General features: G+C 65.0%; 104 protein-coding genes, 1 pseudogene and 1 riboswitch (1 of these 106 running past the window's edge). Of the genes and pseudogenes, 47 read left to right on the top strand and 58 right to left on the bottom strand.

What is annotated here, in order from left to right:
- Window positions 1-718 carry the 3' portion of an NAD(P)-dependent oxidoreductase gene (locus tag V2L18_RS15205; protein WP_336179108.1) on the top strand. The gene continues 161 nt to the left of window position 1, outside the view, so the window shows 718 of its 879 coding nt (coding positions 162-879); its start codon lies beyond the left edge, outside the window; its stop codon occupies window positions 716-718.
- Window positions 719-1138: 420 nt separating this feature from the next.
- Here the strand turns inward: V2L18_RS15205 and V2L18_RS15200 are convergent, their stop codons facing one another.
- A complete protein-coding gene (locus V2L18_RS15200; protein ID WP_336179107.1) occupies window positions 1139-1633 on the bottom strand; it encodes an Lrp/AsnC family transcriptional regulator in 495 nt (164 codons plus the stop codon).
- Window positions 1634-1810: 177 nt separating this feature from the next.
- Here V2L18_RS15200 and V2L18_RS15195 point away from each other — a divergent pair, with 177 nt between their 5' ends.
- Window positions 1811-2749, top strand: coding sequence for a sulfurtransferase (locus V2L18_RS15195; RefSeq protein WP_336179106.1), 939 nt, complete (start codon window positions 1811-1813; stop codon window positions 2747-2749).
- A gap of 84 nt (window positions 2750-2833) precedes the next feature.
- On the opposite strand, the gene aroC is transcribed toward V2L18_RS15195, so the two are convergent.
- Window positions 2834-3919: a chorismate synthase gene (aroC, locus tag V2L18_RS15190; protein WP_336179105.1), complete on the bottom strand. Its 1086-nt coding sequence runs from the start codon at window positions 3917-3919 to the stop codon at window positions 2834-2836.
- Window positions 3920-4118: 199 nt separating this feature from the next.
- Between aroC and V2L18_RS15185 the strand changes: the two genes are divergently transcribed.
- Window positions 4119-5603, top strand: a complete 1485-nt coding sequence (locus V2L18_RS15185) for a TrkH family potassium uptake protein (protein ID WP_336179103.1) — start codon at window positions 4119-4121, stop codon at window positions 5601-5603.
- Between the two features lie 22 nt (window positions 5604-5625).
- Here V2L18_RS15185 and V2L18_RS15180 read toward each other — a convergent pair whose 3' ends face one another.
- A complete protein-coding gene (locus V2L18_RS15180; protein WP_336179102.1) occupies window positions 5626-7095 on the bottom strand; it encodes a TrkH family potassium uptake protein in 1470 nt (489 codons plus the stop codon).
- A 369-nt stretch (window positions 7096-7464) separates the two neighbouring features.
- Between V2L18_RS15180 and V2L18_RS15175 the strand changes: the two genes are divergently transcribed.
- Window positions 7465-7722 carry a DUF1344 domain-containing protein gene (locus V2L18_RS15175; protein WP_336179101.1) on the top strand — a complete coding sequence of 86 codons (258 nt, stop codon included), beginning with the start codon at window positions 7465-7467 and terminating at the stop codon, window positions 7720-7722.
- Between the two features lie 37 nt (window positions 7723-7759).
- Here V2L18_RS15175 and V2L18_RS15170 read toward each other — a convergent pair whose 3' ends face one another.
- The 3 genes from V2L18_RS15170 to fabI form a co-directional block, all read right to left on the bottom strand.
- Window positions 7760-8353 (bottom strand): histidine phosphatase family protein, encoded by a 594-nt coding sequence (locus V2L18_RS15170; protein ID WP_336179100.1) that lies wholly within the window; start codon window positions 8351-8353, stop codon window positions 7760-7762.
- Between the two features lie 207 nt (window positions 8354-8560).
- Window positions 8561-10753: a methyl-accepting chemotaxis protein gene (locus tag V2L18_RS15165; protein WP_336179099.1), complete on the bottom strand. Its 2193-nt coding sequence runs from the start codon at window positions 10751-10753 to the stop codon at window positions 8561-8563.
- A 411-nt stretch (window positions 10754-11164) separates the two neighbouring features.
- Window positions 11165-11977: an enoyl-ACP reductase FabI gene (gene fabI, locus V2L18_RS15160; protein ID WP_336179098.1), complete on the bottom strand. Its 813-nt coding sequence runs from the start codon at window positions 11975-11977 to the stop codon at window positions 11165-11167.
- 196 nt (window positions 11978-12173) lie between these two features.
- Between fabI and V2L18_RS15155 the strand changes: the two genes are divergently transcribed.
- Window positions 12174-13604 carry an FAD-binding oxidoreductase gene (locus tag V2L18_RS15155; RefSeq protein ID WP_336179097.1) on the top strand — a complete coding sequence of 477 codons (1431 nt, stop codon included), beginning with the start codon at window positions 12174-12176 and terminating at the stop codon, window positions 13602-13604.
- Window positions 13605-13677: 73 nt separating this feature from the next.
- Here the strand turns inward: V2L18_RS15155 and V2L18_RS15150 are convergent, their stop codons facing one another.
- Both V2L18_RS15150 and V2L18_RS15145 read right to left on the bottom strand, forming a co-directional pair.
- Window positions 13678-14505, bottom strand: a complete 828-nt coding sequence (locus V2L18_RS15150) for a methyltransferase (protein WP_336179096.1) — start codon at window positions 14503-14505, stop codon at window positions 13678-13680.
- Between the two features lie 115 nt (window positions 14506-14620).
- Complete coding sequence (locus V2L18_RS15145; RefSeq protein WP_336179095.1) at window positions 14621-15421, bottom strand: SOS response-associated peptidase; 801 nt, start codon at window positions 15419-15421, stop codon at window positions 14621-14623.
- A gap of 88 nt (window positions 15422-15509) precedes the next feature.
- Between V2L18_RS15145 and V2L18_RS15140 the strand changes: the two genes are divergently transcribed.
- The 3 genes from V2L18_RS15140 to V2L18_RS15130 all read left to right on the top strand — a co-directional run bounded on the left by V2L18_RS15140 (window position 15510) and on the right by V2L18_RS15130 (window position 17110).
- On the top strand, window positions 15510-16022 hold the full coding sequence (locus tag V2L18_RS15140; RefSeq protein WP_336179094.1) for a hypothetical protein: 513 nt from the start codon (window positions 15510-15512) through the stop codon (window positions 16020-16022).
- A 106-nt stretch (window positions 16023-16128) separates the two neighbouring features.
- A complete protein-coding gene (locus V2L18_RS15135; protein WP_336179093.1) occupies window positions 16129-16527 on the top strand; it encodes a TIGR02301 family protein in 399 nt (132 codons plus the stop codon).
- A 304-nt stretch (window positions 16528-16831) separates the two neighbouring features.
- Window positions 16832-17110, top strand: coding sequence for a hypothetical protein (locus V2L18_RS15130; RefSeq protein WP_336179092.1), 279 nt, complete (start codon window positions 16832-16834; stop codon window positions 17108-17110).
- Between the two features lie 122 nt (window positions 17111-17232).
- Here V2L18_RS15130 and V2L18_RS15125 read toward each other — a convergent pair whose 3' ends face one another.
- Window positions 17233-17871, bottom strand: coding sequence for a LysE family transporter (locus V2L18_RS15125; protein WP_336179091.1), 639 nt, complete (start codon window positions 17869-17871; stop codon window positions 17233-17235).
- Window positions 17872-18234: 363 nt separating this feature from the next.
- On the opposite strand from V2L18_RS15125, the gene V2L18_RS15120 reads away from it, so the two are divergent.
- The 3 genes from V2L18_RS15120 to V2L18_RS15110 all read left to right on the top strand — a co-directional run bounded on the left by V2L18_RS15120 (window position 18235) and on the right by V2L18_RS15110 (window position 20584).
- Window positions 18235-18948 (top strand): hypothetical protein, encoded by a 714-nt coding sequence (locus V2L18_RS15120; RefSeq protein ID WP_336179089.1) that lies wholly within the window; start codon window positions 18235-18237, stop codon window positions 18946-18948.
- Window positions 18949-19082: 134 nt separating this feature from the next.
- Entirely contained in the window at window positions 19083-19958 is an 876-nt protein-coding gene (locus tag V2L18_RS15115) for a folate-binding protein YgfZ (protein ID WP_336179088.1), read from the top strand.
- A gap of 14 nt (window positions 19959-19972) precedes the next feature.
- Window positions 19973-20584, top strand: a complete 612-nt coding sequence (locus tag V2L18_RS15110; RefSeq protein ID WP_336179087.1) for an HD family hydrolase — start codon at window positions 19973-19975, stop codon at window positions 20582-20584.
- A gap of 201 nt (window positions 20585-20785) precedes the next feature.
- Here the strand turns inward: V2L18_RS15110 and V2L18_RS15105 are convergent, their stop codons facing one another.
- Together V2L18_RS15105 and V2L18_RS15100 are read right to left on the bottom strand one after the other, a co-directional pair.
- Entirely contained in the window at window positions 20786-21781 is a 996-nt protein-coding gene (locus tag V2L18_RS15105) for an MDR family oxidoreductase (RefSeq protein ID WP_336179086.1), read from the bottom strand.
- A gap of 184 nt (window positions 21782-21965) precedes the next feature.
- On the bottom strand, window positions 21966-23183 hold the full coding sequence (locus V2L18_RS15100) for an MFS transporter (protein ID WP_336179142.1): 1218 nt from the start codon (window positions 23181-23183) through the stop codon (window positions 21966-21968).
- A gap of 520 nt (window positions 23184-23703) precedes the next feature.
- Between V2L18_RS15100 and nadA the strand changes: the two genes are divergently transcribed.
- The 3 genes from nadA to nadC all read left to right on the top strand — a co-directional run bounded on the left by nadA (window position 23704) and on the right by nadC (window position 27371).
- Window positions 23704-24783: a quinolinate synthase NadA gene (gene nadA, locus V2L18_RS15095; RefSeq protein WP_336179085.1), complete on the top strand. Its 1080-nt coding sequence runs from the start codon at window positions 23704-23706 to the stop codon at window positions 24781-24783.
- A gap of 66 nt (window positions 24784-24849) precedes the next feature.
- Window positions 24850-26514, top strand: a complete 1665-nt coding sequence (locus V2L18_RS15090) for an L-aspartate oxidase (protein WP_336179084.1) — start codon at window positions 24850-24852, stop codon at window positions 26512-26514.
- Window positions 26511-27371, top strand: coding sequence for a carboxylating nicotinate-nucleotide diphosphorylase (gene nadC, locus V2L18_RS15085; RefSeq protein ID WP_336179083.1), 861 nt, complete (start codon window positions 26511-26513; stop codon window positions 27369-27371). The genes V2L18_RS15090 and nadC overlap by 4 nt, the downstream gene beginning before the upstream one ends.
- 24 nt (window positions 27372-27395) lie before the next feature.
- Here the strand turns inward: nadC and V2L18_RS15080 are convergent, their stop codons facing one another.
- Both V2L18_RS15080 and V2L18_RS15075 read right to left on the bottom strand, forming a co-directional pair.
- The gene (locus V2L18_RS15080) at window positions 27396-28553 is read right to left on the bottom strand and encodes a GGDEF domain-containing protein (RefSeq protein WP_336179082.1); all 1158 of its coding nucleotides are present in this window, start codon (window positions 28551-28553) and stop codon (window positions 27396-27398) included.
- A gap of 265 nt (window positions 28554-28818) precedes the next feature.
- Window positions 28819-30006, bottom strand: coding sequence for a cell wall hydrolase (locus V2L18_RS15075; protein ID WP_336179081.1), 1188 nt, complete (start codon window positions 30004-30006; stop codon window positions 28819-28821).
- 426 nt (window positions 30007-30432) lie between these two features.
- Between V2L18_RS15075 and V2L18_RS15070 the strand changes: the two genes are divergently transcribed.
- The 3 genes from V2L18_RS15070 to V2L18_RS15060 all read left to right on the top strand — a co-directional run bounded on the left by V2L18_RS15070 (window position 30433) and on the right by V2L18_RS15060 (window position 32892).
- Window positions 30433-31284: a S49 family peptidase gene (locus tag V2L18_RS15070; RefSeq protein WP_336179141.1), complete on the top strand. Its 852-nt coding sequence runs from the start codon at window positions 30433-30435 to the stop codon at window positions 31282-31284.
- Between the two features lie 18 nt (window positions 31285-31302).
- Window positions 31303-31503: a hypothetical protein gene (locus tag V2L18_RS15065; protein ID WP_336179080.1), complete on the top strand. Its 201-nt coding sequence runs from the start codon at window positions 31303-31305 to the stop codon at window positions 31501-31503.
- Between the two features lie 429 nt (window positions 31504-31932).
- Window positions 31933-32892 carry a glycine--tRNA ligase subunit alpha gene (locus tag V2L18_RS15060; RefSeq protein ID WP_336179079.1) on the top strand — a complete coding sequence of 320 codons (960 nt, stop codon included), beginning with the start codon at window positions 31933-31935 and terminating at the stop codon, window positions 32890-32892.
- Window positions 32893-32991: 99 nt separating this feature from the next.
- On the opposite strand, the gene V2L18_RS15055 is transcribed toward V2L18_RS15060, so the two are convergent.
- On the bottom strand, window positions 32992-33627 hold the full coding sequence (locus tag V2L18_RS15055; RefSeq protein WP_336179078.1) for a YrbL family protein: 636 nt from the start codon (window positions 33625-33627) through the stop codon (window positions 32992-32994).
- 387 nt (window positions 33628-34014) lie between these two features.
- Here V2L18_RS15055 and V2L18_RS15050 point away from each other — a divergent pair, with 387 nt between their 5' ends.
- Both V2L18_RS15050 and V2L18_RS15045 read left to right on the top strand, forming a co-directional pair.
- The gene (locus V2L18_RS15050; protein WP_336179077.1) at window positions 34015-34581 is read left to right on the top strand and encodes a LemA family protein; all 567 of its coding nucleotides are present in this window, start codon (window positions 34015-34017) and stop codon (window positions 34579-34581) included.
- 54 nt (window positions 34582-34635) lie between these two features.
- Window positions 34636-36585, top strand: coding sequence for a DUF2207 domain-containing protein (locus V2L18_RS15045; RefSeq protein ID WP_336179140.1), 1950 nt, complete (start codon window positions 34636-34638; stop codon window positions 36583-36585).
- 88 nt (window positions 36586-36673) lie between these two features.
- Here the strand turns inward: V2L18_RS15045 and V2L18_RS15040 are convergent, their stop codons facing one another.
- On the bottom strand, window positions 36674-38251 hold the full coding sequence (locus V2L18_RS15040) for an EAL domain-containing protein (RefSeq protein WP_336179076.1): 1578 nt from the start codon (window positions 38249-38251) through the stop codon (window positions 36674-36676).
- 318 nt (window positions 38252-38569) lie between these two features.
- On the opposite strand from V2L18_RS15040, the gene glyS reads away from it, so the two are divergent.
- From glyS to V2L18_RS15025, 3 genes are all read left to right on the top strand, one after another.
- A complete protein-coding gene (glyS, locus tag V2L18_RS15035) occupies window positions 38570-40648 on the top strand; it encodes a glycine--tRNA ligase subunit beta (RefSeq protein WP_336179075.1) in 2079 nt (692 codons plus the stop codon).
- Between the two features lie 239 nt (window positions 40649-40887).
- Complete coding sequence (locus V2L18_RS15030; RefSeq protein WP_336179074.1) at window positions 40888-41547, top strand: ceramidase domain-containing protein; 660 nt, start codon at window positions 40888-40890, stop codon at window positions 41545-41547.
- Window positions 41548-41675: 128 nt separating this feature from the next.
- Window positions 41676-43988: an NADP-dependent malic enzyme gene (locus tag V2L18_RS15025; RefSeq protein ID WP_336179073.1), complete on the top strand. Its 2313-nt coding sequence runs from the start codon at window positions 41676-41678 to the stop codon at window positions 43986-43988.
- A 530-nt stretch (window positions 43989-44518) separates the two neighbouring features.
- On the opposite strand, the gene V2L18_RS15020 is transcribed toward V2L18_RS15025, so the two are convergent.
- On the bottom strand, window positions 44519-46198 hold the full coding sequence (locus tag V2L18_RS15020) for an electron transfer flavoprotein-ubiquinone oxidoreductase (RefSeq protein WP_336179072.1): 1680 nt from the start codon (window positions 46196-46198) through the stop codon (window positions 44519-44521).
- A 218-nt stretch (window positions 46199-46416) separates the two neighbouring features.
- On the opposite strand from V2L18_RS15020, the gene V2L18_RS15015 reads away from it, so the two are divergent.
- From V2L18_RS15015 to V2L18_RS15000, 4 genes and pseudogenes are all read left to right on the top strand, one after another.
- Complete coding sequence (locus tag V2L18_RS15015; RefSeq protein ID WP_336179071.1) at window positions 46417-47364, top strand: uracil-DNA glycosylase family protein; 948 nt, start codon at window positions 46417-46419, stop codon at window positions 47362-47364.
- Between the two features lie 265 nt (window positions 47365-47629).
- Window positions 47630-48652, top strand: a complete 1023-nt coding sequence (adhP, locus tag V2L18_RS15010) for an alcohol dehydrogenase AdhP (protein WP_336179070.1) — start codon at window positions 47630-47632, stop codon at window positions 48650-48652.
- A 134-nt stretch (window positions 48653-48786) separates the two neighbouring features.
- Window positions 48787-49788 carry an MBL fold metallo-hydrolase gene (locus tag V2L18_RS15005; protein WP_336179069.1) on the top strand — a complete coding sequence of 334 codons (1002 nt, stop codon included), beginning with the start codon at window positions 48787-48789 and terminating at the stop codon, window positions 49786-49788.
- An 809-nt stretch (window positions 49789-50597) separates the two neighbouring features.
- A pseudogene (locus tag V2L18_RS15000) lies at window positions 50598-50705 on the top strand (BA14K family protein); the annotation flags it as partial.
- A 155-nt stretch (window positions 50706-50860) separates the two neighbouring features.
- On the opposite strand, the gene V2L18_RS14995 reads toward V2L18_RS15000, so the two are convergent.
- Window positions 50861-51562, bottom strand: coding sequence for a glycosyltransferase (locus V2L18_RS14995; RefSeq protein WP_336179068.1), 702 nt, complete (start codon window positions 51560-51562; stop codon window positions 50861-50863).
- Window positions 51563-51679: 117 nt separating this feature from the next.
- Here V2L18_RS14995 and V2L18_RS14990 point away from each other — a divergent pair, with 117 nt between their 5' ends.
- Together V2L18_RS14990 and V2L18_RS14985 are read left to right on the top strand one after the other, a co-directional pair.
- Window positions 51680-52813 (top strand): PA0069 family radical SAM protein, encoded by a 1134-nt coding sequence (locus tag V2L18_RS14990; protein WP_336179067.1) that lies wholly within the window; start codon window positions 51680-51682, stop codon window positions 52811-52813.
- Window positions 52814-52941: 128 nt separating this feature from the next.
- Window positions 52942-53610, top strand: coding sequence for a ribonuclease HII (locus tag V2L18_RS14985; protein ID WP_336179066.1), 669 nt, complete (start codon window positions 52942-52944; stop codon window positions 53608-53610).
- Between the two features lie 173 nt (window positions 53611-53783).
- Here the strand turns inward: V2L18_RS14985 and V2L18_RS14980 are convergent, their stop codons facing one another.
- The 8 genes from V2L18_RS14980 to V2L18_RS14945 form a co-directional block, all read right to left on the bottom strand.
- On the bottom strand, window positions 53784-54263 hold the full coding sequence (locus V2L18_RS14980; protein ID WP_336179065.1) for a F0F1 ATP synthase subunit B: 480 nt from the start codon (window positions 54261-54263) through the stop codon (window positions 53784-53786).
- Window positions 54264-54276: 13 nt separating this feature from the next.
- On the bottom strand, window positions 54277-54864 hold the full coding sequence (locus V2L18_RS14975) for a F0F1 ATP synthase subunit B (protein WP_336179064.1): 588 nt from the start codon (window positions 54862-54864) through the stop codon (window positions 54277-54279).
- 164 nt (window positions 54865-55028) lie between these two features.
- Window positions 55029-55256: a F0F1 ATP synthase subunit C gene (locus tag V2L18_RS14970; protein ID WP_107987827.1), complete on the bottom strand. Its 228-nt coding sequence runs from the start codon at window positions 55254-55256 to the stop codon at window positions 55029-55031.
- A gap of 75 nt (window positions 55257-55331) precedes the next feature.
- A complete protein-coding gene (locus tag V2L18_RS14965; RefSeq protein ID WP_336179063.1) occupies window positions 55332-56081 on the bottom strand; it encodes a F0F1 ATP synthase subunit A in 750 nt (249 codons plus the stop codon).
- Between the two features lie 120 nt (window positions 56082-56201).
- Window positions 56202-56597 carry an AtpZ/AtpI family protein gene (locus V2L18_RS14960; protein WP_336179062.1) on the bottom strand — a complete coding sequence of 132 codons (396 nt, stop codon included), beginning with the start codon at window positions 56595-56597 and terminating at the stop codon, window positions 56202-56204.
- Between the two features lie 206 nt (window positions 56598-56803).
- Window positions 56804-60262, bottom strand: coding sequence for a chromosome segregation SMC family protein (locus V2L18_RS14955; RefSeq protein ID WP_336179061.1), 3459 nt, complete (start codon window positions 60260-60262; stop codon window positions 56804-56806).
- Between the two features lie 48 nt (window positions 60263-60310).
- Window positions 60311-60952, bottom strand: coding sequence for a DsbA family protein (locus V2L18_RS14950; protein ID WP_336179060.1), 642 nt, complete (start codon window positions 60950-60952; stop codon window positions 60311-60313).
- Between the two features lie 131 nt (window positions 60953-61083).
- Entirely contained in the window at window positions 61084-61614 is a 531-nt protein-coding gene (locus V2L18_RS14945; RefSeq protein WP_336179059.1) for a DciA family protein, read from the bottom strand.
- A gap of 241 nt (window positions 61615-61855) precedes the next feature.
- On the opposite strand from V2L18_RS14945, the gene mutY reads away from it, so the two are divergent.
- Both mutY and V2L18_RS14935 read left to right on the top strand, forming a co-directional pair.
- Complete coding sequence (gene mutY, locus V2L18_RS14940; RefSeq protein ID WP_336179058.1) at window positions 61856-62926, top strand: A/G-specific adenine glycosylase; 1071 nt, start codon at window positions 61856-61858, stop codon at window positions 62924-62926.
- A 122-nt stretch (window positions 62927-63048) separates the two neighbouring features.
- Window positions 63049-63597 (top strand): 2OG-Fe(II) oxygenase, encoded by a 549-nt coding sequence (locus V2L18_RS14935; protein ID WP_336179057.1) that lies wholly within the window; start codon window positions 63049-63051, stop codon window positions 63595-63597.
- Window positions 63598-63614: 17 nt separating this feature from the next.
- Here the strand turns inward: V2L18_RS14935 and V2L18_RS14930 are convergent, their stop codons facing one another.
- Entirely contained in the window at window positions 63615-65825 is a 2211-nt protein-coding gene (locus V2L18_RS14930; protein WP_336179056.1) for a PAS domain S-box protein, read from the bottom strand.
- 221 nt (window positions 65826-66046) lie between these two features.
- Window positions 66047-67558, bottom strand: a complete 1512-nt coding sequence (locus V2L18_RS14925) for an AMP nucleosidase (protein WP_336179055.1) — start codon at window positions 67556-67558, stop codon at window positions 66047-66049.
- Window positions 67559-67754: 196 nt separating this feature from the next.
- On the opposite strand from V2L18_RS14925, the gene V2L18_RS14920 reads away from it, so the two are divergent.
- Entirely contained in the window at window positions 67755-68432 is a 678-nt protein-coding gene (locus tag V2L18_RS14920; RefSeq protein ID WP_336179054.1) for a DNA-3-methyladenine glycosylase I, read from the top strand.
- Window positions 68433-68610: 178 nt separating this feature from the next.
- On the top strand, window positions 68611-69765 hold the full coding sequence (locus V2L18_RS14915) for a site-specific DNA-methyltransferase (protein WP_336179053.1): 1155 nt from the start codon (window positions 68611-68613) through the stop codon (window positions 69763-69765).
- A 103-nt stretch (window positions 69766-69868) separates the two neighbouring features.
- Here V2L18_RS14915 and V2L18_RS14910 read toward each other — a convergent pair whose 3' ends face one another.
- The 7 genes from V2L18_RS14910 to V2L18_RS14880 form a co-directional block, all read right to left on the bottom strand.
- Complete coding sequence (locus V2L18_RS14910; RefSeq protein WP_336179052.1) at window positions 69869-70564, bottom strand: VIT family protein; 696 nt, start codon at window positions 70562-70564, stop codon at window positions 69869-69871.
- Window positions 70565-70722: 158 nt separating this feature from the next.
- Window positions 70723-72303, bottom strand: coding sequence for an aminomethyl-transferring glycine dehydrogenase subunit GcvPB (gene gcvPB, locus V2L18_RS14905; RefSeq protein ID WP_336179051.1), 1581 nt, complete (start codon window positions 72301-72303; stop codon window positions 70723-70725).
- 14 nt (window positions 72304-72317) lie between these two features.
- The gene (locus V2L18_RS14900) at window positions 72318-72638 is read right to left on the bottom strand and encodes a hypothetical protein (RefSeq protein ID WP_336179050.1); all 321 of its coding nucleotides are present in this window, start codon (window positions 72636-72638) and stop codon (window positions 72318-72320) included.
- Window positions 72635-73984, bottom strand: coding sequence for an aminomethyl-transferring glycine dehydrogenase subunit GcvPA (gcvPA, locus tag V2L18_RS14895; RefSeq protein ID WP_336179049.1), 1350 nt, complete (start codon window positions 73982-73984; stop codon window positions 72635-72637). Before gcvPA ends, V2L18_RS14900 begins: the two co-directional genes overlap by 4 nt.
- A gap of 205 nt (window positions 73985-74189) precedes the next feature.
- The gene (gcvH, locus tag V2L18_RS14890; RefSeq protein ID WP_336179048.1) at window positions 74190-74561 is read right to left on the bottom strand and encodes a glycine cleavage system protein GcvH; all 372 of its coding nucleotides are present in this window, start codon (window positions 74559-74561) and stop codon (window positions 74190-74192) included.
- A gap of 26 nt (window positions 74562-74587) precedes the next feature.
- Window positions 74588-75733: a glycine cleavage system aminomethyltransferase GcvT gene (gene gcvT, locus V2L18_RS14885; RefSeq protein ID WP_336179047.1), complete on the bottom strand. Its 1146-nt coding sequence runs from the start codon at window positions 75731-75733 to the stop codon at window positions 74588-74590.
- Between the two features lie 168 nt (window positions 75734-75901).
- A riboswitch (glycine riboswitch) is annotated at window positions 75902-75992 on the bottom strand.
- 129 nt (window positions 75993-76121) lie between these two features.
- The gene (locus V2L18_RS14880; RefSeq protein ID WP_336179046.1) at window positions 76122-76763 is read right to left on the bottom strand and encodes a hypothetical protein; all 642 of its coding nucleotides are present in this window, start codon (window positions 76761-76763) and stop codon (window positions 76122-76124) included.
- 214 nt (window positions 76764-76977) lie between these two features.
- Here V2L18_RS14880 and ispH point away from each other — a divergent pair, with 214 nt between their 5' ends.
- Genes ispH through V2L18_RS14860 form a run of 4 tightly spaced genes read left to right on the top strand, consistent with a single transcriptional unit; the run spans window position 76978 to window position 80329 of the window.
- Complete coding sequence (gene ispH / locus V2L18_RS14875) at window positions 76978-77952, top strand: 4-hydroxy-3-methylbut-2-enyl diphosphate reductase (protein ID WP_336179045.1); 975 nt, start codon at window positions 76978-76980, stop codon at window positions 77950-77952.
- A gap of 9 nt (window positions 77953-77961) precedes the next feature.
- Window positions 77962-78942 carry a homoserine kinase gene (locus V2L18_RS14870; protein WP_336179044.1) on the top strand — a complete coding sequence of 327 codons (981 nt, stop codon included), beginning with the start codon at window positions 77962-77964 and terminating at the stop codon, window positions 78940-78942.
- A complete protein-coding gene (gene rnhA / locus V2L18_RS14865; RefSeq protein ID WP_336179043.1) occupies window positions 78939-79418 on the top strand; it encodes a ribonuclease HI in 480 nt (159 codons plus the stop codon). The genes V2L18_RS14870 and rnhA overlap by 4 nt, the downstream gene beginning before the upstream one ends.
- Window positions 79415-80329, top strand: a complete 915-nt coding sequence (locus V2L18_RS14860) for a diacylglycerol kinase family protein (RefSeq protein ID WP_336179042.1) — start codon at window positions 79415-79417, stop codon at window positions 80327-80329. Before rnhA ends, V2L18_RS14860 begins: the two co-directional genes overlap by 4 nt.
- 72 nt (window positions 80330-80401) lie before the next feature.
- Here the strand turns inward: V2L18_RS14860 and V2L18_RS14855 are convergent, their stop codons facing one another.
- The 5 genes from V2L18_RS14855 to V2L18_RS14835 form a co-directional block, all read right to left on the bottom strand.
- On the bottom strand, window positions 80402-83293 hold the full coding sequence (locus V2L18_RS14855) for an EAL domain-containing protein (protein WP_336179041.1): 2892 nt from the start codon (window positions 83291-83293) through the stop codon (window positions 80402-80404).
- A 58-nt stretch (window positions 83294-83351) separates the two neighbouring features.
- Window positions 83352-83996: a GNAT family protein gene (locus V2L18_RS14850; RefSeq protein ID WP_336179039.1), complete on the bottom strand. Its 645-nt coding sequence runs from the start codon at window positions 83994-83996 to the stop codon at window positions 83352-83354.
- 24 nt (window positions 83997-84020) lie between these two features.
- Window positions 84021-85352: a pitrilysin family protein gene (locus V2L18_RS14845; RefSeq protein ID WP_336179038.1), complete on the bottom strand. Its 1332-nt coding sequence runs from the start codon at window positions 85350-85352 to the stop codon at window positions 84021-84023.
- A 3-nt stretch (window positions 85353-85355) separates the two neighbouring features.
- The gene (gene thrC / locus V2L18_RS14840; RefSeq protein WP_336179037.1) at window positions 85356-86762 is read right to left on the bottom strand and encodes a threonine synthase; all 1407 of its coding nucleotides are present in this window, start codon (window positions 86760-86762) and stop codon (window positions 85356-85358) included.
- A 296-nt stretch (window positions 86763-87058) separates the two neighbouring features.
- A complete protein-coding gene (locus V2L18_RS14835; RefSeq protein ID WP_336179036.1) occupies window positions 87059-87670 on the bottom strand; it encodes a YqgE/AlgH family protein in 612 nt (203 codons plus the stop codon).
- 200 nt (window positions 87671-87870) lie between these two features.
- Here V2L18_RS14835 and V2L18_RS14830 point away from each other — a divergent pair, with 200 nt between their 5' ends.
- Window positions 87871-88773, top strand: a complete 903-nt coding sequence (locus V2L18_RS14830) for a protein-disulfide reductase DsbD domain-containing protein (protein WP_336179035.1) — start codon at window positions 87871-87873, stop codon at window positions 88771-88773.
- Window positions 88774-88860: 87 nt separating this feature from the next.
- Complete coding sequence (locus tag V2L18_RS14825) at window positions 88861-89346, top strand: peroxiredoxin (protein WP_336179034.1); 486 nt, start codon at window positions 88861-88863, stop codon at window positions 89344-89346.
- Window positions 89347-89436: 90 nt separating this feature from the next.
- On the opposite strand, the gene V2L18_RS14820 is transcribed toward V2L18_RS14825, so the two are convergent.
- The 9 genes from V2L18_RS14820 to coxB all read right to left on the bottom strand — a co-directional run bounded on the left by V2L18_RS14820 (window position 89437) and on the right by coxB (window position 96702).
- Window positions 89437-90201: an SURF1 family cytochrome oxidase biogenesis protein gene (locus V2L18_RS14820; RefSeq protein ID WP_336179033.1), complete on the bottom strand. Its 765-nt coding sequence runs from the start codon at window positions 90199-90201 to the stop codon at window positions 89437-89439.
- Entirely contained in the window at window positions 90191-90574 is a 384-nt protein-coding gene (locus V2L18_RS14815; RefSeq protein ID WP_336179032.1) for a DUF983 domain-containing protein, read from the bottom strand. Before V2L18_RS14815 ends, V2L18_RS14820 begins: the two co-directional genes overlap by 11 nt.
- 32 nt (window positions 90575-90606) lie before the next feature.
- Window positions 90607-91068, bottom strand: coding sequence for a L,D-transpeptidase family protein (locus tag V2L18_RS14810; RefSeq protein WP_336179031.1), 462 nt, complete (start codon window positions 91066-91068; stop codon window positions 90607-90609).
- Between the two features lie 40 nt (window positions 91069-91108).
- Window positions 91109-91978, bottom strand: a complete 870-nt coding sequence (locus V2L18_RS14805) for a cytochrome c oxidase subunit 3 (RefSeq protein WP_336179030.1) — start codon at window positions 91976-91978, stop codon at window positions 91109-91111.
- Between the two features lie 55 nt (window positions 91979-92033).
- Complete coding sequence (locus tag V2L18_RS14800; RefSeq protein ID WP_336179029.1) at window positions 92034-92678, bottom strand: cytochrome c oxidase assembly protein; 645 nt, start codon at window positions 92676-92678, stop codon at window positions 92034-92036.
- A gap of 7 nt (window positions 92679-92685) precedes the next feature.
- A complete protein-coding gene (locus V2L18_RS14795) occupies window positions 92686-92838 on the bottom strand; it encodes a hypothetical protein (RefSeq protein WP_336179028.1) in 153 nt (50 codons plus the stop codon).
- Between the two features lie 4 nt (window positions 92839-92842).
- Window positions 92843-93820 carry a heme o synthase gene (locus V2L18_RS14790; RefSeq protein ID WP_336179027.1) on the bottom strand — a complete coding sequence of 326 codons (978 nt, stop codon included), beginning with the start codon at window positions 93818-93820 and terminating at the stop codon, window positions 92843-92845.
- A gap of 104 nt (window positions 93821-93924) precedes the next feature.
- Window positions 93925-95571 (bottom strand): cytochrome c oxidase subunit I, encoded by a 1647-nt coding sequence (ctaD, locus tag V2L18_RS14785; RefSeq protein ID WP_336179026.1) that lies wholly within the window; start codon window positions 95569-95571, stop codon window positions 93925-93927.
- Window positions 95572-95775: 204 nt separating this feature from the next.
- Window positions 95776-96702 (bottom strand): cytochrome c oxidase subunit II, encoded by a 927-nt coding sequence (gene coxB, locus V2L18_RS14780; protein ID WP_336179025.1) that lies wholly within the window; start codon window positions 96700-96702, stop codon window positions 95776-95778.
- Between the two features lie 561 nt (window positions 96703-97263).
- Between coxB and V2L18_RS14775 the strand changes: the two genes are divergently transcribed.
- The 6 genes from V2L18_RS14775 (at window position 97264) to V2L18_RS14750 (ending at window position 103162) form a co-directional block, all read left to right on the top strand.
- Window positions 97264-97773 (top strand): invasion associated locus B family protein, encoded by a 510-nt coding sequence (locus V2L18_RS14775; protein WP_336179139.1) that lies wholly within the window; start codon window positions 97264-97266, stop codon window positions 97771-97773.
- A gap of 124 nt (window positions 97774-97897) precedes the next feature.
- Window positions 97898-98506, top strand: coding sequence for a LysE family translocator (locus tag V2L18_RS14770; RefSeq protein ID WP_336179024.1), 609 nt, complete (start codon window positions 97898-97900; stop codon window positions 98504-98506).
- A 67-nt stretch (window positions 98507-98573) separates the two neighbouring features.
- Window positions 98574-99995, top strand: coding sequence for a metalloprotease TldD (tldD, locus tag V2L18_RS14765; protein ID WP_336179023.1), 1422 nt, complete (start codon window positions 98574-98576; stop codon window positions 99993-99995).
- 18 nt (window positions 99996-100013) lie between these two features.
- Window positions 100014-100685: an HAD-IA family hydrolase gene (locus V2L18_RS14760; RefSeq protein WP_336179022.1), complete on the top strand. Its 672-nt coding sequence runs from the start codon at window positions 100014-100016 to the stop codon at window positions 100683-100685.
- 185 nt (window positions 100686-100870) lie between these two features.
- Window positions 100871-102643 (top strand): monovalent cation:proton antiporter-2 (CPA2) family protein, encoded by a 1773-nt coding sequence (locus V2L18_RS14755; RefSeq protein WP_336179021.1) that lies wholly within the window; start codon window positions 100871-100873, stop codon window positions 102641-102643.
- A gap of 309 nt (window positions 102644-102952) precedes the next feature.
- Window positions 102953-103162: a DUF2093 domain-containing protein gene (locus V2L18_RS14750; RefSeq protein WP_336179020.1), complete on the top strand. Its 210-nt coding sequence runs from the start codon at window positions 102953-102955 to the stop codon at window positions 103160-103162.
- 40 nt (window positions 103163-103202) lie between these two features.
- Here V2L18_RS14750 and lpxK read toward each other — a convergent pair whose 3' ends face one another.
- The 6 genes from lpxK to V2L18_RS14720 all read right to left on the bottom strand — a co-directional run bounded on the left by lpxK (window position 103203) and on the right by V2L18_RS14720 (window position 109092).
- Window positions 103203-104225, bottom strand: coding sequence for a tetraacyldisaccharide 4'-kinase (gene lpxK, locus V2L18_RS14745; RefSeq protein ID WP_336179019.1), 1023 nt, complete (start codon window positions 104223-104225; stop codon window positions 103203-103205).
- Between the two features lie 49 nt (window positions 104226-104274).
- A complete protein-coding gene (locus tag V2L18_RS14740; protein ID WP_336179018.1) occupies window positions 104275-105558 on the bottom strand; it encodes a 3-deoxy-D-manno-octulosonic acid transferase in 1284 nt (427 codons plus the stop codon).
- Complete coding sequence (locus V2L18_RS14735; RefSeq protein WP_336179017.1) at window positions 105551-106249, bottom strand: lysophospholipid acyltransferase family protein; 699 nt, start codon at window positions 106247-106249, stop codon at window positions 105551-105553. Before V2L18_RS14735 ends, V2L18_RS14740 begins: the two co-directional genes overlap by 8 nt.
- 361 nt (window positions 106250-106610) lie before the next feature.
- Window positions 106611-106853, bottom strand: a complete 243-nt coding sequence (locus V2L18_RS14730) for a DUF4170 domain-containing protein (RefSeq protein WP_336179016.1) — start codon at window positions 106851-106853, stop codon at window positions 106611-106613.
- Window positions 106854-106952: 99 nt separating this feature from the next.
- Window positions 106953-107762, bottom strand: coding sequence for a 3'(2'),5'-bisphosphate nucleotidase CysQ (locus V2L18_RS14725; RefSeq protein WP_336179015.1), 810 nt, complete (start codon window positions 107760-107762; stop codon window positions 106953-106955).
- A complete protein-coding gene (locus V2L18_RS14720) occupies window positions 107749-109092 on the bottom strand; it encodes a TldD/PmbA family protein (RefSeq protein WP_336179014.1) in 1344 nt (447 codons plus the stop codon). Before V2L18_RS14720 ends, V2L18_RS14725 begins: the two co-directional genes overlap by 14 nt.
- Window positions 109093-109445: 353 nt before the next feature.
- Here V2L18_RS14720 and V2L18_RS14715 point away from each other — a divergent pair, with 353 nt between their 5' ends.
- Window positions 109446-110033 (top strand): DUF6101 family protein, encoded by a 588-nt coding sequence (locus V2L18_RS14715; RefSeq protein WP_336179013.1) that lies wholly within the window; start codon window positions 109446-109448, stop codon window positions 110031-110033.
- Window positions 110034-110087: 54 nt separating this feature from the next.
- Here the strand turns inward: V2L18_RS14715 and V2L18_RS14710 are convergent, their stop codons facing one another.
- The 3 genes from V2L18_RS14710 to purD form a co-directional block, all read right to left on the bottom strand.
- A complete protein-coding gene (locus tag V2L18_RS14710; protein ID WP_336179012.1) occupies window positions 110088-110927 on the bottom strand; it encodes a patatin-like phospholipase family protein in 840 nt (279 codons plus the stop codon).
- 154 nt (window positions 110928-111081) lie between these two features.
- Entirely contained in the window at window positions 111082-111981 is a 900-nt protein-coding gene (locus V2L18_RS14705) for an alpha/beta hydrolase (protein WP_336179011.1), read from the bottom strand.
- Window positions 111982-112064: 83 nt separating this feature from the next.
- The gene (gene purD / locus V2L18_RS14700) at window positions 112065-113342 is read right to left on the bottom strand and encodes a phosphoribosylamine--glycine ligase (protein ID WP_336179010.1); all 1278 of its coding nucleotides are present in this window, start codon (window positions 113340-113342) and stop codon (window positions 112065-112067) included.
- Between the two features lie 138 nt (window positions 113343-113480).
- On the opposite strand from purD, the gene ubiA reads away from it, so the two are divergent.
- Window positions 113481-114431 carry a 4-hydroxybenzoate octaprenyltransferase gene (gene ubiA, locus V2L18_RS14695; RefSeq protein WP_336179009.1) on the top strand — a complete coding sequence of 317 codons (951 nt, stop codon included), beginning with the start codon at window positions 113481-113483 and terminating at the stop codon, window positions 114429-114431.
- Between the two features lie 67 nt (window positions 114432-114498).
- A complete protein-coding gene (locus V2L18_RS14690; RefSeq protein ID WP_336179008.1) occupies window positions 114499-114858 on the top strand; it encodes an antibiotic biosynthesis monooxygenase in 360 nt (119 codons plus the stop codon).
- A gap of 28 nt (window positions 114859-114886) precedes the next feature.
- On the opposite strand, the gene V2L18_RS14685 is transcribed toward V2L18_RS14690, so the two are convergent.
- Window positions 114887-115336: a nucleoside deaminase gene (locus V2L18_RS14685; protein ID WP_336179007.1), complete on the bottom strand. Its 450-nt coding sequence runs from the start codon at window positions 115334-115336 to the stop codon at window positions 114887-114889.
- Between the last annotated feature and the right edge of the window lie 7 nt (window positions 115337-115343).

Below are 115343 nucleotides of genomic sequence, written 5' to 3'. Positions count from 1 at the left end.
GGCAGCCGCCGACGGATGCGACTTCGTGTTCTCGTGCGTCGGCAACGACGACGACCTGCGCTCCGTGACGCTCGGCCCCGACGGCGCCTTCAAGGGCATGAAGGAAGGGGCGATCTTCATCGACAACACCACGGCGTCCGCCCATGTCGCGCGCGAGCTCTACGATGCGGCGAAGGCCGACGGGTTCTCGTTTCTCGACGCGCCCGTCTCCGGCGGTCAGGCCGGGGCGGAGAACGGTCAGCTCACGGTGATGGTCGGCGGCGATGCGGATGCCTTCGACAAGGCGCGGCCCGTCATCGACTGTTACGCCAAGATGGTCGGCCTGATGGGCGAGACGGGAGCCGGCCAGCTCACCAAGATGGTCAACCAGATCTGCATCGCCGGCCTCGTGCAGGGGCTGTCGGAAGCGATCCATTTCGCAGGCCAGGCCGATCTCGACATCGAGAAGGTGATCAGCGTGATCTCCAAGGGCGCGGCGCAGTCCTGGCAGATGGAGAACCGCTGGAAATCGATGGCCGAAGGCACGTTCGATTTCGGTTTCGCGGTGGACTGGATGCGCAAGGATCTCGCGATCTGCCTGGAAGAGGCCCGCGCGAACGGAGCGCGCCTGCCGGTAACCGCGGTGGTCGACCAGTTCTACGCCGAGGTGCAGGCCATGGGCGGCCGGCGCTGGGATACCTCCAGCCTCATCGCCCGGCTGGAAAAGGCGGACAGGTAGAGCGCGGCGAGGCTTCAAACGGGACTCATCCAGCGCGTATCGCCCATCCTTCGAGACGGCCCTTTCGGGCCTCCTCAGGATGACGTTGTGTGTGTTGCTCGTGCAGTGAAGCCGGCAACACACACAACGTCATCCTGAGGAGGCCCAGAAATGGTAGTTTGTTCCCCCCCCCCGAATTCCAAACGCCTTCATACCTCTCCATCGTCATCACCCGGCGAAGTCCGGGTGATCCAGCGCGTGCTCCGAATGCCGCAGCTGGCGATGGATTGCCCGGACTTCGCCGGGCAATGACGGCGGAGGGGTATGGGGGAGAATAGTCGAAAGCGCATACGCTGATACCATTTCCGAGCCAGACTCTGAGGAGCGCTCGCAAGAGCGCGTCTCGAAGGATTGGCCACGCGCTGCGGCCAAGACCACTCCCTAATCCGAGCTTCCCGCCTTTTCCTTGCCGATGACAATGTAGTTCAGCGGCAATTCGCTGGTGTTCTTGATCTGCTCCATCGCGAAGGTGGTGGAGACGTCGGCGATGTCGATCTTCGCGATCAACTTCTTGTAGAAGACGTCATAGGCCTCGATGTCCGGCACCACCACGCGCAGGAGATAGTCGACCGATCCCGCCATGCGGTAGAACTCGACGACCTCGGGGAATTCGCGGATCACGTCGGCGAATTTCTTAAGCCAGTCGTCGGTGTGCTGGTTGGTGGTGATGGAGACGAAGGCCGTCACCTTGGCGTTGATCTTCGCGGCGTCCAGAAGGGCGACGCGCTTGCGGATGACGCCGTCTTCCTCCAGCTTCTGGATGCGGCGCCAGCACGGCGTGGTGGATAACCCCACCCGGCGGCCGATCTCGGCGACGGGAACGGTCGCATCCGTCTGCAGGATGGAGAGAATACGGCGGTCGACCTTGTCGATCATCGGCGGACACCCTTGGAATTATTTTCTACACTTTTCGCTACTGCCGGCATCTACATTCTCACACGCGCCCACTCTCGTGGAATTATAGATTTTTCTTCTAATTTCTCGTTGAGCACGCTTGTCCTTTTTGGGTGCGAATGTCAATTCAATCCTCATCGCTTCACCGAGGAGATCCTCATGCTGTTCCCGTTCAAGAGCATCCTTGCGGCACTCGCCGCGGTTGCCGTTTCCGCAACGGCGACGCTGGCCACCCCTGTTCTCAAGCCGCTCGTCACGGTCGACTGGCTGAAGGACCACATCGGCGACGAGGACCTCGTCGTCCTCGACATCCGCCCGGCCAGCGCGGACGACAAGACCGCCGCCTACGAGGGCGGACATGTTCCCGGCGCGATCTCGGCGCCCTACCCCGGCGCGTGGCGGGCGAAACGCGATGGAGTGCCCGCACAGATGCCGAGCGTCGAGGCGCTCGAGGCCTATCTTGGCGGCATCGGCGTGACGAACGGCAAGGCCGTCGTCGTGGTCCCCAGCGGCAAGTCCAGCTCGGACTTTTCCGCCGGCACCCGCGTCTACTGGACGTTGAAGGAGCTGGGCCTCGACAACCTCGCCGTTCTGGACGGCGGCACACGGGCCTGGACGGAGGCCGATCTCGACCTCTCAACGAACAAGGTCGCCCCGACACCGGAGAAATTCACCGCCGCACCCAATCCGGAGATCATCATCTCCACCGACGAGGTGGCCGAGGATCTGGGGACGAAGACGGTTCTGCTGGATGCGCGGCCGGAGGCCTTTTTCACGGGGGAGACCCAGCACAAGCTGGCGCCGCGTCCGGGGCGACTGCCCGGGGCCGTCAGCCTCGACCAGGACACGTTCTTCGATGCTTCGACCGGAAAGCTGAAGCCGAAGGCGGAGCTTTCGTTGATCGCCAGCGCGAAAGTCGGCGATCCCCAGGCCGATATCGTCTCCTACTGCAACACCGGCCACTGGGCGTCGGCCAACTGGTTCGTGCTGCACGAACTGCTCGGCTACAGGCACGTCAAGCTCTACGACGCCTCGATGGTGGGCTGGACGATGGACCCGAAGCGCCCTGTCGATCTCGGCGCGCCGAACAAGAGCTGAACGAGAAAAGCGGGCGTCTCGAAGGAAGGGCGCGAGCGGATCCCCTCCCTCGCCTCGCCCCCTTCCGCCAGGCCGTGAACCGATCTAGCCGATCTGGCCGCGATGGCGCAGGAAATGGTCGGCGAGCACGCAGGCCATCATCGCCTCGCCGACGGGAACGGCGCGAATTCCGACGCAGGGGTCGTGGCGGCCCTTCGTCATCACGTCGACCTCCTCGCCCGTGCGCGTGATCGAGTGGCGGGGCGTGAGGATGGACGATGTCGGCTTGACGGCAAAGCGCACCACCACCGGCTCGCCCGACGAAATGCCGCCCAGAACGCCGCCGGCGTTGTTCGACAGGAAGATCGGCGTTTCGCCCTGCCCGATGCGCATCTCGTCGGCGTTCTCCTCGCCGGTGAGCGACGCGGCCGCAAAGCCGTTGCCGATCTCCACGCCCTTGACCGCATTGATCGACATCATCGCCGCCGCAAGGTCCGCATCGAGCTTGCCGTAGATCGGCGCGCCAAGGCCGACCGGCACGTTTTCGGCCACGACCTCAACCACGGCGCCGATGGAGGACCCGGCCTTGCGGATGCCGTCCAGATAATCCGCCCACTCGGCCGCTGCCACAGGATCGGGACAGAAGAACGGGTTGTTGTCGATCTCCGCCCAGTCCCAACGGCTGCGGTCGATCTTGTGCGGGCCCATCTGCACCAGCGCCCCGCGAATGCGGATGCCGGGGATCACCTTGCGCGCCACGCCGCCGGCCGCCACCCGCATGGCCGTCTCGCGCGCCGAGGAACGCCCGCCGCCGCGATAGTCGCGGATGCCGTACTTGGCGTCATAGGTGTAGTCGGCGTGACCGGGGCGGAAGCGTTCCTTGATCTCGGAATAATCCTTGGAGCGCTGGTCGACATTGGTGATCTCGAGCGAGATCGGAGTGCCGGTGGTCTTCTGGACGCCGTCCTCGTCGACCATGACGCCGGAAAGGATACGGACCCCGTCCGGCTCGCGGCGCTGGGTCGTGTATTTCGACTGGCCGGGCTTGCGCTTTTCCAGCCAGCCCTGCAGGTCCGCCTCGGTAAGCGGGATCAGCGGAGGACAGCCATCGACCACGCAGCCGATCGCGGGTCCGTGGCTCTCGCCCCAAGTGGTGACGCGGAAGAGGTGACCGAAGGTGTTGTGCGACATGGGGCCCCGGATGATTGCTTGCGTGGGGCGGTTCTAGTCGCTCGCCGGGAAGATGAAAAGGGGCGACCGGCGCGCTGCGGCCGCAATGGCGGCGCTTGACGACGGCGGCCATTGCGGCATATGAGCGGGCGCCCCGCCGGGATGCCTTGCCGACTGCCCGGAAGCGCCACGCCCCGAAGCTGCCACGGAGAGGTCCGCCTTGCAGCCTGTCAGCGATCTCGCCCCCAAGGTCTCGCTTGGCCAATCGGTCCGCTTCGTCCTCTTCGTCAACGGACTTCTCCTGTTGCTGCTGGCCGCGGCCATGCTGGTGCCGATGCTCGTCGACCTGGCGACCGACAGCACCGACTGGCATGTGTTCGCCCTGTCGGCGATGGTGACGTGCTTCGTCGGCGCGGCGCTGGTCACCGCTTTGCGCCAGAACAATCCCGTCATCGAGATGCGCGCGGGTTTCCTGCTTACGGTGACGAGCTGGACGATCCTGTGCGCGTTCGCGACGCTGCCGCTGACCTTTTCCTCGCTGCACCTGAGCTTCACGGACGCGTTCTTCGAGACCATGTCCGCACTGACGACGACGGGCTCGACCGTGCTGTCCGGCCTCGACACCATGCCCTGGGGGCTGCTGCTGTGGCGCTCGCTGCTGCAATGGCTCGGCGGCATCGGCATCGTCGTCATGGCGATCGTCATCCTGCCGTTCCTGCGCATCGGCGGCATGCAGCTCTTCCGCACCGAGTCCTCCGACATCTCGGGAAAGCCGGTGGCGCGGGTGGTGCAGATGACGGAGCTGACGATCGCCGTCTATGTCGGGCTGACGGCGGCGTGTGCGATCGGCTTCATCGTCGCCGGCATGCCGAGCTTCGACGCCATCAACCACGCGATGACGACGATCGCCACGGGCGGGCTATCGGTCAAGGACGCATCGCTCGGCTATTACAACTCCTTGCCGATCGAGCTCATCGCGATCGTCTTCATGACGGCCGGCGCGCTGCCGCTGATCTGGTATGCGGAACTTCTGCGCGACCGCAGCCGCGCGATGCAGGAACGGCAGGTCCGCGTGTTCCTGTTGGTGCTCGCCGTCGCCATCGTCGTCATGACGGCGTGGAACATGTCCGCCAACGCCATGGACATCCGCATGGCGCTGCGCCTGTCGGCCTTCAACGTCACGTCGGTCCTCACCGATACCGGCTTTGCCACCACCGACTTCTCCGCCTGGGGCGGGTTCGCCGTCGGGCTGTTCTTCCTGCTGATGCTGGTCGGCGGATGCGCCGGGTCCACCGCGGGCTCCATCAAGATCTTCCGCTGGCAGATCCTGTTCTCCAGCCTTACGGCGCAGTTGCGGCAGATGCCCTCGCCGCACCGGGTGGTGGTCACGCGCTACGGCGGCAGGACGGTCGATAGCGACATGGTCGACGGCGTGCGCAACTTCTTCTTCATGTACGTGATCACGCTGCTGGTGCTGTCGCTGGGCGTGATGGCGACGGGGACCGACTTTCTCTCCGCCTCAAGCGCGGTCGCCCAGGCGATGGCCAACGCCGGACCCGGGCTCTCTCCGGCAATCGGTCCGGCCGGCAACTTCGCCGGGCTCACCGACACGGCGAAATGGCTGCTGGCGCTCGCCATGCTGCTGGGACGGCTGGAGCTCTCCACCGTCTACGTGCTGCTTCTCGTGGATTACTGGCGGCGCTGAGGCGGGCGCGCCTCCGGCCGGCTCAGCGATAGAAGGCCGGCACCAGAAGCACGAACACGGTCATGATTTCCAGCCGGCCGATGAGCATGGCCGCCGACAGGATCCATTTCGCGGCATCGGGCAGCGAGGCGAAATTGCCGGCGGGTCCCACCACCGGACCGATCCCGGGCCCGACGTTCGAGAGCGCGGTGATCGAGCCGGAAAGCGCCGTCATGGGATCGACGCCGGCCAGCTGCAGCAGCAGCGCGACGCCCAGCCAGGTCGCGATATAGAGAAAGAAGAAGACGCAGACCGAGGCCGTTTCCTCGTCTGACAGGACGCGTGCGCCGTAGCGTGGCACGACGATGGCGTGCGGGAAGCTCTGGCGCGTCATCAGTTGGCTGATCATGCGGCCGAGCACCTGGAAGCGGAAGATCTTGATGCCGCCGGCTGTCGATCCGGTGCAACCGCCCACGAAGGTGAGCAGGAAGAACATGCCGGCCACCGGCGTGCCCCAGGTCAGATAGTCCTGGCTCGCGTACCCCGTGGTGGTGACGACGGAGACGACGTTGAAAGCCGATTGCGTCAGGGCCGTGGCAAAGGGGATGCCGTCGACGGCGACGAGCCAGATGGCGATGGCGAAGGATGTGACGGCGAGGAACGACAGGAACCCGACAACCTGCGTTTCCACCCGGCTGGAGGGCTGGGCGCGCCGGGCCAGGCGCACGTAGGTCAGGAACGGAATGCCCGAGGCCGCCATGAAGAACACCGAGGCCCAGTCGATGAAGGCGCTGTCGAAATAGCCCATCGAGGCATCGTGGGTGGAAAAGCCGCCGGTGCACACGGTGGTGAAGGCGTGGTTCAGCGCGTCGAACCAGCTCATGCCGCCGACCCGGTAGGCGAGGATGCAGGCACCCGTGATCAGCATGTAGATGGCGAAGATCGCGAAGGCGAGCTGGCCGGAGCGGTAGAAGAGCTTTTCCGACCGGTCGGAGGATTCAAGCTTGAAGAGCTGCATGCCGCCGAGCCGGAGAAAGGGAAAGATCACCAGCGCCATGCCGATGATGCCGATGCCGCCGACCCATTGCATGATCGAACGCCACAGGAGGACGGTCTCGGGTTGCTCGTCCAGCCCGCTCATGACCGTGGAGCCGGTGGTGGTGATGGCCGACACCGTCTCGAAATAAGCGTCGGCGACCGACAGCCCGTCGGGCGACAGCATCAGCGGCACGGCGGCGACGAAGGGCACCACCACCCAGGCCATCGTGACGAACAGCACGGCCTGGCGGAAATCCATTCCATAGCGGGTCGGCGCGAAGGTGACGATGATCGCCACGCCGAGCATGAACGTGCCCACGGAGGAGACGAGAAAGGCCTGGGTCTCGCCATCGAGCAGCGAGACCGACACCATCACCAGCAGCATCTCGGCGAGCGCGATCACGATCAGCAGCCAGCCGATCGGAAAGATCACCAGGTTTCGGCGATCGGCGGCCGATTGGGCTTTCGCAGTCACGCCATGTTCCGTCACAAAGGGGGCTCTTCGCGGGATCTTAAGAGGTGCCGGGCGCCGATCGGGGCAACCGTTTCGAACCGGGTCGAGGATCTTTTCGCAACGGCTGCAACCGAACGTTCGCCGCCGTTCCCGGCCCCCGTCGAATAGACCATTTTGCGCCTGTGCGAAAGCACTTGACGAAATCGCGAACATGGATGAAATGGCGAACGTCCCGTTCGGCCAAGCACGTGCCCGGCCGACCTGCCCGCAATACGGTCAAGGTCCGCCGCAGCGCCCAGAAGACGCCCGGAGGCGGCGCAACCGACGGGGCGTTCGTCAGCAACATTTTCGCAGGCCGGAACCAACGGCCTTCTATCAAGGAATACCCCGATGGCTTCCTTTGTCCGGGCAGCGCTCGCGCTCGCCTTCATGACGTTCGCCTCCGTGTCCGCCTTCGCAGACGAGGCGCGTGGCAAGATCGCGTCGATCGATCCCGAAAACTATGTGCTGGTGCTCGACGGCAACCGCACCTTCGCCATCCCCGAGGAGTTCTACGTCGAGGATCTGGAGCCCGGCATGACGGTCGTGATCCAGTACGAGGTCGTGGAAGGCGAGAACGTCATCACCGATCTGGAGATCGGCGAATAGGCGCATCGCAAATCCGCGCGCCGCAAGAGACGGGCATTCAGAGCCAGGTTCCGAGCCGGCCCTGCACGATGAGGACGCGGTCCTGATCGATCGGCCGCATCGGCACGCAGCTTGACGGCGCCTGGAAGACGAGCCCGCGCAACACCCTGAGGACGCCGCCATGGGTCACCACGACGGCGTCTTTCTTTACCGTCGGGAGCCAGTCGGCGATGCGCCGCGACAGGCATTGGTAGCTCTCGCCGCCCGGCGGCACGAAGCCCCACTTGTCGGCCCGGCGCGCCCGGACAGAAGCCCTGTCGCGCGCCTTCAGTTCCGGCATGGTGAAGCCTTCCCATTCGCCGAAGGTCAGTTCCTTCAACACATCGTGGCGCTCGAAGGCATCGGGATCGAGGCCGAGTTCCGCACGCACCAGCCGCATCGTCTCGCAGGTCCGCCGCATCGGCGAGGCGAGATAGGCGAAGCTTTCCGGATCGCGCCCGGCGGCCTCGAAATAGGCCCGCACCGTGCGACCGTTGCGGCGCGCCTGGGCACGGCCCCGGTCGCTTATGTCGATCTCGCGCTGGCCCTGAAGGCGGCCTTCGACGTTCCATGGCGTTTCGCCGTGGCGAATGAAGATCATCGTGAACGACATGAGCGGTCCGTTGAAGGCAGGCAGGGGGAGACGTCCGCGCAGACTATGGCCGCCCCGATGGCTGCGGGCAAGCCGCGAGAGATCAAAACCGTCCACGGGCGCGACTGGTCGGCTGCGGACACACCGGGCGCCCGACGAAAAGCGGGGGAGACGAGCGTGCGGCCCGCCTCCCCCGTTTTGCGCATTTGTCTTCCCGGCCCGCCCTTGTCAGGCGGCGCGGACGGTCTTGAGGAACTCGTCCATCACCCGACGCAGGGTGGTCGACTGCGACCCCAGTTCATCAACCGCGGCCTGGACTTCGCTGGCCGCGCTGGTGGCATCGGAGGCAGCGGCGTTGATGCCGCGGATGTTCTCCGACACCTGCGAGGAACCTTCGGAAGCCTGCACCACGGAGTGGGAAATCTCCTGGGTGGCCGTACCCTGTTCGGACACCGCATCGGCGATGGCCGCGGAGACCTGGTTGATCCGCTCGATCACTTCCGTAATGCCGACGATGGCGGTTGCGGAGGACTGGGTGGAGTTCTGGATCTCGCCGATCTGCGTGGCGATCTCCGAAGTTGCCTTGGAGGTCTGCTCGGCCAGTTGCTTGACCTCGGCCGCGACGACCGCAAAGCCCTTGCCGGCCTCTCCCGCACGCGCCGCCTCGATGGTCGCGTTCAGTGCCAGCAGGTTGGTCTGGTTCGCGATCGTGTCGATCAGGTCGATCACGTCACCGATGCGCGTGGCGGCGCTGGACAGTTCGCGCACCTTCTCCGCCGTGCTTTCCGCATCCGTCGCCGCCAGCCCGACGATCCGCGCGGATTCGTCCACCTGACGCTTGATCTCGCCGATGGAAGCCGACAGCTCCTCCGCCGCGGAGGCCACAGTCTGCACATTGCTGGAGGCCTCGCTGGAGGCGGCGGATGCCGATTCGGATTCCGCCACGACCTTCTTCGTGACAGAATTCATGACGCCGGAGGCCCCCTTCAGCTTGTCGGCCGCCCCGACAACGCCCGTGACGACAGCCGCCATCGAGCGTTCGAATTCGTCAGCCAGCCGCATCATGGTGCTGCGGCGTTCTTCTTCCTGTCGGGCCCGGTTGGCCGCGTCCGCCTCGGCCTTGTTTCTCGCCTCCTCTTCGGCCGCGACGCGGATCTGGTCCACGGCACGGGCGATGTCGCCAATCTCGTCGCGTCGGTCGGCGCCGGCGATCTCGTCCAGCGTCTCTCCGGTCGCCAGCTTGCGCAAAGCGGCGGTGAGGCGCGTGATGGGCTGAGAAATGCCGCGGGCGAGGAAGGCCATGCACACGGTGGCAACCAACGCGATCACAAGACCGGTGATCACCTGCCAGCTCACTTCGTTGGAACTGCGTTCGCTGAGCGAATTGGAGAGCGCGGTGGCATCCGCCATCACGACCGAGCGGGGAACCGTGATCAGCACCGACCAGGCCTGCCCGGTGCGGCCAAGTGCAACGGGGGAAAAGACCTGGAGCATGTCGGTATTCGGATCGAGCTGAACCGTCGCCGTGCCGTTGCGCAGAATGTCCTGTTGCTTCGCAGCCTCCGGATCCACCTGATCGAGCGGCCCGCCAACGGCTGCAGGCATCTGCGAGGAGGCGACGACGAGGCCGGTGCTGGTGACGATCGTCACATCGCCCTGCCCGTTGTAGACGCGCTGCTTCACCTCCTCGGCGAGCGTCTGCACGAAATCGAGATTGAAATCGGCGCCGGCAACACCGGCGAACTTGCCGTCGATCATGATCGGCACGGACAGGGTCGCCAGATAGACTGACTTGCCCTGAACGATATAGGGCAGAGGCGCCAGAACGCTTTCCTTGCCTGTGGTCTGCGGTCCGATGAACCAGCCACCCTTCATCACCCCGTTGGGATGGAGGGCGGTGCTGTCGTATTCGACCAGCGGCTGCAACGCGATCTTGCCATCCGCATCGCGCGTCCAGTACGGCAGGGCGCGACCGGTATCATCAGAGCCGACGCTGTTGTTGCCGACGAAGGCCGCATCGTTGCCGTCGAGCGCGTTCGGCATCCAGGCGCTGTAAGTCCCGTTGAAACGCGGATTGTCCTTCAGCACGCCGAGCAGAATCGCATTCAGCTGCGCGCGCCGCTTGTCGGGTGCGGTGGCATCCGAACCGTCGCCAGCCACAACCTCCAGCGCCCGCGCCATATTGCGCGCGGCGTTGAATGCGGCGCTCACCTCCGTCTCGATCACACTCGCCTGGGAAGCTGCCAGACGCTGCAAGGATTCCCGACTGCTGGCGTCGAGAAGTTTCTCCACATTCGTCTCGACGTAACGGGCGGTCCGGTCCACCGAGAAGATGCTGAAGCCCACCAAGGCTCCGATTGCGGCCAGGACGCAAACGGTCGAAACAGCGACGATCTTCACTTTCACGGAATGCAGGTTCATGCGGAGGTCCCTATAGAGCCAACGGTGAGCAGTCGGCGTTCAGACACGTTTCACTCACAAGCCGCTTGCGAGCAGAGAATTCCCCTCAGTACCCTTGTAATTTTCCGGCATTAAATATTCATTACTTCAGGATATACGTATAACCACTATTATTCGTGAGATTTATTTGAACAATTAAAATTAAGACACCCACTCTTACGCCGACATTTTGCACCACAGCTAAAACGCACGAGGGACGCGATCGGAATGCGCCCCCGAGACAACCGCGTGGCGCAAAAAAACAAAAGGCCCCGTTGCCGGACGGACGTGTCCGGCAACGGGGCCTCAAACTGCACTAATGGATGATACCGACATGCGATGCGACTGCGCGGGCAATGGCCGCGCAGCACTAAAAGCAGGCCGGTGCCCGGATTACACTGTGGTGATATCGGGCGCGTCGACGTTCTTCATGCCGACGACGTGGTAGCCGGAATCGACGTGCGTCACCTCGCCCGTGATGCCACGCGCAAGGTCGGACACCAGGAACATCGCGGCATCGCCGACCTCGTCGATCGTCGTGTTGCGACGCAGCGGCGAGTTGTACTCGTTCCACTTCAGAATGTAGCGGAAATCGCCGATGCCCGAAGCCGCGAGCGTCTTGATCGGGCCTGCCGAAATGGCGTTGACGCGGACGTTGCTGGGACCGAGGTCGACCGCCAGATAGCGCACGCTCGCCTCCAGCGCCGCCTTGGCGACGCCCATGACGTTGTAGTTCGGCATGACGCGCTCGGCGCCGAAATAGGTCAGCGTCAGGATCGCGCCGCCATCTGTCATCAGCTTTTCCGCCCGCCGCGCGATCGTTGTCAGCGAATAGCAGGAGATCAGCATCGTCTTGGAGAAGTTCTCCGGCGTCGTGTCGACGTAGCGGCCGGTCAGTTCGTCCTTGTCGGAAAAGGCGATGGCATGGACCAGAAAATCGATCTTGCCCCACTGCTTCTCGACCTCGGCAAAGACCGCGTCGATCGTCGTCTCGTCGGTGACGTCGCAATGCCCGACCACGATTCCGTCGAGTTCGGCCGCAAGCGGCTCGACACGCTTCTTCAGGGCATCGCCCTGGTAGGTGAACGCGAGTTCCGCACCGGCATCCTTCAACGCCTTCGCGATACCCCAGGCAATTGACCGATTGTTTGCAATGCCCATGATCAGGCCGCGCTTGCCCTTCATCAGTCCGCCTGTTTCCGCCATCGTCATCCCCTAAAACCAAAGCCCCAACATTGCCCGCGCGCACCATACGAACGCGGAGTTGGGGCCGGCCTCCTATGGCACAGGCCCCTTGAAGCTTCAAGACGCCCAAGTCGATGTTGGCAAAATCCGTTCACGGCTTTAAACGACGGGTAAGCCTTCTTTGTAGCGCTCCAAACTCGCATCGAGACCGCGCCAGATGACAAACAGCCCTGCCAGACCTTCCGCCGAACTCATCGCTCGTTTTGCCGCCATCGTCGGCGAAAAGAACGCCCTCACAGCGGAGGCCGATACCGCCTCCTATCTGGTCGAACCGCGCGAACTGTATCCGGGCAAGACCGCGCTTGTGCTGCGGCCCGGCTGCACGCAGGAAGTGTCGGAGATCTTGAAGCTGGCGAACGCGGAGGGCGTCGCCGTCGTGCCGCAGGGGGGCAACACGGGCCTGGTCGGTGGCCAGATCCCCGACGTTTCCGGGGCCCAGGTCATCGTCTCGCTGTCGCGGATGAACCGCATCCGCGAGATCGACGAGACCGGCAACACGATGACTGTGGAGGCCGGCGTGGTGCTGGAGACGATCCATCAGGAGGCGGAAAAGATCGGCCGCCTCTTCCCTCTGACGCTCGGCGCGCAGGGCTCCTGCGAGATCGGCGGCAACCTCTCCACCAACGCCGGCGGCACCGCCGTGCTGGCCTACGGCAACACCCGCGAACTCATTCTCGGAGTGGAGGTCGTGCTGCCCGACGGACGCGTCTGGGAAGGCTTGAGGAAGCTTCGCAAGGACAATACAGGTTACGATCTGAAACAATTGTTTATCGGCGCGGAGGGCACCCTGGGGATCGTCACGGCCGCTGTGCTGAAGCTTTTCCCCGCGCCCAAGGCGCAGGAAGTGGCATTCGCCGGACTGAGCGACCCGGAGGGCGCGCTGAAGCTCTTCAACATGGCACGCGCGCGGGCGGGATCGATGCTAACGGGCTTCGAACTGATGCCGCGGCTGGGCATCGAATTCACGCTGAAGCACCTGGACGGCGCCCGCGATCCGCTGATGGCGCCGCATCCCTGGTACGTGCTGATGGAGCTTTCATCAGGCAGCGACGCTGAAGCCGCGCGCGCGCTGATGGAGCTGATCTTCGAGGACGCGTTCGAACACGGGCTGGTCGATGATGCCGCGCTTGCCGAGAGCTTTGCCCATCGCGAGGCGTTCTGGCGCCTGCGCCACGGCATGTCGGATGTGCAGAAGATGGAAGGCGGCTCGATCAAACACGACGTGTCGGTGCCCGTCGCCCGGATCCCGGAATTTCTGGAACGGGCCACCAGGGCGGTCGAGGACGCGATTCCCGGCTGCCGCCCCTGCCCGTTCGGGCACATGGGCGACGGCAACATCCACTACAACATCTCCCAGCCGGTGGACGGCGACAAGGAGGCGTTCCTGGCGCGCTGGGACGAGGCGAACGCGATCGTCCACGAGATCGTCGCCGAGCTTGGCGGCTCGATCTCGGCCGAGCACGGCATCGGCATCCAGAAACGCCACCTGCTGCCGAAGGTGAAGAGCGACGTCGAACTCGACATGATGCGCGCGCTCAAGGCGACGTTCGATCCGAACGGGATCATGAACCCCGGCAAGATGCTGTAGCCGGGAACCGGGCTCCCCCGGAGGTGGTTGGGGGGGGGCGGCGGCTTTCGCGCCCCGCCTGCCTCCGGGCGCTTCAGCCCTTGCGCGCGAGCACCAGATGCCCCGGCACAGGCGCGCCGTTTTCGGCGCGTACCGTGATCTCGTCCATCGCGATAAGCGTGAAGCCGTGAGCCTCGAGCGTCTCGCGGACATATCCCGGATGCTGGGCATAGCGGCGGCTTTCGCCCAGGACGTAGCGCCGGCCGGCAAACGACGCCTCATCGAGCGTCTCGGTCGAAAACGCGAAGACGCCCGCAGCGTTCAGCCTGTCGGCGGCGCCGGCCACCATCGCCTCGATCGCGCCCAGATAGGGAAAGACATCGGTGGCGACGATCAGGTCCCAGGTCGGGCGGCTATCGTCCTCATCCTCGAATTCCCGCAGGAACTCCACCGCCTCGCCGGTGTAGAGATCCGCATAGACGCCCCGGTCGAAGGCGATCTCGACCATGCGTTCGGACAGGTCGACGCCGGTCATCGCTTCGCAGATATCCGACAGCGCCAGCCCGGAAAGCCCGGTGCCGCAGCCGAGGTCGAGCCCGCGCGGATAGGGCCCGGGGGCGTGAACGCGCAGCGCCTCGCGCAGCAGCAGCGGGACGCAGTAGCCGAGCCGGTCGACGAGGATCTCGTCGAAATCGTCGGCGTGCTGGTCGAAAAGCGTGGCCACGTAGGCATCCGGCATCTTGTCGGGCGCTTCGCCCCGGCCCATCGCGGCAAGACGGATGGTGATACCGCAATGATCGTCCGGATCGATCTCCAGCGCCTCGCGGTAGGCCGCAAGGGCCGCTGCCAGATCCCCCTCCCTTTCAAGCTGCAGGCCGCGATTGTAGGCCTCCGCCAGTGCCTCTTCGTCGAAATCGTCCATCATCCATGCCTTTTGACGGCCGGTTCCGGATCAGCCCGGCACCGCGGCGCCGTGATACGCACAGGCGCGCGCCCGGCGCAAGCGCGCCGAGCCCCGGCGCCGGCCGCGACAACGCTCAGAAGAGATCGAACTGATCGTCATTGTCGCCCGCCTTGCCGCCGGAGGAGCGACTGCCGCCCGGCGCCCTTTTCGGCTTCGGACGGGCCGTCTCGCCCGCCGGGCGGGCACCGCGGGAGGACAGCGCAGGTTCATCCACCGGTCTGTGCAGATCCGCATCGTCGTTTGCGACCGCATTGACGCGTGTGGAGACGGGCACGGCGTGGAAGAGATCGTCCGGCGGCGGGACGAGCAGATCCTTCACGTGGCGCGGCTCGGTATGGGCGATGTCGAGCCAGCGCTCGAAGTCTTCTGGCGCGATCACCACGGGCATGCGGTTATGGATCGGTGCCAGCGTGGCATTGGCATTCGTGGTGAGGATGGCGGCGGTATCGACCTGGCTGCCGTCCGTCCCCGACCAGTCGGACCACAGACCCGCGAAGGCGACGACCCCGCCGTCCTTCGGCGCGATCCAGTAGGGCTGCTTGGGCCCGTCGCCCATCTTGCGCCATTCATAAAAGCCGCTTGCGGGAATCAGACAGCGCGCATGGCGCATGGAGGTGCGGAAAGCCGGTTTTTCCGCCGCCGTCTCCGCGCGCGCGTTGATCAGCAGCGAGAATTGCGATGGGTCCTTAACCCAGCCCGGCACAAGCCCCCAGCGCACCAGCGCGAAACGCCGCTCGCCCTGCTCCAGACGGACGATCGCGATGGGTTGCGTGGGCGCGATATTGTAGCGCGGGGGGAAGTTCGGCCGGTCGCCATAAGCGAACAGCATCCGCAATTCTTCCGGGGTCGCAGTCAGGCTGAAACGTCCACACACTATGCTTTTTTCCTGATGGCTGAAGGTAAGCAATTGGCAAGACACTCTTTATAGAATCTTGTCGATTTCTAGAAGGAAAACACCAGTGATGCTGGACGAACGCGAGACGATCGGACACGGCGATCTCAGCCACGACAAGCTGGTGGAGGCCAACATAAATCCCAAGACCGGTCTGGCCACCGACTATCTGAATCATTTCAACGAAGTGGTGATGCTGCTGGAGCTTTTGTCGGACATGCCGGAGTGCATGGCCGACGTTCTGGCCTGGCAGCCGCTGAGCTATGCCGACCACTTCATGAATTCCAATTTCGCCGCCAAGGAACTGGCGGTGCGGGCCTACAACGCCGCGCCGATCGCCGAACGCGGCACCTTCGACACGCTGACGGCGGAGATCAATTCCGAAGTGCACATGGCGCAATGCGCGCTCGAGGATGCCGACCCGGACCGGATCGGCGACATCGCCAGCGAAGCGGCGGAACGCGTGAAGCCGCTGATCGCGGAAGCCGGCGGCGTGATCCACGGCCACGACACGACACCGTCGTCCGACGGCGACGCGGAAAGCGAATCCTCGCAGGCAGATATCGACGCGCTGTTCGCCTGACGGCGCCGAACGCCCTGGGCGGCACGGGCAGCACTGGCTGCACGGGCTCCGCCCGGCCCTTTTCTTCCAGCTTGCACGCGGTGTCGCGCGCGACCATTATCCCGCCATGACAACGCCGCTTCGCGGGGCTCGCGCCCTCCTCATTGCCGTTCTTGCGCTTTCCGCCCTCGCGGTCACCGCGCGCCCGTCCGCCGCCGCGGATGCGCCGCCTTACGAGGAGAGCCTGCTCCGCCTTTCGGAACTGCTCGGGTCCATCCACTATCTGCGCGCGCTTTGCGGCGCACAGGACGGCAGCCGCTGGCGCGACGAGATGAACGCGCTGGTGGCGGCGGAGGGAACCGACGAGGACCGGCGGCGCAAACTGGTGGAACGCTTCAACCGCGGCTACCGGGCATTCGCATCTGTTTACCGTGAATGCACCCCCTCAGCGCGGCGCGCGGTGGAAACCTACATGGCGGAAGGGGCGGAACTGTCCGCCGAAATCAGCGCCCGCTACAGCCGCTGAGCCGAAACGCCCTTCAACGCCGGCCTCCAACTCGTTGATTCGGCGCATCCTTTGCGGTGAGCTGTGGAGCTTCTCCATTGGCGATCGCCAATGCCTTGTTTTACCGGCTATATTTCCTTCGCTCCGTTGCGGAAGACGTGCCGTCGCGGGACAGAAGGTTAACCTTTCCTGTTGAATCTTTCATTAGTTATTAACACTTGCTCAACCTTACCGATGTTCCGACCGCCAAGACGTGTTACCTTCTGATTCGGATCGAAGGCACATCAAAGGATGTTCCGCGGTTCCGCAGCGGTGGCAGATCTTTATGATTATTGACGAAAAAGACGAGATCCTGAGCGAAGAAGCAGAAGACGGCATTCGTCCCGAGGACGAGCGGCGTCTTGCGATGAGCTACATCAGCGATGCGTGGGCGGACGCGATCGCCGATGGCGTCGACGCGGACGCGGTGGCTCACGCCGCGCTCTTTACCGCGCTGATCGATCTCGTCGCGGCCTATGGCGAGACGGCGGTCGCCGAACTGGCCGAAGGGTTGCCGCGCCGTATTCTGGAAGGCGAATACACCGTCAACCGGACGCTGCAATAGCCGACGCGACGACAGGCTTGCGTGGCGCGCGTCGATAGCGCGCCGCGAATCGCGATGTCCGGCGAGGACGCGTCGCGCTTGTTTTGCCTCGTCGGCACAGTGATACATCAACTTCTTGCGGATCAGCCGACACGTTCGTAAAGGGCGCTCGCCAGAATTGCGATGCCGAAGAGCATCAGCAGCCCGCCGGCGCCCAGGTTGATGCGGTCGAGCCAGCGGTCGTTCAAGTGACCGCGCACTCGGGTGACCAGCGCCGCCACCCCCGCCCACCAGACCAGCGCCCCGACAGCGACGCCTGCCACCAGCATAAGCGCGCCGGGATAATCGTCGTGATCGGGCGTCAGATCACCGAGCGATCCGAAGATCGCCACGAACCCCAGAACCGCCCCTGGATTGGTCAGCGTCATCGCGAAGGCCGCGAGCAGGCCCGGCAGGAAGCCCGTCCCCACCTCGCCGCGCGGCCTGACTTCGGCATCGAGGTGCGGATGGGTGCGCACCGTCAGCCAGCCGAACCCGACCAGCAGAAGTCCGCCGACCGCCTGGATCGCAAATCTGTGGCCGGACAGGAAATGGGCAATCGTGGAAACGCCGAAGGCGGCAATCGCGGCGTAGAGGGTGTCGGCGAGAACCGCACCGATACCGGCGGCGAGAGCCGAACCGAAGCCATGCCGGAAGGCGCGCTGTATCGTCATCAGGTTGACCGGTCCGACGGGGGCGGAGACGATCAGGCCAATCCCGATACCGGTGACGAAAAACAACAAGCCCTGCTCCTCCGGTCGTCGTTCAGCCGATGGCACTCAAATCCGACGCGCCCGAGCGAGGAAAACCGAGCGGCGTTTCGGGCGACGTTCAAGCGTCGCGCCGTCTCGCGTCGCATGCGACGCAACGCACCCGGCAGGGCTCGCCGTGCGGTGTCAGCCATACGCAATTCGCTTTTGCGGGGCAACTGCGGCGCAACCGCGCCATCGGGGCCTTGCGTTCCTTTTTCCCCACCTGCCGCGCGTGTTGAGCCGATGGCGGCTGCGACGTCATTGAACGGCCGCGATGGCGGGCGCATAGTGCGCCGCCCACCGGACCAAAGGCGCACCGGTGCCAAGACAACGCATTTGATCGGGAGATCTTCCATGGCGACACCCTTTCCGGGCCCGCGTACGGCGCTGGCGGTGCTCGCGGCGGCGGTCCTCCTTGCCGCTCCCGCCGAGGCCGCAAAAGTGACGACGGAGCGCATCCCGGTTCCCGACGCGGAGCAGGCCGCCCCTCCCGGCCTGACGATCCAGTTTCGCGACATGCAGCCGGATGCCGCGAGCGACGACAGCGCACAACCCGCGCCGGAGGAAAAGACCACGCCGGACGAGGAGACCAGCACCGCGCCGCTTCCCGAGATCCATTACGGCACGGCCGATCTGCCGAAGCCGGTGATGCGGCTGCGCGAGCAGATCCTGGAGGCGGCGCGCTCGGGCGATCTGGAGCGGCTGCGCCCCGTGCTGGAATCGAACGAGATGCCGCCGACCCTGTCGCTGACGCAGATCGACGACCCGATCGATTTTCTCAAGCAGGCCTCCGGCGACCCGAACGGGCGCGAGGTGCTCGCCATCCTGTCGGAAATCCTGGAAGCGGGCTGGGTGCATGTGGATGTCGGCACGCCGCAGGAAATGTATATCTGGCCCTATTTCGCGCGCTATCCGCTCGCCAGGCTGACGCCGCCGCAGGAGGTGGAGCTTTATCGCATCCTGACGGCCGCGGACGTGGAAGAAATGCAGGATTTCGGGGCCTACATCTTCTACCGCGTCGGCATCGGCCCGGACGGAACATGGCATTATTTCGTGGCGGGCGACTAGGGACCGTCGCAAGCCCGGCACGGGCCGCCCCGCAACCGGCAGAACCGGGGCAGCCCCGCGGCATCGCCTTGTCCGGCCGGTCCCCATCCCCTATTTCGCCCTGAAGACCATCGCCATCTTTCCGGAGCCGTTTCATGACCGCCTGTCTCTGCCCTCTTCCTTCGCGTGCCGTGGTAAGGATCGGTGGCGAGGGAGCGGAGCACTTCCTGCAAGGACTGCTTACCTGCGATGTGGCGACGCTCGCCGTTGGCGCCGCGCGCTACGGCGCGCTGCTGACACCGCAGGGCAAGATCCTGTTCGACTTTCTCGTCGAACGCCGCGAGGACGGGTTCCTCTTCGATCTGCCGGCAAGCCTCGTCGCCGACTTCGTCAAGCGCATGACGCTCTACAAGCTGCGCGCGAAGGTGGAGATCGAGAACCTTTCCGACAGCCACCAGGCGCTGGCGATCTGGGGCGCCGGCGAGCGGCCCGACGGCGCCTTCGACGATCCGCGCCATCCCGCGCTCGGCTACCGGCTGATCCTGCCGCAAGATGCGGACCTGCCGGGCGGTTTCGTACAGGCCGACGAGGCGGCCTGGCAGGCGCACCGCATCGGGCTTGCGATCCCCGAGGGCGGTCTCGATTTCGAGTATGGGCAGACCTTCCCGCACGATGCCGACATGGATCAGCTTTCAGGCGTTGCCTTCGACAAGGGGTGCTATGTGGGCCAGGAGGTCGTCTCGCGCATGCGCCATCGCGGCACGGCGCGACGGCGGATCATCGAGGTGAGCGCGGCCGATGACCTACCGGAGCCGGGCAGCGACATCGTTGCGGCCGGCAAGGCGGCCGGGACGCTCGGCTCTGTCGCAGGCCGGCACGGGCTGGCGCTCGTGCGCATCGACCGGGTGGGCGCGGCCCTGAAAACCGGCGCGCCCATCACCGTCGGCGACCTCGCCGTCAATCCGAAGATCCCCGACTGGGCACAGTTCGACTGGCCGGCGGAGGCTACCGCCAACGAGGCCGGCGCATGAGGAACCGCTGACGCATGGCCCCGGACAAGGCCGGAAATTCCCCCCGCGCCTGGCAGCGCATGCTGTCGGGCCGCAGGCTCGACCTTCTCGATCCCTCGCCGCTCGACGTGGAGATATCCGACATCGCGCACGGACTTGCCCGCGTCGCCCGCTGGAACGGGCAGACGGTGGGCGACCACGCCTTTTCCGTCGCCCAGCACTCCATCGTGGTGGAGGAACTGGCCTGCCGCATGGTGGAGGATCTGGAGCCGAAATGGCGGCTTGCGGTATTGCTGCACGATGCGCCGGAATATGTCATCGGCGACATGATCTCGCCGTTCAAGACGGTGATGGGCGGCGATTACAAGGCGGTGGAGGCGCGTCTGCAGGCGGCGATCCACCTGCGCTTCTCGCTGCCGGCGAAGCTTCCCGAAAGGATAAAGAAGCTCGCCAAGCGTGCCGATATCGTCTGCGCCTATTTCGAGGCGGTGGAGCTTGCGGGCTTCGAGGTCGCGGAGGCCGCGCGCATCTTCGGCCGCCCGCGCGGCTTTTCTCCGCTCGGGCTAAAGCCCTGGCCTGCGGCGGAAGCGCAGACGCGGTTTCTTCAGAGGTTTGCGGAACTGGAAGCGGCCATCGCCAAGGCGTGAACGGGGTTGCGCGCCTACGGCGCGCTGATTTGCTGGATTCCGGATCCGGCCATGCACTTCGTTGCAGACCGCCCAGAATGAGGGGCTTGGCTGGCGTGAAGCTTCCCACACGCTCCCTCATTCCGGACAAGTGAGGCGGCAGCCGAACGCCGATCCGGACTCCAGAAATCAGCGCAGCAAAGCCGCTCCAATTCCAGTTCCTCAGCCCATCTTCACCACGAGCCGGCCGCGCACCTTGCCGTCGAGCAGATCGCTCGCCTTGCCGATGAGGTCGTCGAAGCGGATCTCCGTGCTGATTTCGGTGAGAAGGTTCTTGTCGAGATCCTTCACCAGCCGGTCATAGGCCTCGATGCGACGTGGGATCGGCGCCATCACCGAATCGATGCCGCACAGCGTGACACCGCGCAGGATGAAGGGGGCGACGGATGCCGGCAGGTCCATGCCCTGCGCCAGCCCACAGGCCGCAACTGCGCCGCCATAGCGCGTCTGGGCGAGAACGTTGGCGAGCGTGATGCTGCCCGCCACATCGACGGCGCCGGCCCAGCGCTCCTTGCCGAGCGGTCGGCCGGGAGCGGAAAGCTCGGATCGGTCGATGATCGAGGCGGCGCCGAGGCGCTTGAGGTAGTCTTCCTCCGACGCCTTGCCGGTGGAGGCGATGACCTCGAAGCCGAGGCGCGACAGAAGCGCCGTGGCGACCGAACCGACGCCGCCCGAGGCACCCGTGACGAGCACGGGCCCGGAACCGGGCGTAAGGCCGGCGCGCTCCAGCGCCATGACGCAGAGCATGGCGGTATAACCGGCGGTGCCGATCGCCATCGCCTGCCAGCCGCTCAGGCCTGCGGGCATGGGGATCAGCCAGTCGGAGGAAAGCCGCGCCATGCCGGCATAGGCGCCCATATGCGTCTCGCCGACGCCGAAGCCGTTCAGCAGCACCTTGTCACCGGGCTTGAATTTAGCGCTGTCGGAGGCGACGACCTCGCCGGCCAGATCGATGCCGGGGATCATCGGGAAGGTACGCACGACCGGATTGCGGCCGGTGATCGCCAACGCGTCCTTGTAGTTCATCGTGGTGTAGCTCACCCGGACCGTGACATCGCCTGGCATGAGGTCGTCGAGCGAGATTTCCCTGATTTCAGCCGGGTTCTGCTTTTTCTCGCCTTCGTTGCGGGTGATCCAGATGGCCTTGAAGCGTTCCACGTTGCGCTCTCCCCTGGAGCGGCCCGCGTTCGGGCGGCAGGCCGCTCGCCTGTTTTTGTTGAAGCATCGCGCGTCTGTGAGAACGCGCGATGCGACTGCGAAGTCGTGTCAGGGAGATTTGTTGCAGGCCAACGTGCAACGAACAAGGCAGAACGCCGTCGCAGCCGCCGCGGCCCGTTGCCGCCTATTCGGCCGGCGACAGGGGCCGTTCGATCGCCTCATCCTTGATCGGCCAGTGCACGATGGCGGCGAAGATGCCGAGGCCGACGCTGATCCACCACACCACGTCATAGGAACCGGTCGTGTCGTAGAGCCGGCCGCCGAGCCAGACGCCGATGAACGAACCGATCTGGTGTGACAGGAAGACGACGCCGAAAAGGGTCGCCATGTAGCGCGGACCAAACATCACCGCCACAAGCCCCGAAGTCGGCGGCACGGTCGCAAGCCACAGAAGCCCCATGGAAGCGGAGAAGATCATCAGAGTGACCGGCGACAGCGGCAGCAGGATGAAGAACACGATGATGGCGGCCCGCGCCAGATAGATCACGGCCAGGATGATCTGCTTGGGATGGCGCTGGCCAAGCGAACCGGCCACGAGCGAACCGACGACGTTGAACAGGCCGATCATCGCGATCGACCAGCCGCCCCAGGACGGATCGAGCCCCTTGTCGACGATATAGGCCGGCAGGTGAACGGTGATGAAGGCAAGGTGGAAGCCACAGACGAAAAAGCCGGCGACGAGGAGGAGATAGCTCGGGTGGCCGAAGGCCTCCGCCAGCGCTTCCGGGATGCTCTGGTCGCGGCCGCCGAACTGCGACGCGTGCGCGGCCGGCTTGCCCTTGAGCGGCACGGAGAAGGCGGAGATCAGCACGAACGTGAGCCCGCCGAGGGCGATGAGCGCCATCTGCCAGCCATAGCCGTCGATGAGAGCCTGGCCGAGCGGAGCGAACAGGAACTGGCCGAAGGAGCCCGCCGCCGTGCCGATGCCGAAGGCGATCGATCGCTTTTCCGGGGAGACGATCCGCCCGTACGCGGCGAGAACGATGGAAAACGAAGACGCGGAGAGGCCGATACCGAACAGGAGGCCGGCGGAGATATGCAGCCAGAACGGGGTCGGAGCCCAGGCCATGAGCATCATGCCGCCGCCGCAAAGGACGGCGCCGGCAATCAGTACCCGGGTGGTGCCGTACCGGTCCGCAAAGGCGCCCGCGAATGGCTGACCGATGCCCCAGAGAAGGTTCTGCACGGCAATGGCGAGCGCGAAGGTCTCCCGGCTCCAGCCGCGCACTTCCGTCATAGGCGCGAGGAAGAGCCCCATCGAGGAACGGGGACCGAAGGAAGCCATGGCGACGAGGCCGCCGCAGGCGATGATGAACGGCAAGGATCGCCAGAAAGGCGTCATGGTACCGGCGGTACTGGACTGGCTCAAAGGTCTTCTCCCTCCACGACCGATGTTTCGCCTCCGGATCCGAGCAAGCGGACCCATCGGCACCGGCCTTCCGTCATCGGTCCCCCGCCACCCCCTCAGCGGCGCAGGACCCGGCACCCTGCCGTTACAGACATGCCCTTGGCTATAGCCGCCCTGCCGCTACGTGATAAGTCAAAACTATTCATGTCGACCATCAGCTTTCTTAATAAGACAACGTGCCGGCCATTTCGCTTGCTCCCGCGTTTGCGCCGACCGAGGGGACGTGCGCCCCGCCACAATGGAATACGCGCCAGCTCAGCATCAAGCCATTGATTTAAAATCACTTATGCCGAATTCCGATCACATCTTCGAAAAACGGGACTGGATTTCCGCCACGCGAACGCCTATAAAAGCTCCAATTGAGCATAAGTAGGCAGACCAACCGGCAGCGCTCCGGTTATTCATACGGCTTATTTATACTCATTATGAGCATAATATGGGAAGGAGCCTTCCGATGTCCGCCACACAGCGTATCCGCCAGGAGGATTCCGGCACCGGCCCGCGCCTTCGCGGCGGACCGTCCGCCTCCGCCGCGATGCCCGAGCTTTCCTATACGGAGGACGTGGCGCGGGAGACGGCCGAAGCCTATGAGAAGGTCCGACACGTCATCCCCGCCATCGAATGGCCGGCCTACGCGCCCTACGTCAAGGCGATCAACGACCTGAAGCGGCAGCGCAACGCGGTCATTCTGGCGCACAACTACATGACGCCGGAGATCTTTCATGGCGTGGCCGATATCGTCGGCGACAGCCTGCAGCTCGCCAAGGAGGCGGCGCGGTCGGAGGCGGATGTGATCGTCCAGTGCGGCGTGCACTTCATGGCCGAGACCTCGAAGATCCTGAACCCGGACAAGACCATTCTGATGCCCGACATGGACGCGGGCTGCTCTCTCGCCCAGTCGATCACGGGCGCGGACGTTCGCGCGCTTCGCGAAAAGCATCCCGGCGTGCCGATCGTCACCTATGTGAACACGTCGGCCGAGGTGAAGGCGGAATGCGATATCTGCTGCACGTCGTCGAACGCCGTGGAAGTGGTGGAATCGCTCGGCGCACCGCGCGTTCTGCTGATCCCCGACCAGTATCTCGCCGCCAATGTGGCGCAGCGCACCGATGTCGAGATCCTGACCTGGGAGGGCGCCTGCATCGTCCACCAGCGCTTCACCGGCGCTGAGATGCGCGAATACCGCGAGGCGGTGCCGGGGGTGAAGATCGTCGCCCACCCGGAATGCCCGACCGACGTAACGGCTGAGGCCGACTACACCGGCTCCACCGCCGGCATGATCACGTGGCTGAAGCAGAACCGGCCGGAAAAGGCGCTGCTCGTCACCGAATGCTCGATGGCGGACAACATCGCCGCCGAGGCGCCGGGCGTCGACTTCGTGCGCCCCTGCAATCTCTGTCCCTACATGAAGATGATCACGCTGCCGAAGATCCTCGCGAGCCTCGTCCACATGCGTGACGAGGTCATCGTCGATCCGGCCATCGCCGCGCGCGCGCGCATCGCCGTGGAGCGGATGATCAATCTGAAGAGCTGACGCGGGGCCCCTGCCCCGGCGCAGCGGCGTTCAGGGCATCTGCTCCCTTTGCGCGGGAAAACCGTCATGACCAAGGATCCGCTTGCCGCCCTCGTTCCAGACCTTGCGGCCACATCCGGCAAACCGGGCCATCCGGCCTTGCAAGACGATGTCGTCATCCTCGGCGGCGGCCTTGCGGGGCTTTTTTGCGCCCTGAAGCTTAGTCCGCGTCCGGTGACCGTGCTGACGGCGGCGCCCATCGGCGAGGGCGCATCGTCCGCCTGGGCGCAGGGCGGCATTGCGGCAGCCGTTTCCGAAGGCGACACGACCGAAGCCCATGCAAAGGACACGATCGCCGTCGGCGGCGGTATCTGCGATGAGGAAATCGTCTTCTCGATGACGCGGGAGGCGCCCGAACGCATCGCGGATCTGCTCCGCTACGGCGTGCCCTTCGACCGGGACCTTGAAGGCAAGCTCGTCCTCTCGCGCGAGGCCGCGCACTCCGAGCGCCGGGTGGTTCGCGTCGGCGGCGACGGGGCGGGGCGGGCGATCATGGACGCTGTGATCGCCGCTGTGCGTGCCACGCCTTCCATCCGCGTGCTGGAAGGCTTCGTCGGCGAAAGCCTGATCGATGAGAGCGGCACCGTTTCCGGCATCATTGCGCGGCGCAAGGCGGACGGTCGGCGCTTTGCCTTGCGGGCGGGCGCGGTGGTGCTGGCCTCCGGCGGGATCGGCCATCTCTACGAGGTGACCACCAATCCGAACGAGGCCGCCGGACAGGGCCTCGCCATGGCGGCGCGCGCCGGCGCCGTGATCGCCGATGCCGAATTCGTGCAGTTTCACCCCACCGCCATCGACATCGGGCGCGATCCGGCGCCGCTCGCCACCGAGGCCCTGCGCGGCGAGGGATCGTGGCTTGTCAACCGCGCCGGCGAACGCTTCATGGATGGCGTTCATCCGCTGAAGGAACTCGCGCCGCGCGACATCGTCGCCCGCGCCATCCACAACGAAGTGGCCGCCGGCATGGGCGCCTTCCTAGATACGCGTGCCGCAATCGGCGCGGCATTTGCGGACCGCTACCCGACGGTCAGCGCGAGTTGCCGCGCGGCCGGCATCGATCCGGCGAGAGAGCCGATCCCGGTCCGTCCGGCCGCGCACTATCACATGGGCGGGGTGTGGACGGACGCGCGCGGCCGGACCTCGCTTGCCGGCCTGTGGGCCGCCGGCGAGGTTTCCTCCACCGGCGTGCACGGCGCAAACCGCCTCGCCTCCAACTCGTTGCTGGAAGCCGTGGTGTTTGCCGCCCGGATCGCGCAGGACATCGCAAATACCCTGCCCGCCAACGCGACCGCGCAACGGGAGCCTCTTCCGGAGCCTTGCGCGGGACCGGCCCCTTCCGACATCGACGGCGAGCGGATCGCGCACCTGCGTCAGATCATGACGCGCCATGTCGGCGTCGTGCGGACCGGTGAGGGACTGAAAGCGGCCCTTGCCGAAATCGCCGCACTTGCCGAGGGGTGTCACGATATCGATTGCGCCAACATGCTCGTTGCCGCGAAAATGGTGGCCGCGGCAGCCTATGCCCGGCGGGAAAGCCGCGGCGCGCATTGCCGCTCCGACCATCCCCACGAAGAGGCGGACCTTGCCCATCGCAGCCGGATGACGCTGAGCGACGCCGATGCCATTCTGTGCGAAGCGGTTCCCGCCGTTTGCGCTAACGCCCCTGCCCCGATGCTGGAAGACGCCCGATGACACCGACCCTGCCCGATCTGCCGCGCCTGATGATCGACGATGCGGTGAAGGCCGCATTGCTGGAGGACTGGGGACGTGCAGGCGATATCACCAGTCAGGCGACCATCCCGAGAGAGGCCCGCGCCCGTGCGGTGATCGTCTCGCGCAAGGAGGGACGGCTTGCAGGAACGGGCTTCGTGGAAAGCGCCTGCCGGCTGACCGATCCGGCAATTCGCATCGATATCTTGGCCAACGACGGCGATGCGCTGAAGCCGGGGACGATTGTGGCCCGGATTTCCGGACCTGCCCGCTCGATCCTTTCGTGTGAGCGCATCGGGCTCAACTATCTCGGCCATCTGAGCGGCATTGCCACGGCGACATCGCGCTTCGTCGCGAAGATCGCGCACACGAGGGCCTCGATCGTGTGCACGCGCAAGACGACGCCGGGCCTGCGTGCCTTCGAGAAATACGCCGTGCGCTGCGGCGGCGGGTCGAACCACCGGTTCGGACTCGACGATGCGGTGCTGATCAAGGACAACCACATCGCGGTCGCAGGCGGGGTGGTGCGCGCCATCGAGCGGGCGAAGGCCCATGCCGGCCACATGGTGAAGATCGAAGTCGAGGTCGACACGCTGGAGCAGTTGCGCGAGGCGATGACGGCCGGTCCCGACGCCGTGCTGCTGGACAACATGGGACCGGAAAGCCTGAAAAGCGCGGTCGATATCGTTGCGGGCCGCGCGCTGACCGAGGCCTCTGGCGGCATCGAGCTCGACACCGTCGCGGCGATCGCGGAATCGGGGGTCGATCTGATCTCCACCGGCTGGATCACCCATTCCGCGCCGGTGCTGGACCTGGGGCTCGATATCGAGATCGACTAAGCACGGCCGGGACCGGGCTGGCGTTCAGGCGGCGGCCATTTCCTCATTGTAGCGGCAAACGCGGTTCCGGCCGGCATTTTTCGCCGCATAGAGCGCGGTGTCCGCCGCATCGAACATCACGCTGATCGACGTTGGTACATCGACTGAGCAGCCATAAACACCGGCGCTCACCGTGCAACGGATTGCCCGCGTCGAGCAGAAGATCTTCTGCCGCGCGAATCTCAGTCGGATGCGGTTCGCCACCACCAGGGCGCGCTCTGGCGTGCAGTCTTCGAGGAAGACGGCGAATTCCTCCCCGCCGATGCGCGCGGCAACGTCCTGCTTGCGCAGGCTTGATCCGCACACGTAGGCAAAGCGGCGGAGCACCACGTCGCCAAAGGCATGGCCATACTGGTCGTTCAACGCCTTGAAGCGATCCAGATCGAAAACGATGATCGCCATATTGCCGCGCGGTGCGGCCGCGAGGACCAGATCGTCAAATGCCCGGCGATTGAGAAGGCCGGTCAGCGCATCCGTGCGCGCCTCCACCATGTGGGCCCTCGCCACCCTTTCCTGATTGATGGCGAGCGAAAGTCCGCCAATCCCGGTCACGCCGATGATGGAAACGAGGGCATTGAAGTTTTCCGCCCAGTTCTGCGGAGCGTGGCCGATTTCAAGCGGGTTGTTCAAGAGCAGCATGACCGCGCAGCAGGAGAAGGAAAATGCCTCCAGCAGGTAAAGCCCCGTCAGCCATTTCAGCGAATGGAGGTTTTCCGACCGGGCGCGCCAGTATTCCGATGCGGTCGCCACGAGCAGAGCGGTCGAGGCGGCGTTCATCAGGATGAACATGGTGCCGTCGAGCCCGGCCAGGTGGAGCGGCAGTTGCAGCGCGACCATCGCCAGGATCAGGGCGCATGCCCTGCGCACAGGAAAACCGCCGCAGCGAAACTGGCGGGCCGCGCTCCAGCACAGCACGAAGCCGAAGAGAATGAGCGTGGTTCCGATGACCGCAGGTATAAAGGACGGATCCTCGGAATGGAGGCCGAAGGCGGCCGAGCCCGCCACAAGTACGAGTGCGGCGAATGACCAGGACAGCAAAAACGTGTCGCGCCGGTTCGCAACCCACGAGACGGCAAGTGTCATGCTCGTGGCGACGCAGCTGACCGCAACGGCCAGGATAAGTGAGCTATATTCTAAGGTCATGAATCGAAGTCGCCGAACCTATTGGTCACGAACGCCGCGAGACCTTGGCCCCCCAAACCTTAATTTGAGGTTCACCGGCACTTAGAACAATGACTAAACTATTGGCATTTCCCGGCGAGATTTCGCTGAAACAAGGTATCCCCTAAACAGGGGATACGACCGCAACGCACTGTTGCTCGAAACATATTGTCGCATTCGAAGTACAGGGCGCGCGCGAGCAGGCCCGAGCCCACCGCCGCGCCCGCTGCACATGCCGGCCGCCCGTTTAGCTCCAGCCGCCGCCGTAGGTCTGGTAGAAGACGTGTCGGCCGATCTTCTCCAGACGCTTCATCTTGCGTGCCCAGCGCGGGCGCACATAGGTGGCGTGATAATGGGTCGAGGCGCCGACCTTGTCCGACCAGTGCTTGCCGGCAATCATTTCGCGGGCGATCTTCTGCGCTTCTTCCCAGGAGTCCTTGGAGTCGATGCGGTCGCGCACGCCATCGCAGGCGAAGGAGAACTGGCAGGAATTGCGCTGCGTGCGGTTCTGGTAGACGACCTTGCAGATGGTGGAGGGATAGGCCGGATTCTTGACCCGGTTGAGCACCACCTGGGCGACGGCCGCCTGACCGGCCTCCGGCTCTCCGCGCGACTCGAAATAGATCGCCTCGGCAAGGCAGCGCTGTTCCTTCGGCAGGATTACGCTGGCCGGCAACGGATTGGAAACCCACCAGTGCGGATTCTCCCGGTCGACGGCCTCTTCTTCCGGCGTCGGCCCCGGAGGCATGCCGAACAGGGCCGCGAACGGCAGCGACGTGTCTTCCACGGCGCTCGGCGCATAGGCGGAAAGCGCTGAGAAACCGGCGGCGGCGGCGGCGCGCGCCATCAGCATCTTGTTGAGGTTGAGTGGCTTGCCGTCGCTCCTGGTCGCGGCGTTGTTGGAGGCGACCATCTGGTTCTGCGGCACGGCCTGCGGCTGCACGAAGGCGACGCGCGGCAGGCTCTGGCGGGGTTCCGCGCCGATCAGGCTGCTCATGTAGTAGACGGAGCCCGCCGACTGATCGACCATCTGACGGTCGGGCGCCACGGAGACGAGACGGTTGCCCTTGGCCGCACGGTTGGTGCGCACCTCTTCCGGCACCTCGACGATGCCGCGGCCGACGACCCGGGCATCAATGCCGCGCACGATGACTGAACGGCCGTTCTTCGTCGATGTCGTGATCTGGTAGCTCGGGCCGGAAGCGGCGTCCGCGGATGCGAGCGTCAGCGTCGGTTCGGCCGACGTCGTCTCGCCCGTCGCCTCGATCGCCGCAAGCCAGCGTTCGGATGGCCGCTCCTCGCGCTGCATGAGGCTCAGCGTATCCTGATAGGCGAAGGTATCGGGAAAGCCGATATAGATCGCCAACCCCAGCAGGGTGGACCTGGTGAACACGCCGGTGACGCGGCTAACGCTGAACGCAGACAGGCCGGACATACCTGTTACTCCACAAAACCCAATTCGGCCTCGCCGACACACACGGCACGGAACACACTCCGCCCCGCCTGCCGGCCCTCTCCGGTCGGACACAGAACCTTCGGGCCAAGGCCCGGGGCGTCTCGTCCAACCCCGCCGATACGCGGTGTCGCTTCCTCAGCGACGGTCCCCATGAAACGGGCTTAACCTTGAAAGAGGGTTAACTGCGCTGAAAATCGCGGAAAATTGCGTAGTCCCCTGCACGGTCGCGGGGCGTTAAGGTTAAGGCGGCCGCTGGCGGAAGATTTACAGGGCCCAGCCGCAGCGGCTGGGCAAAACCGCCCACACGCCCCATTGGCGTACCCGCGAAAACTGACCTATATGAGGGCTGATAGCGTCAGCTTCGCGCGGCGAAACAGGGAGATTTTCTTGGCCTTTCTCACCCGATTGCGCAAACGACTGCCCGGCAAGCTTGGCCAGGTTCCGCCCGTCCTTCCCGTGGTGCGTCTGCAGGGGGCGATCGGGCTCGCCTCTCCGCTTCGCCCGGGCCTCACGCTGGCAAGCTGCGCCTCAAATCTGGAAAAGGCGTTCCGCCACGACGGCGTGCCGGCTGTCGCCATCATCGTCAATTCGCCGGGCGGCTCGCCGGTTCAGGCGCGCCTGATCTACCAGCGCATCCGCCAGCTCGCCAAGGAGCACGAAAAGCAGGTGCTCGTCTTCGTGGAAGACGTGGCGGCCTCCGGCGGCTACATGATCGCGATCGCCGGCGACGAGATCATCGCCGACCCCTCCTCCATCGTCGGCTCGATCGGCGTGATCTCCGCCGGCTTCGGCTTCGTCGAGCTGCTGGAGAAGATGGGCGTGGAACGGCGCATGCACACGTCCGGCGCGCGCAAGGGCATCCTCGATCCCTTCCAGCCGGAGAACCCCGACGACGTGACCCATCTGGAAACGCTGCAGCAGGAGATCCACGAGGTTTTCATCGAGATGGTGCGCTCCCGCCGGGGCGACGTCCTGAGCGACGATCCGGATCTCTTCTCCGGCCTGTTCTGGGTGGGAGAGACGGCCCGTTCGCTCGGCCTTGTCGACGATCTGGGAGACCTCCGCTCGGTCGCGCAGGCGCGCTACGGAGACAAGGTGCAGTTGCGGCTGGTCGGCGGCGAGCGCTCGATCTGGCCACGGCGCGCGGGCGTGGGCGTCGATGGCATGACGGCTGTTCTGGAGGGACGCGGCGGACTTGCGCGCGATCTCGTCGCCGCCCTGGAAGAGCGTAGCCTCTGGTCGCGCTTCGGTCTGTAATCTCAAGGAAAACAAGCCGTGCTTGCAAAAATTGGCACCTTGATCGTATCGCTGGCCGTGATTTTCATGATCGTGGCGGTCCTATCCGACCGGAACGGGCGGATGAAGCGCATGCGTGACCAGAAAGCCCGCAAATCCGGACGAAAGAGCGCCAAGACGCTCGTTCGCGATCCCGAGTCCGGCAAGTACCGAACCCGGGATGATGATGACGAAGTCTAGCAGTCACGGGTCGGTACGCGCTCAAAAGTCCCGCAACTCGTTGCACTTCAGAAGATAGATCGCGCCACGTTCGCGGCCGGCTATCTGATAGCTGCAATGCGGGTCCTTCGGCAGGAGCTCTGCGCGCGGTTCCGGGCGGTTCGGACGCCGATGATGCGTCGGGGGCTGCCCCGGCGCACCGGTCGGGCTGACGATACCGATGGGCTGCGGGCGGGCGACCCCTCCGCCTCCCCCTTGCGCCTCGCCGCCTCCTGAAGCCGCACCGGCGCTTCCTCCGCCGGCGCCGTTTCCACCGGCTCCGGCCTGCGCTGCGCCGCCGTCCCCCCTCCACCCTTGACCGGGTAGGGGGCCGCCGATAGTGTCCGCGCGCCGATTGCGCCTTCCGCGACGCATTCACGGCCGTCCGGCACTCTCAGGATTATCGAAATCATGCCTATGGAAACCGGGGCGGAGGAAACTGCCGCCTATCTCAGCCCGCAGCGCTCTTTCCAGGGGCTCATCCTCACCTTGCAGCGTTTCTGGGCCGACCAGGGCTGCGTGATCCTGCAACCCTATGACATGGAAGTGGGCGCGGGTACCTTTCACCCGGCAACGACGCTGCGGTCTCTGGGACCGCGCCCGTGGAAGGCCGCCTATGTGCAGCCCTCGCGCCGGCCGACGGACGGACGATACGGCGAGAACCCGAACCGGCTGCAGCACTACTATCAGTTTCAGGCCATCCTGAAGCCGTCGCCGGAGAACCTGCAGGAGCTCTACCTCGCCTCGCTGGCCGCCATCGGCCTCGACCCGGAGGTCCACGACATCCGCTTCGTCGAGGACGACTGGGAGAGCCCGACGCTGGGTGCCTGGGGGCTCGGCTGGGAATGCTGGTGCGACGGCATGGAAGTCTCGCAGTTCACCTACTTTCAGCAGGTGGCGGGCTTCGAGTGCGCGCCGGTCGCCGGTGAACTCACCTACGGGCTTGAACGGCTGGCGATGTACGTGCAGGGCATCGACAACGTCTACGACCTCAATTTCAACGGCCGCGAGGGCGACGAGAAGGTCACCTATGGCGACGTCTTCCTGCAGGCGGAGCAGGAATATTCGCGCCACAATTTCGAGTATGCCAACACCGAGATGCTCTTCCGTCATTTCCGCGATGCCGAAGGCGAATGCAAGGCACTGCTGGAAGCCGGCGAAAAGGCGATGGAAGAGGCTGGCGACGGGATTCACAAGCTGGTGTTCCCCGCCTACGACCAGTGCATCAAGGCCTCGCACTGCTTCAACCTGCTCGATGCGCGCGGCGTGATCTCGGTGACGGAGCGCCAGTCCTATATCCTGCGCGTGCGCGAGCTTGCCAAGGCCTGCGGCGCAGCCTTTCTCAAGACCCGGGCCGGCGGCGCGCAATAGCCGCCGGAGGCCGCGTCACGCGCCGTTCCGGTTCGAGATCCGTTGAGAGATGGCCGGCATCCGCAGGCACGCAAAGCAGGGACTGGGCCTTGAGCGGCTTCAGGCCTGGTTGAGCCTTGCAAGGCTTTCGGTCAGCGGCCCGCACAGACGCTCGAAACGGCGCTGCACCTTGCGTCGCCGCACGCTGGAGAACAGCGTGGAGACCGGAATGAATTCCTTGTTCTGACGGAACTTCAGGTCATAGGCGACAAGGCGAAAACCGTCGCCATTGCGCACGAAGCCGATATTGCCAGGCTCGTCGCATGACGCCAGGATCGCATAGCGCTGGCAGAAGCGCGCAAATTCGGTGACCTCACGCAGAACGAATTCCGCCTCCAGCGCAGCCGGTCCCTCGCCCTTCATGATCGTGAGCAGGCTGACAGGCCCATCGCCTTCGCTGCCGCGCACGAGATCGAAGCACAGGCCGCTGCCCAGATCCGTTTCCACCGGGCCGTGCATCTTCGGAAAGTAGCGCTCCAGCGGAACGCCCGCGCCGGCGAGATCGCAATAGTGGTCGTATTCGCGGCGGTTGGAGTCCACTGCACCACGTCTAAAGAAACGCTCGATGCGGCCGTGATGGCGCGTGTCCTTACGACGCTTGAGGACCTTGACGCACTTGGTGGCATCGTCAGGATGAAGGTAGCAGTGCCGGAAATCGCCCGATGAAAGCGGTGCCCGCCCCGATAACACTATCATATTGTTCTGTTTTCTGTTTTCGATGTCACCAAAATGTCATTTAAAATGACAAAAAGATGACAAACATCGCAATCATCGTTGCGTTGGTGCGGCGAAATGTCACAGTCCGTGGGGTGGGATTGTGGGGTTCGGCGGACAGCCGCACGGCCAGAAGCCCGGCGGCTGCCGCAAGGCATGAGGCTTCCCGCAAGACTTGCGGAGGCACGCCGGGACAGCGGTTCAGATCGCGGTTCAAATGCGCCGAGGTGTTATCCAGATCACATGACAACGCTCGTCCGACTGACTAGCTTCGAACCGATGCGAAGCTTCTGCGTTGCGAATGCGGGCGATATCCGCCCCTTGTGATGCCCGCAAAGGCGCGTGGCCCAGCCCGTTTGGAGACCCGTTATGACCACATGGATCGTCGTCGCCGTGATCGCGGCGATCGCTCTCTACATCGTGTCCCTCTACAACCGCCTCGTTCGGCAGCGACAGATGGTGCGCGAGGGATGGAGCGGCATCGATGTGCAGCTGAAACGCCGGTTCGACCTGATCCCCAACCTGGTGGAGACGGTGAAGGGCTACATGACTCACGAGCGCGACACGCTCGCCGCGGTCACCCACATGCGCGCGCAGGCCGGCAACGTGCCGTCCGGCGACGTGGCGGCGCGGGCTCAGGCCGAAGGGCTGCTCGGCGCGGCGCTCGGGAGGCTCATGGCGGTGGCGGAGAGTTATCCGGACCTGAAGGCGTCAAACAACTTCCTCGAATTGCAGGGCGCACTGGACAAGGTCGAGCACGAACTCCAGATGGCGCGACGCTATTACAACGGCGCGGTGCGCGACCTGAACGTAATGGTGGAATCCTTCCCCTCCAACCTGGTGGCAGGCCAGTTCGGCTTCTCCAAGGAGGACTATTTCGAGATCGAGGACGCCTCGCAACGCGCCACCCCGAAAGTCAGCTTCGACGCAGGCTGAGCGAACCAATCGAAGGCCCTTGCCGGAATGCCCCTATCCCGACGCCCCGCCGCGCTGCCCGGCCTTGTCGCCGCGCTGCTGATCGTCCTGACGACTTTTCTTGCAGCGTCTGCCGCCCCCTTGCGGGCCGAAGAGCGCATCACCTCCTATGACAGCACGATCCGCATCGCGCGCGACGGCACGTTAGAGGTTACCGAAACCATCGTCGCCGATGCGGAGGGCCGCGACATCAAGCGCGGCATCTATCGCGACTTCCCGCTCGTTTTCGAGGACGCGGACGGACAGCGGCACAAGGTCGGGTTCAAGCTGCTTTCGGTCCGGCGCGACGGCGCGCAAGAGCCCTACAAGGAGAACTGGAGCAGCGACGGCGTGCGCATCTATATCGGCGATCCCAATGCCATTCTCGCGCATCGCAGCCACACCTTCCAGATCACCTACGAAACGACGCGCCAGATCCGGTTTTTCGACAATCACGACGAGCTCTACTGGAACGTCACGGGCCAGGAATGGAGGTTTCCGATCGAGCATGCGAGCGCACGCGTCGTGCTGCCGGAGGGCGTGACGGCCACGAAGTGGCAGGCGTTCACCGGCCGCTTCGGCGCAACGGGCACCGACTGGACGGCCGAGGCGAAAAGGAACGGCGGCGCCATCGTCTTCTCCACAACGCGCGCACTTCAGATGGGCGAAGGTTTCTCGATCGCGGTCGCGATGCCGAAGGGAACGATCGCCCAGCCGACCGTGGCCCAGGAAGCGGCCTACCTCCTTCTCGATCACCACAGCGAGATCGTCGCCTTCGGCGGCCTCGCCGTCGTCCTCGCCTATTTCGTATGGGCGTGGCTGCGGGTCGGGCGCGATCCGCCCAAGGGCACGATCATCCCGCTCTTCGAGGCGCCGGAAGGCGTTTCGCCGGCGCTGGCCGACTATATCCTCAATCGCGGCTTTTCGGGTGCCGGCTGGCGTGCGCTGTCGGCCGCGTGCATCGATCTGGCGGTCAAGGGCTATCTGGAGCTTGACGACCTGCGCTCGCGGATCACCCTGCGGCCGACACGCAAGAGCGACGGCATCGCAGCACTTCCCCCCGGAGAAGCAGCCGTCCTGACCGCGCTCGGCGGCGAGCCGCTTCAGCTTTCCAAGAAGAACGGATCGTCGGTTGCATCCCTGGGCTCGAAATTCCGTGGAGCCATCACCAGCGAGAACCGCAGCCGCTTTTTCAAGAGCAACACAGCACACTGGCTGCCGGGCCTGGGGCTCAGCCTGTCCGCGCTCGTCGCACTCGTTCTTTTCGGCGACCTCGGCGAGCAGGATATCTTCTTGCTCGGGGTCGTGACGATCTTCGTGACGTTCTTCACCATCATCATCGTCCGGGTCGGCCTCGACGTGATCCGCACCAGATCGCTCTCCGGAGCGGTTCACTTCATTCTTTTCGGCTCGATGATCGTCATCTTCATGGGTGCAATCGGCCTGCAGGTCCTCAGCATCGCCTTGACCACAGGCGGCGCGCCGTTGGTGGTCGTGACGATCGTTGCGCTGCTTTGGGTGAACATCCTGTTCTATTACCTGATGGGCGCCCCCACCGCTCACGGCCGGCTGCTGATGGACCGGCTGGAAGGGCTCAAGCTCTACCTGTCAGTCGCCGAGCGGGATCGCCTGAACATGAACGGCGCACCGGAGATGTCGCCGACGCGCTTCGAAACGCTCTTGCCGTATGCGGTCGCACTGGAGGTGGAGAAGCCCTGGTCGGAGGCGTTCCAGAACTGGCTCGAGACAGCCACCGCAGCCAAGGAGAGCGGAATGACGGCGGCGTATGTGCCGGCCTGGTATCATGGCCGCCGCTTCGCGCCACAGGATTTCGGCAACGCCATGTCCGCGACCGTCGACGCGATGTCGAACTCTTTCACGACATCGCTGCCGACACCCAAATCGTCGTCGTCCGGGTTTTCGAGCGGCGGCGGCGGGGGTGGTGTCGGCGGAGGCGGCGGCGGAGGAGGAGGCGGCGGCTGGTAACCCGGCGCCGTCCGACGTTCGGCCGCGGTAGCGTGCAACAGCCGCCCGCCTCGCAGCAGTCGGTTAGCCTAGAAAGAAACAACCGGTCTCAGGCGCTCAGGCGCTCCTTGACCTCATGCGACAGGAACTCCGAAACGGCATCGGCCGACATTGGCCGTCCGAACAGGTAACCCTGACCGAAATCGCACCCCAGCCGTTTCAACGCGAGCATCTGGCTCTCGTCCTCGATGCCCTCGGCGGTGGCCGTGATGCCCATGCCATGCGCGAGGCCTAGAACTGCGGAGATGATCTGCTCGCTTTCCCGGCGCTTGCACATGGTGCGGACGAAGGACTGATCGATCTTGAGCTTGTGGATCGGGAAATCGCAGACGTAGCGCAGGCTGGAATGCCCGGTCCCGAAGTCGTCGAGCGCGATCTTGATGCCGGTGCTGGCAAGGATGTCGAGGCTCTCGCGCGCCAGCGGGACATCGCGCACAAGCGCCGTCTCGGTGATTTCCAGCTCCAGCCGCGACGGGCTCAGCCCCACCTCCCCCAGCACGGAGAGGACGTCGAGACCGAGCGTGCGCTCGCGCAGCTGCAAGCCGGAGATGTTGAAGGACAGGCCGATCTCCTTCGGCCAGCCGAGCGCAGCGGTGCCGGCCTTGCGCAACAGGCGCTCGCTCAGCAGCCCGATCTGACCGGTTTCCTCGGCAGTCTGTATGAACCTGTCCGGCCGCACCCACCCAAGCTGCGGATCATACCAGCGCGCAAGACACTCGAAGGCAACGGTCTTGCCGGTATTCAGGTCCAGTATAGGCTGGAAGAAGGGCACGATGCGGTCTTCCGCGATCGCCATCCGCAAGGCGCTCTCCATCCGCGCAAAATCGGACAGGGCGCGCTCCATCTCCTCGTCAAACAGCGCATAGCGGGAACGTCCGTTGTTTTTCGCATGGCGGCCGGCGACATCGGCCCGACGCAACAGCAGAGGCGCGGTGCGCCCGTCCTGCGGATACCGTGCGACGCCGATGCCAACCGAGATCATGATCTCGTTGCCGAGCACCCGGTAGGGATCCTCCATCGCCAGGATGAGGTGCTGGACGAGCCGGGATACGTCGATGTCGCGCCGCAGGGGCCGGGTCAGCAGGGCGAACTCATCCGCCCCGATCCGCGCGACGATCCCCTCGCTCCCGATCGCCGTCGTCAGCCGGCTGGCCAGAGCGAGAAGGAGATTGTCTCCCACGGCATGACCGTAGGTGTCATTGACATGGTTGAACGCATCGACATTGAGAACCAGGATCGCACGCGGACTGGTCGGGTTTTCGCGAATACATGCCGCGAACAGCCGTTCGTACTTGTAGCGATTGGGAAGTCCCGTCAGCGTGTCATGCAGGGTAAGCCGGACGACCGCGCTCTCCGCCGCACGGCGCAGGCGAACCTCGGTCCTGAGGTCCGCAACCCGTCGGGCCGCATAGATCACCGCCGCCAGGCCGACGACGAAACCGGCGGACAGGATCTCGTCGAGCTGCCATGCTTCATGCCTTCGGGTATAAGAAAACAACAGTTCGAACAGATCCACATAGGCCGCCAGAAGCAAAAGCGGCAGACTGATGGCACATATCACCACCGCGTCCCGCTTCGCACGCGACCCATATCGGATAGCGTAGAAGGCATGCTTAATTCGTGACATGGGCCTTCCATTCAGCTTTCAGGCATCTTCACCTCCCTTCTTTCATATCCGAACGGCATTTACATAAGTACATTCAAATATATACGTATCATTACTCACCCACTTCCCACCGATAATCACAACAAGGCCGCCGATACGATCTTCCGCACGCCCTTCCGGTCTCGTCTTCTCCGGTCGCGTCGCCGCTCCGGCTGCGGCAGATCGGCTGACACGACGCGACATGCGGCGATCTATTGCGAGGGGACGTGACAAGACCGGCGCAACTTGCTAACCGACTGTCCCGGAATTCTCATTCTTCATGCCCCGAAAGCGAACCCGATGTCCGATCTCCTCCTCGAACTGTTCTGCGAGGAAATCCCGGCGCGCATGCAACGTCGCGCTGCGGAAGACCTGAAGTCCATGGTCACAAACGCTCTGGTTGATGCGGGTCTGGTCTACGAAGGTGCAAAGGCCTTCTCAACGCCGCGCCGGCTTGCCCTGCAGGTCGCGGGCCTGCCCGCTCGTTCGCCGGAAACGCGCGAGGAACGCAAGGGTCCGCGCGTCGGCGCACCGGAAAAGGCACTGGAGGGCTTCCTGCGCGGCGCCGGGCTTTCATCCATCGAGGAGGCGAAGATCGTCTCCGATCCGAAGAAGGGCGATTTCTACGTCGCGGTCATCGAGAAGCCCGGCCGAGAGGCCACCGAAGTGATCTCGGAAATCGTCGCCGACACCGTGCGCAAGTTCCCCTGGCCGAAGTCGATGCGCTGGGGCGCGGCCTCGCGCGAGGCGGGCTCCTTGCGCTGGGTGCGGCCGCTGCATTCGATCCTGTGCACCTTCGGCCCCGAAACCGAAGAGCCTGAGGTGATCGCCGTCGATATCGAAGGCGTTGCCAGCGGCAACACGACCAGGGGACATCGCTTCCTGGCACCGGACACCTTCGAGGTGCGCCGCTTCGACGATTACATGCCGAAGCTGGAAAAGGCCAAGGTCGTGCTCGATGCCGACCGTCGCAAGGACATCATCGCCCACGATGCCCGGGACCGGGCGCTTGCGCTGGGGCTTGAGCTCGTTGAGGACGAGGGACTTCTGGAAGAGATCGCAGGGCTCGTGGAATGGCCGGTCGTGCTGGTCGGCTCGTTCGACGAGGCATTCCTGGAAGTGCCCGACGAGGTCATCCGCGCCACGATCCGCGCCAACCAGAAGTGTTTCGTGATGAAGGATCCGGCGACCGGGCGGCTGACCAACCGGTTCGTGCTCGTCTCCAACCTGGAGGCGACCGACGGCGGCAAGACGATCATCGCGGGCAACGAGAAGGTCATTCGCGCCCGACTTTCGGATGCGAAATTCTTCTGGGATACCGACCTGAAGACCAAGCTTCAGGACAATGTCGCGAAGCTCTCAAGCATCGTCTTCCACGAAAAGCTCGGCACGCAGGCGGAACGCGTGACGCGTCTGGAAGCATTGAGCGCGGCGATCGCACCGGTGGTGGGCGCGGATGCGGACAAGGCGCGCCGCGCCGCACATCTCGCCAAGGCCGATCTCGTCAGCCACATGGTCTACGAATTCCCGGAAGTGCAGGGCCTGATGGGGCGCTATTACGCCACCCGCCAGGGCGAGGATCCGGCCGTCGCCAACGCCATCGAGCAGCACTACAAGCCGCAAGGCCCCTCCGACGAGGTGCCGAGCGATCCCGTTGCCATTGCAGTGGCGCTCGCCGACAAGCAGGATCTGCTCACCGGCTTCTGGGCCATCGACGAGAAGCCCACGGGCTCCAAGGACCCCTACGCGCTGCGCCGTGCGGCACTCGGCGTCATCCGCATCGTGCTGACAAACGGGCTGCGGCTGCCGCTGCTCAAGGTCTTCGCCAAGGCGCGGCCCGATTTCGCGGAAGCCGGCGACCTCCTCTCCTTCTTCGCCGACCGGCTCAAGGTGCATCTTCGCGAGGATGGGGCCCGCCACGATCTGATCGACGCCGTCTTCTCGCTGGAAGGCCAGGACGACCTCCTGATGATCGTCAAGCGGGTGGAGGCGCTCGGTCACTTCCTGGAGACGGAAGACGGGGCATCGCTTCTCGCCGGCACCAAGCGGGCGACGAACATCCTCCGGATCGAGGAAAAGAAGTTCAACAAGACTTACTCCGGCAAGCCGCACGCCGACCATCTGGTGGAACAGGCGGAAATCGATCTCGCCGCCGCCGTGGATGCGGCTCGCGCGGAGGCCGAGCAGGCGGTCCGGCGCGAGGATTTCGCCGCCGCCATGACCGCGCTTGCCAAGCTGCGCGCGCCGGTGGACCGGTTCTTCGAGGACATCCTCGTCAACGCAGATGACATGACCGTGCGCGAGAACCGCCTGAAGCTGCTGAACGAGATCCGCGAGGCCACGATGACCGTGGCGGACTTCTCCAGGATCGAAGGCTGAGAGCTGAGGGCTGCGGCCCTCAGCTCCCTTGCGCATGGAGACGGCGCCCGCGCGGCCGCGGGCGCCGAATACGCCTGGGACAGGCTCGCGGTGCGACAAAGGTGCCTTCCGGAAACCTTGTCAGTCTCGTTGCGAAATGCGCAAAGTGGCGACGTGAAATCGTAATGGGCACCTGGCCTTCATGCCAATGTGCCGATGAGGCCCTCGCATGCGGGGAGGTCCGGACGGGATGAGGCGGCATGAGTCCAGAGCTGGCAATCAGCGAATATTGCGAGCGCATAGATGGCTCGTTCTGGGCCGAGCCGGCCAACGCGGTCTCCAATATCGCCTTTCTTGCAACCGCAGTCGGCGTGTGGTGGCTGTTGCCGCGCGGAGCACCGCGTGACTTTCCGGCGCTGCTCCTCATCGGGCTCACTGTGTGCACGGCGATCGGTTCCTTCCTTTTCCACACCATGCCCTCTGCGACGACGGCGATCTTCGACGTGCTGCCGATCGGCCTGTTGATCTACGCCAGCTTCTTCATCGCACTCATGCGCTTCCTGAAGCAGTCCCTGCTGGCGGCGATATGGCTCACGGCCGGCTTCCTCGTGTTTTCCATTGCGATCAGCTTCGGTCTTCGAAACGTGCTCGGCACCTCGGCAGGCTACGTGCCGGCTCTCGTTGCGCTTTACGGCGTCGGAATTGTCGCCCTGCCGCGCAACCGCCGGATCGGTGAGGGCATGATCATGACCGCGCTGATGTTCACGCTTTCGCTGGTATTGCGCACGATGGACGGACCGGTCTGCGGCTGGTTTCCCATCGGCACGCATTTCATGTGGCACGTCCTCAATGCGGTCGTCATCTACATGCTGCTTCGCCTCATCGTTCATGCCCGCCAGCCCAAGAGGCAGGAGTATTGAGCCGCCAAGCTGCGCATGACGGTTAAAAAGTGCTTCGTTTTCAATCTTTGCGTGGTGCCCTCGATTCCATCGCAGGCCAGCATGTTCTAAGGTGCGGCAAATTTTCCGCACGAAGAAGCAGGCACCCCATGGATCAGACCCCCACGCAGATCAGCGAGCTCGAAGAAGCCGCTCTGTTCTATCATCGCTATCCGCGTTCCGGGAAACTCGAGATCCAGGCCACAAAGCCGCTCGGCAACCAGCGCGATCTCGCGCTTGCCTATTCGCCAGGCGTGGCCGCTCCGTGCCGCGCGATCGCCGACAATCCCGATCTGGCGGCCGACTACACCAGCCGCGGCAACCTGGTCGCCGTCGTCTCCAACGGCACCGCCGTTCTGGGCCTCGGCGCCATTGGCCCCCTCGCCTCCAAGCCGGTGATGGAAGGCAAGGCGGTTCTGTTCAAGAAATTCGCCGGCATCGATGTCTTCGACATCGAGATCGAGGCCCGGGATGTCGACCGCATGGTCGACATCATTTCCGCGCTGGAGCCGACCTTCGGCGGCATCAACCTTGAAGACATCAAGGCGCCGGAGTGCTTCCAGGTGGAAGCGCGGCTGCGCGAGAAGATGAACATCCCGGTCTTCCACGACGATCAGCACGGCACGGCGATCATCGTGGCGGCAGCCGTGCAGAACGCGATGAAACTCGCCGGCAAGGACATTTCCAAGGTCAAGATCGTCGCTTCCGGCGCCGGTGCGGCCGCGCTTGCCTGCCTCAACCTGCTGGTGTCGCTCGGCGCGAGCCTCGACAACATCTGGGTTACCGATCTGGCCGGCGTCGTCTATGAGGGCCGCACCGAGCTCATGGACGAGTGGAAGGACAAGTTCGCGCGCAAGACCGACAAGCGGACGCTCTCCGAGGTCATCGAGGGCGCGGACATCTTCCTCGGCGTTTCCGCAGGCGGCGTGCTCAAGGCCGAGATGGTAGCGCGGATGGCGGAAAGGCCGCTCATTCTGGCGCTCGCCAACCCCACCCCGGAAATCATGCCGGAACAGGTGGCCGAGGTGCGCGACGATGCCATGATGTGCACGGGGCGCTCCGACTATCCCAATCAGGTTAACAACGTCCTGTGCTTCCCGCACATCTTCCGCGGCGCGCTCGACGTCGGCGCGACGACGATCAACGAGGAGATGAAGCTCGCCGCCGCACAGGCGATCGCCGAGCTTGCCAAGGAAGAGCCCTCCGAGGCAGCGGCCCAGGCCTATGGCGGCAACACGCCGATCTTTGGGCCGACCTACCTGATCCCCTCCCCCTTCGACCAGCGGCTCATCCTGCGCATCGCGCCCGCCGTGGCGAAGGCGGCGATGGAGAGCGGCGTGGCGCGTCGGCCGATCGAGGATTTCGAGGCCTATCTCGACCAGCTCAACCGGTTCGTCTTCCGCTCCGGGCTGATCATGAAGCCGGTCTTCGCCGCCGCGAAGAACACCGGCAAGCGCGTCATCTATGCCGACGGCGAGGACGAGCGCGTCCTGCGCGCCGCCCAGGTAATGATCGAGGACGGGACGGCAAAGCCGATCCTGATCGGCCGGCCCGGCGTGCTTGCCACGCGCTGCGAGCGGTTCGGGCTGCATGTCCGTCCCGGTGAGGATTTCGACTTCATCAACCCGGAAGACGATCCGCGCTACCGCGACTACGTGGACGAGCTCCTGACCTGCGTGGGGCGCAAGGGCGTGACGCCGGAAGGCGCCCGGCGGCTGGTGCGGGGCAACACCACGGCGATCGGCGCGCTCGCTGTGCGCCGGGGCGATGCCGATGCGCTCATCTGCGGGCTCGACGGCCGTTTCGATCGGCACCGGATGATGATCGAGCAGGTCATCGGCCGGGCGCAAGGCGTGCGTGCGCTGTCCACCATGTCGCTGCTGATCAACTCCATGGGGGCCTATTTCCTCACCGACACCTATGTCACCGACGATCCGACGGCGGAGGAAGTGGCGGAAATGACCCTGCTCGCCGCCGGCCAGATCGCCCGTTTCGGCATCACGCCAAAGGTCGCGCTGCTGTCGAGTTCGAATTTCGGTTCGCGCAATTGCGAAGGCTCCAAGAAGATGCGCGCCGCGGCGGAGCTTCTGTGGAAGGTGGCGCCGGATCTCGCGGTCGACGGCGAGATGCACGGCGATGCCGCGCTTTCGGAGGAGCTTCGTGCACGGGTGGTGTCGGATTCGAAACTCGAAGGGGCCGCGAACCTGCTGGTATTCCCCTCGCTGGAAGCCGCCAACATCGCGCTCAACCTGCTGAAGGTCATGACCGACGCGCTGCATGTCGGCCCCATCCTGCTGGGCGGCGCAAAGCCCGCACACATCCTCACGCCGTCGGTAACATCTCGCGGCGTGGTCAACATGTCCGCATTTGCGGCCGTGGAAGCGCAGGCGGTCGAAAACGGCACCCTGGCGGCCGCGCAATAGGGAGCAGGCGCATATAAGAGATAGGAAGGGCCGCAACCTCTCACGGAGGTTCAAGCCCGGAACATTTCACGGTCAACCGGCAGCAATTCGCCCATCGTTCGAGACGGTCGCTTTGCGACCGCTTCAGGATGACGTTGTCGTGCTGTTATTTCAGTATAACCAACAACATACTCAACCTGATCCTCAGAGCACGGCCCGGAAACGGTATCGGGCCATGCGCTTTCGGCTATTCCCCCATACCCTCCGCCGTCATTGCCCGGCTTCGTCCGGGCAATCCATCGTCAGCCGCAGCATTCGGGGGCGCGCGCAGGATCACCCGGACTTCGCCGGGTGATGATGATGGAAACATATGAAGGCGTATAGGATGCGAGGCGAAGAACCGACTACCGTTTTCGGGCCGAGCTCTGAGGAGGCCTGAAACGCCGTCTCGAAGGGTGGGCCACAGCACAAATCCCGCGACCCGGTTCAACCCGCTCGAAATGACCAGACGTGCCCGCTCGGGCACGCCCAGTTGCACCCGAACGTCGGACCTACATGTTCGGATAGTTCGGTCCGCCGCCGCCTTCCGGCACCGTCCAGGTGATGTTCTGGTTCGGATCCTTGATATCGCACGTCTTGCAGTGGACGCAGTTCTGCGCGTTGATCTGGAAACGCGGGGCATCGGCCCCTTCCTCGATCCACTCGTAGACGCCGGCCGGGCAATAGCGATTGGACGGGCCGGCATAGACGTCGTGCTCGGACTTCTTCTGCAGTTCCATGTCCTTCACCTTCAGGTGGATCGGCTGATCCTCCTCGTGATTGGTGCTGGACAGGAAAACCGACGACAGCTTGTCGAAGCTCACCACGCCATCGGGCTTGGGATAGTCGATCGGCTTGCATTCGGCCGCCGGCTTCAGCGTCGTGTAGTCCGGCTTGCCGTGGCTCATCGTGCCGAAGAACGAGAAGCCGAAGAGCGTGTTGGTCCACATGTCGAGCCCGCCGAGAGCGATGCCGATCCAGGTGCCGAACTTCGACCACAGCGGCTTGACGTTGCGGACCTTCTTCAGATCCTTGCCGATAGCACCGTCGCGCCACTCGTTCTCGAACGCGGTGAGCTCGTCGTTCGCACGGCCCTCTTTCAGCGCCTCGAACGTCTTTTCCGCCGCCAGCATGCCCGACAGCATCGCATTGTGCGTGCCCTTGATACGCGGCACGTTCAGGAAGCCCGCCGCGCAGCCCAGAAGCACGCCGCCGGGGAAGCAGACCTTCGGCACGGACTGCCAGCCGCCCTCGGCGATCGCGCGCGCGCCGTAGGCGATGCGTTTGCCACCTTCGAAGACGTCGCGGATCGCCGGATGCGTCTTGAAGCGCTGGAACTCGTCAAACGGCGAGAGATACGGGTTTTCGTAGTTGAGGTGGAGGACGAAGCCGACCGCTACCTGGTTGTCTTCCAGATGATAGAGGAAGGAGCCGCCGCCGGTGCGGGAATCGAGCGGCCAGCCGAAGCTGTGCTGGACGAGGCCCTGCTGGTGCTTTTCGGGCGCGACCTGCCACAGCTCCTTCAGGCCGATGCCGAACTTCGCCGGATCGCGGCCCTTGTCGAGTTCATATCTGGCGATAAGCTCTTTGGCGAGCGAGCCGCGCACGCCTTCGCCGATGAAGACGTACTTGCCCAGAAGCGCCATGCCGCGCGTGTAGTTCGGGCCCTGCTCGCCGGAACGCGTGACGCCCATATCGCCCGTCGCCACGCCGATGACCCGGCCCTCGTCGTCATAGAGCACCTCGGAGGCTGCAAAGCCGGGATAGATTTCCACGCCCAGTTCTTCCGCCTTGCCGGCAAGCCAGCGGCAGACGTTTCCGAGCGATACGATGTAGGCACCGTGATTGTTCATCAGCGGCGGCATCATGAAGTTCGGCAGGCGCATCGCGCCGGCCGGCCCCAGCACCATGAACTTGTCCTCGGTGACGGGGGTCTTCAACGGTGCCGTGTCATCCTCGCGCCAGTCCGGGATCAGCCGGTCGAGCGCAACCGGATCGATCACGGCTCCGGACAGGATGTGGGCACCGACCTCCGAACCCTTTTCCAGAACGACGACCGACAGCTCCTCGCCCGCTTCCATCGAAAGCTGTTTGAGACGGATCGCCGCGGACAGGCCCGCAGGGCCGGCCCCCACGATCACCACGTCGAATTCCATGCTCTCGCGCTCGGGCAGAGCTTCGCCATCGCTCATGTCTGTCAACCTCCGATCCGGTCGCTGCCGGACTTCCTCTGTTCGTCTTTCCGCCTCTGTTTAAATGAGCCGCGTTGGTGCTGCAATGCACTCGGCTGACCTAACGAGGCCTTTGTTTTCCGTGCCGGCAAAGCCGTTTCGCGGGCGAGTTTACAACAGGATCGCCCTGCCGCAGCGACAGCCTTGCCATATGCCCCGCCGTGCGTCATGAAAAAGGAATGACCTTCAGCCTCAATCCCGCAGATCTGGAAGCCCTGCTCGACTTTTATGTCGCAGCAGGTGTGGATTGTGCGCTGGCCGACGAGCCGGTCGACCGTTTCGCGGAGACTGCGCGTGCTGCTGCGGCCGCGAAGTCCCGCGCGCCTTCGCCTGCCACCCCCGGCGAACGCCCCTTTGCCGCACCGAACCGATCCGGCACGCAGCCCCCGGATGGACAGATCCCCGGCAGACAGATCCCCGCCAGACAGGCACAAGCAGCGCCCCAGCCACGACCGGCGCCAGGGCAAGCAAGCAAGCCGGCTCCGTCGGCCACGCCGCCCGGCGGAGCGACCATTCCCGGTGACGAGGCCGTCATGGCCGCGCGGGAAAGGGCGGCGCAAGCCGCAACGCTCGATGCCCTGCGCGAGAACCTTGCCGCCTTCGAGGGCTGCAACCTGCGCCTTACCGCCAAGAATCTCGTCTTCGCCGATGGCAACCCGCAAGCCCGGCTGATGTTCGTCGGCGAGGCGCCGGGGCGCGAGGAGGATGCGCAAGGACTGCCGTTCGTGGGCCGTTCCGGCAAGCTGCTCGACCGGATGCTCGCGGCGATCGGGCTGGAGCGGGACGAGGTCTACATCGCCAATGTCGTTCCGTGGCGTCCACCGGGAAACCGAACGCCGACCCCGCAGGAAGCGGAGATTTGCAAGCCGTTCATCCGCCGCCAGATCGAGCTGGTCGACCCGGACGTGCTTGTCTTCCTCGGCGGCGCCTCGGCGAAACTGCTGGCGGGAACGAGCGACGGCATCCTGCGGCTTCGCGGCAGATGGCTCGACTACGACACGGGCACGCGGCCGATCAAGGCGATGGCCACTCTGCACCCGGCGTATCTTCTGAGAACGCCGATCCAGAAGCGGCTTGCCTGGCGCGATTTCCTGAAGATCAAGGCTGCGCTCGACGGGCGCGGCTAGACGATCGGCGAGGACCGCTGGGCGGGTTCCCCACACGCTGTCCCGGTTACGTGCAGCCTGTGGCACCGTTTTCCGCAGACCAGCGAACCGGCGTGAACCCGCTTCAACGAACGCACACTTGACGCAGCGCCGGAAATTGATAAAATCACCTAACGTCATATTTTAGTTGGAGGGGCAAGCCGATTGTATGGCTGCCGAAAGGGATGCCGGAGGCATCCCTGTCCTCCCCTCCCATTTTCAAAAGCCAGACCGGAGGAGAGATTTGATGCCCCGAACGATGAAAGCCGCGGTCGTCACGGCCTTTGACATGCCCCTTTCCATCGAGGAGATGCCGGTGCCGGAAATCGGACCGGACCAGATCCTGATGAAGGTCGAGGCGAGCGGTGTCTGCCATACCGATCTGCATGCCGCGCGCGGAGACTGGCCGGTCAAGCCGCAACCGCCGTTCATTCCCGGACACGAGGGCGTCGGTTTCGTCGCGGCGGTGGGCAGGAACGTCAAGGGGATCCGCGAAGGCGACCGCATCGGCGTGCCGTGGCTGCACACGGCATGCGGCCACTGCCCGCATTGCCGCACCGGCTGGGAAACACTGTGCCACGAGCAGCAGAACACGGGCTATTCGGTCAATGGCGGCTTTGCCGAATACGTCGTGGCCGATCCCGACTATGTCGGGCATCTACCCGACAAGCTCGATTTCGGCCCCGCCGCGCCGATCCTGTGTGCGGGCGTGACCGTCTACAAGGGGCTGAAGGAAACGGAAGTGAAGCCCGGCGAATGGGTGGCGATATCCGGCATCGGCGGGCTCGGCCATCTGGCGGTGCAATACGCCAAGGCGATGGGCATGCATTGTGCGGCGGTGGATGTCCACCCGCAGAAACTGGAGCTTGCCACCAAACTCGGCGCCGACATCGCCATCAATGCGGCGGAAGAAAGCCCGGGCGAGGTCCTGAAGCGCGAAGTCGGCGGCGTGCATGGCGCGCTGGTGACGGCCGTTTCCCCCAAGGCCTTCTCGCAGGCGATCGGCATGCTGCGACGACGCGGGACCATGGTTCTCAACGGCCTGCCGCCGGGCGATTTTCCGCTGCCGATCTTCGAGACGGTGCTGAACCGGATCACCGTGCGCGGCTCCATCGTCGGCACGCGCCAGGACCTGGCCGAATGCCTGCAATTTGCCGGCGAGGGTAAGGTCGCGACGCATTTCTCCTGGGAACCGCTGGAAGCGATCAACGACATCTTCCATCGCATGGAGCAGGAAGCCATTGACGGTCGGATCGTGATGCGGATCTGACCGCCGGGCCCGGAAGCGCAAAAGGGCGTGCGCTGCCTCCATCACGAGAATGTTGGAGGGAGTTGATGGCGGCGAAATATCCCGGAACCTGCGGAGCGGGTAGGCTCTCCCTTTCCGTTCAGGGAGGATTAGTCATGACCATTTCCCGAATTTCTCGCCTTTCCCGCCGCTCGCTACTGCAACTTGGCCTTCAGGCGGGCGGCACCGCCCTTGCCGCGCCGTTCGTCCTTCGCGCAGCCACCCGGCCGGCCCACGCCGCCGCCCCGATGCTCGGCACCGGACGGCCGGCCTTCAACCGCTTCAAGCTCGGCGCCTTCGAGATCACCACCGTCTTCGACGGCGGCGTCGCGCTCGAGGGGCCGCATCCGATCTTCGGTCAGGACCAGCCGGCCGATGCGGTCGAGGCGCTGGCGGTGGAGAACCACCTGCCGCCCACGCGCATGGAGATCGGGTTCACGCCCGTCATCGTGAACACGGGAAGCGAACTGATCGTTTTCGATACCGGAAACGGAGCCGGCCGCCGGCCGGCGGCGGGAAATTTCGCCAGTGCGCTGCGAGCGGCCGGCTATGCACCCGAGCAGGTGGACACGGTCGTCATCACCCACATGCATCCCGACCATATCGGCGGGCTCATGGAAGGCGACGCGCCGCTCTTTGCGAATGCGCGGTATGTGACGGGCGCACGCGAATACGATTTCTGGAGCGCCGACGACCGGCTTTCCGGGCCGACCGAGGGAGCGGCCCGGCTGGTGCGCAGCCATGTGATGCCCCATGCCGCGAAGACGACATTTCTCAAGCCCGGAGACGACGTGGCTTCCGGCGTCACGGCCGTCGAGGCTCATGGCCATACGCCGGGGCACATGGCGTATCATCTGGAAAGCGAAGGTCGGCGGCTGCTGGTCTGGGCCGACACGGCCAACCACTTCGTCGTTTCGGTCCAAAGGCCCGACTGGCATGTGCGTTTCGACATGGACAAGGAACAGGCCGGGCAGACCCGCAAACGGCTCTTCGACATGGCGGCGGCGGACCGCATTCCCGTTACCGGCTATCACATGCCCTTCCCGGCCGTCGGCTATCTGGAAAAGCGTGGCGACGGCTACCGATGGGTGCAGGCCGCCTACGAGCTCTATCTTTAGGACGCGCGCCCAGTCCAGGAAGGTTTGAAGGGAACAGCCCCCGGCGCGAGGGAACCAACACCGTCCCGACACAATTGCGCCGGGCGTTCCCCGCACGTCCCAAGACGATGGCGGGAGCCGCACGCGAAAAGACGCAATATCCCCTGCGTCATCTTGGCGTGCCCCCCGCACGCATTGCGGCGGTAAGATATTTCTTAATGCTTCCATTATGTGCGCGTATTGTGATCCCAATTACAGTCCGACGGACCCGAAGCGGCCAAACTGAAGGTCCGCTCAAGGCCGCCGGCAAGCCGGGTTTCAGGGCGGCAGGGCATCAGCGTTGCGTTGCAAACCTCGCCCTTTCCGCGGAATCGTGCCGTTCGTGTGCGATATCGGTTGCCTGGAGATCCGGCCTGCCGGCCTTTTGAAGGCGCATGCAGACCGTGTGCTCCGGCAAAAGGCTTCTGGCCCGGCAGAACAGCGACAGGACGGTATCCGCCCTTCGCAGCCCACATTGTAACGGGAGAAAAACGATGAGATTGGGAGTATTGCGACGTTTGCTCGCTCCGGTGGCCATACTGGCTGCCGTTGTCGCCGTCGCGCCCGCAGGCGCGTCAACCCAGAACCCGATAACGCCCTCAGCGAGTGGCAAAGCCGGCGTGACGAATGCCGCCCTGCTCGGCGCCCCGGCCGCCGCTCAGGAAGAAGGCACAATCCAGCTCGCACAGTGGGGACCGCCGCCGCCGCGCTGGCGCCATCGTCCGCCGCCGCCGCGGTGGGGATATCGCCGTCCGCCGCCGCCGCCGGCCTATTATCGCGGACGCCGGGCTCATGTCGACTGGTGCATGAGGCGCTATCGTTCCTACAACCCCCGCACCGACAGGTTCCTGGGCTATGACGGGCGCTACCATCGCTGCAGGAGCCCCTACTGGCGCTAGGACGGCGCGCCCCGGGTGGAAGCAGAAGTTTGAAGGGTAGTCGCTGGCATTTGAAGTCGCACAGCACACCGAAACCAAGACAGAGATGGCCGGATGGATCTTCCTTCCGGCCGTTTTCTATCGGGCTTTCAGCGCATCCCGGCCGTGTTCGCCGTTCAGCGCGACGAAGGATCGACGAACCGTCCGACGAGCGCGCCGGGCAGCCGCAGGAAAAACAGCATCACACCGACCGCGTGCCGGAAACCGCCACTGCTCGTCTCGGCCTGCGGACCCGAGCGTCGCACCGCACGAATGGGCAGATGGCTGAGGTGTCGCCGACCGATGCGGCGCATGAGTTCGGCCTCGGCCAGCGGAGAGGCAGGATCATGTCCGCCCAGCCGCGCATAGAAGCGGCGCGACAGCAGCAGTCCCTGCCGGGCATGGCCGACGCCCAGTATGCGGCAGCGCAGCCACGAGATCCCCTCCGCCACTCGTGCCTTGATGCCGAGTTCGTCGTTGGCAGCACGAAAACAGGCCGCCTGTCTGTCGCCCCGACCGGTACGCTCCACCCGTTCGACAAATTTCGAGACCTCCCGATACCAGCCCGGATCAAGCACCGTGTCCGGTTCGAGAAACAGCAGCCACTCTCCCCGGCGCACAGCACCGGCGCCGGCTTGCAGGCGCGCCCCGCGCGGGCCCTCCGCGGCGATCCAACGGCAGCCCGCAGCCTCGGCGATCGTTTCCGTCATGTCGCATGAGCCGGCATCCGCGACGACGACCTCGCGCACGATTCCTTCCGCGGACGCCGGGACCAGAGCGGCCAGCGTTTCAACGAGCGTCGCTTCGTTGTTGAGGGTGGGGATGACGACAGCAAACATAACATCTTTCATAGCATCCTTTCTCTCGCATTTGCGAGATACCTTGACGCATATGCCGCCGCTAATGTTCTTGATTTGTTCCTTTTGGTGACCTATCATTTTTCTATGAACCGAAATGTGCCACATCCGACAGAACCGGGCCTTGCCCCACAGCCGCCTCTCGAAGAGGCAAGCGAGAGCGCGCACATCGATGCCGAGCGCCGGCGAGGCCGCGCGGCAGCGCTCAACATGGCTGGACGGTTCGAGACGGAGGCGCGCGAGGCAGCCGACGACGGCTGGGGCAGCCTGGAGGATCTGCCGGCGCTGAAGACCGAGGTTCAGGTGGAGGCGGCACGGCGGATCATCACCCGCAACGACTCGCCCGATATCGCCTTCGACCGGTCCATCAACCCCTACCGGGGGTGCGAACACGGCTGCATCTACTGCTTTGCGCGACCGACCCATGCCTATATGGGCATGTCGCCCGGGCTCGACTTCGAAACCAGGCTTTTCGCCAAACCGAACGCGGCCGAACTGCTTGCGCGCGAGATTTCCGCGCCCGGCTACAAGGTGAAGACCATCGCCATCGGCACGAACACAGACCCCTACCAGCCGATCGAGCGGCAGATGCGAATCATGCGCGAGGTGCTGGAGGTGCTGCGCGACGCACGCCACCCGGTCGGCATCGTCACCAAGTCCGCTCTGGTGATGCGCGATATCGACATCCTGTCGGAGATGGCGAGAGACGGCCTTGCCAAGGTGGCCCTTTCGGTGACGACGCTCGATCGCAAGCTGGCGCGTGCGATGGAACCGAGGGCGGCGACGCCTGCGCGCCGGCTCGAGGCGATTGCGGCCCTGTCGCAGGCCGGCATTCCGACATCCGTCATGGTCGCACCGATCATTCCCGCGCTAAACGACCAGGAGATCGAACGCATCCTCGATGCCTGTCATGCGCAAGGCGCGCGGGAAGCGGGATATATTCTCGTGCGGCTGCCGCACGAGGTGAGCCCGCTCTTTCGCGACTGGCTGCTGCGCAACTATCCCGACCGCTATCGGCGCGTGATGTCCGTGCTGCAGACGATGCGGGGCGGCAAGGACTACGATGCGGAGTGGGGCAAGCGCATGCGCGGAGAAGGCCCCTATGCGTGGCAGCTCGGCCGCCGCTTCGAACTTGCCGCGAAGCGGCTGGGGTTCAATCAACGCCGCAAACGGCTTCGAACCGATCTCTTTGTCCCGCCGTTCAAGAGTGCAGAGCAACTGAGCCTCTTCTGAGCAGGCCACGGCGAAAAGACCTGCGATCCGCTTCCTCCAAACCATGGAACGATCACGGGTGTCGAATACAGGGGATTTTCCCGTTCCGGCCGATTTCGCCGAAGGACCGGTTATCCTATGGTTCGCGCATGACCCGCTCTCTTGCCCCCGCCCGAAGATCGCCTCCCACAAAAACGTCGCTGCCGACGCTCAAGCACGAGAAGCGGCTGGCGCGCGCATTCGGCGGTCTCGTTGCAGGCATCGACGAAGCTGGACGGGGCCCGTGGGCGGGGCCCGTGGTCGTCGCCGCGGTCATCCTCGACCCCAAGGCGGTTCCCGAGGGGCTCAACGATTCAAAGAAGCTGAGCGAAGCGCGCCGGGAAGCGCTCTACGCAACCATTCTTTCCCAGGCGGATGTCGGGATCGTAATGGCATCGGCGGCACGGATCGATGCGATGAACATCCGCGCCGCAACCCTGTGGGCGATGCGCGGCGCCCTTTGCGCCCTGTCGGAGCGCCCGGCGGCTGCACTTATCGACGGGCGGGACGTTCCCCCGGCGTTGCCCTGCCACGGTGAGGCCCTGATAGGAGGCGATGCGGCCTCCCTGTCGATCGCCGCCGCCTCGATCGTCGCCAAGGTCACGCGCGACCGGTTGATGGTGCGCCTGTCCGAGGAACTGCCGGACTACGGCTTTGCCGCCCACAAGGGATACGGTACGGCGCAGCATCAGGACGCGTTGGCCCGCCTGGGACCGTGTGCGTATCATCGCCGCTCCTTCGCGCCCATAAGGCTGCGGCTGGAACAGCGCGCGACCTGATAGGGATCGCAGGGGCGCACCGATGCCTTCCATCAACGATGGCAATCGACGACGGGACATATAAAAAAGCCGCCATCCAATGGACAGCGGCCTTTCAGAAGCAGTCAGAGGCATTCCCCTGAGCGCTCGGCAGGGATACCCCCCCGGCGTCACGCCCTGCCTATGGTGCACGGTCAGTTGATACGGCTGCCCACTTCCTTGATGCTGTCGGCCATCAGCTTGTCAGCGACTTTACCCGAAACCTTGTCGCGAAGGATCGCCTCGGCCGCCGTGATCGCGACATCTGTCGCCCGTGCCTTGACTTCGGCCAGAGCCTGGGTTTCAGCCATCGCGATCTTGGTTTCGGCAAGCTTCGTGCGGCGCGCGATCAGATCGTTCAGCGCCGCCTCGGTCTGCCCGGTCAGCAATTCCGCCTCGCGCTTCGCTTCCGCGATGATCGCTTCGGCCTCTTCCTCGGCCTCGCGATGCTTGCGCTGGTATTCCGCAAGCAGAGACTGGGCCTCCTCGCGCAGGCGGCGCGCCTCGTCCAGTTCCTTGCGGATGCCGTCGGCACGCGCATCTAGGGCGGACGCCAGCTTGCCAGGCACTTTCACCCAAACGATGATGCCGGTGAAGATGATCAGGCCGACCAGAGCCCAGAATGTTGCATCCATGGTTGGCGTGTCCTCAGCTCATCGAGGCCGAAACGGCCTTCGACGTCTCGGTCTTCGTGGGTGCCTTGCCGAGCAACGTCTCGACCAGAGCGTTCGTCGCCTCGCCGGCGATCTCGCCAACATCGGCCAACGCGGCTTCCTTGATGCCGGCGATGCGCTTTTCGGCATCCTCCAGCTTCGCGTTCAGGTCCTTCTCGACCGCCGCACGCTTGGCTTCAGTCTCAGCCGCAAGCTTGTCGCGCGTCGCCTGGGCGATACCGCTCGCCTTCTGACGGGCTTCGGCAAGCGCCTGCTCGTAGGATGCGATCGCGACTTCGGTTTCCTGCTTCAGCCTGCCGGCTTCCGCAATGTCGTTCGCGATACGGTCCCGACGATCTTCCAGGATGCCACCGATGCGCGGCAGCACCATCTTCGACATCATGTAGTAGAGAACGCCGAAGGTGATGGCCAGCCACAGCAGCTGGGAAGGGAACGTCTCGCCGTTGAAGGGCGGAAACAGGGCCTGCCCGTGTCCACCGTCGTGCGGCACCTCGGTGTGAGCCGTCACGGCTCCGTGTTCGGCTGCCGTCTCGTTCGTATGGGTCTCTTGAGCCTGAGCCAAAGGCACCTCCAGATGCCACCGTCGCTACGCCGGCGCGTGGGCCACCCCATCGGGAGGGATGCCCGGATCACGCGCCGCCGTACCGGAGCACTGCACATGTCCGCAGCCCCTTCGGACGCGGACGCCGTCGCGCCGACGGAAAACCGTCGGCACGTTGTCCGAAATCAGACTGCGTAGAGCAGCAGAAGGGCGACGAGCAGCGAGAAGATGCCGAGAGCTTCGGTCACGGCGAAGCCGAAGATCAGGCGGCCGAACTGGCCGTCAGCGGCAGAGGGGTTGCGCAGCGCACCGGCGAGGTAGCTGCCGAAGATGTTGCCGAGGCCAATGCCCGCGCCGCCCATGCCAAGGCACGCGATACCGGCACCGATGTACTTTGCTGCTTCAGCTTCCATGATGTGCTCCTTGAGTGGAATTCGAGATCAGCAGGATCTTGATGAAGGGTCGAAGGTCTGCCTTGTGCCCGGCCTCTAGTGGCCGGGGTGCAGGGCGTCGTTCAGGTACATGCAGGTCAGAACGGCGAAGACATAGGCCTGCAGGAAGGCGACGAGGAACTCGAGCGCCGTGAGGCCGACCGTCATGGCCAGGGGCAGGACCGCACCGGCGACCCCGAGGGCGCCCAGGCTGCCGAGGCTCGCGACGAAGCCTGCGAACACCTTCAGCGTGATATGGCCTGCCAGCATGTTTGCGAAGAGACGAACCGAGAGGCTGACCGGGCGCGACAGGAACGAGATGATCTCGATCATCACCACCAGCGGCAGCAGGACCATCGGGATGCCCGACGGCACGAACAGGTTCAGGAAGTGAAAGCCGTGGCGCATCACGCCATAGACCACCACCGTCAGGATCACGAGCATCGCGAGAGCGAACGTCACGATGATGTGGCTGGTGATGGTGAAGAAATACGGGAACATGCCGAACAGGTTGCCGACCAGCACGAACATGAAGATCGAGAAGACGAACGGGAAGAACCGCATGCCGTCGGTCCCGGCGGAACTTCGGAGCATGTTGGCGACGAATTCGTAGCAGATCTCCGCCACCGACTGCCAACGGCTCGGCACCAGGCCGCGCCCGCTCGTCGCCATCATCAGGAACATGGTGGTGACCGCAACGGTCGCGACCATGAACAGCGAGGAGTTGGTGAAGGAGAAATCGACACCGCCGATTTCGACCGGGAACAGATTTACGATGTGAAACTGGTGGATCGGATCGTTCGACACCGGGTCGGCCCCTCAAATCTGCTCTCAATGCCGCGCAAGCGGCGGCTCATTAAGACGAGAGGCCGCGAGAGGCGCCTTGCCCGCTCCGGCCTTCCATCCCGTCGAATGCGCCACGATCGTTCAGTGATCGTCGCGCTTCATCTTCTCGCCCGGATCCGCGACAAGGCCCGCGGAGCGCAGCACGTTCAAGACACCGGCCACAAAGCCCAGCAGCAGGAAGACGATCAGCCCCCAAGGCGACGTTTCCAGCCAACGGTCGAACACCCAGCCGACAACCGCTCCGACCGCAACGCCCGCGATGAACTCGCTCGACAGCTTCACTGCCTGGGCATAGCCCGCGGCACTGCCGGTTCGTGAGGCGCGCCTCTTTATCGCCTCGTCGCGTTCATTACGCTCGCTCAGCGAGCGGTTCAACCGGTCCAGACGTGCGTTCAGGCCGATTTCTTCGGGCGGCGTGGCCTCATCACCACTCCCTTCCGGCTGCGCTCCATCTCCGGGCCTGTCTTTGTCGGCCATCTAACGTCGCACCTCCGGATGCGGGGCATTTCGACTGTTCCGCACCCCCCGAAAAGTCGCGCGCACCATAGTCGGCACCCCCAGACCTGTCAAGAAGCCTTACGGATAGGTTAAGTACCTGTTTCTTTTGGATTTTACACCACAATTGGGACCTTTTGGCGGTCCATCCGACTTTCGTATGCACCGCACCGACGGCGTTGCGGCAGCTAGACCGCCTCGAGAAAACGCTCGGCCATCGCGAGATCGACGGAAACCAGCTGCGAAACGCCGCGCTCGGCCATGGTAACACCAAACAGGCGGTTCATCCGCGCCATGGTGATCGGATTGTGGGTGATGACGACGAAACGGGTCTGGGTGAGACGTCCCATTTCCTCCAGGAGATCGCAGTAACGCTCGACATTGGCATCATCGAGCGGCGCATCCACCTCGTCCAGCACGCATATCGGCGCAGGATTCGTCAGGAACACCGCGAAGATCAGCGCCATGGCGGTCAGCGCCTGCTCGCCGCCGGAAAGGAGCGTCATCGTCTGGGGTTTCTTGCCCGGCGGACGTGCGACGATCTCCAGCCCGGCTTCCAGCGGATCGTCCGATTCGATGAGCTGGAGCTCCGCCGTGCCGCCACCGAAAAGGTGTGTAAAAAGCCGCTGGAAATGTTGGTTGACGACCTCGAAGGAGGCCAGCAGCCTCTCGCGGGCCTCCCGATTGAGGTTGGAAATGCCGGTGCGCAGGCGCCGGATCGCCTCGATAAGGTCGTCGCGGTCGCTCACCAGCGAATCGCGCCGGGTCGAGATTTCCTGAACCTCGTCCTCCGCGCGCAGGTTGACCCCGCCCAGACGTTCGCGCTCCTGCTTCAGCCGTTCCAGACGGCTTTCCGTCGCCCGTACATCGGGAAGCGTCGCGCCCTCGCGCAGTTCGGCGATGCCCGGCACCTCCTCCGGCGCCACCTCCAGCGCATCGGCGATGCGCTCGGCCACATCGGCGGCGCGACCGCGTGCCGATTCGACGCGTTCCTCGGCGCGCACCTTGCCTTCACGTGCAACCGACAGAGCCTCCAGCGCCTCGCGCGCGGTCCGGTCCGCGTCGCCCAGCGTCCGCTCCGCCTGCACCAACGCATCATCAGCCTGGCTGCGGGCCTCCTCGGCCTTGGCTATCTCCGAGATCAGCGCGCGCCGCTGCTCCTCGATTTCGGCGGGCCGTTCGGTCAGTTCCTCGATTTCGGCGGCAGCCTCCTCCTGGCGCTCGCGCAACACGCCAAGCTGCCGTTCGGCATTGGCCGCACGCTCCTGCCAGGAACGCCGTTCGCGCGCGATGCCCTCCAGGCGGCGGCGGCGCATATCGTTCTCGCGCTCAAGACCGCTCGCGGCCGCACGTGCCTCAGCCAGCACAGCCCGATCCGTGGCCACGTCGTTGCGAAGGCTGGCGATTTCCGCCTCCAGCGCGGAAGAATCGGCCAGTTCGGCGGTGATTTCCTCAGCCTCGGCGACGGTTGCCTGCGCATCTTCCATCTCACCGGCCAGCCGGGCTTCGGCCTCCTCCAGCGACTGACGGCGCATGGTCAGCGCGGACAGGACCCGCTCCGCCTCGGCAAGCGCAGAGCGCGCCTGGTCGACGCGGCGCTGGCCCTCGCGCACCGCGTTGCGGGCGGCCTGCTCGGCCTCGACTGCCGAGGTGACGGCGGCCTTGTGACGTTCCAGATCCCACCTGCGGGCCTCGACCTCGGCGGAAAGGTCCTCGATCCGGCCTTCGAGCTCGGCAAGCCGGTTGCGCTGGGCGAGCCGCTGGGCTGCGGCGGTGGGCGCATCGGCGGTGGCGACGTAGCCATCCCAGCGCCAGAGATCCCCCTCCCGCGAGACCAGCCGTTGGCCGGGCTTCAGGAGCGGCAGGATGCGTTCAGCATCCGCCCGTTCGACAAGACCGATCTGGGCGAGCCTGCGGGCAAGAACGGCGGGCGCGCGGACCTGGGCGCCGAGCGGCTCAACCCCCTCCGGCAGCGCCGGGTCGTCCGCGCCGTCCCCTGCCCCGGTCCAGCGCACGGGAGCCGCAGGGTCGGCGGGAGCATCAAGGTCCTCGCCGAAAGCGGCCCCGAGCGCCGCTTCATATCCGGGGAAAACCTCGACCGCGTCGATGACCGGCTCCCATTCGCCCGTAACAGCGGCGGCGAGCATGTTGGACAGCGCCCGTGCCTCCGCTTCCTCTGCGCCAAGCCGGCGTTCGGCTTCTGCAAGCGGCTCGCGCGCATCGGCCTCCGCGGAGCGGGCCTCAGCGGTGGCGATCTCGGCGGCTTCCGCACGCATGCCGGCCTCTTCCAGCGCGGCCTCCGCCTCCTCCAGCGCGGCGCGCAGCTCATCGGCATCGGTCCGGGAAGCGATTTCGTCGCGAAGGGCGCTCAGATCGCGCGAAACCTCAGCCGCCTGCGCCTTGAAACGGTCGAGCCGCTGGCGGGCATCGGCGAGCGTGCGTTCGGCCTGCGCCCGCCGGGCGATGAGCTGGGCATTCTCTTCCGTCTTGCGCGACAGCGCGCCCTCACTCGCCTGAAGCTTTTCCTCGGCCCTGGCAACGCGCTCTACGACCTCTTCGGTGCGCGCGGCAACCATCTCGTTTTCTTCCAGGAGCGCGCGCTCTTCCTCGTCGAGTGCGCCCAGCAGTTCGGCGTTCTCCGAACCCAGACGCTGCTCGCGCTCCAGATCCTGGGCCAGTTGCTGGCGGCGCTGGTCGAGATCGCGCAGACGCTCGCGGATACGACGGTCTTCCGCATCGAGCTCGTTGCGTGCGATCACCAGCCTTTGCAGCGCCGCTCCGGCGGCGGCGGCGGCATTGCGCAGATCGGGAACCTTGTGCGCGGCGACCGCCTGATCGCGCGCGGCCAAGCCTTGCGCCGCGGCCGCCTCGTCGACACGGGACTGGACGCTGGCGAGTTCGCCTTCCGCCGCCTGCAGCGCCTCGCCCGCCTCCCGCCAGCGCAGATAGAGGATCGTCGCCTCCGCCTTGCGTATTTCGCCCGAAAGATTGCGATAGCGCGAGGCCTGGCGGGCCTGCCGTTTCAGCCCTTCGAGCTGGCCCTCGATCTGGACGAGCACGTCTTCCAGACGATCGAGGTTCTGTTCGGCGGCGCGTAGGCGAAGCTCCGCCTCGTGGCGGCGCGAATGCAGGCCGGAGATGCCGGCCGCCTCTTCCAGGATCTTGCGTCGCGATGTGGGCTTTGCCGCGATCAGTTCGCCGATGCGCCCCTGCCCGACCAGCGCATTGGACCGCGCGCCGGTGGAGGCATCGGCAAAGAGAAGCTGGACGTCGCGGGCGCGCACGTCGCGGGAGTTGATGCGATAGACCGACCCCGCCTCACGCTCGATGCGGCGGCTGATTTCCAGAACGTCCGCATCATTGAAGCCCTGCGGCGCGGTGCGATCGGAATTGTCGAGGAACAGCGTGACCTCGGCGGTGTTGCGCGCCGGGCGGTTGAGGCTTCCGGAGAAGATCACGTCGTCCATGCCGGACGCGCGCATGTTCTTGTAGGAATTCTCGCCCATCACCCAGCGCAGGGCCTCGACGAGATTCGACTTGCCACAGCCGTTCGGCCCGACGACGCCCGTGAGGCCGTCCTCGATCACGAACTCCATGGGCTCCACGAAGGACTTGAAGCCGAGCAGCCGCAGCTTTGTGAATTTCATGGCCACACCCCGCGCAGGCAGGCGCGCGCGGGGCGGGCCGCAAAAGCGTCAGAGCAGCGGTTTGATGATCTCGTCGAGCTGTTCAACCGTCAGCGCCCCGGGGTGCTTCTCGCCGTTGATGAAAAAGGTGGGCGTCGAGTTCACTCCGAATTCCTTGTTCGCCCGCTCCCTCGAGGCACTCACACCATCAAGGATTTCCTGATTCGACAAGCATTCTTCAAAGCTCTTGTCGTTGAAGCCGATCTGTTTGGCCATCGCCTTCAGATTGCCGAGCGGATCCTGGGTGAAAGCCCAGTCGCGCTGCTTTGCGAAGAACAGCTCTATGATATCGAAATACTTGTCTTCCGCAGAACACCTTGACAGCATAGATGCCGCAAAGGCAAGATTGTCAAGAGGAAATTCACGCATTATGTAATAGACCTTACCTGTATCTATGTATTCCTTTTTCAGGTAAGGGAAGCTTTCCTTCTCGAAATCCGCACAGTGACTGCAGGTGAGCGAAGCATATTCGATCACGGTAACGGGTGCCTTGGGATCACCCAGCGACATGTCCTTGAGCTTGCCAGGCTTCAACAGCTCCATCGGGGAGAAGCTCTCGGCGACGGCAGGCATCGGAAGCGTCGAGGCGAGAATTGCGGCGGCGCCAAGGGCGGCGGTACCTTCCAGGAACTGTCGACGGGTCACGGTCACGGGCTTTTTCCTCAAGTCGTAGGGTCTGTCTATATCGTGGAGATCGACATCACGATTGCTATCGGTCTTTCATGTCGCGCCAAAAACTGCCAGCGCAAATGTGAATCGGGGATGAACGTCAAAAACGCGGCTCATTTGCGGCGTTTGGCGATAATTGCACGGCCGAGCCGGTCGAGCGCGGCACGCAAGGGAGCCTCGTCGACGCCGTTGAGCCGCCCCTTCAACTCCGCCTCCTCCGTTTCGCTCAGGCTGCGCAAGCGCGGTATGGCGCGCTGGGGAAGACGTTTCAGCGGTTTCTGCACGATCTTGATACGGCCAACCGCAGCCCAGCCGAAGAACATGTTGATGCGCTGGATGACCTGCGGCAGCTCGTGTTGCAGGAACAGCGCGCTCGGGCCATCGCAGCGCACGACCAGCGTCGCCGGATCGGGCGTGCCACCGCCGCCGCCGTCATTGCGCCGCGGCCAGTGAAGCGCTTCGGGCTGGGTGGTCTCGCCATAACGCTCGCCGACGATATCCGGCCACAGGGCCAGAAGATCGGCGGTGGCAAAGCCGCGCTTGCGACAGGCAGGCTCCATCACTCCGCCGATCAGATCGGCAAGCGGCTTGGCCCCTCGCCTGCGGCCGTTGGTCTGATGCGAACCGTGCGGCTTGTCGCTCATGGTCTCTCATCTGTGCGGGCACCGCGCCCATCCGTTGATCCGTTCCGCGAGGGACTGCCCCAGCTCGCGCTCGCGCCGGACCTTATCCTCTCTGCGGGCATTTGTCCGCCCCCGCCCCGGCTTCACGCACCTCATTTGAGGAAGCGGTGGCTCCGAACCTCCTCCGTGTGCCAGCCGGACCAAACCGACGGTAACGGCATCAGGCTTGTCTTCGGCGCACAGCTGCGCTCCTGTTCCACCCATGGATCATCGATTCCCCGCGCCGGAAGCGCAAACCCTGCTCGAATGGTACGACCGTCACGCCCGCGCCCTGCCCTGGCGGGTGCCGCCGGAGGCGCGCCGGCGCGGCGTCGTTCCCGATCCCTATCGCGTCTGGCTGTCGGAGATCATGCTCCAGCAGACGACGGTCGCCGCCGTCAAGGCCTACTACGAGACGTTCACGCAAAAGTGGCCGGACGTGCTGGCGCTGGCCGGGGCCGACGAGGCCGATGTCATGAAGGCCTGGGCGGGGCTTGGCTACTATTCGCGGGCGCGCAATCTCAAGGCTTGCGCCGAAACCGTGGCCGAGCGTCATGCCGGCCGCTTTCCCGACACCGAGGCCGGACTTCAGGTCCTTCCCGGGATAGGCCCCTACACGGCGGCAGCGATCGCCGCGATCGCCTTCGACAGGCCAGCGACCGTCGTCGACGGCAACGTGGAACGTGTGATGAGCCGGGTTCATGCGCTCGAGACGCCACTGCCGCAGGCAAAACCGGAGATCCGGGAGCTGACGGCCGCGATCACGTCGCACGAACGGCCAGGCGATTTCGCGCAGGCGATGATGGATCTGGGGGCGACGCTGTGCTCGCCCAGGCGACCGGCCTGCGCGTTGTGCCCGTGGACGGCCAGTTGCCGGGCACAGGCGGCAGGCACGGCGGAGACCTTTCCCCGCAAGACGCCAAAGGCGGCTAAGCCGACACGTCTGGGCATGGCCTTCGTCGCGGTGCGTACCGATGGCGCGGTGTTGTTGCGCCGACGCCCGCCGAAGGGACTTCTCGGCGGCATGAGCGAGCCGCCGACAAGCACGTGGGCGCCGGATGCGGCGACGGACGACCTTTCGCAGGCACCGCTCAATCTTTCCTGGACGCGCTGCATCGCCCCGGTGCGCCACACTTTCACGCATTTCCATCTGGAGATGACGGTCTGGCGCGCGAATGCCCCTTCCAGGACGAAGGCCCCTGAAGGGCACTGGTGGTCGCCGCCGCACGATCTCGACGGCGAGGCGTTGCCGACGGTGATGCGAAAGGCGGTGGCGGCGGGTCTGGGGGACTGATCCCCGGTCCGGCGGCACGGAACCGTTCACCAGCACAAACGCGCCGTAGCGCGAATCCTGTTGCTTTTTGTGTCGCAATGAACGACACGCGTGCACCTTTTGCCGTTGCGGAGACTTCGGCCATGTTCACGCATTCGATTTCGAGGCTGTTCACCCCCGACGAGACGCAGGAAGTCATTCGGCTTTCCCAGCGCGCACAGGCCGCCTCCGGCGGGCTTGTCGGCGGACTTCACCACCACAACATCCGCCGCGCGACGATCGCCTGGCTCGACGATGCCAGCGAGGCTTCGTGGGTGATGAACAGGATCGTCGACGGGGTCGCCCGGGCCAACCGGGACCGCTTCGGTTTCGACATCACAGAGTTCAAGGAAAAGCTGCAGGTCGCCGGATACGACGAGAGCGACACCGGCCACTACGACTGGCATTCCGACATCGGCGACGGACCGCTTGCCCGCTACCGCAAACTCACCATCGTCGTGCAGTTGAGTTCCGGCGAGAGCTATGCAGGCGGAGCGCTGGAGATCAATCTCGGCGGGGCGATCCAGACCGGAGCGCGCGAGGCCGGCGACGCCACACTGTTCGCCTCGTTCATGTTGCACCGGGTCACGCCGGTCACGCAGGGGCGACGCTATTCCTTGACGTGCTGGAGCCACGGCCCGCATTTCCGGTGACGCCGAACCGGTGCATTTCAGGCCAGCACCTCGTCGCGCATCTCCCCTTCCACGCTGTCCGCATCGAGGCTCAGGGCCGGGCAGAAGAGATGCACCGTGGTGCCGCGCCCCTCGTCGGTTTCGACGATGACGTGGCCGCCATTGGCATGGACACGATTTCGGACGCGGGAGAGCCCGATGCCGAGCGTTTCCCCCACAAGCTTGGAGGATTGCTTGGTGGAGAAAAACGGGTCGAAGGCGTGCCGCAACTCCGAAGGCGTCATGCCACGCCCCGTGTCGGTCACCGCGATATCGACGAACCGTCCGGACAGGAAGGCGCCGCAGGTCGAGCAGTTCGCCTCTCCGTTAAGCTCAAGCAGCCGGGCAGCGAGGATGATCTCTCCTTCCGCGCTGATCGCGTCGCGCGCGTTGCTGATGAGCTCGCTCAGGATCAGCGCCAGATCGTCGAACCGCACGCCGACATCGTCCAGCGCGTCATCCATGTCGAGCGACAGCGCGATGCGCCTGGGAAGCGACGACTGCTCGATCTTGAGGATGCCGCGCACTACCGGCCCAACCGCCTGAACGCCCTGGGAAAGTTGCGAACCGAGGGACATGGCGGAGATCTTGCCCAGCACGTCGCGCAACCGGTTCGCGCCCGTCAGCACCTTTTCGATATCCGCGCGGATACCGGATTGCGCGTTCTCCTGAGCGGTGTCGGCCGCCATCTCCGCATAGTTGATGATCGGCCCGAGCAGGTTGTTGAAGTGGTGCGACAACTGGGCGGAAAGCTGATCGACGAGGCGCATTTCGCGCTCCTGACGCTCGTGCTCGGCAGAGACATCGTGGCCAACGGAGACGAGATGGGTAACGCGCCCGTTGTGGTCGATCAGCGAGGAAACGTTCTTGCTCTCGTAGAATTCCGTGCCGTCCTTGCGCCGGTTGATGAAGAGGGCGCGCACGGACTTCCGGCCACGCGCCTTGTCCCAGACAGAAGCGTAAAGCGCATCGCTCTGCTTGTCGGACTTGAACAGTCGCGGCGTCTTGCCGGCGATTTCCTCGCGCGAATAGCCCGTCAGCCGCTCCACCGCCGGGTTGGCGAACTCGATGGTCATGTCCGGCGTGGTGACATAGACGAGTTCGTCGCTCTGCTCGATCACCTCGGCATAGATCTTGGCGCGCCACTTGTCCCTTTCGCCCCGGGCCCGCCAGCGCCCCCAAAGCCAGGCCACCGGCACGAGACACGCGAGAAAGGCGGCGCAGACCGCAATCATGATCTCAAGACGCGCCTGCGAGCTCGAATAAAGATGGTCTTCGGCGACGATCGTCGCCAGAATCCAGTAGGGCTCCTCGCTGATAACGGTGTGCTGCGATCCCTCGATCAGGCCGTAGGGGGCCGTATGGCTGTTGAGATTGATGCGGTTGAAGGCGAATTGGCCCTGCGGGGTCTCTATGAGACCGCCGGACGGGCTTTTCAGAACGTCGCCCAGACCTTCGACATCGGCAACCGTGCGGTTGAGCCCGAGCTGAAAGCCCCAGCATAGAGACGGGTTCTCGTCGTAGAGCCAGTAGCCTTGCGAATTGAGCAGCCAATACCCCAGATCCGAGTTCCGATCCCGATGAGCGAGGACGCCCAGGATACGGTCGCCGTCGAGGTTGAGAACGAGAAGCCCCAGTTTCCGGCCGTCCGGACCAAATACGCCCTGTACTAGCCGCACGGTCGGGCGGTGCGGGACTTCAACCTTGCCGTGCTCCATGTTCAGATCGAAGCGCGACAGGTAGATGTCGCCTGGGGGGAGCAGGACCCCGCCCCGGAAATAGGGACGTCCCTGCTTGTCCTGCAGTTCATCTTCCGGAACGACGCGAATTTCGCCGTCACGATAATTGACCCGCAGAAGCTCCCTGCCGTCCAGGCCGAGCAGACGGATCTGATCGTAGATCCGTCGGTGGCGGGCGAACCGGGCGAAATCCTGCGCCAGCTTGCCGTCCGCACTCCATCGGCCCTGAGCCTCCGAGGCTATCGCTGTGAGCAGGGAAAGGTCGTTGGCCGCATCGCGGACCGGCCCGACCAGTGAATCGCTTGCAACCCGCAGAGCAGCGCTCTGCCGGGCGGCCCACTGGGCGCGTTCGGTGTAGGAATCCGCCCAGTGGAGAAGAATCAACGTGAGGATAACGGGAACCGCGATGACGAGATAGAAGGTAACGCCGGCCGCCAGCGCCTTCCGTCCAGAAACCTCTGATGGCTTCATCCACTCGTCCTCACGTCAAGAATTCAAACAAGACAATGACTGACTGTCAATAAATTCTCATAAGCATAAAACGCAATCACACATCTTTGCGTAATGGTAAATACTTACGATAACCGGTACCGGTTATTTTCCTCCTTTTGCACATCCCTCACGCCGAGGCTTAGATGCGGCGCTCTGTCGTTGCCGGGCGCCGCGTCTGAGCCTTTCGGCAGGCGCCCTGCCTATTGGAACGCCGTCTCCGCGAAACTGCGCAATTTGCGCGAATGCAGCCGCTCCTTCGGCATAGCGCGAAGCTTTTCCATCGCGCGGATGCCGATCTCCAGATGCTGGGCAACCTGTCGCTTGTAGAATTCGGTCGCCATGCCAGGCAGTTTCAACTCCCCGTGCAACGGCTTGTCGGAGACGCACAGGAGCGTGCCGTAGGGCACGCGGAACCGGAACCCGTTGGCGGCGATGGTGGCGGATTCCATGTCCAGCGCGATCGCGCGCGATTGCGAAAAGCGACGGACCGGCTCGCGATGGTCCCGCAGTTCCCAGTTGCGGTTGTCTATGGAGGCGACGGTGCCGGTGCGCATCACCCGCTTCAACTCGTAGCCTTCGAGACCCGTGACTTCGGCGACCGCCTCCTCCACCGCGACCTGCACTTCCGCCAGCGGCGGGATCGGCACCCAGGTCGGCAGATCGTCGTCGAGCACGTGGTCCTCGCGCACGTAGCCGTGCGCCAGCACGTAGTCGCCGAGTTTCTGCGTGTTCCTCAGGCCCGCGCAATGGCCGAGCATCAGCCAGGCATGGGGTCTCAGCACGGCGATGTGGTCGGTGATCGTCTTGGCGTTCGAAGGGCCCACGCCGATATTGACCATCGTGATCCCGCGCCCGTTCGCGGCGGTGAGGTGATAAGCCGGCATCTGCGGCAAACGCCCAAGCTCCGTGCCGGAGGAAGGTGCGCTCTCGCCGCGCCGGGTCACCAGGTTTCCAGGCTCGACAAAACTCTCATAGCCATGGCTCTCATCCGCGAGCAGGGCCCGAGCCGCCTTGCAGAACTCGTCCACGTAGAACTGATAGTTGGTGAAGAGCACGTAGTTCTGGAAATGCTCGGGCGCGGTGGCGGAATAATGCTGCAGGCGCTGCAGGGAATAGTCCACGCGCGGCGCGGTGAAGGGCGCCAGCGGCTGCAGCCCGCCCGGCGGCACCTCGTAAGTTCCGTTGGCGATGGCATCGTCCATGATGGCGAGATCGGGCACGTCGAAGAGATCGGCGAGCGGTCGGTCGAGATCCAGCGCATGAACACCGTCGACGTTGGTGCCGTCGATGAAGGCGAAGTGCAGCGGGATCGGCGTTTCCGATTCCCCCACCTCGACGGGAACGCCATGATTGCGAATCAACAGATCGATCTGCTCCTCTAGATAGGAGGCGAACAGATCCGGACGCGTCACCGTGATGCCATGGCGACCGGGGCCCGGGACGAAACCATAGGACAGGCGCTGATCGAGGCGAGCGTGGCTCAAGGTGGTGATGCGAACTTCCGGATAGCAGGCGCGCACGCGCACCTGCGGCACGGAGCCACCGGCAAGCTCCGCAAAGCGCTCTCGCAGAAAAGCCGTGTTTCTGTCAAATATCTGCTTCAGGCGCTCGACGGCGGCGCCCGCATCGCGAAACGGTTCGAAAGGTAGCGCCGGCGGACGTTCAGTTTCCGGCGAAACGGCCTGAGGGGGCTGGGTCCAACGGTCGGCCAAGATTTATACTCCGGGTATGTTGCTTGCCTGCAAAGGTCGGTTGCGTGTGCCACCGGGTCAAGCTTCTGTCTGGAAAACAGTCCGGGCACCTGCCCGCGTTCCATCGAGGAGCGGGCAAGGGGCGAGCGCGCGCCGCGGCTCCTGCCCCATCCCGCGCCGCGCAATCTCAGCCGCGCAATCTCAATTGAGGGGTGACATGCACAGCTTCGACGAGATCTTCGAAATGGCAGCGAAACGCCATGGCGGCAAGGAGGCCATGGAGGCGAAGCTCGCCGACCTGACGCCGAAGAGCGCGGACGAACTCGTCGCCACCCCCGACGACCGCTGGCTGTCCATGCTCACGAAATGCGTCTTCCAGGCAGGCTTCTCCTGGAAGGTCATCGATGGGAAGTGGCCCGGCTTCGAAGATGCGTTCTGGGCATTCGATCCGCGCCGCTGCGCCATGATGTCGGATGACGATTTCGACGCGCTGATGGCCGACAACCGCATCGTGCGCAACGCGGCCAAGATCATCTCCGTTCGCGACAACGCCGTCTTGCTGTGCGACCTGGCCGCCGAGCACGGTTCGGCAGCCGAGCTCCTCGGGCGCTGGCCGATCGCGGATCAGGTCGGCCTGATCGATCTGCTGAAGCACCGGGGCAGCCGGCTTGGCGGAACGACGGCACAATATGCTCTGCGCTTCGTCGGGCGCGACGGCTTCATCCTCACCCCCTCCGTCATTGCCGCGCTCGTGCGCGAAAAGGTTATCGAACGCGCGGTCTTTTCGCGCCATGCGCTGACTTCCGTTCAGGCAGCCTTTAACGGATGGGTGCGTGAATCGGGCCGACCGATGATGCAGGTGAGCCGCCTGCTCGCCCTTTCGGCGGAGGAATGAGGCCAGTGGCCTTCACATCCGCCCATATGTGCTACAGGGGCTTAACACTTTAGTGAGAGAGTTTAATTTGCGTTAGTAAATGATTGATTCAACTTCAATTTTTCCTTTCATCCTTAACACTCGATTTACCTAATCCGGTAACCATGACACTCGTAATTGCGTAAGGTTTTGCGTCGCAATGAGTGTACTGCGTACAGGGGCGTCGGTGACGGCGCCCCGCTACCCCTCTCTCCCCGGCACGGGTTCCGACCTTAAGCCGGACTGGCTCGACACCATCCTCGTCGGCGACTGCGTCGCCGCCCTGGAACGGCTGCCGAAGCATTCGGTCGACGTCGTCTTCGCGGATCCCCCTTACAATCTGCAGCTTGGCGGCGACCTGCATCGGCCTGATCAGTCGCGGGTGGATGCCTGCGACGATGCCTGGGACCAGTTTGCCAGCTTCGAGGCCTATGACGCGTTCACCCGCGCCTGGCTTCTGGCGGTCAAGCGCGTCCTGAAGCCGACCGGCACGCTGTGGGTCATCGGCTCCTATCACAACATTTTCCGCGTCGGCGCCAAGATGCAGGACCTCGGGTTCTGGCTCCTGAACGACGTGGTGTGGCTGAAGTCGAACCCGATGCCGAACTTCCGCGGCAAGCGGTTCACCAACGCTCACGAAACGATGCTCTGGGCAACGCCGTCCAAGGATGCCAAGGGCTACACCTTCAACTACGAGGCGCTGAAGGCCTTCAACGACGACCTTCAGATGCGCTCCGACTGGCACCTGCCGCTTTGCACCGGCGGGGAACGGCTGAAGGACGACAACGGCGACAAGGTCCACCCGACCCAGAAGCCGGAAGCGCTGCTCTATCGCGTGCTGCTGTCCTCCACCAATCCCGGCGACGTGGTGCTCGATCCCTTCTTCGGAACGGGCACGACGGGCGCTGTCGCCAAGAAGCTCGGCCGCCACTTCGTCGGTGTGGAGCGCGAGCGCTCCTACATCGAGGCAGCGACGAAGCGCATCGCCGCGATCGAGCCGGCCGAGGGCATGGTTCTGGAAACGGTCAAGGGCAAGCGCGCGCAGAAGCGCATTCCCTTCGGCACGCTGCTGGAGGCGGGCCTGCTGACGCCCGGCGCAGAACTGACCTGCTCGCGCGGCAAGCATCGTGCGGTGGTCAGGGCAGACGGATCGCTCGTCTCGGGCGATTTTACCGGCTCGATCCACAAGGTCGGCGCGCTCGTCCAGGGGGCGGAGGCCTGCAACGGCTGGACCTACTGGCACTTCGAGCGCGGAGGCATTCTGGAGCCGATCGATGTGCTGCGCGAGGAAATCAGATCCAGCATGCCGCGGTAACGAGTAACAGGCACGCTGGCCGTTCGCATCCCCGCGAACATGGACGCCCCTTCGCCCGAAACGGCGAGGGGGCGTTTGTTCTTCTGAAAGCGGCCGCCTCGGATCACACAACGGCACCGAAGAGAGCGCCGATGCCCGCCGTCAGCGCCATAGCCACCGCGCCCCAGAACGTCACGCGGATCGTCGGCCTGACGATGCCCGCCCCACCCGCCAGCGCCCCAAGGGCGCCCAAACCGGCCAAGAAGACGAGCGTCGAGACCATGACGGCCGGGATGACCCAGGCCGAGGGCGAGAGCAGCACCACCGCCAGCGGCAAGGCGGCGCCGATGGAAAAGGTCACGGCGGAGGTGAAGGCGGCCTGGAGCGGGCGCGCGGTCGTGATATCGGAAATACCCAGTTCGTCGCGAGCGTGGGCGCCGAGCGCATCGGCCGCCATCAGCTGACGCGCGACTTCCACGGCCGTCTCGCGCGAGACGCCACGTTCGACGTAAATGTCGGCAAGCTCCCGCAGCTCGAACTCCGGCTGCTCGGCCAGTTCCTGCCGCTCCTGGGCGAGATCGGCCTTCTCCGTATCGGACTGGGAGCTGACGGAAACGTATTCGCCCGCCGCCATGGACATTGCGCCGGCGACAAGACCCGCGGCTCCCGCGATCAGGATCTGACCGGTTTGCGACGAGGCCGCGGCGACACCGACGACGAGGCTGGCGGTAGAGACCAGGCCATCGTTGGCGCCAAGCACCGCGGCCCTCAACCAGCCCACGCGATGGGCGCCGTGCTTTTCGACGTGCCTGTTGCGCATGCGGTCCGCTCTCCCGATCCCCGACATCACGACGATTGCCGGCCACGTCCTGTCTAGAACGCTTTGCGGTCAGGCGGAACCTCTCCGAACGACGGAAACCAGATCTCGTGCATCGCGGCGCGCGGGCGGAAGGCTCACCGTCCGCGCGCCGGACGATCCTATTCCGCGGCCTCTGCCGTTGCCGCCTCCGGCCGGATCCATTTCAGGATCGGCTTTCGGGCCGCCGCCGTCTCATCCAGACGGCGACGCGGGCTGTGATAGGGGGCGCCGGTAAACCGCTCCGTCTCGCCCCTCTTCGCCGACATCACCAGATCGCGTAGCGTGGCGATGAAGAGGTCGAGGCTCGCGAGGCTTTCGGACTCCGTTGGCTCGATCAGCAGCGCGCCGTGGACGACCAGCGGGAAGTACATGGTCATCGGATGGTAGCCTTCGTCGATCATCGCCTTGGCGAAATCGAGCGTGGTGACGCCCGTGTCCTTCAGGAAACTGTCGTCGAACAGCACCTCGTGCATGTTCGCCCGGTTGCCGAAGGGCAGGCTCATCAGGTCGGCAAGGCCGACGCGGATGTAGTTGGCGTTCAAAACCGCATCTTCAGACGCCTGCTTCAGGCCGTCGCAGCCGTGGCTCAGCATGAAAGAGAGCGCGCGGATGAACATGCCCATCTGGCCGTGGAACGCCGTCATGCGGCCGAACGGCGTGTCGCCGTGCTCCTTGGCCTTGGCGCGGGTCTCGATGAACTCGGCCGTGTCGCCCTCGAAGCGCACGTAAGGAACGGGCGCGAACGGGGCAAGCTTGTCCGACAGCACCACCGGACCGGCACCCGGACCGCCGCCGCCGTGGGGGGTGGAGAACGTCTTGTGCAGGTTGATGTGCATGGCATCGACGCCGAGCTCGCCGGGTTTGGCCTTGCCGACGATGGCGTTGAAGTTGGCGCCGTCGCAGTAGAAGTAGGCGCCCGCCTCGTGCACCGCGTCGGCGATCTCCTTGATGTCGCGCTCGAACAGCCCGCAGGTGTTCGGGTTCGTCAGCATGATCGCGGCGACCTGATCATCCAGCAGTTCGCGAACGGAGGCCGGATCGACCGTGCCGTCCTCGCGCGCGGGGATCGTCACGACCTTGTAGCCCAGAAGCGCGGCGGTCGCCGGGTTGGTGCCATGGGCGCTTTCGGGCACCAGCACCTTGGAGCGGTTCTCGCCGCGGGCCTTGAGCGCGGCCTTGATCGCCATCATGCCGCACAGCTCGCCATGCGCGCCGGCCTTCGGGCTCATCGCGACCGAGGCCATGCCGGTGGTGACCAGCAGCCAGCGGCCAAGCTGCGCAATCAGCTCCACCGCGCCTTTCACCGTGGAAAGCGGCTGCAGCGGGTGGACGTCGGCAAAGCCCGGCAGCCGCGCCATCTTTTCGTTGAGGCGCGGGTTGTGCTTCATCGTGCACGAGCCCAGCGGATAGAGGCCCATGTCGATGGCGTAGTTCTTCTGGGAAAGCCGCACATAGTGGCGCATCGCCTCCGGCTCGGACAGACCCGGCAGGTCGATCGCCGTCTTGCGCTGGTGAGAACCCAGGCGCGGCTTGAAGTCGAGCGGCACGTCGATATCGACGCCGGTCACATCGTTGCGGCCGGTCTCGAAGATCAACGGTTCCTCGATCTGCAGCGCCTTGTTGCCGGTGAACGTCTTGTGCTCCGCGACAGCTCCCGCCTCATTCGGCGTGGAGGGGCGGCCCTGATTGTTCATGCTCATCTGCTTCATGCCCCTCAAGGTCTGGAAATCATGATTAGATGCGCATCTAACGCAACCGACACGAGCGCATCGATGATCATGTCTTCGTCAGACGGCCCTCCGACCTTGTCTAAATCGAAGTCTACCTGTCCAAATTCGGGCAGATCATCGATCCTTACAATCAAATCAGAGATCTTTTCCTTCAGATTTTTGATTTCACAATTTGCCGAAATCTTCCGAAGGACAACAGCCGCCTCTTTCAGACGACTCAACCGAGAGTCTCGATCCTGAGTTAACCGAACCAACAATTCTCGAACATCGATAAGGATTTGAGCCGCAGTTTGTGCCTGACTCATGCCAGCACCTCCTTCAGCGCGGCAGCGTATGCGGCGCGGTCCTCGTCGGTGTTGATTTCGGTGGCCGCAACGACCAGCAGGTCATCGACATTCTTTGACACCGGATCGATGCGCTTGACCGGGACGCCGGCCATGATGCCCTTGTCGGCGAGCGTGTCGACGATGGTTTCCGCGTCCCTGCCCTTCAGATGAAGCGTAAACTCGTTGAAGAACGTCTCGTTCAGCAACTCCACACCGTCGATGCCGTCCAGCATCTCCGCAAGCTTCACGGCGGACGCGTGGTTCGCCATCGCCAGCTGTTCAAAGCCGGTCTGGCCCAGCAGCGTCATGTGGATGGTGAAGGCGAGCTGGCAGAGACCGGCATTGGTGCAGATGTTCGAGGTCGCCTTCTCGCGGCGGATGTGCTGCTCGCGGGTGGAAAGCGTGAGAACGAAACCGCGCTTGCCGTCGGCATCGACCGTCTCGCCGCAAAGCCGGCCCGGCATCTGACGGATGTATTTCTGACGCGTGGCGAAGAGGCCGACATAGGGCCCGCCGAAGGTCAGCGGATTGCCGAGCGACTGGCCCTCGCCCACCACGATGTCCGCGCCTTGCGTTCCCGCCGGCTCGATCAGGCCGAGCGAGACGACTTCGGTGAAGACGGCGATCAGCAGCGCGCCGCATTCGTGCGCCTTTTCCGCAATCGGCTTCAGGTCGATGAGCTGTCCGAAGAAGGACGGCGACTGCACGACGACGCAGGAGGTCTCGGTGTCGATGCGCGACAGGATATCCTCGGTGCCGGTCGGATCGGCCGGCAGGATGTCGAAGGTGTCGTCGGCGAGTTCCGAAGTGGTGCGGATCACCGCGCGGTAGTGCGGATGCAGACCGCCGGAGATCACCGCCTTGTTGCGCTTGGTCACCCGGTGCGCCATCAGCACGGCTTCCGCGGCGGCGGTCGAGCCGTCGTACATGGAGGCGTTGGCCACATCCATGGCGGTCAGGTGGGCGATCTGGGTCTGGAACTCGAACAGCGCCTGCAGCGTGCCTTGCGTGATTTCCGGCTGATAGGGCGTGTAGGAAGTCAGGAATTCGGAGCGCTGGATCAGATGATCCACCGTCGCCGGCACATGATGCTTGTAGGCGCCGCCGCCGACGAAGAAGGGCACGGAGGAGGCCGGCACGTTCTGCGCGGCGAGGCGCGAGAGATGGCGTTCCACCTCCAGTTCGCTCTTGCGGCGCGGCAGATCCATCGGCTCGACAAGGCGCGCGGCCGCAGGGATATCGGCGAACAGGTCATCGATCGAGCCGATGCCGATACGGGCCAGCATGTCGGCACGATCCTGATCGCTCAGGGGAAGATAACGCATGGTTTCAAGATCCGGTTTGGTGTTGGGCGCCGTCAGCAACAGGCTCGATTGTCATCCCCGCCGCAGCGAAGCGGAGAGCCGGGACCCAGTAACCGGGGTCGTTCGCAAGCGGTGCAGACAAACACCCGGTGGTTACTGGATCCCCGCCTTCGCGGGGATGACACCCTGAGAAACAGGGCCCTTCACAACGAAGGTTCAGGCACCCTCAGAGCGTCTCCACGAAAGCCTTGTAGGCGGCCTCGTCCATCAGCTCCTCAAGCTCGGCCTTGTCGGAAACCGTCATCTTGACGAACCAGGCGGCCCCTTCCGGGTCCTCATTGACCTTGGCCGGCTCATCGACGAGCGCGTTGTTCGCCTCGGTCACGTCGCCGGAGATCGGGGCATAGACCTCGGACGCGGCCTTGACCGATTCAACGACGGCCGCCTCGTCGCCCTGATTGAGCGTCTTGCCGACGTCCGGCAGCTCGACGAAGACGACGTCGCCGAGCTGGCTCTGCGCGTAGTCGGTGATGCCGATCGTGGCGATGTCGCCTTCGACGGCGACCCATTCGTGATCCTTGGAATAGTAGGTCGTCATTTCGATAGTCCCTGGGAGGTGCCTTATCAGGCGGGTTTGCGGTAGTAGCGATGTTCGACGAAAGGCATGGCGGCGACGCGGGCCGGCAGTTCGCGGCCGCGCACGACGATCTTCACGGGCGTGCCGTCTTCCGCATGCGCCGTCGCAACGTATCCCATCGCAATGGGCGCACCGACGGTCGGCGCGAAGCCGCCGGAAGTGAGAACGCCGACCTTCTCGCCGTCAGCCGACAGCACCTCGGCGCCCTCGCGGGCCGGCGCGCGGCCTTCGAGGCGAAAGCCAACGCGCTTGCGGGCAGCCCCGTCGTTGAATTCCTTTAGAATGCGGGCGGCACCGGGGAAGTCAGCAGCCTCGCGCCGGCTCTTCTGCAGCACGAAGGTGATGTCGCCCTCGACCGGCGAGGTCGTCTCGTCGATATCGTGACCGTAGAGGCAAAGCCCGGCTTCGAGCCGCAGACTGTCGCGTGCGCCAAGGCCGATCGGCTTGACCTCGTCATGGGAAAGAAGCGCACGGGAAAGGGCCTCGGCGGCGCCGGCGGCAACGGAGACCTCGTAGCCGTCCTCGCCCGTGTAGCCCGAGCGCGAGACCTTGACGTCGATGCCGTCGAAGGCGGCGTCCATGGAGGTCATGAAGCCCATCTGGTCGGCGCCGGGCACGTGCTTTGCCAGCACTTCCGCCGCCTTCGGGCCCTGAAGAGCCACGAGCGCGCGCTCGTCCAGGATTTCCAGCCGCACGCCCTCAGGCAATGCGGCGGCGATCATCGGGAAATCGACGTCCTTGCGGGCGGCATTAACGACCAGGAACAGCCGACCGTCCGTGTCGGGCTCGGCGGGACGGGTGACCATCAGATCGTCGACGATGCCGCCCTCGTCGTTCAGCAGCACCGTGTAGCGGATGCGGCCGGGCTTCAGCGATGAGATAGCGGACGGAACGATCGTCTCGAGCGCTTTGGAGGTGGTTTCATGGTCGGGGCCGATCAGGAAGGCCTGACCCATGTGGGAAACGTCGAAAAGCCCGGCGTTTTCACGCGTCCACGTGTGCTCGGCGATGATGCCTTCGTATTGCACCGGCATGTCGTAGCCGGCGAAAGGCACCATGCGGGCTCCAAGCTCCACATGGAGGTCATGCAACGGGGTATCGAGTAGCTGTCCGCTCGCGGCGGGATCGGCCATGGGCACACCTTCGGTTTCAGAGTCAAGGGAGCGATATGGAGTTCATCCATCCGCGCCCCCTCTGTCCGAGTACCTGAGAGATTTCCCGCACGTGCCCCCCCTGGGCCTGCGCGGTTACTCCTTCGGTGAGCCGTCACGCCTTCTTGCGCGGCCGCTTTCCAGAGTGTCGCTTGCCTTGCGGTCCTTTTGCCTGAGAGTTTCCGGGGCGGTTGCTCCTTCGGCGCCGGGCGAAATGCCCGATCTCTCCCGCTTGGCCATTTTCAATCCACACCCGACTCGCGACCAGCAGTCGGTGCAATCCATAATCGGGAGGTGCGACATCAGAGTCAATCGTCAGCCACGCGCCCCTCGCTCCGATTCACCGCATCCGCACGCGGTTCGCGCCCCTTCAGCGCTTCGCCTCCTTGGTATCGAAGCCGACATAAACCTTCGTCGCGCCTTCGACCGGGACGCGGATATCGTCGACGACCCGCGACCATCCGACGGATCCGTCGGATTCGGCCAAACCGACCTCTATCGGGATGAGCTGGGAGGCGAGAACCCTGTCGTCCGCTCCCGTCACCGCGATGCGCACCGGCAGCACCACGGGCCCCTTCGTCGGCACGGGACCGGCGACCACGCGGCCGGAAACGCCGACCTTGATCGTCATTTCGCCATTGCCGGCGGGAGAGCATTCACGCGCATACTTGCGGATCGTGCCCTGGTACTTGAGCCCTTCAGGATTGTCCTGCTTGCCGCGCTCGTAGACGGCCAGGATGTAGGTGTCGGCCCGGACCTCGATGGGCGGGCAATAGCCCTGCGAGGCGAAGATGGAGGGATCGACATCCGGTCCCGTCGTGCCGCCGCCGGAGACGAAGGTCTTGGTGAAACTGTCACCGCCGCTGGCGCTGCCGGCGCTGTCGGATCCGCCCGTGAGCTTGGAGATGCTGCCGCATCCGGCCAGCGAGGCCACACATAGCGCGCCCGTCAGCGCCGCCAGAAGTCGTCCGGAGATCCTCAACCGCATCGCACCACTCGTCGAAAGAACCATGACGTCAACCGGGCCCGGCAATGGCTGCCGCGCCCGTTCAAGCCTGCCTCTATATCAGGGGAACAAGACTTTGGCGACAGCCGGGCAACGCACGCACAAAAGAGGCAGCCGCACGGCCTATCCCGCATTCCGGCGCGCACAGAAGGCGCCAAGCCTTGACAGAGTGGGGGGACGTTCCTCTATTGCCTTGCATAGAACCCGCGAGGAACCTTCGATGGTCGATCAAGCCGCTGCCAAGCCGAAACTGACGGTTCTGCTGTGCGCTCCGCGCGGCTTCTGCGCAGGTGTCGACAGGGCGATCCAGATCGTGGAGCTGGCGCTGGAGAAATACGGCCCGCCCGTCTATGTGCGGCACGAGATCGTGCACAACAAATTCGTGGTGGAAAGCCTGCGCGCCAAAGGCGCGGTCTTCGTTGAGGAACTCGACGAGATCCCCGAAGGCGACCGGCCGGTCATCTTCTCCGCCCACGGCGTGCCGAAGTCGGTGCCTGCGGATGCGACCGCGCGCAACATGTTCTTCCTCGATGCGACCTGCCCGCTCGTCTCCAAGGTCCACAAGGAAGCGCAGCTTCACCACAAGCGCGGCCACGACATCGTGCTCATCGGCCATGCCGGTCATCCGGAAGTGATCGGCACCATGGGTCAGTTGCCGGACGGCACGGTCAGCCTGATCGAGACGGAAGAGGACGCACGCACCTTCCAGCCCAAGGATCCCGACAATCTCGCCTGGATCACCCAGACGACGCTGTCGATCGACGACACAAGCGCCATCGTCGCGATCCTCAAGGAGCGTTTTCCCTCCATCCTCGCCCCGCACAAGGACGACATCTGCTACGCGACCACCAACCGCCAGGAAGCGGTGAAGAAAGTCGCCCCGCGCGCGGACGCCATGATTGTGGTGGGGGCGCCGAATTCATCGAACTCGCAGCGCCTGCGCGAAGTCGCGGAACGCGCCGGCTGTCCGCATGCGGCTCTCGTCCAGCGCGCGTCGGACATCGACTGGTCCGATTTTGAGGGCATATCGACGTTGGCCATAACCGCCGGGGCTTCCGCACCGGAGGTTCTGGTGGAGGAAATCATCGAGGCCTTCGCCTCCCGCTTCGACGTCACTGTGGAAACGGTGCGCACGGCGGAGGAGACGATCGCCTTCAACCTTCCCCGCGAACTCCGCGTTACCGCCGCCGAGTGATAGACATCCATGGCCGTCTATACGGACGTTACCGACGAGGAGCTTCACGCCTTCGTCGCCCAATACGACATCGGTTCCGTTCTCGCCTTCAAGGGCATTGCCGAGGGAGTGGAGAATTCCAACTTCCTGCTGCATACGGATGCCGGCTACTACATCCTCACGCTCTACGAGAAGCGGGTGAACCCGGCGGAGTTGCCGTATTTCATCGGGCTGATGCAGCATCTGGCGGCTGCCGGCATTTCCTGTCCGACGCCGCTCGCCAGTCGTGACGGCGACACGCTCGGCCGTCTGGCCGGAAGGCCTGCCGCGATCTGCACGTTTCTCGACGGCATGTCCGTTCGGCGCGCCAAGGCGGCGCATTGCCATCAACTCGGCCGGGCGATGGCCGAGATGCATCTGGCCGGTGCCGATTTCGCCATGCATCGCAAGAATGCCCTGACGGTCGACGGCTGGCGGCCGCTGTTTGAGCTTTCGCGCCCGCGCGCGGACGAGGTCTGCCACGGGCTTGCGGCGGAGCTCGAGCGCGAACTGGCGCTGCTGGAGGCGCAATGGCCGCGCGACCTGCCGGCCGGCGAGATTCACGCGGATCTGTTCACCGACAATGTGTTCTTCCTCGGCGAGGAGCTGTCGGGCATCATCGACTTCTATTTCGCCTGCACCGACTTCTTCGCCTACGATGTGGCGATCTGCCTGAACGCCTGGTGCTTTGAGACCGATGACTCCTTCAACGTCACCAAGGCGCGCGCGCTGCTGAAGGGCTACACGAGCGTTCGTCCGTTCACCACAGCCGAGTTCGAAGCGCTGCCGCTTCTGGCGCGCGGCTCGGCGCTGCGGTTTCATCTCACCCGCCTCTACGACTGGCTGAGCGTGCCCGAAGGGGCACTCGTCACTCCCAAGGATCCGATGGAATACCTGAAAAAGCTCCGCTTCCACCGCGGCGTGACCAGCACGCGCGACTACGGCCTGACACTGGGAGACATCGAGGCATGAGCGATCGGGTGCAGATCTACACAGATGGCGCGTGCTCGGGAAATCCTGGCCCCGGCGGATGGGGCGCGGTGCTGCGTTTCGGCGACCACGAAAAGGAGCTGAAGGGCGGCGAGGCGGACACCACCAACAACCGCATGGAACTGATGGCGGCGATTGAGGCGCTGAACGCGCTGAAGCGGCCGTGCGCCGTCGATCTCTTCACCGATTCCGTCTACGTGCGCGACGGCATCAGCAAGTGGATGTTCGGCTGGAAGAAGAACGGCTGGAAGACGGCGGCCAAGAAGCCGGTGAAGAATGCCGAGCTGTGGCAGGCGCTCGACGAGGCGCGCCGCCGGCACGAGGTGGAGTGGCACTGGCTGAAGGGCCATGCCGGCCATCCGGAGAACGAACGCGCCGACGAACTCGCCCGCACCGGCATGGCGCCCTACAAGGCGCGCCGCGGCCGCCCGCGTGCGTCCGGAGACGCGCCTGCATGAAGCACGGTCGCCCGCCCGAAAAGCAGCAGCCGCAGAAACCGGCACCGAGGGCGCTCATCCTCGCCAATCCGACATCCGGCGGGTTCGATGCGAAGGCGCTTCAGCGCATTGCCACGCGGCTGCGCGATGCCGGACGGGCCGTGGAACTTCGCCTCACGACCCGCGCGGGCGAGATCGGTGAGATCTGTTCCGACCCGCAGCTGGCGGTGGACGTTCTGGTCATTGCCGGCGGCGACGGTTCAATCAACGAGGCGCTGACCGGGTTCCAGGCGATCCTCGCGCCGCCACCTCTTGCGGTGGTGCCATGCGGCACCGCGAACGTGCTGGCCCAGGAACTGGGGCTGCCGTCGAAGCCCGACCGGATCGCCGACATGATCCTTAGGCGGCGAACGAAAAATCTTCATTATGGGCTGGCCGATGGCCGGCCCTTTCTGCTTATGGCGTCGGCCGGTTTCGATGCGCTGGTCGTTCACACGGTGCCGCCGGCGCTCAAGCGCCGGCTCGGCAAGCTCTCCTATGTGATCACCGCGCTCCGACAAGCGATGCGGCACCGCCACGAAGACCTCGTCGTGGAGATCGGCGGGGAGCGGATCGTCTGCCGGTTGGTGGTCATCACCAAGGCCGCGCATTACGGCGGGCCGTTCGTCCTCTGCCGCGCGGCGGACGTGAGCACGCCCGGTCTTTTTCTCGTCGCATTGAAAAACGACCGCATTCCCGCGCTCATGCGTGCCGGAATCGCGCTTTTAAGGGGTCGGATGGAGACTTGCCGGGATGTCGTGATCCGGCCATTGGCCCAAGCCACGGTGACGTCTGGCAGACCCGTCGCCGCCCAGATCGACGGCGACCCCTTCGGCACCACGCCGCTCACCGTGGAGCAGGGCCCGCGCTCTCTGACGATGATCGTGCCGTGAGGGGGAGACCGCGGAGCCGGAGAGGCGACGTCGATCGGCCTCTTGGCCCATCCTTGGAGACGGCCTGAAAACCTACCCCTGCATCCGGGCGAGCTGGTTGGCGAGCATGCGGGAGGCGTCCTCGGCCGGCATCGGCTGGCCATAGAGGAACCCTTGCGCGTATTCGCAGCCCATCTGCAGCAGCTCCAGCGCATCCGACTCCGTCTCCGCCCCTTCCGCAACCACATCCATGCCGAGGTCGTGGGCGAGCGTCACGATTGAGCGCAGGATCACGGGCCGGGCGCCGCCGTTGTGATTCTTGTGGTCGTTGCGCACGAAGGACTGATCGACCTTGATCGTGTCGAAGGGGAAACGCTGGAGGTAGCTCAGGGACGAGTAACCGGTGCCGAAATCGTCGAGCGACAGGCCGACCCCGAAGGAGCGCAGGCGCTCCAGCACCTTGGCGGAATATTCCGGGTTCTCCATCACAAGGGATTCAGTGATTTCCAGCTTCAGCGTGCCCGGGGTCAGCGCCGAACGCGACATCACCGCCTTCACGTCGTTGATCAGATCGTGCCGCAGGAGCTGGCGGGAGGAGACATTGACGGAGGTGAAGAGCCGGTAGTTGTCGTGGTTCTGCTGCTGCCAGAAGGCGAGCTGGCGGGCGGCGCGTTCCAGGACATAGATGCCGAGGTCGTTGATGAGGCCGGATTCCTCGGCCAGCGGAATGAACTCGTGCGGGCCGAGCCAGCCCTGCTTGGGGTGCTGCCAGCGCACCAGCGCCTCGAACCCCGAAATCGCGCGGTCGTTCAGGCGCACGATCGGCTGGTAGAGGATGCGCAATTCGCCGTTGGCGATGGCCGACTTCAGGTCATTTTCCAGAACCACCCGGTCGCCGGTCACGGTCTTCAGCGTCGGCCGATAGGCCTCGATGCGATCGCCACCCAACATCTTGGCCTGGTACATGGCGATTTCCGCATCGCGCAGGACATCGGCGGCCGTCGTGTTGGTCTCGTCGCCGATGGCGAGGCCGATGGACCCGGTCAGGTAGATCTCGTGCTCGCCGAAGGTGAGCGGCGCGCGCACGGTGCGGCGCAGCGCCTCGCCGAGACCGGCGATGCGGTCGGGCTGCTGTTCGGAGAGAAGCACGATGCCGAACTGGTCTCCGGCGAGCCGGCAGAGCGAATCCTGCTGCTTGATCTGACGGGCCAGCCGTCGCGCCATCGTCAGCAGGATCGAATCGCCGACCGATATGCCCTGATTGTCATTGACGTTCTTGAAGCCGTCGAGATCCAGAACGATCGCCGTCGGCCGACCCGCACCCTCCACCCGGTAGCGGGCCATGGCGGAATCGAACCGGTCGAGGAAGATCTGGCGGTTGGGCAGGCCGGTCAAATTGTCGATGACGGAATCGTGCAGCAGACGCTCCTCGAACGTCTTCTGCTCGGTGACGTCGTGCAGCGTGCCGACGCAGCGCACGACCTCACCGTCGGAGCCCAGAAGAGGCCGCGCACGCAGCAGAAACCAGCGGAAGTGGCCATCCTCCGAACGCAGCCGGAAAACCTGGGCGATGCGGCCGCGGCGCTGGTCGATGATCGCGTCGAGCGTGGCGCGGAAACGGTCGCGGTCCTGAGGATGGATGACATCGAGCCAGTCGCGGGCAGGCCCCTCCAGCGTGCCGGGCTTCAGGGCCAGCAACATCTCCAGGTCGTTGGCGGTGTGGATGCGGTCGCGGTCGACGTCCCAGTCCCAGACCATGTCGCCTGAACCGGTGAGCGCCAGAGCCCGGCGCTCCACGTCGCCGATGGAGCCTTGCACCAGCGCGCCGCCGGCAAAGGCATGCTGCATCACGGTAAAGCCGATCAGCAGCACGATCAGCACCATGCCGCCGTCAAGCGCCGGCTGAACCAGATCGTTGGAAAGACTGCCGGTCACCGCCAGCGCCGTTCCGCACAGCCAGGCCAGGAGCAGCACCCAGGTCGGGATCAGCATGATCGCCCTGTCGTAGCCCTGGAAGGCCAGCAGCAGAACGACGCCGAAGCCCAGAATGCCGATGACGCCGAGCGACAGCCGCGCAATACCGGCGGCGATGGCCGGATCCGCTATCGCGATGCCGAAGAGACCGAGCAGCAGCACCAGCGCGGCGATCGCCACGTGGCTGTAGTGAATGTGCCAGCGGTTGAGGTTGAGATACCCGTAAAGAAAGACGATCAGGCTCGCCGCCAGCAGCACCTCGCCACCGGCGCGATAGAGCTGCTCGCCGCCGGCCCCGATGCCGAAGACGCGATTCCAAAATCCGAAATCGACACACAGGTAGCCCAGCACGACCCAGGCGAGACCGGCTGTCGCGGGAAACATGATCGTTCCCTTGATCACCACGATGATGGTGAGAAACAGCGCCAGCAGGCCTGAAATGCCCAGCACGATACCCTTATAGAGGGTGTAGGCGTTGACGCTGTCCTTGTAGGCCTCCGGCTGCCAGAGATAGAGCTGCGGCACATTGGGGGTGCGCAACTCCGCAATGAAGGTGACCACGGCGCCGGGGTCGAGCGTGATGCGGAAGACGTCGGCCTCCGGGCTCGGAATGCGTTCCGGCACGATGCCCTGGCTGGGCGAGAGCGAGGCGACGCGCGACTGACCGAGGTCCGGCCAGATGATTCCGGAGCCGACGAGCCGGTAGAACGGCGACACCAGCAACCGGTCGATCTGTTCGTCGGAGGGATTGGAGAGCGCGAAGACGATCCAGTCCGTATTGGAACCGTCGCGCGAGGTCACCTCGATGCGCCGCACGATGCCGTCGGCGCCGGGCGCGGTGGAAACCTGAAGACTGGGCCCGTGGTTGACATATCGCTCCACGGAGCGCGTGAGGTCGATCGCATCGGCACTGGCCGGCACCGATATCGCTTCCACCGCATGCGCCGGCGTGCCCACACCGGCAAGACAGAACAGGAGAAGCGCGATCAGGGCCAGACACAGACGATGCACTGAGAACTCCTGTCGGGAAGCGGGCATGGCGGAAAGGAGTACCGACTTGCCGGGACCTTCACAAGTTATGTTTAACGCCCTCCCCAAACGCGACGGACTGGCCGTGCGGCCGGAACGGCGGCTCGGGGTCTTCCGCCAGACGCGCGAAGAGAAGATGATCGCGCCATTGCGCATCGATACGCAGATAGGCGCGGGCGTGGCCTTCATGGGTAAAGCCGGAGCGACGTAACAGGCCGATTGAGGCTTCATTGTGGGGCAGACACGCGGCTTCCACACGATGAAGACCGAGCCTTTGGAAAACGAAGGGCAAAACGCACGCCACCGCTTCGCTCATGTACCCCTTGCGGGCATGCGGCTGGCCGATCCAGTACCCGAGCGCGCAGGACTGGGTGACACCGCGCCGCACGTTCGACAAGGTCAGTCCACCGACGATCTGGCCGCTGTCGCGCAGGAACACGAAAAACGGATAGCCCGTGTCGTTGCGCACCTCGCGATGATAGCGGCGCAGACGACGACGGAAGGCCGCCCTAGTCAGGTCATCCACAGGCCACGTCGGTTCCCACGGCTTCAGGAAGGCATAGGATTGTTCGCGCAAGGACGCCCAGTCGCCGTAATCCGCCATGGTCGGCATGCGCAGAACAAGCCGCTCGCAACGCAAGATCGGGCTCGGTTCGCTGTAGCCGATCGAGCCCAGCAGAGCCATCGCCAGGTTCCTCCCCGTGTCCGATCAGAGCGCGCGGCCGACGCCGAGACCGGCGTAGCTGCCTTCGGACCCCGCATCGGACGCGGCGCCCGGGCCCGCGCCCAGCCGCACGGCGATCTCGTCGCGTTCCATCAGCTTCTTCACAGGACCGACCGCGGACAGGGTCGGCACGCGGCTGGCGAATGTCTCCGCCGCCACCCGGCGCACGTCCTCCGCCGTCACCGCGTCGATTCGCTGCACGATCTCCGCCGGATCCAGGCAGCGGCCGTAGACCATCATCTGCCGGGCGATCTGGCCCGCGCGGGCCACCGGGCTCTCCATAGCCATCATCAAAGAGGCGCGGATCTGGGCGCGCGCGCGCGCCACTTCGTCCTCCCCGATCCTCTCGCCCGCCCGGGCAAGTTCACCGAGCAGTACCGGCATGAGTTCTTCCAGATCGTCCTCGCCGGAAGCCGCATGGATGCCGAAGAGACCGGTATCGGTGAAGGCCCAGTGGAAGGCATAGACCGCATAGCAAAGGCCGCGGGTCTCGCGCACTTCCTGGAAGAGGCGGGAGGACATGCCGCCACCAAGCACTGCGGCGAGGATCTGGATCGCGTAGTAGTCGGGGTGCTTGTAGGGCTTGCCCTCAAAGCCGAGCAGAAGCTGCGCCTCCATCAGATCGCGCACGCGCCGGCTCTCGCCGCCCTGGTAGGTGGCGGAGGGAAAGCCCGCGCCGGGGCCTTCGGGAAACTGGCCGAAGCATTTGCGCGCCAGTTCCACGATCGCATCGTGATCGACCTTGCCCGCCGCCGAAAGCACCATGCCGCCGGCCCGGTAATGGGTATCGAGATACTCGCGGATGCTGTCCGGCGTAAACGAGCGCACGGTCTGCGGCGTGCCGAGGATCGTGCGGCCGATCGGCTGGCCGGGCCAGGCGGCCTCCTGCATCAGGTCGAAGGCCCAGTCTTCCGGCGAATCCTGTGCGCCGCCGATCTCCTGCAGGATCACGTGCTGCTCGCGCTTCAGTTCGAGCGGATCGAACACGGAGTTTCCGAGGATGTCGGCGAGCAGGTCGACGGCAAGCGGCACGTCATCGGCCAGGACGCGCACGTAATAGGCGGTGTTCTCCACGCTGGTGGAGGCATTGAGCTCGCCGCCGACAGCCTCGATCTCCTCGGCGATGGCACGGGCGGTGCGCCGACGCGTCCCCTTGAAGGCCATGTGCTCGAGAAGATGCGTCAGGCCGTGCTGGGCTTCGGTCTCGTTGCGCGATCCGACCCTCACCCAGACACCGAGAGCCGCCGTTTCCAGATGCGGCATGTGATCGGTGACGATCGTCAGGCCGTTTTCGAGATGGCTTATGCGGACATTCATGGTTCACGCCTCCGCGGTAACGGCGCGGGCGCGCGTCAGGATCAGATTTTCCACCGCAGAGATATCGTTTGGCACCACCTCAAACCGCTCCTCGCGTTCCATCAGGTCCGCCAGCCATTCGGGCAACGCGGGCGTCACGCCACAGGCCGCCTTCACCGCGTCCGGGAACTTGGCCGGGTGGGCCGTGGACAGCACGATCATTGGCGAGGATGACACGGCCTGCGCCTCGGCAACCGAAAGCCCCACGGCGGTGTGCGGATCGGCCAGATAGCCCGCCTCGCGCCAAGTGCGGGCGATGGTATCGGCAACAGCCGCCTCGTCGGCGCGGCCTGCCGAAAATGTCTTTCGGATTTCGGCCAGACTTTCCGGCGAAAGATTGAACGCGCCGGACTGCGAGAGCCCGTCCATCTGCCGCTTGATCAGCGCCGAATCCCGGTCCGCCGCGTCGAACAGCAACCGCTCGAAGTTCGAGGACACCTGGATATCCATCGAGGGCGAGGTGGTCGCGGTCACGCCGCGCGTCTCGTAGCGACCGGTTTCCAGCGTGCGCGCCAGGATATCGTTGACGTTCGTGGCAATCACCAGCTTCTCGATCGGTAGCCCCATACGGGCCGCGACGTAGCCGGCGAAGATATCGCCGAAATTGCCGGTGGGCACGGTGAAGGAGACGGGGCGATGCGGCGCGCCCAGCGCCACGCCGGCAACGAAATAGTAGACGACCTGTGCGACGATGCGGGCCCAGTTGATGGAGTTGACGCCGGCAAGGCCCACCTTGTCGCGGAAACTGAAGTGATTGAACATCCCCTTCAGCATCCCCTGGCAGTCGTCGAAATTGCCTTCCAGCGCCAGAGCGTGAACGTTCGCTTCGCGCGCCGTCGTCATCTGTCGGCGCTGCACGTCGGAGACGCGCCCGTCCGGGAACAGGATGAAGATGTCGGTACGCTCGCGGCCGCGGAAAGCCTCAATGGCCGCCCCGCCGGTATCGCCCGAAGTCGCGCCGACGATCGTCGCCCGCTGGTCGCGTTCGTTCAGCACATGGTCCATCAGCCGGCCGAGCAGCTGCATCGCCACATCCTTGAAGGCGAGTGTCGGCCCGTGGAACAGCTCCAGCACGAAGCGGTTCTCCGCCACCTGAACGAGCGGTGTGACGGCGGGATGGCGGAAGGCGGCATAGGTGTCGCGCAGCATGCCGGCCAGCACGCCGTCCGTCATGGCATCGCCGACAAACGGCCGAATCACCTCGTAGGCGACTTCGTGGTAAGGCTTGCCGGCAAGGGCGGCGATGGTCTTGCTGTCCAGTTGCGGCCATTCGGCCGGCACGTAGAGGCCGCCGTCGCGGGCAAGGCCGCTCAACAGGACGTCGGCAAATTCCAGTTCGGGCGCGTTGCCGCGCGTGCTGACATATTTCAAGCCGGTTTCCTTCCCTGACGCAGGTCCGATGCGGGGAGACCCATGTCCGGTCCAAATGTTCTTGGCCGCGCTGAGCGCGCGTCCTTTCATAGGCGAATTGCGCGCAGCCGGCGACCTACTCCTGCGCCGGCGCAGCGTCCACGCGTGCAAGCCGCGTTGCGCAGCCCCCTAGGGTGTGGCCCCATAAACGAGACGGGGCCACACCCTAGAACAGCCGGCAGCGTACGAAAACCGAATTCCTTTAAACAACGATTGCCGAGCCGCAAAACCACCCAACAAATCACGGTGGCGAGGGCTCAGGCGTGCCCCGCATCGCTGGAAAGCATGCCGGGGGCGATGCCGAGCCGGCCGAGCGCCTCCGCGTACTTGGCCTCCGGATTGCCGCCGAAGATGAGCGCCTCGTCCGCCGGACAGGTCAACCAGCCGTTCGCCTGGATCTCGCTTTCAAGCTGCCCGGCCCCCCAGCCGGCATAACCCAGCGCCAACAGCGCGTTTTCCGGGCCGCTGCCATCGGCAATCGCCTTGAGGATCTCCAGCGTCGCCGTCAGGCAGATGCCATTCTCGATCGCCAGGGTAGAATTCTGGACGAAGTAATCGGCTGAATGCAGGACGAAACCGCGGCCCGTCTCCACGGGCCCTCCGCGGTGCACCGGCATCGTCTCCACCGCTTCCGGCAGGCGGATGGGATCCTCCTCGCCGATGATGCCAAGCTGCGTCAGCAATTCCGGAAACGACAGATTGCCGACGATCTTGTTGAGGATCAGCCCCATGGCGCCTTCGGCAGAATGGGCGCACAGATAGATCACCGTACGCTCGAACCGGTCGTCCATCATTCCCGGCATCGCGATCAGGATCTGTCCGTCCAGATAGGTGGTCGCAGCCTCAAACGTTCCGGTCTCCAACGTCATCTATAGCCTACCTCATTCGCCCGCGGTCCCGTTCGGCTCGAAGGATTAAGTCTAGCCGCTGCCGCGCGATTTGTTAACGCCGGAGCCCGCACCGGCGTTTCCTGCCCGTCACGCGAATATGAGATAGGAAGAAGCCCTTGTGCCTTTAAGGGGGCGATCTCTTCCTTTAGGCTCACGCGCCGAAACGGAGAGACCGCCCCATGACAATGCCCCCGGATCCCTGCCGGAATTCGCAAGCGCCAGAGAATGCCGGGCCCGCTCTTGCGTGGATTGCAAGGGGCGTTGCCGCCATCTTCATCTGCATGGCTCTGGGCACTCCCGTGCACGCCGGCACCTCCCCCTGGTTCGAGGCGACCGGCGGCGCGGTGCGGCTCATTTCCGCCGGGGGCGCGGCCGCCGCGGACGGCACCTACCGGGCGGCACTGGAAATCCGCACCGAGCCCGGCTGGAAGACCTACTGGCGCTATCCGGGCGACAGCGGCATCGGCACCTCCGCCGATTTCTCAGGCTCGCAGAACATCGCCTCCGCCGCCCTCGCCTTTCCCGCGCCGGAGCGGCACGAGGATCCCTATTCGACCACCATCGGCTACGAGGGCGGCGCGGTGCTGCCGATCGTCGTAAAGCCCGCCTCCGCCGGCGGCGACGCGACACTTGTCACCGACGTCAGTCTCGGCCTGTGCAGGGAGGTCTGCGTCCCCGTTTCCACCCGTCTGGAAATTCCGCTCGGCCCCGACACCGCGCGGGACACGACGAACGATAAGGCCATTGCGGCCGCCCTTGCGAAGGTTCCCGAACCGGCCAGCCCGGGCGATCCGCTTTCGGTGACCGGGGTAGAGATCGAGAGCGGCACCCCGGCAATCTTCCGCTTCACAGCGCATCTTGCCGCGCCCGATTCCCCGACCGATCTCTTCGTCGAGGGACCTGAGGGCTCCTATCTGAGCGTGCCCGCGCTCGCCTCAAGGGACGGTGCGACGGCCGTTTTCACGCTATCCAGCGAGGGGCTCGTGCATGAGGGCGGCACGGCCACCCTTCGGCTCACGCTGGTCAACGGTGCGAAAGCCGTCGAACAGCGCTGGACCCTCAATACTTCTGCCATGGACTGAACCACCTCGACGGCACCAATCTTCGCGCTATGTCCCTCGCGGACGGCGTGCGGAAAGCGGCGCCTTTCACTTCAGGGAGACACTGACATGACAATCAAGATCGGCGACCGCCTGCCCGAAACCAGCTTCAAGATCATGACCGCGGACGGGCCGGGCCAGACCAGCACGGGCGATGTTTTCGGCGGCAAGAAGGTCGTCCTCTTCGCGGTGCCGGGCGCCTTCACGCCGACCTGTCACAACAACCACCTGCCGGGTTTTCTGGAAAATCTTGACGTGCTGAAGAGCAAGGGTGTGGACACGGTGGCGGTGACGTCGGTCAACGATGTCTTCGTGATGGATGCCTGGGCGAAGGCGACGGGCGCGGACGGCAAGATCGTCTTTCTCGCCGACGGAAGCGCCGATTTCGCCAAGGCGATAGGGCTTGAGCTCGACGCGTCGGCCGGCGGGCTTGGCATCCGTTCGCAGCGCTATTCCATGATCGTGGAAGACGGCAAGGTCACCGCGCTCAATGTGGAAGGCTCGCCCGGCGAAGCCTCTGTGTCGGGTGCGGTCGGGATCATCAACCAGCTCTGAACAAAGCCTGTGGCAGGCGGTGGCCGATCCGCCGCCTGCCGATCCATCAAGTCCGCCCGGCCAGACCGCCCGGCCAGATCGCCCAACCTGTCAATCCGGTCGCCGGAGGCGGCCGACGGCGAAGACGATGAAGACGCCGAGCCCGGCCGCCGCAAGGCCATACCAGGTCAGGGCGTAGCCCAGATGCGGGTTGTTGAAGGTGACGGTCGTCTCGCCCGGCTGCGGCAGACCGCTTTCCGGCATCATCGATGCGTTGAGATCGATGGTGTAGGGCGCCACCTCATCGGAGGGAATGTCTGCGCCTTCGGCCAATTCCGCCGGATCGCGGCGGTACCAGATGTTCTTTTGCGGGTCGGCCTCGAGCGAAGTGCCGTCCGTTTCCGCGTGGCGGATCGTGCCCTCGAGGGTGACGACGCCTGCCGGCGCGCCGCTGCCCGGCCGCGCATCCAGGGCCTTCAGGTCCTGGGGCACGAAACCGCGATTGACGAAGACGATCCAGCCGCCGGTCGTCTGAAACGGTGTCATCACCCAGTAGCCCGGCCCGCCGTAGCGCCCCCTGGGACTGCCCAGCGCGGTAAAGACATAGAGATCGCCGGGAAGGTAGGTGCCCGTGAGTCGGACCTGCCGGTAATCGATATCGTCCGCCTTGAGGCCGGGCCAGTCCTGCGGACCGGGCGGCGGTGCGGGATCGGCGGCAAGCCGGCTTTCCACGCGGTCAATCAGGGCGAGCTTCCTGGAAAGCCGGCGCATCTGCCAGTTGCCGAGCGATATCAGCACCGCCAGAACGACCAGCAGCAGGACACCCGGCACGATGAGCGACCGTGCCGCCCCGCGCCGTGACACGTTATTCGCCAAGGCGGCCCTCCCGGGCGCTCTGCTTGTACTGCTGGGCGATCATCAGGCCTTTCAGCGGCCGCAGCATACCGATGGAAAGCCCGAGGGTGAGCGGTGTCCACAGGACAAGATGCAGCCAGATCGGCGGCGTGAAGGTCACCTCCACCGCGAGCGCCGCACCGACGACCAGAAAGCCGACGATCAGGATGATGAAGACGGCAGGGCCATCACCCGAGTCGATAAATTCGAAATCGAGCCCGCACACTTCGCACTGCTTCGCCGTGTTGAGAAAGCCGTCAAAGAGCCGCCCCTGCCCGCAGCGCGGGCAGCGGCCGCGCAGGCCCGTCTGCGTCGCGGGAAGCGGCGGATAGCGCAGGTGCGGGGGTTTGCTCATCGTTGTTCCTTCTCAGCAACCGACACGCGCCGTCAGGGCAGGATGCGAACGGTGGTCCCGTCCGCGACGAGCGACCAGATCTCCTCGATCTCTGCATTCGTCACCGCGATGCAGCCGTCGGTCCAATCAAGGGCCGTATGCATCGAGCCGATCCACCCATACCTTCGGGGAAGGCCGTGGATCATGATCATCCCGCCGGGATCCTCTCCCCTGCTACGGGCGTCGGCCTTGTCGGCCACATCGGGATAGGAAACATGCAGCGAGAGATGAAAGGCGCTTTTCGGATTTCGCCAGTCGATCACATAGGTGCCTTCCGGCGTGCGCTCGTCGCCCTCGCGCTGCTTGTGACCGACAGGATTACCGCCGAGTGCCACCGTGTAACGTCGCACCTCGCTGCCATCAGCGGCAAGGAGCCTCATCTCCCGCTCTCTCTTGCGGATCTCGATCCGGGCCACGTCTGCCGCGACCGCGGCGGTCGATGCCGCCGCGGCCACGAAAAGAGCGAGAAGTAGAGCGAGCCGGCGCACGAGAGCGCTAGTGCGCCGGCGTACCGGCGCCCCAGACGTAGATGCACACGAACAGGAACAGCCACACCACATCGACGAAGTGCCAGTACCAGGCCGCCGCCTCGAAACCGAAATGCTGCTTCGGCGTGAAGTCGCCGGCGACTGCGCGCGCCAGACACACGGCCAGGAAGATCGTGCCGATGATGACGTGGAAGCCGTGGAAGCCCGTCGCCATGAAGAAGGTGGCGCCATAGATGTTGCCGGAGAAATCGAAGGCTGCGTGGCCGTACTCGTAGGCCTGGCAGAGCGTGAAGATGAAGCCGAGAGCCACGGTCAGCGTCAGACCCCACTTCAGGCCCTGGCGGTCGTCGTGCAGCAGGGCGTGGTGGGCCCAGGTGACCGTCGTGCCGGAGGTGAGCAGGATCAGCGTGTTGAGGAGTGGCAGGTGCCAGGGATCGAAGGTGGCGATGCCTTCCGGCGGCCATTGCCCGCCGGTCGCCTCCACCCGGGCGAACTGGATCGCCTCGTGCGGGAAAAGTGCGGCATCGAAATAGGCCCAGAACCACGCCACGAAGAACATCACCTCCGAGGCGATGAACATGATCATGCCGTAGCGCAGGTGCAGCGAGACGACCCGGGTGTGGTGGCCCTGATGGCCTTCGCGGATCGTGTCGCGCCACCAGCCGAACATCGTGTAGAGGATGATCAGCAGCCCGACGGCGAACACGCCCCAGCCGGAAAGATTGAGCCCGAGAACATGGAACTCCTCGCCCATGTTCCACTTCATCAGGCCGATCGCGCCGAGCGCCATGACCAGCGCACCGACGGCGCCGAGGAACGGCCAGGGGCTGGGTTCGACGAGATGATAATCGTGCTTCTTGCTATGGGCCTCGGCCATGTTCTCTCCCCCGGGTTAACCCACGTAAATGCCTGCGGAAACCTGCCCCGCGCTGTCAGAGTTTTCCTAAATTCTCAGGTCCCGCCGCAGCAGCGACGGGTGGTTCCGGCGTCTTTGCCGGAAAAAACGTGTAGGAAAGCGTGATCGTGTCGATGTGAGCGAGGTTCGGATCCTCGTCCATCGCCGGATCGACGAAGAAGACGACCGGCATGTCCCGCTCCTCGCCGGCGGCGAGGTCCTGCTCGGTGAAGCAGAAGCAGTCGAGCTTGTTGAAATAGGCGCCCGCCTCGAACGGCGTGACGTTGAAGGTCGCCGTTCCCGCGGTCGCGCCCGCGCCATCGTTGATGACGTGATAGAGCTCGGTCGCGACTTCGCCGAGACGCAGCTCCACCTGCCGTTTCACCGGCTTGAAGGACCAGGGCAGGGTCGTGGCAACGTTGCCGTCGAAGCGCACCTTGATGTGGCGATCGATGGGCTGGAGCGGCGCGGCCTCGGCCCGCTGGGTCGTCCCGCCATAACCGGTGACCGCACAGAAGATCTGGTAAAGCGGCACGGCCGCATAGGCCGCGCCCACCATGCAGCCGACGAAGGCCGCGCAGGCAAGCGCCAGAGTGCGGTTGCGGCGACCGGCTCCCCGCTCGTCTGCGCCCTGGCGTTCGCGCCGCTCCCCGGCGCCCGCCTCTTCGTTCCTCCCGGGCATCCGTCCCTCAGCCTCCCACGCTTTCGAGATTGACGCTCATCTTGGCGATCGTCACCGCGTAGAACAGCACCACCAGAGCGGCGAGGACCACGGCGATGGCGATCGATCGCGATCGTCTTCGCTTCTTCTGTTCCGGTGTCAGCTCGATACCTTCGTTCATCGCATCAGCCCCCAAACCCGAGCGCCAGGGCTAGGCCTTTGCCCAATCCCGGCATGGCCAGCGTCACGAGCCGCTCGACGAACAGAAGGGCGAAGAGAGCGAACAGATAGAAGATGGAAAACAGGAAGAGACGAACCGCGGCGCGGGTTGCGAGCGGCCCCTCCCGGCGGCGCCACACATCGACCGCCAGCCAGACGAAGACCAGGCCCAGCGCGGCTGCGGCGACACCGTAGACCGGGCCGGCAAGGCCGATCAGCGTCGGCGTCAGACCGATCGGCGCCAGCAGCAGCGAATAGATGAGGATGTGGTTGCGGGTCGAGCGCGGTCCGCGCACCACCGGCAGCATCGGCACGCCGGCCGCCTCGTAATCCGACGACTTGAAGAGCGCCAGCGCCCAGAAGTGCGGCGGCGTCCACATGAAGATGATCAGGAACAGCACAATGCTCTCAAGGCTCACCGAACCTGTCACCGCCGCCCAGCCGATGACCGGCGGCAGCGCGCCGGCCGCGCCACCTATGACAATGTTCTGAGGCGTGGAACGCTTCAGCCACATCGTGTAGACGACGACATAGAAGAAGATGGTGAAGGCGAGCAGCCCGGCCGCGAGCAGGTTGACCGCAAGCCCGATCATCAGCACCGAGCCGCAGGCGAGCGTCAGTCCGAAGGCGAGCGCCTCCTCGGCCGTTACCCGGCCGGCCGGCACGGGCCTGCTGGCGGTGCGCGACATCACGAGGTCGATATCGGCGTCGTACCACATGTTGAGCGCACCGGAAGCGCCTGCGCCGATGGCGATGCACAAGAGCGCGGTTCCGGCGAGGACCGGATGAAGCCCGCCCGGTGCCAGAACGATACCGACGAGGGCGGTAAAGATCACCAGCGACATCACACGCGGCTTCAGGAGGGCGAAGTAGTCGCCAACCGATCCGGTACCGCCGTCCCAGCCGGCGGCTGTTGTGCTGTCGTGACGCTCGACCAGCGACATGCGCGAATTCCTGTCTTTTTCGGCCTTGACGGCTCTTTGATTTGGCGCGGCGGCGTCGGACCGGGTCCGGCGCCGCCGCGTTACTCAACCGGCTGCCTCGCGTCCTACTTGATGCGCGGCAGCGTCTCGAACTGATGGAAGGGCGGCGGCGAGGACAGGGTCCACTCCAGCGTCGTCGCGCCTTCGCCCCACGGATTGTCGCCAGCCACCCGCTTCCTCGCAAACGCCTCCACGACCCCCGCCAGGAAGATCAGAACCCCCACCGCCGAAATATAGGAGCCGACCGAAGAGATCCAGTTCCAGTGCGCGAACGCGTCCGGATAATCGATGTAGCGGCGCGGCATGCCGTTCACACCCAGGAAGTGCTGGGGGAAGAAGATCAGGTTCACGCCGATGAAGGTCACCCAGAAATGGGTCTTGGCGATCGCCTCGTTGTACATGTAGCCGAACATCTTCGGGAACCAGTAGTACCAGCCGCCGAAGATGGCGAAGACCGCGCCCAGCGACAGCACGTAGTGGAAGTGGGCCACCACGAAATAGGTGTCGTGCAGCGACCGGTCGAGACCGGCATTGGCGAGCTGGACGCCCGTCACGCCGCCGATGGTGAACAGGAAGATGAAGCCCAGCGCCCACAGCATTGGCGTGCGGAAACTGATCGACCCGCCCCACATGGTGGCGATCCAGGAAAAGATCTTCACGCCCGTCGGCACCGCGATGACCATAGTGGCGAAGACGAAATAGGCCTGCGTGTCGACGTCCAGGCCGACGGTGTACATGTGGTGCGCCCACACGATGAAGCCGACGACACCGATGGCGACCATGGCATAGGCCATGCCGAGATAGCCGAAGATCGGCTTTCTGGAGAAGGTCGAGACGATGTGCGAAACGATGCCGAAGGCCGGGAGGATCAGGATGTAGACCTCCGGGTGGCCGAAGAACCAGAACAGGTGCTGGAACAGGATCGGATCACCGCCACCGGCCGGCGCAAAGAAGGTCGTGCCGAAGTTGCGGTCGGTCAGCAGCATGGTGATGCCGCCGGCAAGCACGGGCAGCGACAGAAGCAACAGGAAGGCCGTCACCAGCACCGACCAGGCAAACAGCGGCATCTTGTGCAGCGTCATGCCCGGCGCGCGCATGTTGAAGATCGTGGTGATGAAGTTGATCGCACCCAGAATCGACGAGGCACCGGCGATGTGCAGAGACAGGATCGCCATGTCCATGGCAGGCCCCGGCTGGCCGGAGGTGGAGAGCGGCGGATAGATCGTCCAGCCACCGCCAACGCCGTAGGCGCCGGGAGCCGAGGGCGCGAACATCGACAGCAGCAGCAGGATAAAGGCCGGCGGCAGCAGCCAGAAGGAGATGTTGTTCATGCGCGGGAACGCCATGTCCGGCGCGCCGATCATGATCGGCACGAACCAGTTGGCGAAGCCGCCGATCAGCGCCGGCATGACCATGAAGAAGATCATGATCAGGCCGTGCGCCGTGGTGAAGGCGTTGTACATGGACTTGCCGACATCCGTCGCAGCTGCCCCTTCCGCCCCGTAGACCATCGCAGCCAGACCGTGGAAGATCTGGATGCCCGGCTCCTGCAGCTCCCAGCGCATCATCACCGAGAGGAATCCGCCGATGACCCCCGCCGTGATGGCGAAGATCAGGTACATCGTGCCGATGTCCTTGTGGTTCGTCGAATAGACGTAACGCCGCCATCCATGCGGATGGTCATGCACTGCATGGGCCTCGGAAGCCGCCATCTTGTCTTTCTCCCCTAAGTCCTGATCGTTCCGGCTGCTGCCGCCCGCTCCAGCGCGCCCGCCGGCATCCTGTTCGTTGCGGCCCGCCCCCTGTCGAAGCATCGCTTCGGCCCCGGGAGGACGCGCCGGTTTTCCTGTCTGTCAGATCGGCGGGCATCGTGCGGGTTCTTCCCCGGCACGATGCCGCGCGATGCACGGCGCCGCTCAGCGTGCCGCCATCTCCAGCTTGTCCGTGTCCCGTTCGGCCACGGGCCGGGTCTTGGCGATCATGCCGGCCAGCAGCTGGTTCGCCGCATCCACGTCGTCTTTGGCCGCCTCGGCCCAGGCAGCAAACTGCTCTTCGGTCACGACACGAATGACGATCGGCATGAAGGCATGGTCCTTGCCGCACAATTCGGAGCACTGGCCGTAGTAGACGCCGGGCGCCTCGGCCTTGAACCAGGTCTCGTTCAGCCGACCCGGAATGGCATCGACCTTGATCCCGAACGCGGGCATCGCGAAGGAATGGATCACGTCGGTGGAGGTGACCTGAACCCGCACGATCTTGCCGGCCGGAACCACGACGTCGTAGTCGGCGGCGAGCAGGCGCGGCAGCGAAGCCTCGCTGGCGCCAGCAGCGATGCGCTCGGCCCGCTCGTCGTCGCTCAGCATGTAGGCGTCGAACGAGATGCCCGCATAGGCATCGTCGGTGTACTCATACCCCCAGGCCCACTGATACCCGGTCGCCTTGACCGTCAGGTCCGCCGGCGGAATCACGAGTTCCTTGTAGAGCAGACGGAAGGACGGGATCGCGATCGCCACCAGAATCAGGATCGGCAAGACGGTCCACAGAACTTCGATCAAGGTGTTGTGAGAGGTTCGGGACGGCGTCGGATTGGCCCGCGCGTTGAAGCGGAACATGACGACCGCCAGCAGGATCGTCACCAGCCCGACGATCGGCACCACGATCCACATGGTGAAATCCGAAAAGGCATGGATATCTCGCATGACGTCGGTTGCGGCCGGCTGAAGGTTGATGGCCCACGGCTCGGGCTCTGCTGCCAGCGCCGCCGACGCGGTTCCCGCAAGCGCGGCTGCTACCGCACCGCCGAACCGCGCCCCCTCCCAGATACGCTTAAGCGGGTTAATCACCTTGATGCGCTCCCTCTCCATCTCGGTGCCTATTCCAGGCCTCCGCCCCCTCGGGCGACCGTTATCTATCCGAATTCTATTCGCTGCCAGACGTTACTCTACGGCGACCTCCACAACAATTCGCACATGGCACCGGTTCGGCTTGCTAATGACCGGATACTAGGCACAAACAGTGCAGGAGCCATAGGCACTTGGCGCTAGCGGCGTCCATTTGCCGCACCTCTAGCATATTGTCGCAGGGGCCCCAAGTGGACAAACGGATGGTATCGCCGATGAAGCGCACCTTCCTCTGCGCGACGAACCAGACGTTCCTTGCCGGCCTCCAGATTGCAAAAGCCTCGCGAAAACCCCGGAAAGCCTGAAGCACATGCGGCGTTCCGGCTCGCGCACGGCCTCATTTCCGCCATCGCGGCGCGTCAGCAGGTGTGGGGACTGGAACGGGACAGGCATCTCGGGCAATGTCGCACCAGATCAGGCGTTTGCGGCGGCGGTGATTCGCAGCCGTTTGACGAACCTCAATGACTGACATCCGATTCGGAGGCTGACGTGTTCGATTTGTCCATGCGCATGGCCAGGGCGGGGATCGCCTGCCTTCTCGTCGCGAGCGCGATGATCGAGGGATTCACCGCCCCGGCGATGGCGCAGGGCGCGGTCAAGGAAGTGCACGGCGACTGGCAGATCCGTTGCGACACGCCTCCCGGTGCCAAGTCCGAACAGTGCGCGCTCATCCAGAACGTCACCGCCGAGGATCGCGAGAATGTCGGCCTGTCGGTGATCGTGCTGAAGACGGCGGACAAGGAAGCCAAGATCCTGCGGGTTCTGGCGCCTCTCGGCGTGCTGCTGCCCTTCGGCCTGGGCCTCAAGGTCGACGGCGAGGATATCGGACGCGCCGGCTTCGTGCGCTGCCTGCCCAACGGCTGCATCGCCGAGGTCATCCTGCAGGACCAGCTGCTGGACAAGATGCGCACCGGCAAGCTCGCCACCTTCATCATCTTCCAGACCCCGGAAGAAGGCATCGGCATTCCGATCTCGCTCAACGGCTTCACACAAGGCTATGATGCGCTGAAATAGTGCCGGCGACACTGTTTCAAGGCGTTGCGGCGATTGCGACGGAGACACCGAGGGATTACCTTTTCCGACACGGCTCCAGACGGGGCCGCGCCCTCCTGATGCGCTTGCCCGGGACTTCGACCACATGAACGTCCAGCTCTATATCGCCTTTCTTGCCGTAGCAGGCGTCATTGCCCTCATTCCGGGGCCAAACGTCACGCTGATCGTCACAACATCGGCACACCACGGAGCCCGCGCCGGGTTGCTGACCGTAGCGGGAACCACCACCGCCCAGGCCGCGCAGCTCGTTCTGGTGGCAAGCGGACTTGCCTGGCTTGTGTCGGCCTATACCCTTGCGTTCGACATCCTGCGCTTTGCCGGCGCCGCCTATCTCGCCTGGCTCGGCCTCCAGGCGTGGCGCCACGCGGGCGATCCCGTCATAGAGGTCGCACCCGGGCGACGGGACCTGCGCCGCGGTTTCCTCGTGGGGCTCGCCAACCCGAAGACCGTCGCCTTCTTCGCCGCGCTGCTGCCGCAGTTCATCGACGCCTCATTGCCGGCCGGCCCTCAATTCGCGGGGCTTGCCGTGACCTACCTGGTCATGGTCACGTCGGTCGACTGCCTCTACGCCTTTGCCGGAGGCGCCGGACGCAAACTGTTCGCCCGTCCACGCGCCCGCCTCTGGCTGGGGCGCACGACCGGCACCATATTGATGGCAGGCGCAGCCTGGCTCGCCGGCATGAGACGAGCGTGAACGCCTTGCGATCCATGCCCGGCCCGTATGCCTGCCACCTCCCCCAGACCTTTCGGAGTAACGAGAGATGAGCACGGACATCGACCTTCTGGAAAGCTCCGGCGTTGGACTGGAGACGGCGCTCCGCATTACCGGCGACGCGCTTGCCGACGCCGATGACGGCGAGCTCTTTCTCGAATATTCGCAGTCGGAGGCCCTCGGCTGGGACAACGGACGGCTGAAATCGGCAAGCTTCGACACGTCTCAGGGCTTCGGCCTCCGGGCGGTTGCCGGCGAGGCGGCTGGCTATGCCCATTCCGGCGAGATCTCCGAAGCCGCGCTTAAGCGGGCGGCAGATGCCGTTCAGGCGGTGAAGACCGGCCACACCGGCACTTATGCCGCGCCGCCAGCGGGCACCAACGCAAGGCTCTACGGGGCCGAAAATCCGCTGGAAGCGCCGGGCTTTGAAGAAAAGGTCCAGCTGCTCCAGCGCGTCGACGCCTATGCGCGCGACAAGGATCCGCGGGTGCGGCAGGTAAGCGTGTCGCTGGCGGGCTCGTGGCAGGTGGTCGACATTCTGCGCGCCGATGGTCACCGGGTCCAGGACATCCGTCCGCTGGTGCGCTTCAACGTCTCCGTCGTCGCCGGCGAGGGCGACCGGCAGGAAACGGGCTCGTACGGCATCGGCGGACGGCAGCCCTACGGCGAGTTCATTGCCGAGGCCAACTGGAAGCATGCGGTGGACGAGGCGCTTCGCCAGGCGCTGGTCAATCTCGATGCGATCCCGGCCCCGGCCGGTACCTTCGATGTGGTGCTGGGCTCCGGCTGGCCGGGCATTCTTCTGCACGAGGCGGTCGGCCACGGACTTGAAGGCGATTTCAACCGCAAGAAGACCTCCGCCTTCGCCGGCCTGATGGGCCAGCGTGTCGCCTCGCCGGGGGTTACCGTCATCGACGACGGCACCATCGCCAACCGCCGCGGTTCGCTGACCGTGGACGATGAGGGCACGCCGACGTCGGAAACCGTCCTGATCGAAGACGGCATTCTCGTCGGCTACATGCAGGACCGCCAGAACGCCCGCCTCATGGGCATGAAGCCGACCGGCAACGGGCGGCGGCAATCGTTTGCCCACATACCGATGCCGCGCATGACCAACACCATCATGCGCGCGGGCGAGCACGATCCGGCCGAAATCATCGCTTCGGTGAAGAACGGCATCTACGCCGTCTCCTTCGGCGGCGGTCAGGTGGATATCACCTCCGGCAAGTTCGTGTTCTCCTGCACCGAGGCCTACCAGATCGAGAACGGCAAGATCGGCGCGCCGGTAAAAGGCGCGATGCTGATCGGCAACGGACCGGACGCGCTCACCCGCGTGCCGATGATCGGCAACGACATGGCGCTCGATCCCGGCATCGGCACCTGCGGCAAGCAGGGTCAGGGCGTGCCGGTGGGCGTCGGGCAGCCGACCATGCGGATCAACGCGCTGACGGTGGGCGGCACCGCCGCCTGAAGCCTATGGAGGCGACGGATGGCGGATCGGATCACCTTCGTCGTCTTCGACATGGATGGCGTGCTCTATGACAAGCATGCCGGCGCCCGGCTCCGGGCGCTTTCCGCGTTGAGCGGGCGCACGCCCCGCGAGATTGACGATGCGATTTTCAGATCCGATTTCGAAGCCCGGGCGGAAGCCGGCGATCCGGCAACCGGCGACGCCTATCTTGCGGGTTTCAGCGAAAGGCTGGGCCACAAAGTCGACCGGCAGACCTGGGCCGGGATCCGGCGCGACATGATGAGCGTGAAGCCCCGCGTCTTCGAACTGGCGCGCCGGCTGAAGCGTCATGTCGATATCGCCATGCTGACGAACAACCCGATCCTACTGAAGGAAACGCTCGCCGACTGCGCGCCGGAAGCGCTCGCCCTGTTCGGCGCATCGGCCCATGTCTCGGCCGAATTCGGCGCACGCAAGCCGGACCCAGTCCTTTACCGGAAGATCTGCGCGCGTCACGGCCATGCGCCGGAGCGTACGGCAATGGTCGATGATTCCCGCAGGAACATCGACGGCGCGAAACGCGCGGGGCTGACCGGGCTCCTCTTCGTCAACGCGATCGTGCTGGAGACACACCTGAGGCGCCTGCAAGCCTTCACCGGAAAGGGACGCGCCCTGCCCGCGCCCGGCCGCGCGCCTCGGCCCTGCGGATAGCCTTCTCATTCCGGGGCCGTGGCGCGGCGATCGCCAACCAGAATGCCGCTACGGCACTGCATGCGAATGCTTGAAACTCCCCGAACGGCGGCCATGAAAATAAATCTGGGCAGCAACGTTTTGCAGGGGGATTAGTCTGTTACCATAGGGACATCTCCCTTGTCGGTCACACTTGAAAGCCGCCCATGGCCACTGATGCCGCGCCTCCGTTTCTGCTCGAATCCGTCGTCCTGCTCGCAACTGCCGTCGTTGCCGTCCCCCTGGCAAAACGTCTCGGGCTCGGCGCCGTCCTCGGCTATCTCGGCGCAGGCATCCTGATCGGGCCGCACGGGCTCGGGCTCTTCCGCAATCCGGAGAGTATTCTTCAGGTCTCCGAGCTTGGCGTGGTGCTGCTGCTGTTCCTGATCGGGCTGGAGCTCAATCCGGCCCGGCTGTGGCGCATGCGCAGGGACATATTCGGGCTCGGCGTCGCGCAGGTGCTGCTGACCGGACTGGTTCTGACCGCGCTCATCATGACAATCGCCGATTCGTGGCGCGTCGCCGCCGTCGCCGGGTTTGGCATGGCGCTGTCCTCCACCGCCTTTGCCCTGCAGCTGCTTCAGGAGCGCGGCCAGTTGCAGACGACGTACGGCCAGCGCGCCTTCGCCATCCTGCTGTTGCAGGACATCGCCATCGTGCCGCTTCTGGCCGGCGTTTCGCTGCTGGCGCCGGGAACGAGCGAGCCTTCCATGCCCGTGTGGCAGGAGGCGGGGATCGCCTTGGCCGCCATCGGCAGCGTGCTTCTGGTCGGGCGCTACGGCCTCAATCCCCTCTTCTCCTTCCTCACCCACTGGGGCGCGCGCGAGGTCATGCTGATCGCGGCACTTCTGGTGGCGCTCGGCAGCGCGACCGTGCTGCACCTGGCCGGCCTGTCCATGGCGCTGGGCGCCTTCATCGCCGGCGTGCTGCTCGCCGAATCCTCGTTCCGCCACACGCTGGAAGCCGATATCGAGCCTTTCCGCTCGCTGCTCATGGGCCTGTTCTTCATGGCGGTGGGGATGACCTTCGCCCTCGACGTCGTGTTTTCCTCATGGCCGATCATTCTGGCCGGCGTCGCAGCGGTGATGAGCGTCAAGGGGCTGGTTCTCTGGGCGTTGTCGCGTATCTTCGGTTCATCCAACACCGATGCGCTGCGCATCGCGACCACCCTGCCGCAGGGCGGCGAATTCGCCTTCGTGCTGTTCTCCTCCGCCTATACGCTCCGGCTTATGAATGCCGACGACAAGTCCGGCCTCATCGCCGTCGTCATCCTTTCGATGATGATGACCCCGATCGTGTGCGCGGCCTACGACCGGATCGCGGAGCGCCTGCGCGCGCGCGGCGTGGCGCCGGAGATCGTGGAGAGTTTCGAGGAAGCGAAGGCCAGCGTGCTGATCTGCGGCTTCGGCCGATTCGGCATGGTCGCGGCGCAGATGCTCGCCGCCGAGGGCATCTCGATCACTGCCATGGACCGCAACGCCGACCGCATCAACTACGCCCGCAAGCTCGGCTACAAGGTCTACTACGGCGACATAACCCGCGCCGACGTGCTGCGCTCGGCCGGAGCCGATCAGGCCGCCGTCGTGGCGCTGTGCGTGGAGCGCGACGACATCATGCACAAGGCGATCGAGTGCATCCGCGAGAATTTCCCGCAGGCGCGCCTCTACTGCCGGGCGACGGACCAGGCCCATGCGATCGACCTGACCAAGATGGGCGTCGATTTCCACATCCGCGAGACGTTCGAATCCGGCATCGTCTTCGGCCGGGCCGCACTGGCGGCACTCTCCATCCCGGCCGACCGCATTTCGGCGATAGAGGAAGACGTGCGCCAGCGCGATTTCGACCGGCTGCAGTTGCAGCTCACCGGCGGTCTCTTCGCCGGCACGGACATCCTGCATGCGCGCACGCCGCGCAAGGAACAGCACAGCGAAAGCGCTTGAGGGTGAAGGGCGCCCAACGATCGGGGCCGGCGGCTTGTTTTGCGCGACGTCGCGCCCTGCCCGGAAAGACCGGAACGAAGCGTTTTTCCCGGACGCGGACATTTCGCCGGCAAAACCGGCACTCCAACGCTGGCAAAGACGGTTATAGGCGACTATCTTCGCGGCCAAGAGGGAGCGGCTCGCTTGCCGCAGACCCGCTTTCTGCAGGTATGCAAGATGGTGCGCTCCCGTTCCTTGAGACGAACACAGGCCTTTCTTACCGCCCTCAGGCGGCGCAAGGCCCTTTCCGCTGCAACAGGCGCGAACCACATGAACCGCTACGAATCCCCCCGCTCCGGCGGCGAAGCCCGCATCCGGTATCTCGACGGCGATTTCCAGATCCTATCGCCCGGCAACTACGTGCGTTGCGCTGTCACCGGTCAGACGATCCCGCTCGACGAGCTGAAATACTGGAGCGCGGAGCACCAGGAAGCCTATATCGACGCCGCGGCCGCCATGAGCCGCATGCGGCCGGAATAGGCGTCGCGGGCCTCCCGCAAACCATTTTGCGTGCTTTGCGTCAGTGGAAGGGATGGTCGCGGATCACCCTGCGCAGCAGTTCCATGACGCGGCGTGGGTCGCGGAAGACGAGATCGACCTCGACCACCCGGGCCGCGCCGGCGAGCCAGCGCATGAGTTCCTGATCCCCCCCCTCCAGACGCCGCATGTCCTTCGTGGTGGTGACAGGGACGAGCCCCTTCTCCTCCGCCGTGGTCAGGATTTCCTGCACCTCCTGACGCGTCAGGACGTGGTGGTCGGGGAATGCCCGGTGCTCGACGATTTCCGCGCCGAATTCCTCCAGCGTATCGAAAAATTTCTGCGGCCGGCCGATGCCTGCAAAAGCCAGAACGCGCCGGCCGGAAACCTCAGGGTTGGGCCGCGGCTTCAGATCCGCGCGCAGAACGGTCAACCCGCGCCGCGCCGCCTGGCGCACCAGCCGCGCCCCACCCTCGCCGGGGCCGATGATGATGAGCGCGTTCGCCTTCACCATCTGGTCGCGCAAGGGCACCCGGAGGGGCCCCGCCGGGATGGTCATGGCGTTGCCAACGCCCACGGCCCCTTCCGCAACCACGAAGGCGAAATCGCGAAAAAGGGCAGGGTTCTGAAAACCATCGTCCATCAGGACGACGTCGGCGCCCGCCTCAACCGCCATCCGTGCGCCGGCGCCGCGATCGGCGGAAACGATGGTGGGCGCGGCATCCGCCAGAAGCAGCGCCTCGTCACCGACCTCTCCCGCCAGATGCGTGTCGGGATCGACCCGGACCGGGCCTTCCAGGCTGCCGCCATATCCGCGCGTGAGAATGAAGGGCCTGTGTCCCTCGTCCAGCAGGAGCTTCGCCAGCACGATGGTGGTCGGCGTCTTGCCCGCGCCGCCGGCAACGAAATTGCCGACGACGATGACAGGCACCGAAACCCGATCACGGGCGGGCTGGCGCATGCGCCTGCGGGCGATGCGGCCATAGACAAAGGCGACAGGCGCCAGTGCGAGCGCCTTCAACCCGATGCGTTGCTGCCACCAGAAATCAGGTGCCGACCGCTGCACGTGCCCCATCCTTGTCCATCCGCCGCGCCGGCCCTGCCTGCGGGGCCTGCTAATCTAGCAGCTTGCCGAGTCCCGTTTCGAGCACCGTCTTCACCGCAGCCAGCGCGCCCTGGCCGGACTGCGCACAGCCTGTCGCTGCCGCCGCAAGGCGCGCCACTTCGGCCGGATCGTCAAGAAGCCGCGCCAGTTCCGCCTGAAGTCCGCTCGCATCGCGGACGATGCGCGCCCCTCCGGCCTCGCCCAGCGAGCGGTAGATGCCGGAGAAATTGCGGACATTGGAGCCGGACACGATCGCGCAGCCGATCTGGGCGGGCTCGATCGGGTTCTGCCCGCCATGGGGGACGAGCGAGCCGCCGATGAAGGCGATGGACGCAAGCCGATAAAATAGCCCCAGTTCACCAATCGTGTCGGCCACATAGACGTTGGAGCCGCGACGGACGAGCTCGCCGCGCGACCGCAGGCTCACATCGTGCCCGGCGCGCGCGAATGTGTCGGCGACCTCCGGTCCGCGCTCGGGATGCCGGGGCACTGAGATCAGCAGAAGATCTTCCCGCTTCGCACGCAACACGCGATGGATATCGGCCAGCATCGCCTCTTCGCCCGGGTGCGTGCTGGCGGCGATCCAGACCGGCCGGTCGCCGATCACGGCGGCAAGCGCTTCGAGCGCCTTCTTGTCATGCGGCAGCGGCGGCACGTCGAATTTCAGATTACCGGTCGAGCGCACGTCGCGCACGCCGAGCGACGCGAAGCGCTCTGCGTCCGCCTGCGACTGGGCCAGGCACAGCGTGATGCAGCTGAATACCGAACGCGCGCCTGCCCCGAAACGCGCCCAACCGCGGCCGGAGCGCTCCGACATGCGGCCATTGACGACGACAGTAGGAATATGCCGGGACGCAAGTTCGCTGAATGTCGCCGGCCAGATTTCCGATTCCACCATGATCGCCAGTTTCGGCCGCCACGTATTCAGGAAACGGGCAACCAGTGGCGCAACGTCATAGGGCACGAACTGGTGTACGGCCCCTTCCGGCAGCCGCTCAACGGCGAGGCGCGCGGATGTTACGGTGCCGGTCGTGAGCACCACGTTGAAGCCACGCGAGACGATCCATTCGATCAGCGGCAGAACGGCGTTGGTCTCTCCCACGCTTGCCGCATGCACCCAGACATGGGCGCCCGGTCGCGGTACCAGACCTGCATGGCCGAAGCGCTCACCCCGGCGTGCGGGATCCTCCTTGCCATGCTTCACGCGACGGGCATGCAGCAGGCTCAATCCGGGCACGGCGAGACGGCCGGCGACCCGGTAGGCCCGAAGCAGCGCGCTGCGCGTTTCAGCCATTGCCCTTTTCCGTCATTGCGTAGGCGCGCGCCGTTGCCGCGTCGAGCCCTTCCTCGACCTTCAGCCGCGCAGCCTCCAGGGCCTCATCATCCGCATCCTTCGGCACTCGAATGAGCTCTTCGCCAACCAGCGCCAACCGGCTGAACGGCAGGTTGATCGTGGCGTGGTCCCAGGTGTCGAGATCGATGTGCCGGCTGGTGGCGATCGCCATGGGCAGGATCGGACAGCCGGAGTGTTTGGCGAGTTGCACGATGCCCGCGCCGGCGACGCGGGCCGGGCCTTTCGGCACGTCGGCGGTCATCGCCACGGTCGCCCCGTCCTCCAGCGCCGTGAGCGCTTCGAAGAAGCCACGCATGCCGCCGCGCTTGCGCATCTGGCGGCTCTTCTGCGAGCCGGAGGCACGGATCAGGCCGAGGCCGAGCCGCTCGGCCGCGACCGCGTTCACCTCGCCATCGGCCGAACGCGAGATCATCACCCGCACGTCCAGGCCGTCGGGCCGGGCGAAGGGCATCATGAAATGCTGGCCGTGCCACATGGCGATGATGAGCGGCGCCTGCGGCAGCACGCTCTCGTAAAGGTCCGCCGGTTCGATGGCGAGCGGCGAGGTCCTGCGCACCAGCAGCAGATAGCGCGCCAACATCCGTCCGACAAAATTCAGGACAGCCGGATTGCGTGCGACGCCCTTCAGCATGTTCCCGCCCGTTTCCGGCGTCTGCGTCCCTCGCTTCGTTCGCTCGCGATCGTTCTCACGCGGTTCGCACGGGCGACAACGGCGCACAGGCGGTCGATCGGACGACGTTTCAAGGATCAGGCGCCTCTCGTCAGTTCGGGGATTTCGCATTGCGGCGGCACATGAAACGCGCGCCGCCGGGCCCCGCAATGGTCTCGGTGAGGCCGGCAATAGCCTCCCCGGCGCGCGCGGGCAAGAGCCTAGAGCACGTTCCGCCCAGGCGAACCCGCCGGGACGACAACAAACCGCGCCCTGTCGGTCACCGGGACCTCCTGTCCGCCTCCGTTTCGGGCGCGGCCAAAGCCGGTCAAGAACCCGGTGCTTACTTCGCGGGCTCTTTCGGATCGAGCAGACGGTGCATATGGACGATGAAATAACGCATGTGCGCGTTGTCGACGCTGGCCTGCGCCTTGGCCTTCCAGACGTCGTAGGCCTTGGCGTAGTTCGGATAGATGCCGACGATGTCCAGCTTGTCGAGATCGCGGAACTCGACCTTGTCGATCTCGGTGAGTTCGCCGCCGAAAACGAGGTGCAGCAACTGGGAGGGCTTTTCCTGTTCGCTCATGATCCGTTCTGCCTTGATCCGTTCAAACTGAATATCGTCGACCTGAATGGCCTGACAGCCTGCCTGCCACATCGGGCGCGAGGGGGCGCAAAGGCCGCCTCAGCCAAGAACGCTGCGCACGACCTCGCCCAACGCGTCGCGAAGGGAGGGGGAAGTCGCGATCAACGCGGGGTGGCGGACATCGGCGCGGTTGTAGCGCAGCGCGCGGCCGTCGAGGTCGGTGAGCTGGCCGCCCGCTTCCTGCACCAAAAGATCCGCTGCCGCAAGGTCCCAGTCATGCGAGCGCGCCGTGGCGATAGCCGCATCGCGCCGACCGTCGGCGACCAGCGCGATGCGCAGTGCCAGCGAGCGGATCGGATCGTCCTGGTTGATGCCGGCGTCCTGCAGCGCCGTCCTCTCGCGAAGGGCCCGCGGCCCCGCCACATGCGCGCCCGACAGCTGCGAGCGCCCGTTGACCGCGATCGTCGTCCCGTTGAGGCGCGCACCACTGCCTGCGGTCGCAAGATAGAGATCTTCCGCGACGGGCACGTAAAGCGCGGCCGCCACCGGCCGGCCCGCTTCCACGACCGCGACGCTCACCGACCAATCGGCCTCGCCATGGATGAAGGCGCGGGTGCCGTCGATCGGATCGACCACGAACAGGCGCTCGTGTGAAAGCCGCGTCTTGTCGTCCGTGGTCTCTTCGGAGAGCCAGCCATAACCGGGCCGCGCGCCGCGCAGTTCGCTGGCCAGATAATGGTCGACCGCCAGATCCGCCTCGGTGACCGGCGAATTGTTCTCCTTGTTCCACACCTTCGGATCGCGCCCGAAGTAGCTCATGGCGAGACGGCCGGCCTCGCGCGCGGCCTCCGCGAGCAGTTCAAGGTCCTGTTCGGGGTTCATCGCGGGAAAGGCGTCAGCGTCCGGCAAGGGTCAATCCTTCGATAGCGACCGTCGGCGCGCTGGTGGAGAATCTCAGGTCCGGATCATTGGCAGGGCGCAGCCTCGCGAACATGTCCTTCAGATTGCCCGCCACCGTGACCTCGCTCACCGGATAGGTTAGTTCGCCGTTCTCGATCCAGAAGCCCGAAACGCCACGGCTGTAGTCGCCGGTGACCGGGTTGACGCCGTGGCCGATGAGGTCGGTGACATAGAGCCCCTCGCCGATCTCGCGGGTCATGTCCTCGGGCGACATGTCGCCGGGAAGGAGCGAGAGATTGGTGGGACCGGGCGAGGTGCCGGAGCCCGCGCGCGCGGCCCGCGCATTGGTTTCAAGCCCGAGTTCGCGCGCCGTCGGACCGTCAAGGAACCAGGCATTCAGAACGCCGTCCTCGATCATCGAAAGAGGGGCGACCGGCAGGCCCTCGCCGTCGAAGGGCCGGGAGCCCGTGGCCCGCGGCTTCAGCGGATCGTCGGTGATCGTGATGCCGGGGGCAAAGACCCGTTCGCCCATGCGGTCGCGCAGGAAACTCGTCTTGCGCGCGACCGCGGCGCCATTGACCGCGCCGGCGAAATGCCCCACCAGCGAACGCGCTGCGCGCGGCTCGTAGATGATGGTCGTGGTGCGTGTGTCGACCTTGCGCGGATTGATCCGGCGTACCGCGCGCTCGCCCGCCCGTCTGCCGATTTGCGCCGGATCGTCGAGATCGGCCCGGTGGGTGCGGAAGTCGAAATCGTAATCGCGCTCCATTCCCGTGCCCTCGCCGGCAACCGCCGTCATGGACAGCGAATGACGCGACACCAGATAGGAGCCGGAAAAGCCTGTGCTGGTCGCCAGCACCACGCCGCCGACGCCGCCGGAGGCAGAGGCGCCACCGGACTTGGAAACGCCGGAGACCGCCAACCCCGCCTCTTCCGCCGCAAGCGCCGCATCGCGCAGGTCGTCGGCGCTCACCTCGCTCGCGTCGAGAAGATCGAGCGACGGCAGGGAGCGGGCCAGACGGTCGGCATCGGCAAGACCGGCATAAGGGTCTTCCGGCGCAATGCGGGCCATGGCGACGGCCCGTTCGGCAAGGCCTGCGAGATCGTCGAACGCATTGGCGGAGACGCTGGCCACGCGGCGACCGACGAAGACGCGCAGGCTGAAGCCATCGGATTCCGAGCGTTCGGTTTCCTCCACCTTGCCCGCGCGCACGGAAACGGAAAGCGACTGACCGGTGATCGCGACCGCATCGGCGGCATCGGCGCCGGCGGTGCGGGCGGCCTCCACCAGACGGGCGGCGCGCGCTTCGAGATCCTGCTGATCGACGGTGAGTGTCATCTCAATCCTTTCACTCCCGAACGGCCCGCATTCGGCACCGGTCCGGGTTCGTGTGTGCGCAGTATATAGGGTGGCTAGGAGCGGCTTTCCCGTGCGGCCGCCTCCAGCATCCTCAGCAGCGCGCCATGTCTATGCCTCATGCCGGGTCCGGGCAAGGTCCTGCCGGGCAAACGCATTGCGGCGCGGATGTAAACGGAACCTGAACGACCCGCTCACCATTCCCTAACCCTCTTTGAAATCAGGAAAATTTAACCAGGTTTCTTAAGCAGGTTCGAACCGCCGCCGCCTATTGTCGATCACGTCAAACGGGAAGCCGGCCATAAAAAAACAGAGCCGGCCACGGGAGAGGCAAATTGAGGCGTCAAACAGCAACCTGCGGGCTCGCTCCCGCGGAACAGGAGACGTGCGCGCGTCTGGATCCCCTCGCGCTGCCTTCCACCTTCACTGTCGGCCTGGCCGAAAGTGAAGGTGGGCTGGCGGGGGCGGATATCCACCTGGACCGCAACACCGTCATCGTCACGCGTCGCCACAACGGCCGGCGCAACCAGATCTTCCTCAAGCTTCGCGACTTTCGCGGCGTCGCGGCCCGCGTGCGGCCGGCGGATGTCGCAGGTGCGATCGAGGTGACGCTGGAGCTGTTGCACGCGGAACCCTCGTTGTCGCTGGTGTTGATGGAAGCGAGCGACCTCGATGACGTGGTCGCCGACTGGCAGGCCTGGGCCCGCCGGCTGGCCCTGCCGCTTCTGATGATCGAACCGGACGGCACGCTCAGCGAGGTAGCGGGCTCCCCCAACCGGATCTCGGTCGGCCGACCGGGGCCTCGACGGCGCTCTTCTGTCCTGCGTGGGCGCCGTCCCCGGTTTCTCGTGCGCCGCAAGGCCGGCATCGCCGGCATGATGCCGGTTCACGTCGGCGAGCGCGAGATCATCGCACGGCGCTGACCCGTTCATTCAATCGGGAAGCGTTCTGCAATGCCGGGCCGGAATGCGCACGCCTCAGGCGTTCGCCATCTTGTCGAGCAGGATTTCCAGCTTGTGCCGGACTTCCACTTTCACCGGCTCGCAGACGCGCAATATTTCCTCCGCCTTCAGAAAATTCAGCACGCGAAAAGCATCGATATCCGGCCGGATGAGGATGTCGGGTGCCTGCGTCTTCAGTTTTTCCGCCGTAATCGTCTGCATCAGGATCTGCGTCGAGCCGAAGATCGAATCGCTGGCGGACGGCAGGCTGCGCCCCTTGCGCGGGATCGGCGAGCCCACGACATCCACCGCGATGACGATATCGAGCCCCTGCGGCAGGGTGTCGAAGGGCAACGGGTTGACGACGCCGCCGTCGATCATCACCCGCTCCCGGAAGGTCACCGGCTTGAACACGACCGGAATGGCGATGGAGGCGGCGACCGCCTGGTGCAGATCGCCGGAGCGGATCGCCACCTGGCGGCATTCGTAGAAATCGGTCGCGACCACCGTCAGCGGGATCCGGAGATCGGCGAAATCGCGCGGGATCGAAGAACCCGCGAAGACCTCAAGCACCCGGGTAGCGTCGAACTGCGCCAGGCCGCTGCCGGCGAAAAGGTCGGCAAAGCGGCGCGGACGCAGCTGCCACAGGCGACCCAGCGCATCGGCGCGCTTTCGGAAGATACCGGTTGCGATCTCACGAATTTCTGCCCCTGAAAGCCCGCCGCAATAACCGGCACCGATGATTGAACCGATGGACGTGCCCGCGATGGCCGCCGGTACGATGCCCATCTCGTCCAGCGCTTCGAGCACGGGGATATGCGCCAGCCCGCGCGCGCCTCCGCCGCCGAGCGCAAGTCCGATACGCGGTGAAGTCATGAGACGCGTGTTCCTTCGCAAAGAATGCAAGCGACGGGATGATGTGATCCGCCGCCTGCCCGGCAGCCTGGAGGACAGGCTCTCGTGATGTGGGAGCGGTTGGCCGATGTGGCAACCGCCTGCAGGAACCAACGCGTTACTGCCGCCGTCCGTTTCACGAAGGTGCGAAAAAGGCCAGCAGGGCGGCGAGCGTGGCGTCCGGGTTCTCCTCGGGCAGGAAATGGCCGCCGTCGATTGGCTGGCCTTCGGCCTCCGGCGCCCACTCGCGCCATATGTCGAGCGGGTTCTTGTCCGGTGACAGGCCGCGTCCGCCCCACAACACCAGGAGCGGCAGGTCGATTGTCTTGCCGGCGGCGCGGTCGGCGGTGTCGAGATCCATGTCGATGCCGGCACCGGCGCGATAGTCCTCGCATGCCGCGTGGATGCGTTCGGGGTCGGAGAAGAACGCGCGATAGTGCTCCAGCGCCCGCTTGTCGAAGACGGAGAGATTGCCGTTGCCGGTCCAGCTCGCCAGCGTGTGTTCCAGGTAGAAGGTGCTGGCGCGCGCGATGAGGTTTTCCGGCAGCGGCATCGGCTGGGCCAGGAACATCCAGTGATACATCTTCAGCGCGAACGTCTTGTCCATCTGCCGCCAGTATTCGAGGGTCGGCAGGATATCGAGCACGGCGAGACGCGACAGCCGGTCGGGATGATCGAGCCCCAGGCGATAGGCGACCCGGGCGCCGCGATCGTGGCCGGCGAGCGCGAAGGTCTGGTGGCCGAGTCGCGTCATCATCGCGACGATATCGTTGCCCATGGCGCGCTTGGCATAGGCGGCCCCCTTCTCTGACTTCGGCACCGAACTTTGGCCATAGCCGCGAAGATCGGGGATGATGCAGGTGAAATGCCGGGAGAGGTCCGGCGCCAGCTTGTGCCACATGACGCCGCATTCGGGATAGCCGTGCAACAGCACCAGCGGCGGCCCCTCCCCGCCGATGCGCACGTGCAGCGTCGCGCCATCGCCCTCCACCTTGCGGGTCTCGAAACCGGGAAAGAGTTCGGGCAGGTCGACCATCGGATCATCCTCGCAGGTTCGCCGCGAGGATGACCGCTACCGGCAGTTCTTGCAATACGGCATTGGTGGCGACACGCGCACGCTCAGCCGCGTTCGCGCTCCACCGCGCGCCAGCCGATATCGCGCCGGCAAAAGCCTTCCGGCCAGTCGATCGCATCGACCGCGCGGTAGGCCCGCTTTTGCGCCTCGGCAACCGTCGTCCCCAGCGCGGTGACGCCGAGCACCCGGCCGCCGTTGGCGAGGATCCGGTCACCATCGGCCTTCGTGCCGGCATGGAAGATCTCCACCGCCGGATCGGACGCCGCCGCATCGAGCCCGCGGATTTCCGTGCCTTTCTCGTAAGATCCCGGATAGCCCTTCGCCGCGACCACGACGCAGAGCGCGCTTTCGTTGCGCCACGACACGGACTTGCCTTCGAGCTTGCCGTCCGCGGCGGCCAGAAGAAGCTCCAGCAGATCGCTTTCAAGCCGCATCATCAGCGCCTGGCATTCCGGATCGCCGAAGCGGACATTGTATTCGATCAGTTCGGGACCATCCTTGGTGATCATCAGCCCGGCATAGAGGATGCCGGTGAAGGGACAGCCCATGTCGGCCATGCCGCGCAGGGTCGGCTCGATGATCTCGGCCATGGTACGGGCGACGAGCGCGTCGCTCATGACGGGAGCGGGCGAATAGGCGCCCATACCGCCGGTGTTGGGGCCCTCGTCGCCGTCGAAGACGCGCTTATGGTCCTGCGCGGTGGCAAGCGGCAGTGCGGTCTTGCCATCGCAGATCGCGAAGAAGCTCGCCTCCTCGCCGTCGAGGAACGCCTCGATCACCACTTCGGCGCCCGCGTCTCCGAAGCTGCCCTCAAAGCAGGCCGCAACCGCGTCGAGCGCCTGTTCTTCGGTCATCGCGACGACGACGCCCTTGCCGGCGGCCAGCCCGTCCGCCTTGACGACGATGGGCGCGCCCTTGTCGCGTACATAGGCCGCCGCGCTCGCCGCATCGGTGAAGCGACCGTAGGCGCCGGTCGGAATGCCGTATTTCGCGCAGAGATCCTTGGTGAAGCCCTTGGAGCCCTCAAGCCGGGCGGCAGCCGTGCTCGGTCCGAAGACCCTGATGCCGGCCGCGACCAGATCGTCGGCAAGGCCCGCCACCAGCGGCGCCTCGGGGCCGACAACGACGAGGTCGATCGCCTTTTCCCGACAGAATGCCACGACAGCCGCATGATCGGCGACATCGAGGCCGGCGCTTGTCGCCACGCGGTCGATGCCGGCATTCCCCGGAGCGGCGTAAAGCGCCTCGATCAGCGGCGATTTGGCGAGCGCCCAGGCCAGCGCGTGTTCGCGCCCGCCGGAGCCAATGAGAAGAACGTTCATGGTGATCCCGTCGCGGATGAAGGTCGTCGCCGGGGTCTAGCATGCCGGCGCGCGCAGGCAAATCCGTTCCGCTCTTGACCTTGGCTCCGTTCCGCGCGAACTCAGGGAGCAAGCAGCCACCCCCAGCGCGGTATCGACATGAAGATGCAATTTCCCGGCGCGGTGACGGAAGCCGTCGCAGACGCCGTTTCCGGCAACTGGGTCGACCGGTTCGCCCCCGATTGGCTCAAGCCCTATGCACGGCTTGCGCGCTGGGACCGGCCGATCGGCTGGTGGCTGCTGATGTGGCCGTGCTGGTGGTCGGCGGCGCTGGCGGCGGAAGCCGCCGGATACATGTTGCCGAACATCTGGCACCTCGTGCTTTTCATGATCGGCGCGATCGCCATGCGCGGGGCCGGCTGCACCTACAACGACATCGTCGACCGCAACTACGACGGCATGGTCGAGCGCACGCGCTCGCGCCCCATCCCCTCCGGTCAGGTGTCCACGGTGCAGGCCGTCGTCTTCATGGTCCTGCAGGCGCTGGCCGGCCTTGTGGTGCTGCTGCAATTCAACACCTACACCATCGTGCTGGGCCTGTGCTCGCTCTTCGTGGTGGCGGTCTATCCATTCATGAAGCGGATCACCTACTGGCCGCAATCCGTCCTGGGCCTTGCCTTCAACTGGGGCGCGCTGGTGGGCTGGAGCGCTGTCTTCGGACATCTCTCCTGGGCGCCGGTGGCGCTTTATGCCGGCGGGATCCTATGGACCATCGGCTACGACACGATCTACGCCCATCAGGACAAGGAAGACGACGCGCTGATCGGGGTTAAATCCACTGCGCGCCTGTTCGGCGGCTGGACGGAGACCGCCGTTTCCGTCCTTTACCTCGGCGCGACGGGCTTCTTCGTGCTGGCGGCGACGCTCGCCGACGCCGGTCCTCTCGCCTTCCTCGGCCTCGCTGTCGGTGCCGTCCATTTCATCTGGCAGATCATCGTTCTCGACATCGACGACAACGACCAGTGCCTCAAGCTCTTCCGCTCCAACCGCATCTATGGCTGGATCATCTTCATCGGCTTCGTGCTGGACGGACTGATCGCCAATTTCTGAGATTTGTGCCAATACTTGCGGATCGGCCAACACGGTTCGGCCAATGCAGCTCGGGGGGGAGACGAACATGAGCGAGCACGTTCACTGGATGCTGGAACTGGCGCTGAAGGACGGCGCGGCGGAGGACTTCAAGGCGCTGATGCGCGAGATGGTGGAGGCGACCAGGGCCGACGAGCCGGGCGCGCTCATCTACGAGTGGTACATCGACGAGGCGGAGACGAGCGTCCATATCTCCGAACGCTATGCCGACTCAGCGGCCACGATGACGCATCTCAACAATTTCGGCACGAAGTTCGCAGCCCGCTTCATGGAACTCGCCCGGCCGACGCGCATGACCGTCTACGGCACGCCGAACGAGGAAGCCAGCGCCGCGCTCAAACGCCTTAACGCGACGTTTCTGAGCGAGATCGGCGGCTTCGCGCGCTAGACACACGGGCGCGAATTCAGACCCGCTCTCACCGCCTGTCGCGAAAAAATCCCTTCAGCAGATCTGCCGCCTGCTTCTCTCCGATGCCGGAATAGACCTCCGGCGCGTGGTGGCAGGTGGCCTGCGCGAAAAAGCGCGGGCCGTGCTCCACGGCCCCGCCCTTGGGATCGCCAGCACCGAAATAAAGCCGCCTGATGCGGGCGAACGAGATCGCGGCCGCGCACATGGCGCAAGGCTCCAGCGTCACGTAGAGATCGCAGTCGCCGAGCCGCTGCGAACTCAGCCTTGCCGCAGCCTCGCGAATGACGAGAACCTCGGCATGCGCGGTAGGATCGTTGTCGGAAAGCGTCCGATTGCCCGCCGCCGCGAGAATTTCGCCATCGCGCACGATCACCGCCCCTACGGGCACCTCGCCGCGCGCTGCCGCCGCTTCCGCCTGCGCGAACGCGGCGTCCATGAAGGAAGAGGATCTCGTCATGGCCGGC

This window comes from Breoghania sp. JC706 (genome assembly GCF_037026715.1).
GTDB lineage: Bacteria > Pseudomonadota > Alphaproteobacteria > Rhizobiales > Stappiaceae > Breoghania.
The sequence above is the reverse complement of the archived record's forward strand: the minus strand, read 5'-3'. Positions and strand labels throughout refer to the sequence as shown.

Bases quoted from the DNA above. Each gene is read 5' to 3' on its own strand.
- V2L18_RS15200 (WP_336179107.1), bottom strand. From the start codon at position 1,633: ATGATCGACAAGGTCGACCGCCGTATTCTCTCCATCCTGCAGACGGAT.
- V2L18_RS15195 (WP_336179106.1), top strand. From the start codon at position 1,811: ATGCTGTTCCCGTTCAAGAGCATCCTTGCGGCACTCGCCGCGGTTGCC.
- aroC (WP_336179105.1), bottom strand. From the start codon at position 3,919: ATGTCGCACAACACCTTCGGTCACCTCTTCCGCGTCACCACTTGGGGC.
- V2L18_RS15175 (WP_336179101.1), top strand. From the start codon at position 7,465: ATGGCTTCCTTTGTCCGGGCAGCGCTCGCGCTCGCCTTCATGACGTTC.
- V2L18_RS15170 (WP_336179100.1), bottom strand. From the start codon at position 8,353: ATGTCGTTCACGATGATCTTCATTCGCCACGGCGAAACGCCATGGAAC.
- V2L18_RS15165 (WP_336179099.1), bottom strand. From the start codon at position 10,753: ATGAACCTGCATTCCGTGAAAGTGAAGATCGTCGCTGTTTCGACCGTT.
- fabI (WP_336179098.1), bottom strand. From the start codon at position 11,977: ATGGCGGAAACAGGCGGACTGATGAAGGGCAAGCGCGGCCTGATCATG.
- V2L18_RS15155 (WP_336179097.1), top strand. From the start codon at position 12,174: ATGACAAACAGCCCTGCCAGACCTTCCGCCGAACTCATCGCTCGTTTT.
- V2L18_RS15150 (WP_336179096.1), bottom strand. From the start codon at position 14,505: ATGGACGATTTCGACGAAGAGGCACTGGCGGAGGCCTACAATCGCGGC.
- V2L18_RS15140 (WP_336179094.1), top strand. From the start codon at position 15,510: ATGCTGGACGAACGCGAGACGATCGGACACGGCGATCTCAGCCACGAC.
- V2L18_RS15135 (WP_336179093.1), top strand. From the start codon at position 16,129: ATGACAACGCCGCTTCGCGGGGCTCGCGCCCTCCTCATTGCCGTTCTT.
- V2L18_RS15130 (WP_336179092.1), top strand. From the start codon at position 16,832: ATGATTATTGACGAAAAAGACGAGATCCTGAGCGAAGAAGCAGAAGAC.
- V2L18_RS15120 (WP_336179089.1), top strand. From the start codon at position 18,235: ATGGCGACACCCTTTCCGGGCCCGCGTACGGCGCTGGCGGTGCTCGCG.
- V2L18_RS15115 (WP_336179088.1), top strand. From the start codon at position 19,083: ATGACCGCCTGTCTCTGCCCTCTTCCTTCGCGTGCCGTGGTAAGGATC.
- V2L18_RS15110 (WP_336179087.1), top strand. From the start codon at position 19,973: ATGGCCCCGGACAAGGCCGGAAATTCCCCCCGCGCCTGGCAGCGCATG.
- V2L18_RS15100 (WP_336179142.1), bottom strand. From the start codon at position 23,183: ATGACGCCTTTCTGGCGATCCTTGCCGTTCATCATCGCCTGCGGCGGC.
- nadA (WP_336179085.1), top strand. From the start codon at position 23,704: ATGTCCGCCACACAGCGTATCCGCCAGGAGGATTCCGGCACCGGCCCG.
- V2L18_RS15090 (WP_336179084.1), top strand. From the start codon at position 24,850: ATGACCAAGGATCCGCTTGCCGCCCTCGTTCCAGACCTTGCGGCCACA.
- nadC (WP_336179083.1), top strand. From the start codon at position 26,511: ATGACACCGACCCTGCCCGATCTGCCGCGCCTGATGATCGACGATGCG.
- V2L18_RS15080 (WP_336179082.1), bottom strand. From the start codon at position 28,553: ATGACCTTAGAATATAGCTCACTTATCCTGGCCGTTGCGGTCAGCTGC.
- V2L18_RS15075 (WP_336179081.1), bottom strand. From the start codon at position 30,006: ATGTCCGGCCTGTCTGCGTTCAGCGTTAGCCGCGTCACCGGCGTGTTC.
- V2L18_RS15060 (WP_336179079.1), top strand. From the start codon at position 31,933: ATGCCTATGGAAACCGGGGCGGAGGAAACTGCCGCCTATCTCAGCCCG.
- V2L18_RS15055 (WP_336179078.1), bottom strand. From the start codon at position 33,627: ATGATAGTGTTATCGGGGCGGGCACCGCTTTCATCGGGCGATTTCCGG.
- V2L18_RS15050 (WP_336179077.1), top strand. From the start codon at position 34,015: ATGACCACATGGATCGTCGTCGCCGTGATCGCGGCGATCGCTCTCTAC.
- V2L18_RS15040 (WP_336179076.1), bottom strand. From the start codon at position 38,251: ATGTCACGAATTAAGCATGCCTTCTACGCTATCCGATATGGGTCGCGT.
- glyS (WP_336179075.1), top strand. From the start codon at position 38,570: ATGTCCGATCTCCTCCTCGAACTGTTCTGCGAGGAAATCCCGGCGCGC.
- V2L18_RS15030 (WP_336179074.1), top strand. From the start codon at position 40,888: ATGAGTCCAGAGCTGGCAATCAGCGAATATTGCGAGCGCATAGATGGC.
- V2L18_RS15025 (WP_336179073.1), top strand. From the start codon at position 41,676: ATGGATCAGACCCCCACGCAGATCAGCGAGCTCGAAGAAGCCGCTCTG.
- V2L18_RS15020 (WP_336179072.1), bottom strand. From the start codon at position 46,198: ATGAGCGATGGCGAAGCTCTGCCCGAGCGCGAGAGCATGGAATTCGAC.
- V2L18_RS15015 (WP_336179071.1), top strand. From the start codon at position 46,417: ATGACCTTCAGCCTCAATCCCGCAGATCTGGAAGCCCTGCTCGACTTT.
- adhP (WP_336179070.1), top strand. From the start codon at position 47,630: ATGCCCCGAACGATGAAAGCCGCGGTCGTCACGGCCTTTGACATGCCC.
- V2L18_RS15005 (WP_336179069.1), top strand. From the start codon at position 48,787: ATGACCATTTCCCGAATTTCTCGCCTTTCCCGCCGCTCGCTACTGCAA.
- V2L18_RS14995 (WP_336179068.1), bottom strand. From the start codon at position 51,562: ATGTTTGCTGTCGTCATCCCCACCCTCAACAACGAAGCGACGCTCGTT.
- V2L18_RS14985 (WP_336179066.1), top strand. From the start codon at position 52,942: ATGACCCGCTCTCTTGCCCCCGCCCGAAGATCGCCTCCCACAAAAACG.
- V2L18_RS14980 (WP_336179065.1), bottom strand. From the start codon at position 54,263: ATGGATGCAACATTCTGGGCTCTGGTCGGCCTGATCATCTTCACCGGC.
- V2L18_RS14970 (WP_107987827.1), bottom strand. From the start codon at position 55,256: ATGGAAGCTGAAGCAGCAAAGTACATCGGTGCCGGTATCGCGTGCCTT.
- V2L18_RS14960 (WP_336179062.1), bottom strand. From the start codon at position 56,597: ATGGCCGACAAAGACAGGCCCGGAGATGGAGCGCAGCCGGAAGGGAGT.
- V2L18_RS14955 (WP_336179061.1), bottom strand. From the start codon at position 60,262: ATGAAATTCACAAAGCTGCGGCTGCTCGGCTTCAAGTCCTTCGTGGAG.
- V2L18_RS14945 (WP_336179059.1), bottom strand. From the start codon at position 61,614: ATGAGCGACAAGCCGCACGGTTCGCATCAGACCAACGGCCGCAGGCGA.
- mutY (WP_336179058.1), top strand. From the start codon at position 61,856: ATGGATCATCGATTCCCCGCGCCGGAAGCGCAAACCCTGCTCGAATGG.
- V2L18_RS14935 (WP_336179057.1), top strand. From the start codon at position 63,049: ATGTTCACGCATTCGATTTCGAGGCTGTTCACCCCCGACGAGACGCAG.
- V2L18_RS14930 (WP_336179056.1), bottom strand. From the start codon at position 65,825: ATGAAGCCATCAGAGGTTTCTGGACGGAAGGCGCTGGCGGCCGGCGTT.
- V2L18_RS14920 (WP_336179054.1), top strand. From the start codon at position 67,755: ATGCACAGCTTCGACGAGATCTTCGAAATGGCAGCGAAACGCCATGGC.
- V2L18_RS14915 (WP_336179053.1), top strand. From the start codon at position 68,611: ATGAGTGTACTGCGTACAGGGGCGTCGGTGACGGCGCCCCGCTACCCC.
- V2L18_RS14910 (WP_336179052.1), bottom strand. From the start codon at position 70,564: ATGCGCAACAGGCACGTCGAAAAGCACGGCGCCCATCGCGTGGGCTGG.
- gcvPB (WP_336179051.1), bottom strand. From the start codon at position 72,303: ATGAGCATGAACAATCAGGGCCGCCCCTCCACGCCGAATGAGGCGGGA.
- V2L18_RS14900 (WP_336179050.1), bottom strand. From the start codon at position 72,638: ATGAGTCAGGCACAAACTGCGGCTCAAATCCTTATCGATGTTCGAGAA.
- gcvPA (WP_336179049.1), bottom strand. From the start codon at position 73,984: ATGCGTTATCTTCCCCTGAGCGATCAGGATCGTGCCGACATGCTGGCC.
- gcvH (WP_336179048.1), bottom strand. From the start codon at position 74,561: ATGACGACCTACTATTCCAAGGATCACGAATGGGTCGCCGTCGAAGGC.
- gcvT (WP_336179047.1), bottom strand. From the start codon at position 75,733: ATGGCCGATCCCGCCGCGAGCGGACAGCTACTCGATACCCCGTTGCAT.
- V2L18_RS14880 (WP_336179046.1), bottom strand. From the start codon at position 76,763: ATGGTTCTTTCGACGAGTGGTGCGATGCGGTTGAGGATCTCCGGACGA.
- ispH (WP_336179045.1), top strand. From the start codon at position 76,978: ATGGTCGATCAAGCCGCTGCCAAGCCGAAACTGACGGTTCTGCTGTGC.
- V2L18_RS14870 (WP_336179044.1), top strand. From the start codon at position 77,962: ATGGCCGTCTATACGGACGTTACCGACGAGGAGCTTCACGCCTTCGTC.
- rnhA (WP_336179043.1), top strand. From the start codon at position 78,939: ATGAGCGATCGGGTGCAGATCTACACAGATGGCGCGTGCTCGGGAAAT.
- V2L18_RS14860 (WP_336179042.1), top strand. From the start codon at position 79,415: ATGAAGCACGGTCGCCCGCCCGAAAAGCAGCAGCCGCAGAAACCGGCA.
- V2L18_RS14850 (WP_336179039.1), bottom strand. From the start codon at position 83,996: ATGGCTCTGCTGGGCTCGATCGGCTACAGCGAACCGAGCCCGATCTTG.
- V2L18_RS14845 (WP_336179038.1), bottom strand. From the start codon at position 85,352: ATGAATGTCCGCATAAGCCATCTCGAAAACGGCCTGACGATCGTCACC.
- V2L18_RS14835 (WP_336179036.1), bottom strand. From the start codon at position 87,670: ATGACGTTGGAGACCGGAACGTTTGAGGCTGCGACCACCTATCTGGAC.
- V2L18_RS14830 (WP_336179035.1), top strand. From the start codon at position 87,871: ATGACAATGCCCCCGGATCCCTGCCGGAATTCGCAAGCGCCAGAGAAT.
- V2L18_RS14825 (WP_336179034.1), top strand. From the start codon at position 88,861: ATGACAATCAAGATCGGCGACCGCCTGCCCGAAACCAGCTTCAAGATC.
- V2L18_RS14815 (WP_336179032.1), bottom strand. From the start codon at position 90,574: ATGAGCAAACCCCCGCACCTGCGCTATCCGCCGCTTCCCGCGACGCAG.
- V2L18_RS14805 (WP_336179030.1), bottom strand. From the start codon at position 91,978: ATGGCCGAGGCCCATAGCAAGAAGCACGATTATCATCTCGTCGAACCC.
- V2L18_RS14800 (WP_336179029.1), bottom strand. From the start codon at position 92,678: ATGCCCGGGAGGAACGAAGAGGCGGGCGCCGGGGAGCGGCGCGAACGC.
- V2L18_RS14795 (WP_336179028.1), bottom strand. From the start codon at position 92,838: ATGAACGAAGGTATCGAGCTGACACCGGAACAGAAGAAGCGAAGACGA.
- V2L18_RS14790 (WP_336179027.1), bottom strand. From the start codon at position 93,820: ATGTCGCTGGTCGAGCGTCACGACAGCACAACAGCCGCCGGCTGGGAC.
- ctaD (WP_336179026.1), bottom strand. From the start codon at position 95,571: ATGGCGGCTTCCGAGGCCCATGCAGTGCATGACCATCCGCATGGATGG.
- V2L18_RS14775 (WP_336179139.1), top strand. From the start codon at position 97,264: ATGCGCATGGCCAGGGCGGGGATCGCCTGCCTTCTCGTCGCGAGCGCG.
- V2L18_RS14770 (WP_336179024.1), top strand. From the start codon at position 97,898: ATGAACGTCCAGCTCTATATCGCCTTTCTTGCCGTAGCAGGCGTCATT.
- tldD (WP_336179023.1), top strand. From the start codon at position 98,574: ATGAGCACGGACATCGACCTTCTGGAAAGCTCCGGCGTTGGACTGGAG.
- V2L18_RS14760 (WP_336179022.1), top strand. From the start codon at position 100,014: ATGGCGGATCGGATCACCTTCGTCGTCTTCGACATGGATGGCGTGCTC.
- V2L18_RS14755 (WP_336179021.1), top strand. From the start codon at position 100,871: ATGGCCACTGATGCCGCGCCTCCGTTTCTGCTCGAATCCGTCGTCCTG.
- V2L18_RS14750 (WP_336179020.1), top strand. From the start codon at position 102,953: ATGAACCGCTACGAATCCCCCCGCTCCGGCGGCGAAGCCCGCATCCGG.
- V2L18_RS14740 (WP_336179018.1), bottom strand. From the start codon at position 105,558: ATGGCTGAAACGCGCAGCGCGCTGCTTCGGGCCTACCGGGTCGCCGGC.
- V2L18_RS14735 (WP_336179017.1), bottom strand. From the start codon at position 106,249: ATGCTGAAGGGCGTCGCACGCAATCCGGCTGTCCTGAATTTTGTCGGA.
- V2L18_RS14730 (WP_336179016.1), bottom strand. From the start codon at position 106,853: ATGAGCGAACAGGAAAAGCCCTCCCAGTTGCTGCACCTCGTTTTCGGC.
- V2L18_RS14720 (WP_336179014.1), bottom strand. From the start codon at position 109,092: ATGACACTCACCGTCGATCAGCAGGATCTCGAAGCGCGCGCCGCCCGT.
- V2L18_RS14710 (WP_336179012.1), bottom strand. From the start codon at position 110,927: ATGACTTCACCGCGTATCGGACTTGCGCTCGGCGGCGGAGGCGCGCGC.
- V2L18_RS14705 (WP_336179011.1), bottom strand. From the start codon at position 111,981: ATGGTCGACCTGCCCGAACTCTTTCCCGGTTTCGAGACCCGCAAGGTG.
- purD (WP_336179010.1), bottom strand. From the start codon at position 113,342: ATGAACGTTCTTCTCATTGGCTCCGGCGGGCGCGAACACGCGCTGGCC.
- ubiA (WP_336179009.1), top strand. From the start codon at position 113,481: ATGAAGATGCAATTTCCCGGCGCGGTGACGGAAGCCGTCGCAGACGCC.
- V2L18_RS14690 (WP_336179008.1), top strand. From the start codon at position 114,499: ATGAGCGAGCACGTTCACTGGATGCTGGAACTGGCGCTGAAGGACGGC.
- V2L18_RS14685 (WP_336179007.1), bottom strand. From the start codon at position 115,336: ATGACGAGATCCTCTTCCTTCATGGACGCCGCGTTCGCGCAGGCGGAA.